A 115,343-nucleotide genomic window follows, 5' to 3' on the forward strand; every position below is an offset into this window, starting at 1 on the left:
CGAGCGAACGGGGATTAGCCGAGCGATATGAGTTAGTGGAACGGTCTGGAAAGTCCGGCGATAGAGGGTGATAGCCCCGTACACGAAAGCGATTATCGACGTATTAAGTAGGACGGCACACGTGATATGTTGTCTGAAGATGGGGGGACCATCCTCCAAGGCTAAATACTCCTGACTGACCGATAGTGAACCAGTACCGTGAGGGAAAGGCGAAAAGAACCCCTGTGAGGGGAGTGAAATAGAACCTGAAACCGTATGCGTACAAGCAGTAGGAGCAGACTAGTTCTGTGACTGCGTACCTTTTGTATAATGGGTCAGCGACTTACTTTCAGTAGCTAGGTTAACCGTCTAGGGGAGCCGTAGAGAAATCGAGTCTTAATAGGGCGTTGAGTTGCTGGGAGTAGACCCGAAACCCGGTGATCTATCCATGGCCAGGATGAAGGTTGGGTAACACTAACTGGAGGTCCGAACCCAAGTATGTTGCAAAATGCTGGGATGAGCTGTGGATCGGAGTGAAAGGCTAATCAAACCGGGAGATAGCTGGTTCTCCTCGAAAGCTATTTAGGTAGCGCCTCACGTCTTACCCTCGGGGGTAGAGCACTGTTTCGGCTAGGGGGTCATCCCGACTTACCAACCCGATGCAAACTCCGAATACCGAGGAGTACAATCGTGGGAGACACACGGCGGGTGCTAACGTCCGTCGTGGAAAGGGAAACAACCCAGACCGTCAGCTAAGGTCCCAAATTACAGTTAAGTGGGAAACGATGTGGGAAGGCTTAGACAGCTAGGAGGTTGGCTTAGAAGCAGCCACCCTTTAAAGAAAGCGTAATAGCTCACTAGTCGAGTCGGCCTGCGCGGAAGATGTATCGGGGCTCAAACTGTAAACCGAAGCTACGGATGCGTGCTTGCACGCATGGTAGAGGAGCGTTCTGTAAGCCGTTGAAGGTGTGTTGTAAGGCATGCTGGAGGTATCAGAAGTGCGAATGCTGACATGAGTAACGTTAAAGGGAGTGAAAAGCTCCCTCGCCGGAAGACCAAGGTTTCCTGTCCAACGTTAATCGAGACAGGGTTAGTCGGCCCCTAAGGCGAGGCAGAAATGCGTAGTCGATGGGAAACGGGCTAATATTCCCGTACTTCTTGTGGATGCGATGGAGGGACGGAGTAGGCTAGGTGATCAGGGCGTTGGTTGTCCCTGTATAAGCGAGTAGGCTGGGAGTTTAGGCAAATCCGGACTCCTAAGGCTGAGACGCGATGTCGAGTCCTCTTTTGGACGAAGTCATTGATGCCATGCTTCCAAGAAAATCTTCTAAGCTTCAGTTCACAAGAAACCGTACCCCAAACCAACACTGGTGGTCAGGTAGAGAATACCAAGGCGCTTGAGAGAACTCGGGTGAAGGAACTAGGCAAAATGGTACCGTAACTTCGGGAGAAGGTACGCCGGTTTTGGTGATGGGACTTGCTCCCTAAGCTGAGGCTGGCCGAAGTGACCAGGTGGCTGCAACTGTTTATCAAAAACACAGCACTGTGCAAACACGTAAGTGGACGTATACGGTGTGACGCCTGCCCGGTGCCGGAAGGTTAATTGATGGGGTTAGCGTAAGCGAAGCTCTTGATCGAAGCCCCGGTAAACGGCGGCCGTAACTATAACGGTCCTAAGGTAGCGAAATTCCTTGTCGGGTAAGTTCCGACCTGCACGAATGGCGTAATGATGGCCACGCTGTCTCCACCCGAGACTCAGTGAAATTGAAATCGCGGTTAAGATGCCGTGTTCCCGCGGCTAGACGGAAAGACCCCGTGAACCTTTACTACAGCTTTGCACTGAACTTTGAGCCTATTTGTGTAGGATAGGTGGGAGACTTTGAAGCGATGTCGCTAGATATCGTGGAGTCGTCCTTGAAATACCACCCTGGTATGTTTGAGGTTCTAACTCAGGTCCGTTATCCGGATCGAGGACAGTGTATGGTGGGTAGTTTGACTGGGGCGGTCTCCTCCCAAAGAGTAACGGAGGAGCACGAAGGTACACTCGGCATGGTCGGAAATCATGCTATGAGCGCAAAGGTAGAAGTGTGCTTGACTGCGAGACAAACTCGTCGAGCAGGTACGAAAGTAGGTCTTAGTGATCCGGTGGTTCTGTATGGAAGGGCCATCGCTCAACGGATAAAAGGTACTCCGGGGATAACAGGCTGATACCGCCCAAGAGTTCACATCGACGGCGGTGTTTGGCACCTCGATGTCGGCTCATCACATCCTGGGGCTGAAGCCGGTCCCAAGGGTATGGCTGTTCGCCATTTAAAGTGGTACGCGAGCTGGGTTCAGAACGTCGTGAGACAGTTCGGTCCCTATCTGCCGTGGGCGTTGGAGAATTGAGAAGAGCTGCTCCTAGTACGAGAGGACCGGAGTGGACGAACCTCTGGTGTTCGGGTTGTGTCGCCAGACGCATTGCCCGGTAGCTATGTTCGGACAGGATAACCGCTGAAAGCATCTAAGCGGGAAGCCCCCTTCAAGATAAGTTCTCCCTGGGATTTTAAATCCCCTAAAGGGCCGTTAAAGACTATGACGTTGATAGGCTGGGTGTGGAAGCGTTGTAAGGCGTTGAGCTAACCAGTACTAATTGCCCGTGAGGCTTGACCATATAACTGAAGTTACTGATCAGTGACGTAGGACAAGTAAGTAAGACACGCTTGAACAGAAGCAGAGCAACAGAAAAAGACTTAAGAATTTACCACCCTATTTGGAACCGGAAACTGCACTCATCACGAGGTAAGACTAAAACCGATCCAAGCCAGTTTGCCTGGCGACCATAGAGCATTGGAACCACCTGATCCCATCCCGAACTCAGAAGTGAAACGATGCATCGCCGATGGTAGTGTGGGGTCTCCCCATGTGAGAGTAGGTCATCGCCAGGCTTTAAATCAAAACGCCCTGATTCGAAAGAGTCAGGGCGTTTTACTTTGTGCCGGGAAAATGTTGGGTGGCTGGCGCTGACCGACGGCAATGGCTCGCGACGTCCTGTCGCTCGGGCCGCGCCCGTCTCGCGGTGCTCGACGCCCAAACCGGCTTCCTGCCGGTTTGTCGCCAGGCTTTAAATACAAAACCCCAGTCGCTATGCGGCTGGGGTTTTTTATTTATGGCTTTTTGACTTAGTGTTACGGAAGTCGGGCTCCATGTGACAAATTTGTCGGGAACAAATTTGGGCGCCGCAGCAACGCGCAGGCGGTCCGCAGGACCGAGGGCCAGGAGGGCCCGAGTCACTGTAGGTCGTGGAAACTTGATGAAGCCCGTTAAGTGGTCAGGGCGTTTTACTTTGTGCCGGGAAAACGTTGGGTGGCTGGCGCTGACCGACGGCAATGGCTCGGGCCCTCCTGGCCCTCGGGCCGCGCCCGTCTCGCGGTGCTCGACGCCCAAACCGGCTTCCTGCCGGTTTGTCGCCAGGCTTTAAATACAAAACCCCAGTCGCTATGCGGCTCGGGTTTTTTATTTATGGCGTTTTACTTTGTGTCACAACCTTATCGCTGTCACTCTTCGCGTCGCGAAGCGTCTCTAGCCTTGTCATCGCGAACAGCGTGAAGCGATTCAGAGTCTCCATTTCCATCCACATTCAGAGGTTTTAGAAAGCCAACAACTACAGTGTTTCTAAGTAGGATTTAAAAACCTGTGTCTCGCTACAGTCAAAAAACATAGAATGCTCAAAAGCCAGGGGGATATATGAATAAAGTTTATAGAAAAATGCTGCTGCTAATCGGTGTTGTATCAGGGTTGGCTGGTTGTGGTGAACAACCAGATAAAAAAACAGTTTTTGATCCGGCACACTGGAAAACTAATGTCGAACAACACTGGGCAACGGATACAGAGCAGCAAAGGCTCACGCTTGCATATGAAAAAATGCAGGGAATCGCTGACCGATGGCATGAGGATGTTCAGGCATTTGAAAGGAAATGGTTAGTACTTAAAAGCTTTAAAGAGGCAGAAAAACTAATATCGCAGGTTAGTAATGACCTTTGGTTGCATGCCAAAGCTTCTATGGAAGCCAAAAAAGATTTTGATGATCGTCCTCTTTATTGGGCGCGACTCGGTTATATCTGGGTGATAAAAAATGCACAACCACAATTTGAGCTGACAGAAAAAGAAATATATCAGCTGGAAGAGATATTTGAGTCTGCAAGTCGTGGGCGTGCAGATCTTGAATACACGTCTGATGCCCCGCTGAAAATATTGATTACAGGCTTTGACCCGTTTTTACTTGATCGAAATATCCTTCAGGGTAACCCATCTGGAATTGCTGCTCTTGCTCTCGATGGCAAGGTGATAGAGTTTAATGGTCAGAAAGCAGAAATAAATGCGGTCACGTTTCCAGTAAGGTACGAAGACTTTGATCTGGGAGAGGTCGAAAGCCTGTTAGGGCCATATTACGAAAATGACTCGGTAGACATGGTAGTAACGATCAGTCAGGGGCGTACTGATTTTGATCTGGAGCGTTTTCCTGGTCGTCGTAGAAGCGCAACTGCCCCTGATAACCTGAATATATACGCCGCTGCAAGTAGTAAAAACCCAATACCAGGTCTTTTGGGTGGGAAAGAAATTGCTGGGCCGGAATTTGTTGAATTCAGCTTGCCAGTTGAACTCATGCAACAAGCAACTGGCTCATATGCTATCAACGATAACCGTAAGGTTACGTATTTGGAGCAAGGCAGTTCTGAGGATGGTGCCAAAGAGCCCGTGACTACAGAGGCTGGCCATTTAACGGAACTCGCTGACAAAATAGCCGTTAGTGGTAGTGGTGGAGGCTATTTATCCAATGAAATATCCTATCGCAGCATTCGACTTCGCAATGAATTGGATTCTTCGATCCCTACAGGCCATATTCATACTCCGAAACCGGAAGCGTTTACACCAGAGATTATTGAACCCATGGTTGAACAAATCGAAGCGATGCTGAAAAACGCATTGCCGGCGCTCTGATGGAAGTCTATTTACTTTATTTGGCTCTAGGGCTACTGGCCGGGTTTGTTGGGGGCCTGTTCGGTTTGGGTGGCGGAGTAATCATCGTTCCGCTGCTCATTATCGCATTTAGTGCCCAGCAGTTTGATCCTGCGGTATTGACCCATCTGGCGATAGGCACTTCGCTGGCGACCATTGTGGTGACATCTATTAACGCCACTTGGGTTCATCATCGACGCCAGGCTGTAGAGTGGGGTGTTTTTAAAAAACTTGCTCCGGGCATTGCTGTAGGGGCGCTTGCAGGTGGTTTGGTGGCTTCCTATTTATCAGGAGTAATATTGCAGCTGGTGTTTGGTGTGCTCATGGTTGCAGTTGCAATGCAGGCAGGCTTTGGTGTTAAGCCACATGCCCATCGAGAAGTGCCTGGTTGGCTTGGTAATTCCTTTGCTGGCACATCTTTTGGCATGTTGTCGGCGATCTTTGGGATTGGTGGTGGGTCTCTTACAACACCATATTTGTTGTGGTGCAATGTGCCGATACATAGAGCGATTGCAACCAGTGCCGCATGCGGTTTGCCTATTGGCTTGTTTGCTGCAATGAGCTTTATGGTGGCGGGCTGGGAAGAAGAGCTGCCAGTCGGATCGTTGGGCTTTATCTATCTCCCAGCTCTGCTTGGCATATCATTGGCCGCTATGATCAGTGTGCGTTGGGGTGCGGCCCTTGCTCACCGTTTACCTGGGGCTACTCTTAAGCGTTGGTTTGCGCTGGTTATTTTTGCTTTAGGTGTACGATTTATCTGGATCAATTTAGTTGAGCTTTGGGGTGGGTAATGTCAGATCTGACGAATAACCTGATTTCGATTTTGGCAGATGGTGAGTTCCACTCCGGTGAGGAGCTGGGAGAGCGGCTGAGTGTAACCAGGACGGCAATCTGGAAGCAGATCCAAAAGTTGTCGGAGTGGTCTTTGGTTATCGAAAGTATCAAGGGGCGTGGCTATCGTATAGCTGGCGGGCTTGAACTTTTGGATAAGGCGAAAATTGAAAACAGCATTTCTGAAAAAAATCACTCTCTTATTTCGAAGCTTGAAATTTTGCAGGCGGTGGATTCAACCAATACGCTTGCCAAACAACACGCAGAACGAGGTAATGCTTCGGGTTTGGTGGTCTTGGCTGAAAGACAGACAGCGGGACGTGGTCGGCGCGGTCGCACGTGGGTGAGTCCCTTTGCACGTAACATTTATTTGTCGGTTGTCTGGGGTTTTGATGGTGGTGCAGCTTCACTGGAAGGTTTAAGTCTTGCGGTTGGTGTGGCGGTAAAGCGAGCTGTAGAAACCTGTGGTTTAAAAGGTGTTTCATTGAAGTGGCCTAATGATGTACTTGTTGGGCAAAGTAAGTTGGGCGGGATTCTGTTGGAAATGACTGGTGATCCTGCGGGCTTTTGCCAGGTTGTTGTGGGTGTGGGTCTTAATGTGGCTATGCCCATGGAGGGTGCCGAAGAAATTACCCAGCGGTGGACAGACCTTCAGAAGGCGGGCGGAAATACGCTTTCGAGAAATGAAGTGGCTTCAGTTTTATTAAACGAACTGCTGGCATTGTTGGATGATTATCAGTCTGTTGGCTTTGAGAAATATCGTGAAGAGTGGCAGGCCAGTGATGCGTTTAAAGACCAGTCCGTGAAATTGGTAACGCCAAATCAGGAAGTTACTGGTATCGCAAGAGGAGTAGCTGAAAATGGTGCTTTGCGGTTGGAGGTGGGTGGTGAAGTTAGAAGCTTCAACGGCGGTGAGATCAGTCTGAGGGGGGCTGGTTGATGGCCATATTGGATATCGATATTGGCAATACTCGAATTAAATGGCGCTGCGCAAAACGTTATGGCGCTTTGGCGCATAAGGACTCATTGCAATTGATTAACCAGCATTTGGCGGGGCCGCCTGAAAGGGTTCGCGTTGCTAACGTTGCTGGAGAAGAGATTGCCGAAAAAATATCAGCCTGGGTTTTTGCGAGCTGGGCAATTGAGGCGGAATTTGCTCGTGTGGAATCCATTGCGGCGGGCGTAAGTTGTGGTTACGAGGATCCAACGCAACTTGGTGTAGATCGCTGGTTGGCAATTTTGGCGGCATATCAAAAGTGGCCCGGCAACTTAGTGGTGGTCAGTGCGGGAAGTGCGCTCACAGCTGATCTGTTGACTGCAAGCGGCCAGCATTTGGGTGGTTACATTGTTCCGGGTTTGGAATTGCAGCGCAGCGCACTGTTTGAGGGGACTGATCAGGTTAAAGTGCCATCCGAATGGGATCAGTCTGACCTCGGGGCTGCCTCAAATACACTTCAGGCTGTTAATCGCGGTTGCATTCATTCTCTGTTGGGTGTGATTGAGGCGGCCTCCAATCAACTTGCTGAGCCTCTCGTGGTTTTGGGGGGTGGAGACGCAGGGGTTCTGGAGCCGCATATAAAAGATAGGTCAGTGATAGTTGCTCCGGGGTTGGTGCTGGAAGGGTTGGATATTTTACTGCCATAAGGTGATTGGATGCGTTGGTTGTTGCTGACACTGTTGATGTGTAACGGCGTGATGGCCTATTGGTTGTCGGGGCAGCAAGAGCAGCGTCAAGAGCGGTTCAAGGCAGCGCCTGTAAGTTCTGAAAAACAGCTGATGCTGGTTTCTGAGCGGCCTGCTCATCCTGAGCCGTTGGATGATATGGTGCGGCACCGTGCAGACGTCGTTGCTCAAAAGTGCCTGCTTATCGGTCCAATCCTGAGTCAGGACTCGGCCAATGATCTCTATGTTGGCATGAGGGCCGCCGGTCTAGCGGTAGAATTTTGGCAGAAAGAGCGTGAGATGGAGGCCGGGTATTGGGTCTACTTGCCTCCATATGAAAGCCGTGAATTGGCACAGCGCAGGCTAAATCGATTATTAAGTGATGGTATAGATAGCTTCATATTTGGTGAGGGTGAGCTGGTTAATGGCATTTCACTGGGTATTTACAGTAGTAGTGATAATGCCAGTTCCAGAAAGCAGGCGCTGGAGCGGCGCGGTATACGCCCGCAAGTCAGGCTGGCAACCAAGACGGTGGTAGAGTACTGGTTGCAATTTCCGGCAATAGACCGGGCTTTACTGGCTTCAAAGTTCTGGTCAGATCTGGCTGAAGTGGCACCAAATGCAGAAATTTCAGAAAAAAGCTGCGAGCCTGTTGCGTCTGGTCCCGACTTCCCCTAGAATCCCGCCTCCGCTGTATTGAGATGTCTTCAACACAGTCCGAGCTGGTGTAGCTCAGTTGGCAGAGCAGCTGACTTGTAATCAGCAGGTCGTAGGTTCGACTCCTATCACCAGCTCCATTTTTTTGCCTCTTGTTGGCCTTTTGAAGTTGACAAGGGTGGGTCTGCAAAGTAAATTGCACGGCCTTTTCGCAGGGGTTCCCGAGTGGCCAAAGGGATCAGACTGTAAATCTGACGCGAAAGCTTCGGTGGTTCGAATCCACCCCCCTGCACCATTATTTAGGCATTGCAGCAATGAGCTTGCTGTAGGGCCAGAGGCGGAGCCTCCAAGCTTGACCTCGTTGCACGCGGAAGCGCGGCGAAAAAGAGAGTTCAAGCGGGTATAGTTCAGTGGTAGAACGTCAGCCTTCCAAGCTGAATATGCGGGTTCGATTCCCGCTACCCGCTCCAGTTTTACCCGGTGTGGGACTGGTAATGGTTTACGCTCTTGTAGCTCAGTTGGTAGAGCACACCCTTGGTAAGGGTGAGGTCGGCAGTTCAAATCTGCTCAAGAGCTCCAGATTATTCCCCGGAGCATAGCGCTCCGAGGGAGTTTTTTGGCAGTTAAAAAATGATCGCGAGGGAGTGTAAGTGCTTACTTTCAGTGATCTCCCTCAGGAAAAGCGTTTGGTAATTTAAGATAGCCGCAGACTATCACCAAATGCAGGCTGGAAAGCCACGATTTCTGCAGGCCAGTAGTTCAATTGGTAGAGCACCGGTCTCCAAAACCGGCTGTTGGGGGTTCGAGTCCCTCCTGGCCTGCCATCTATTAACCCGATATCAGAGTGGCAACTGTATACATGAGTGCTGTAACCGAAGAGAGTCGTTATCGCCTGGATGGATTGAAGTGGCTGTTGGTCGCGCTGCTGGTAGCTGGTGCGGTTTATGGTAACCATCACTTTGGTGCTGAGCCGTTTCTGTATCGTCTGCTGGGTGTGCTGGCTGCTATTGGTGTGGCGCTGGTAATTGCTTTGAGGACTGCCAAGGGTGCGGATTTCTGGGCTCTTGTGAAGGGTGCCCAGGTAGAGGCTCGCAAGGTTGTATGGCCGACTCGCCAAGAGCGTAATCAAATCACTTTGATGGTTGTTGTTGTGGTCATCGTGATGGCTCTGATCCTGTGGGGTCTGGACGCGCTGTTCGGCTGGATTGCTGCACTCATTATCGGATAAGGGTTGACCAATGGCTAAGCGCTGGTACGTAGTACACGCCTATTCAGGCTTTGAAAAGAAAGTCGCCAGTTCGCTGAAAGAGCGTATTGAGCTGCACGGCATGCAGGATCTGTTCGGTGAGGTTCTGGTGCCTTCCGAAGAAGTTATTGAAATGCGTGGTGGTCAGAAGCGTAAGAGTGAGCGTAAATTTTTCCCGGGCTACGTTTTGGTCCAGATGGAGCTCACTGACGAAACCTGGCACCTGGTGAAAGAAACTCCGCGAGTAATGGGCTTTATTGGTGGTAAGGCTGATAAGCCAGCGCCGATTACCGAGCGTGAAGCGGAAATCATTCTGCAGCGTATGCATGACTCGGAAGACAAACCGAAACCTAAGACCATGTTTGAGCCAGGTGAAGTGGTTCGCGTAATTGATGGTCCGTTTAATGATTTCAACGGCGTGGTTGAGGAAGTCAACTACGAGAAAAGCCGACTGCATGTGGCGGTGTCGATCTTTGGTCGCACTACACCGGTTGAGCTGGAATTTACTCAGGTAGAAAAAACCTGATCACATGGCCTTTGGTGTAGTGCCGAAGGCGTTTGTGTACTAGATTTTTAACGGCTCCGTCAAATGGTTGGCGGGGCGGGGAGCCTGTGACGGCTCTATTTTGCGTTGTGGTCTGCAAATTTGCAGCCTTGTGAGATAGGCCCGAGGCGTTAACCACCCATCTGGAGTGTAACGATGGCTAAGAAAATCGAAGCTTATATTAAGCTGCAAGTAGCTGCCGGCAAGGCAAACCCAAGCCCCCCTGTGGGTCCGGCCCTGGGTCAGCACGGCGTAAACATCATGGAGTTCTGTAAAGCGTTCAACGCACAGACTCAAGGTATGGAGCCAGGCCTGCCTGTGCCAGTTGTAATCTCTGTTTACAGTGATCGCAGCTTCACCTTCATTATGAAATCTCCGCCCGCAGCAGTGCTGCTGCGCAAGGCCGCCGGTATCAAAAGTGGCAGCAGCCGCCCGAACACTGACAAAGTGGGTAAGGTGACTCGCGAGCAACTGGAAGAAATCGTTAAGACCAAGGAAGCTGACCTGACTGCAGCTGACATGGATGCTGCTGTTCGCACCATCGCTGGTAGCGCTCGCAGTGCAGGTATCGAAGTGGAGGGTCTGTAATGGCTAAGTTGTCCAAGCGCCAGCGCGCTATCCGTGAAAAAGTACAGGCTGGCAAGCAGTACAGCATCTCCGAAGCGGTTGCTCTGCTGAAAGAACTGTCCACTGTTAAGTTTGCTGAAACCGTAGATGTTGCTGTTAACCTCGGCATCGATCCACGTAAATCGGACCAGGCTGTTCGTGGTGCAACCACTCTGCCTAACGGTACCGGTAAAGATGTTCGCGTTGCTGTGTTCACCCAGGGTGAAGCTGCGGAAGCTGCCAAGGCGGCTGGTGCCGACATCGTTGGTATGGAAGATCTGGCCGAGCAAGTTAAAGCCGGCAACATGGACTTCGACGTAGTGATCGCCGATCCGGCAGCTATGCGTGTTGTTGGTCAGTTGGGTCAAATCCTGGGTCCTCGCGGCCTGATGCCAAACCCGAAAACCGGCACCGTAACTCCAGATGTTGCGACTGCAGTTAAGAACGCTAAAGCTGGTCAGGTTCGTTACCGCGCTGACAAAGCTGGTATCGTTCACGGCGGCATCGGCAGCCTGGGTTTTGAAGAGTCTGCTCTGAAGCAGAACTTGGAAGCCCTGATCTCTGACCTGAAGAAAGCCAAGCCAGCTTCTGCGAAAGGCGTTTATTTGAAGAAAGTGACCCTGTCCACCACCATGGGCCCGGGCCTCGCTATCGATCAGTCGTCTCTGGAAATCTAAGTTTCCGAAGGCGAAAAAGAACTTTGGGGTCCGTGGCATTGCTTAATGCCTTGCCATGGACCGTCAAAGACCGCAGGCCTTTTGGTTGCAATGCCAGAAGTTAATGAAGCAAAAGCTTCGCCCGCGCAGACGGTGAAACCCAATTCAGCATTTTTCTAAATATAGAGTTCAGTAGTGAGCTTTATTAAGAAAACTGGATTAATCACCGAAACGACTGACCGGTCAGTATGTAATAGGCCAGTCAGGTAGATGTAACGATTGACCGCTCCCTCTTCCTGTGAAGGGTGGATGTCAGTTAAATCCAGGAGAAATCTTGTGGCATTAGGACTTAAAGACAAAAAAGCGATTGTCGCTGAAGTCCAGGAAGCTGCTAAGAGCGCTCTGTCCGCTGTTGTCGCCGATGCACGTGGCGTAACAGTTGGCGACATGACAGCGCTGCGCAAGCTGGCCCGTGAAAACGGTGTTTGGATGAAAATCGTCCGTAACACTCTGGCCCGCCGCGCAGTTGAAGGTACCGACTACGAGTGTCTGAATGACAGCTTCGTAGGCCCGACCCTGATTGCTTTCTCTAACGAACATCCTGGCGCCGGTGCGCGCATCTTTAAGGATTTCGCTAAAGGAAACGACAAGTTCGAGCTGAAAGTCGCTGCCTTTGAAGGTTCGATCTTCGACATCAACAAGTTGGCTTCACTGCCGACCAAAGATGAGGCGATCGCCAAGCTGATGAGCGTGATGAAAGAAGCAGCTGCTGGCAAGCTGGTACGCACTATTGCGGCCATTCGCGACCAGAAAGAGCAACAGGCTGCCTAAGTTTCGGTTTGTTCCGAACTGAGCAGTTTATTAAAGTTTTAATGAGCCCGGCCCACACTCATTTAAATGTGGCTGTAAGTGCTCCCCAATGTTAGGAAATGACTCATGTCACTGACTAAAGAAGATATCATCAATGCCGTTGCAGAAATGTCTGTATCTGACGTTGTTGAACTGATCGAAGCTATGGAAGAGAAGTTTGGTGTTACCGCTGCTGCTGCCGCTGTTGCAGTTGCTGGTGGCGACGCTGGTGCCGCTGCTGAAGAGAAGACCGATTTCGATATCGTTCTGTCTTCTGCTGGCGACAAGAAAGTTAACGTTATTAAAGCTGTTCGCGCAATCACCGGTCTGGGCCTGAAAGAAGCCAAGGCTATGGTTGACGGCGCTCCGGCCACCGTTAAAGAAGGTGTTGCCAAGGACGAAGCTGAAGAAGCCAAGAAGCAGCTGGAAGAAGCTGGCGCTGTCGTCGAGCTCAAGTAAGCACGGTGCATATAGCGCATGCTGTCTGAATAACATCAGACGCGGGGCTGGCGGGCAAACTCTCGGGTTTGGCTCGCCGGCCTTTTCCTGCTTGAAGAGACTGTATTTTTCAGTTTCCTCAAACGGGGTTGAAAAAGCGTTGTAACACGGCGTTACAGCGAATGGGTTCCACAGTGGGGCCCGACTTAAGTTAAGTACTGGGGAATGCAGATGCCTTACTCATACACTGAGAAAAAACGTATTCGCAAGGACTTCGGCAAGCTGCCACAGGTGATGGAGCTTCCGTACCTGCTTGCAATACAGCTCGATTCTTTTCGCAATTTTACGCAACTGGGTATTTCCGCCGAACAGCGGCAGGAAACCGGGTTGCACGCTGCATTTAAATCAGTGTTCCCGATTGTCAGCTATTCAGGCAACGCTGCGCTTGAATACGTTGATTACCAGTTAGGTAAGCCCGTTTTCGACGTTGAGGAGTGTAAGTTACGCGGTGTAACTTATGCCGCTCCGCTGCGGGTAAAAGTTCGACTGGTTATTTACGACAAAGAGTCCTCGAACAAAGCGATCAAGGACATCAAAGAGCAAGAAGTTTACATGGGCGAAGTGCCCCTGATGACCGAGAACGGTACTTTTGTTGTAAACGGTACCGAGCGTGTAATCGTGTCTCAGCTGCATCGCTCTCCGGGTGTGTTCTTCGACCACGATAAGGGTAAGACTCACTCTTCCGGTAAGCTCCTGTATTCCGCGCGTATCATTCCTTACCGCGGTTCGTGGCTCGACTTCGAGTTCGACCCGAAAGATCTGGTTTACGTACGTATTGACCGTCGCCGCAAGCTGCCGGCCACCATTCTGCTGCGTGCGCTGGGCTACAGCTCCCAGGAGATGTTGGAGCTGTTCTACGATAATACCAACTTCCATGTTGACCACGACAAGCAAGTGTTCAAGATGGAGCTGGAGCCGTCGCGCCTGCGTGGTGAAATCGCTGGCTTTGATATCAAGGCCGGCAAAAAAGTACTGGTTGAACAGGGCCGTCGCATTACCGCTCGCCACATTCGCGATCTGGAAAAAGCCGGTGTTACCGAGCTGGAAGTTCCAGCCGAGTACCTGATGGGCCGTGCGCTGGCAAAAGACATTATCGACACCGATACCGGTGAAGTGATGTTTGAGTGTAATACCGAGATTACTGCGGACGTAATGGCCGAACTCGGTAAAGCCGGCATTAACACCATCGAGACTCTGTACACCAACGACCTCGATTGTGGTCCGTTCATGTCTGACACTCTGCGTGCCGATCCGACCCGCAGCCAGCTGGAAGCACTGGTAGAGATCTACCGTATGATGCGTCCGGGTGAGCCGCCTACCAAGGAATCTGCAGAAGGTTTGTTCCAGAACCTGTTCTTCAGCGATGAGCGTTACGATCTTTCTGCGGTTGGTCGCATGAAGTTCAACCGTCGTCTGGGCCGTGAAGATGAAACCGGCAGCGGTGTACTGGATCGCGAAGACATTGTAGAAGCGCTGAAAACCCTGATTGATATCCGCAACGGTAAAGGTACCGTAGACGATATCGACCACCTGGGTAACCGTCGTATTCGTTCCGTTGGCGAAATGGCCGAAAACCAGTTCCGTATCGGTCTGGTTCGCGTTGAGCGCGCGGTGAAAGAGCGCCTGTCCATGGCTGAATCCGAAGGCTTGATGCCTCAGGACATGGTGAACGCCAAGCCAGTTGCTGCCGCGATGAAAGAGTTCTTCGGCTCCAGCCAGCTGTCCCAGTTTATGGACCAGAACAACCCGCTGTCCGAGGTAACTCACAAGCGTCGTATCTCCGCGTTAGGCCCTGGTGGTCTGACCCGTGAGCGCGCTGGCTTTGAGGTTCGTGACGTACACCCGACCCACTACGGTCGCGTATGTCCGATTGAGACGCCGGAAGGTCCAAACATTGGTCTGATTAACTCCCTGGCTACTTATGCCTGCACCAACAGCTACGGCTTCCTTGAGAGCCCGTATCGCAAGGTTGTAGACGGCAAGGTAACCAGCGACATCGAATACTTGTCTGCCATCAACGAAGGCGAGACCGTTATCGCCCAGGCTTCAGCCGAGGTTGATAAAAACGGCAAGCTGGTAGAAGAGTTGGTTTCTGTTCGTCACCAGGGTGAATTTACCGTTAAACCGCCGATGGATGTTCAGTATCAGGACGTGTCACCGCAGCAGGTTGTGTCTGTAGCTGCCGCCCTGATTCCATTCCTTGAGCACGATGATGCTAACCGCGCCTTGATGGGCTCGAACATGCAACGTCAGGCTGTACCTACCCTCCGTGCCGAGAAGCCGGTGGTTGGTACTGGTATGGAGCGTTTTGTTGCCCGTGACTCCGGTGTGTGTAAAGTTGCCAAGCGCGGCGGTGTGATTGAGAGCGTTGACGCAGGCCGTATCGTGGTTCGCGTAAACGACAAAGAGGTTGAGGCCGGTGACGCCGGTGTGGATATCTACAATCTCACCAAGTACACCCGCTCCAACCAGAACACCTGTATCAACCAGCGCCCGATTGTGCGCACTGGTGACAAGGTGGAGCGCGGCGACATTCTCGCTGACGGTCCGTCTGTGGACCTGGGTGAGCTGGCGCTGGGCCAGAACATGCGTATCGCGTTCATGCCTTGGAACGGTTACAACTTCGAGGACTCCATTCTGGTATCCGAGCGCGTGGTGAAAGAAGATCGCTTCACCACCATCCACATTCAGGAACTGACCTGTGTGGCTCGTGACACCAAGCTGGGTTCTGAGGAAATCACCGCCGATATCCCCAATGTGGGCGAATCTGCGCTGTCCCGTCTTGACGAGTCCGGTATCGTTTATATCGGTGCTGAAGTTGCTGCTGGCGACATTCTGGTGGGTAAGGTTACTCCGAAAGGTGAAACCCAGCTTACTCCGGAAGAGAAGCTGTTGCGTGCAATTTTCGGTGAAAAAGCCTCTGATGTGAAAGACACGTCACTGCGCGTTCCATCCAGTACCAAAGGTACTGTGATCGACGTACAGGTATTTACCCGTGACGGTATCGAACGCGATGCCCGCTCACTGGCCATTCAGAAAGCTGAGCTGAACCAGTTCCGCAAAGACCTGAATGACGAATACCGCATCATGGAAAACGCCACCTTTGAACGACTGCGTTCAGCCCTGGTTGGCAGCAAAGTGGTTAAGGCGCCGGGCCTCAAAAAAGGCGACGAGTTGACCGATGATGTAGCGGCTGGCTTTGATAAAGACTCCTGGTTCAAAGTACGCATGGAAGATGAGGCTCACAACGAGCAGATCACCCGTGCAGAAGAGGGCCTGAAAGAGCGCCGTGTAATTCTCGACGAGCGCTTTGAGGACAAGAAAGGCAAACTGCAAACCGGTGATGACCTGGCACCAGGCGTGCTGAAGATCGTTAAGGTTTACCTTGCGGTTAAGCGTCGCATTCAGCCGGGTGACAAGATGGCTGGTCGTCACGGTAACAAAGGTGTGATCTCTGTAATCATGCCGGAAGAGGATATGCCGCACGACGCCAACGGCGAGCCGGTAGACATTGTTCTCAACCCGCTGGGTGTACCATCCCGTATGAACGTGGGTCAGGTACTTGAAACTCACATGGGTCTGGCTGCTAAAGGTCTGGGTCGCAAGATCGACGACATGATCCGCGAGCAGAAGAAAGCTGCCGAGCTGCGTGAATTCCTGCAGGAGGTTTACTCCGCTGGTAAGAGCGCTGATCCAGCCGATCTTAAGAAACTGACCAATACCGAAATCCTCGAGCTGGCCGAAAACCTGCGCGGTGGTGTGCCAATGGCTACCCCGGCGTTTGACGGCGCTAAAGAGGAAGAGGTTAAAGAGCTGCTGCGTCTTGCTGATTTGCCGGAATCCGGACAGATGAATCTGTTCGACGGCCGCACCGGTGACAAGTTCGAGCGTCCGGTAACCGTTGGTTACATGTACATGCTCAAGCTGAACCACTTGGTCGACGACAAGATGCACGCCCGTTCCACCGGTTCTTACAGCCTGGTTACCCAGCAACCGCTGGGTGGTAAGGCACAGTTTGGTGGTCAGCGCTTCGGTGAGATGGAGGTGTGGGCACTGGAAGCTTACGGTGCCGCCTACACGCTGCAAGAGATGCTGACGGTGAAATCCGATGACGTGAATGGTCGTACCAAGATGTACAAAAACATCGTGGACGGAGACCACCGCATGGAGCCGGGTATGCCAGAGTCCTTTAACGTACTGGTTAAAGAGATTCGCTCACTTGGTATCAACATCGAACTGGAAAGCGAGTAAGGGTTACCTGATCGCTGAAAGAGCTTTATTAGCTTAAGAGAGTGCGGGGCCTTGCGCAGGCCCCCGCCAATCGACTACCCACTGGAGGAAAGACCTTGAAAGACCTACTGAATCTTTTGAAGTCTCAGGACCAAACTGGCGAATTTGATGCAATCCGCATCGGTCTGGCATCACCGGACATGATCCGCTCTTGGTCATTTGGCGAGGTCAAAAAGCCGGAAACCATCAATTACCGTACCTTCAAGCCCGAGCGTGAAGGTCTGTTCTGTGCCAAGATCTTTGGCCCGGTAAAAGATTACGAATGCTTGTGCGGCAAGTACAAGCGCATGAAGCACCGCGGCATTGTTTGTGAGAAGTGTGGCGTTGAAGTCACCCTGGCCAAAGTACGTCGCGACCGTATGGGTCACATCGAACTGGCTTGTCCGGTAGCGCACATCTGGTTCCTGAAGTCCCTGCCGTCCCGTATCGGCTTGCTGCTGGATATGACGCTGCGCGAAATTGAGCGTGTGCTGTACTTCGAATCCTACGTTGTGGTCGAGCCGGGTATGACTACCCTGGAGCGCGGCCAGCTGTTGAATGATGAGCAGTACTTCGAAGCTCTGGAAGAGTTCGGCGATGAGTTTGAAGCCCTGATGGGTGCCGAAGCGATCCAGCGTTTGATGAAAGACATCAACCTGGAAGAAGATATCAACGAGCTGCGTGAAGCCATTCCGGCCACCAACTCCGAGACCAAGATCAAGAAATACTCCAAGCGCCTGAAGCTGCTGGAAGCTTTCTACAACTCTGGCAACAAGCCGGAGTGGATGGTGCTTGAAGCGCTGCCAGTTCTGCCGCCGGATCTGCGTCCGCTGGTACCGCTGGACGGCGGTCGCTTTGCGACTTCCGACCTGAACGATCTGTATCGTCGTGTTATTAACCGTAACAACCGTCTCAAGCGCCTGTTGGAGCTGAATGCTCCGGACATCATCGTGCGCAACGAGAAGCGTATGCTGCAGGAGTCTGTAGACGCGCTGCTGGATAACGGTCGTCGCGGCCGCGCCATTACCGGCTCCAACAAGCGTCCACTCAAGTCGCTGGCCGACATGATCAAAGGTAAGCAAGGTCGTTTCCGTCAGAACCTGCTCGGTAAGCGTGTAGACTACTCCGGTCGTTCCGTGATCGTGGTAGGTCCGACCCTGCGTCTGCACCAGTGCGGCCTGCCTAAGCGTATGGCGCTGGAACTGTTCAAGCCGTTTATTTTCTCCAAGCTGGAGTCCCGCGGCCTGGCAACCACCATCAAAGCCTCCAAGAAAATGGTGGAGCGTGAAGAGCCGGTGGTATGGGATATTCTCGACGAAGTGATTCGCGAGCACCCGGTGCTGCTGAACCGTGCACCGACCCTGCACCGTCTGGGTATCCAGGCGTTTGAGCCGGTGCTGATTGAAGGTAAAGCGATTCAGCTGCACCCGCTGGTGTGTGCGGCCTATAACGCCGACTTCGACGGTGACCAGATGGCGGTACACGTACCGTTGACCCTGGAAGCCCAGCTGGAAGCGCGCGCGCTGATGATGTCTACCAACAACATCCTGTCGCCCGCTAACGGAGAGCCGATTATCGTACCTTCCCAGGACGTGGTTCTGGGTCTGTACTGGATGACTCGCGAGCGCATCAACGCCAAAGGCGAAGGCACTCTGTTTGCCGACGTGAAAGAAGTGTCCCGAGCGTTCTACAGCAAAAAAGTTGACCTGCAGGCGAAAGTTAAGGTTCGTATCAGCGAAGTGATCTTCGATGAGAATGGCGAGCGCCATGATCGCACTTTCGTTGCAGACACCACAGTGGGCCGCGCCCTGTTGTGGGACGTTGTGCCGCAAGGTCTGCCATTTGAAACCGTTAACCGCCCGATGGTTAAGAAAGCGATCTCCAGCGCTCTGAACGAGTGCTACCGTCGCGTTGGCCTGAAGTCCACCGTGATCTTCGCCGACAAACTGATGTACACCGGTTTCGACTTCTCTACCAAGTCCGGTTCATCTATCGGTGTAAACGACTTCTTGATTCCTGCAGCCAAAGCCGAGATTATCGCCCGTGCCGATCAGGAAGTTCAGGAGATCGAAGCCCAGTTCGCTTCCGGTCTGGTAACTGCCGGCGAGAAGTACAACAAGGTGGTGGACATCTGGTCTCGTGCCAACGACCTCGTTGCCAAGGCGATGATGGAAGGCATCTCGAAAGAGACTGTGGTTAACCGTGATGGCGAAGAGGAAGAGCAAGCATCTTTCAACTCCGTATACATGATGGCCGACTCAGGTGCTCGTGGTTCACCCGCACAGATTCGTCAGTTGGCTGGTATGCGTGGCCTGATGGCTCGTCCGGACGGCTCTATTATTGAAACGCCGATTATCGCCAACTTCCGTGAAGGTCTGAACGTACTTCAGTACTTCATCTCTACGCACGGTGCTCGTAAAGGTCTGGCGGATACCGCCTTGAAGACAGCGAACTCCGGTTACCTGACCCGCCGTCTGGTGGACGTGGCTCAGGACATGGTTGTAGTTGAAGAAGACTGTGGTGCTACCGAAGGTCTGTTGATGACTCCGGTGATCGAGGGTGGTGACATCATCGAATCCCTGGGTGATCGTATCCTCGGCCGTGTAGTAGCCCGGGACGTGAACAAGCCTGGCAGCGACGAAATCGCCCTGCCGGCTGGCACCATGATCGATGAGAAATGGGTTGAGCGCATCGAGGCGATGGGTATCGACGAGGTTCTGGTGCGTTCTCCTATTACCTGTGACACCCGCTACGGTATTTGTTCCGAGTGTTACGGTCGCGACCTGGCTCGCGGTCACAAGGTCAACTCCGGTGAAGCGGTTGGTGTTATCGCTGCCCAGTCCATCGGTGAGCCGGGTACCCAGCTGACGATGCGTACCTTCCACATCGGTGGTGCGGCTTCTCGTGCCTCTGCCGTGGATAACATTCAGGTTAAGCAGGGCGGTAAGGTTCGCTTGGTTAACGCCAAGGCTGTAGAGCGCGAAAACGGTGAGCTGATCTCCGTATCCCGTTCTGCCGAACTGGCCCTGGCCGACGAAAACGGTCGCGAACGCGAGCGTTACAAGCTGCCTTACGGTGCGATCATCAAGGTGAAAGAAGGCGCTACAGTTGCCGCTGGCGACGTGGTTGCGAACTGGGATCCACACACCCACCCGATCGTGTCGGAAGTGTCTGGTACCGTTAAGTTCTCCGGTATGGAGGATGGCCTGTCCATCCGTCGTACCACAGACGACATGACCGGTCTGACCAGCATTGAGGTGCTGAGCCAGAACGAGCGTCCGTCGGCTGGTAAAGACCTCAAGCCGATGATCACTCTGGTGGATGAGAACGGCAAAGAGTTGTGCTTCACGAACTCTACTGTTCCGGCGCACTACGCGCTGCCGGGCAAAGCCATCGTGATGTCAACTGACGGCGCCCAGATTGGTGTTGGTGAAGTTATCGCCCGTATCCCGCAAGAGAGTGGTGGTACCAAGGATATTACCGGTGGTCTGCCACGCGTTGCCGACCTGTTCGAGGCCCGCAAGCCGAAAGATCCGGCTATCCTGGCCGAGATCTCTGGTACCGTCAGCTTCGGTAAAGAGACCAAAGGCAAGAACCGTCTGGTTATCATCCCGACAGATGGTAAGGTTTTGGACGATGGCAGCACTCAGTACGAGTCCCTGATTCCTAAATGGCGTCAGCTGGGCGTGTTCGAAGGTGAGCATGTTGAAAAGGGTGAGGTGATCTCTGACGGCCCGTCCAACCCGCATGACATTCTGCGCCTGCTGGGTGTGGATGCGCTGGCCAAGTACATCGTCAACGAAGTGCAAGACGTTTACCGCCTGCAGGGTGTAGGTATTAACGACAAGCACATCGAAGTGATTGTTCGCCAGATGCTGCGCAAGGTTGAGATTACCGATATGGGTGACTCACCGTTCGTGAAAGGCGAGCAAGTTGAATACAACCGCGTGATGGAAGTAAACGAACAGCTGGAGCTGGAAGGTAAGTTCCCAGCCAAGTTCGAGCGCCTGCTGCTGGGTATTACCAAAGCATCTCTGGCGACTGAGTCCTTCATCTCTGCGGCCTCCTTCCAGGAGACCACACGCGTACTGACCGAAGCGGCCGTTACCGGCAAGCAGGATGGTCTGCGTGGTCTGAAGGAGAACGTTGTTGTGGGTCGACTGATTCCGGCAGGTACCGGTCTGGCCTACCACAAACAGCGTCGTGCCGAGCGTGAAGCCGGTGACGTGGACGCTCTGGCAGTAACCGCAAGTGATGTGGAAGCTGCGCTGAGTGAAGCCCTGAGTTCCAGCGACGACAAGTAATCGCTTTGTCGTCACCCTTCACGCAGCGAAGGATCTCTTTCTCTAACGGGTTGCGAGATTCTTGGCTGCAGAAAGGGTGGCAATATGGCCAGTTGCTTGACGTGGGGGGGTGGTGTCTTTAGAATGCCGCTCCCCGCATTTGGCCTGCGGCTATTTTGCTGTGCGCCAATGAAGTTGGGAATATGAAAATCGTTCCTGTTTTTAGGAACACTATTTTAGGTTTTGGAGTTAATTTAATGGCAACGATCAACCAGTTGGTTCGTAAGCCGAGAAAACGCAAAGTAGCCAAGAGCGACGTACCGGCCCTGCAGGCCTGCCCTCAGCGCCGCGGTGTGTGCACTCGCGTCTACACCACTACCCCGAAAAAACCAAACTCTGCATTGCGTAAAGTATGTCGTGTACGTTTGACCAACGGTTACGAAGTAACTTCGTACATCGGTGGTGAAGGTCACAACCTGCAAGAGCACAGCGTGGTTCTGATTCGCGGTGGTCGTGTAAAAGACTTGCCGGGTGTTCGCTATCACACCGTTCGTGGCGCCCTGGACACCTCCGGTGTTGAAGGTCGTCGTCGCGGTCGTTCCAAGTACGGTGCCAAGCGTCCTAAGTCCTAAGACTTGGATGGCACCTGAACGATAGCTATTGATGCGTGTTCTCGTTTTCAGGTTCAACGAATCTGGAAATTAAGCGCGAACCGAGTAAGGCCGGGCTTGCTATAAATTTTGGTCCCGGACAACCCTGAAGAGAAGGGCCCTGAAAAGGGTAATTGAGTATGCCAAGAAGACGAGTAGTCGCTAAACGTGAAGTGCTGCCGGATCCCAAGTTCGGTAACGTAACGTTGGCCAAGTTCATGAACCACGTAATGGTCAGCGGTAAGAAGTCCCTGGCTGAGCGCATTGTTTACGGTGCGCTGGATACCGTGGAAACCCGTCTCAAGAAAGACCCGATCGAGGTTTTCGAAGAGGCGTTGGAAAATATCGCACCAATGGTTGAGGTTAAGTCTCGCCGTGTTGGTGGTGCGACCTACCAAGTGCCTGTTGAAGTGCGTCCGGCTCGCCGTACTGCACTGGCGATGCGCTGGTTGGTGGATTACGCGCGCAACCGTGGTGAGAAATCCATGGCGCAGCGCCTTGCGGGTGAGATTGTAGACGCCTCGCAAAACAAAGGTGCCGCAGTGAAGAAGCGCGAAGACGTTCACCGTATGGCAGAAGCCAACAAGGCTTTCTCCCACTTCCGGTTCTAAAGCGTCGCTTGTTGACGGTGCCATTGCGATTGTTAATGGCACCAGTCACAGGGATTTCACAGAAAGGTGGCTATATAGCTGCCTTTTTGTGGATGACCAAATCAGACTTTTTGAAAAACAAGGCAAAAAATCGTGGCACGTAAGACACCTATCAGTCGTTATCGCAACATTGGCATCTGCGCACACGTGGATGCGGGTAAGACTACGACTACAGAACGTGTACTGTTCTACACTGGCTTGTCCCACAAGATCGGTGAAGTGCATGATGGTGCGGCCACTATGGACTGGATGGAGCAGGAGCAAGAGCGGGGTATTACCATTACCTCTGCGGCAACTACCTGTTTCTGGTCCGGCATGCAGCAGCAGTTTGATCAGCACCGTATCAACATTATCGATACTCCCGGACACGTTGACTTCACCATTGAGGTGGAGCGCTCCCTTCGAGTGCTGGATGGTGCAGTGGTTGTGCTGTGTGGTTCTTCCGGCGTTCAGCCCCAGACTGAAACTGTCTGGAGGCAAGCTAATAAATACGAAGTTCCGCGCCTGGTGTTCGTCAACAAGATGGACCGCGCCGGTGCTGACTTTATGAAAGTGGTTGGCCAGTTGAAAACCCGTTTGGGTGCAACGCCGGTGCCGCTTCAGATGACCATTGGTGCCGAAGACGAGTTCGAGGGCGTGGTCGATCTGGTCAAAATGAAAGCCATTCACTGGAATCCCAATGACATGGGGATGACTTTCGAATACGGCGAGATTCCGGCGGATTTGCTGGATGAATGCGAGGAGATGCGCGAGCACCTGATTGAGGCTGCAGCAGAGGCGTCCGATGAGTTGATGGACAAGTACCTCGAAGGCGGCGAGCTGAGCGAAGAAGAGATCAAGGTTGGTATTCGCCAGCGCACCCTGGCGAATGAGATCGTACCGGTGCTGGGTGGCTCTGCATTTAAGAACAAGGGCGTTCAGGCCGTTCTGGACGCTGTAGTTGAGTACCTGCCGTCTCCTCGAGAGGTGAAGGCGATCGAAGGGGTGCTCGACGACAAAGATGAGACTGTTGATACCCGTGTGGCGGATGATGATGCTCCGTTTGCGGCGCTGGCGTTCAAAATCGCCACCGATCCGTACGTGGGTACGCTGACCTTCTTCCGGGTTTACTCCGGTAAATTGCAGACCGGTGATACCGTTTTCAACCCGGTAAAAGGCAAGAAAGAGCGGATTGGGCGTATGGTGCAGATGCACTCCAATAACCGCGAAGAGATTAAAGAAGTATTGGCTGGTGATATCGCTGCTGCGATTGGCCTGAAAGATGTCACCACCGGTGAGACTCTGTGTGATCCGAATTCGGTGATTACCCTGGAGCGTATGGAATTCCCGGAGCCGGTTATTTCGGTGGCTGTAGAGCCGAGAACCAAGTCCGACCAGGAAAAGATGGGCGTTGCACTTGGCAAATTGGCGCAGGAGGATCCATCCTTCCGTGTGGCCACTGATGAGGAAACCGGACAGACTATTATCTCCGGTATGGGTGAGTTGCACCTGGATATCATCGTTGACCGCATGCGTCGCGAGTTCAGTGTTGAAGCCAATATTGGTAAGCCACAGGTGGCTTATCGCGAAATGATTAAAAATACTTGCCAGATTGAAGGTAAGTTTATTCGTCAGTCCGGTGGTCGCGGTCAATACGGTCACGTGTGGATCAAGTTTGAACCGCGTCAGGATGGCGAAGAAGGTTTGGAATTCGTCAATGAGATTGTCGGTGGTGTGGTTCCTCGTGAATACATTCCGGCGATCGAGAAGGGTGTCGGTGAACAGATGGCCAATGGTGTTCTGGCCGGTTACCCGTTGTTGGGTCTGAAGGCGACCATCTACGATGGCTCCTTCCATGATGTTGACTCCAACGAAATGGCGTTTAAGATCGCTGCATCAATGGCAACCAAGAAGCTGGCCGAGCATGGCGGAGCTGTGCTTATGGAGCCAATGATGAAAGTGGAAGTCGTTACTCCGGAAGAGAACATGGGCGATGTTGTGGGTGACCTCAACCGTCGTCGTGGTCTGATCCTGGGTATGGACGAGGGTACATTAGGCAAAGTGGTAACTGCTGATGTACCTCTGGCGGAGATGTTCGGTTACGCAACCGATCTGCGCTCTGCAACTCAGGGTCGTGCGACCTTTACCATGGAGTTTGAGAAGTACGCTGAAGCTCCAGCCAATATTGCTGAAGAAGTGATTGCCAGAAATAGAGGCTAAGCTTCCATCGGTTGATGTTTTGTTAACAACTTTTAGCTAAGAGGATAGAAAAGTGGCTAAAGAGAAGTTTGAACGGAATAAGCCCCACGTAAACGTGGGCACAATCGGTCACGTTGACCACGGTAAAACTACCCTGACTGCAGCTCTGACTCGCGTTTGTGCTGAAGTGTGGGGCGGTGAAGTTAAAGACTTCAGCCAGATCGACAATGCGCCGGAAGAGCGTGAGCGCGGTATTACTATCGCTACCTCTCACGTTGAGTACGACTCAGACGTACGTCACTACGCGCACGTTGACTGCCCGGGCCACGCCGACTACGTGAAAAACATGATCACCGGTGCTGCCCAGATGGACGGCGCTATCCTGGTATGTGGCGCGACCGATGGTCCTATGCCGCAAACTCGCGAGCACATCCTGCTGTCTCGTCAGGTAGGTGTACCTTACATCGTTGTGTTCCTGAACAAAGCTGACCTGCTGGCTGAAGACTGTGGCGGTGTTGATTCTGAAGAATACGCTGAGATGCTGGAACTGGTTGAAATGGAACTGCGCGAGCTGCTGGACACTTACGAGTTCCCGGGCGACGACACTCCGATCATCGCTGGTTCTGCTCTGATGGCTCTGGAAGGTCGTGACGACAACGAGCTGGGCACCACTGCTGTTAAGAAACTGGTTGAAGCTCTGGATTCTTACATCCCTGAGCCGGAGCGTGCTATTGACCAGCCGTTCCTGATGCCAGTAGAAGACGTATTCTCTATCTCTGGTCGTGGTACTGTAGTTACCGGTCGTGTTGAGCGCGGTGTAATTAAAGTGGGCGAAGAGATCGAGATCGTTGGTATCAAAGAGACCACTAAGACCACCTGTACTGGTGTTGAAATGTTCCGCAAGCTGCTGGACGAAGGTCGCGCTGGTGAGAACGTTGGTGTTCTGCTGCGTGGTACCAAGCGTGACGAAGTTGAGCGTGGTCAGGTTCTGATCAAGCCGGGCTCAGTAACTCCGCACACCAAGTTCGAAGCTGAGGTTTACGTTCTGTCTAAAGACGAAGGCGGCCGTCACACTCCGTTCTTCAAAGGCTACCGTCCTCAGTTCTACTTCCGTACCACTGACGTAACCGGTAACGTTGAGCTGCCGGCTGGCGTTGAGATGGTTATGCCTGGTGACAACGTTCAGATGACTGTTACTCTGATCGCTCCGATCGCCATGGAAGACGGTCTGCGCTTCGCTATCCGCGAAGGTGGCCGTACCGTTGGTGCCGGTGTTGTTGCCAAGATCATCGAGTGATCGACTTTCCTGAAAACGGAAGGCCTCGTAAGAGGTAGATGATTCGAGCCAAGGGGTCCTCCGGGGCCCCTTTCCCCCTTTCGGGAAAGGCTTTGAATCTAGCTGTCGACTGCAAAATTGCCTCGACGGCGCTAAAGCCAAAATTTCAGGCTTTGGTGGACCAACTGCGGATCTCGCGGGCTTAATTGATTATTTTGTCGCCAAATTGTGATTTGGCTTGACAGTGCCTGTGCGTATCAGTAGTATTCCGCCTCCTTTTCGGAAGCCTTAGGGGCTTCTTGGGCTCTTTAATACATGTTGGAGTTTTGATTCATGCAGAATCAACGCATTCGAATTCGCCTCAAGGCGTTTGATCACAAGCTGATCGATGCCTCGACGCAAGAGATCGTAGAGACCGCCAAGCGTACCGGTGCACAAATCCGTGGCCCGATCCCGCTGCCGACTCGCAAAGAGCGTTTTACCGTTCTGATCTCTCCGCACGTCAACAAAGACGCGCGTGACCAATACGAAATCCGCACGCACAAGCGCATGCTGGATATCGTTGAGCCAACTGATAAAACAGTTGATGCTCTGATGAAATTGGACCTGGCCGCTGGTGTAGAAGTACAAATCAGCCTCGGCTGATAGCTGGAAAGGTCTGATGGGTCGAATCAAGACTCACTGACGCACCCAAGGGTGCAAACGTTTAGTGGTTAAACCGAAACGCCCGATTAGGGCAGTGTAACGCTCTGAAATGGGCGGCCGTAGCGGGTAATAGCCCCGTACACAAGAGGTTATAAAATGACTATTGGTATTGTCGGCCGCAAGTGCGGCATGACTCGTGTGTTCACCGAAGATGGTATCTCCATCCCGGTGACTGTGGTTGAGGTTGAGCCTAACCGCATCACTCAAGTCAAAACAGCAGAAGTAGATGGCTACTCAGCGGTTCAAGTAACTGTTGGTGAGCGTCGTGCTTCTCGCGTCACTAAAGCGGAAGCTGGTCACCTGGCCAAGGCGGGCGTTGAAGCCGGTCGCGGTCTGTGGGAGCTCCGTTTCGACGAAGCAACTGAGCTGAATGTTGGTGAATCCCTTTCTGTTGAAAGCTTTGAAGCTGGCCAGAAAGTAGATGTTACCGGCACTTCCAAAGGTAAAGGTTTCCAGGGTGGTGTTAAGCGCTGGAACTTCAGTATGCAAGACGCTACTCACGGTAACTCACTCTCTCACCGTGCTCCCGGTTCAATCGGTCAGTGTCAGACTCCAGGTCGTGTGTTCAAAGGCAAGAAAATGGCCGGACACATGGGTGCGGAGCGTGTGACTGTTCAGAGCCTGGAAGTAGTACGTGTTGACGCCGAGCGCAACTTGCTGCTCATCAAGGGTGCCGTTCCTGGCGCTCCAGGCGGCGACGTTATTGTTCGTCCTGCAGTGAAGGCTTGAGGGGAACGTCCATGCAATTGAATATCGCATCCGCTGAAGGCAAGGCTGCAGGTACTGTTGAAGTATCTGAAGTTGCTTTCGGTCGAGAGTACAACCAAGACTTGGTGCACCAGGCCGTTACTGCGTACCTGGCCGGCGCCCGTCAAGGCACTCGCGCCCAGAAGAACCGTGCTGCGGTTTCCGGTGGTGGCAAGAAGCCATGGCGTCAAAAAGGCACTGGCCGCGCCCGTGCCGGCACCATCCGCAGCCCGCTGTGGCGCACTGGTGGCGTAACTTTCGCCGCTCAGCCGCAAGATCACAGCCAAAAGCTGAACCGTAAAATGTATCGCGCTGCATTGCGCTCCATCCTGTCCGAGCTGGCTCGCCAAGAGCGCCTGGTTGTTGTTGAGGCTTTCGATGTTGAAGCCCCAAAAACCAAGGCTCTGGTTCAAAAGCTGGGCGGTCTGGGTCTGCAAGAAGCTCTGATCGTATCTGCTGAGGTTAACGAAAACCTCTACCTGGCGTCTCGCAACCTGCACAAGGTTGACGTTCGTGACGTTCAGGGCATCGATCCGGTTAGCCTGATCCGTTTCGACAAAGTTGTCGTGACTGTTGACGCGCTGAAAAAGATTGAGGAGATGTTGGGATGAATCAGGAACGCATCTTCAAAGTTTTGCTTGGTCCGCAAATCTCCGAGAAAGCATCCGTAGTTGCTGAAAACAGCAACCAGGTTGTTTTCAAGGTTGCCAAAGAGGCTACCAAGCGCGAAGTGAAAGCAGCTGTTGAGCAGCTTTTCGAAGTTAAGGTACTGGATGTACGCACTGTTACCACCAAGGGCAAGACCAAGCGCACTCGCTATGGTATCGGTAAGCGCTCTGACTGGAAAAAAGCGTACATTCGTCTCGCCGAAGGTCAAGAAATTGACTTCGCGGTAGCCGAATAAGGGGATTGTTGCGATGCCAGTAATCAAGAGAAAACCGACATCTCCGGGTCGCCGCCACGTCGTTAGCGTGGTAAACCCCGATCTTCACAAAGGCGCGCCTTACGCTCCTCTGTTGGAGAAGAAGTCCAAGTCCGGTGGCCGTAACAACACCGGTCGTATCACCACCCGTCACGTTGGTGGTGGTCACAAGCAGCACTACCGTGTTGTCGACTTTAAGCGTAACAAGGACGGTATCCCGGCTCGCGTTGAGCGTCTGGAATACGATCCAAACCGTACCGCTTACATCGCACTGGTTTGCTACAACGACGGTGAGCGTCGCTACATCATTGCACCAAAAGGCCTGAAGGCTGGTGACACTATCGTGTCTGGTGTAGAAGCGGACATCGCCGTGGGCAACACGCTGCCATTGCGCAATATGCCGGTTGGTAGCACTGTTCACTGTGTTGAACTGAAGCCGGGCAAGGGCGCTCAAATCGCTCGTTCTGCCGGTGCATCAGCTCAGCTGGTTGCTCGTGAAGGTAAACACGCCACCCTGCGTCTGCGCAGTGGCGAAATGCGCAAGGTGTTGATCGACTGCCGTGCGACCCTCGGTGAGGTGTCAAACAGCGAACACAACCTGCGCTCACTGGGTAAAGCGGGTGCATCGCGTTGGCGCGGTGTTCGTCCTACCGTTCGCGGTGTGGCGATGAACCCGGTTGACCACCCGCATGGTGGTGGTGAAGGCCGCACTTCTGGTGGTCGTCATCCAGTGTCCCCGTGGGGTACGCCTGCTAAGGGTTACAAGACCCGTAAGAACAAGCGTACCGATAAGATGATTGTCCGCCGTCGCGCTCGTAAGTGACGCTGACTAACGATTTTACGAAGAGGAAATAACAGTGCCACGTTCTTTGAGAAAAGGCCCGTTTATCGACCTTCACCTGCTGACCAAAGTAGAGAAGGCAGTGGAAAGCAACGATCGTCGTCCGATCAAGACCTGGTCGCGTCGTTCTATGATCCTGCCGGACATGGTTGGTCTGACCATCGCAGTTCACAATGGCCGTCAACACGTGCCGGTTCTGGTGAACGAAGAGATGGTTGGTCACAAGCTGGGTGAATTTGCTCCGACGCGTACCTATCGTGGTCACGTGGCGGATAAGAAAGCCAAGAAGCGCTAAGCGAGGTAACTAACTGTGGAAACAGCAGCAAAACTGCGCGGCGCAAGGCTCTCTGCTCAAAAAGCACGTCTTGTCGCTGACCAGATTCGCGGTAAGTCCGTTGAGGAAGCTCTGGACATTCTGAAGTTCAGCCCGAAAAAAGGTGCTGAAATCATCAAGAAAGTTCTGGAGTCAGCAATTGCTAATGCCGAACACAATGACGGTGCCGATATCGACGAGCTGAAGGTGTCTACCATCTTCGTCGACGAGGGCATGACCATGAAGCGCATTATGCCGCGCGCCAAAGGCCGCGCTGATCGCATCCTGAAGCGCACTTGTCACATCACCGTTAAAGTAGCGGTTTAGGAGACGAATAATGGGTCAGAAAGTACATCCCGTCGGTATTCGTTTGGGCGTTGTGAAAAAGCATAACTCTGTTTGGTATGCCAATTCACACGACTACGCCGACAAACTTTACAGCGATCTGAAAGTTCGCGAATTTATCGAGAAAAAACTCGATAACGCATCTGTCAGTCGCGTTGAAATTGAGCGTCCGGCGCAAACCGCACGCATTACTATCCACACTGCTCGTCCCGGTGTTGTCATCGGTAAGAAAGGTGAGGATGTAGAACAACTGCGCAACGAAGTTTCCAAGATGATGGACGTGCCTGTGCACATCAACATCGAAGAAATTCGCAAGCCAGATCTGGAAGCCAAACTGGTTGCCCAGAGCGTGGCTCAGCAGTTGGAGCGTCGTGTAATGTTCCGTCGCGCTATGAAGCGCGCGGTACAAAACGCAATGCGTCAAGGTGCTCAAGGTATCAAAATCCAGGTGAGCGGCCGTGTAGGCGGTGCTGAAATTGCTCGTACTGAATGGTACCGCGAAGGTCGAGTGCCGCTGCACACCCTGCGTGCGGATATCGACTACGCAACCTACGAAGCGTCCACTACTTACGGCATCATCGGTGTCAAAGTGTGGATTTTCAAAGGCGAAATTCTCGGAGGCGAGGAGCAGGTGGAAGCACCGGCCGCGCCGAAGAAGAAGCGTTCTAAATAAGGAGTACGCACGATGTTGCAACCGAAGCGTACCAAGTTCCGGAAAATGATGAAGGGCCGCAACCGCGGTCTGGCACTGCGCGGCAGCAAAGTGAGCTTTGGCGAATTCGGCCTGAAAGCTACTGGCCGTGGTCGTATCACTGCTCGCCAGATCGAAGCAGCCCGTCGTGCCATGACTCGTCACGTTAAGCGTGGCGGTAAAATCTGGATCCGTGTGTTCCCGGACAAGCCGATTACCAACAAGCCCCTGGAAGTACGTATGGGTAAAGGTAAGGGTAACGTTGAGTACTGGGTAGCCCAGATCCAACCGGGCAAGGTTCTGTATGAAATGGAAGGTGTATCGGAAGAGATCGCACGTGAAGCATTTGCTCTCGCTGCGGCCAAGCTGCCGGTGCAAACCACCTTTGTGAAACGGTCGGTGATGTGATGAAAGCTAACGAACTTCGCGAAAAGTCTGTAGACGAGTTGAAAGCTGAGCTGAATGCCCAGCTGGAAGCCCAGTTTAAGCTGCGTATGCAGCACAGCACTGGTCAGCTGCAGCAAAGCCACCAGATGAAACAGGTGCGTCGTGATATCGCTCGCATCAAGACTCTTCTGACTGAGAAAGCAGGTAACTGACATGGCCCAGACAGACAAAGCACGTACTCTGGCAGGTAAAGTTGTCAGTGACAAAATGGACAAAACCATCACTGTTTTGATCGAGCGTCGCGTTAAGCACGAGATGTACGGCAAGATTGTGAGCAAGTCCAGCAAGATCAAGGCACACGACGAAAACAACGAGTGCAAAATCGGCGATATCGTAGAGATTGCCGAGACTCGTCCGTTGGCCAAGTCCAAGTCTTGGAAACTGGTTGAAATTGTGGAGCGCGCTACTGAGGTGTAAGCCTCACGCCGCTTTCTGTTCGGAGTGAAACCATGATTCAAACTCAAAGTTACCTGGATGTTGCAGACAACTCTGGTGCACGTCGCGTTATGTGTATCAAGGTGTTGGGCGGTTCTCACCGTCGTTACGCCGGTGTAGGCGACATCATTAAGGTGAGCGTTAAGGAAGCGATTCCTCGCGGTAAGGTGAAGAAAGGCCAGGTGCTTGACGCCGTGGTTGTACGCACCAAGAAAGGCGTTCGTCGCCCAGACGGATCTCTGATCAAGTTTGACGACAACGCTGCTGTAATGCTGAACGCATCTCACAGCCCAATCGGTACCCGTATCTTTGGGCCGGTAACCCGTGAGCTGCGCAGCGAGAAATTTATGAAAATTGTCTCTCTGGCTCCAGAAGTACTCTAATTCAGACGAAACCGGAAAGTAGAGAGCAAAGAGGAATAGGCTATGCGTAAGATCAAGCGTGATGACGAAGTAATCGTGATCGCCGGGCGCGACAAAGGCAAGCGCGGCAAAGTGCTGCGTGTGCTGGACGACGAGCGCCTGATCGTTGGCGGAGTGCAGATGGTGAAAAAACACCAGAAGCCAAATCCGCAATCTGGTATTGCCGGTGGTATCGTGGAGAAGGAAGCACCGATTCAGGTGTCCAACGTCGCGATTTTCAATGGCGCAACTAACAAAGCAGACCGCGTTGGCTTCAAGGTGCTGGAAGACGGTAAGAAAATCCGCATCTTCAAGTCTACCGGCGAAGCGGTTGACGCCTAATTGAATAAGGTGCTGACATGGCAAGGTTGAAAGAAGTTTATTTAAAAGAGATCGCCCCCAAGCTGAAAGAAGAGCTGGGTCTGGCGAACGTAATGGAAGTACCCCGCATCAGCAAAATCACCCTGAACATGGGTGTTGGTGAAGCTCTGGGTGATAAGAAAATCCTGGAGAACGCCGTAGCTGATCTGGAGAAGATCTCCGGTCAAAAGGTCGTGGTAACCCGTGCACGCAAATCCATCGCTGGCTTTAAAGTCCGCGAAGGATGGCCGATCGGCTGTAAGGTAACTCTGCGCTCAGAGCGCATGTACGAGTTCCTGGAGCGTCTGATCAGCATTGCGATTCCCCGTATTCGCGATTTCCGTGGCATCAGCCCGAAATCATTCGATGGTCGTGGGAACTTTGCCATGGGTGTTACCGAGCAGATCATTTTCCCGGAAATCGATTACGACAAGGTTGACACGCTGCGTGGTCTGGATATCACCATCACCACCACAGCTCGTAACAACGACGAAGGCCGCGCACTGCTTCGTGCGTTCAACTTCCCGCTGAAGAACTGAGGGTTGGACTGATGGCAAAAGTATCGATGATCCAGCGCGAAAACAAACGCGCTAAAGCAGTTGCCAAATTCGCTGAAAAGCGTGCGCAACTGAAAGCAATTATCAAGAACCCAAGCTCTACCGATGAGCAGGTTTGGGAAGCCCAGCAGCAGCTGCAGAAGTTGCCGCGTGATGCGAGCCCGGTTCGCCAGCAGCGTCGCTGCCGTGTAACTGGTCGTCCCCACGCGGTTTACCGCAAGTTCGGTCTGTGCCGCAACAAGCTGCGTGAAGCAGCTATGCGCGGTGACGTACCGGGCCTGGTTAAAGCTAGCTGGTAAGCAGGAGCGATATCAATGAGTATGCAAGATCCGTTGTCCGACATGCTGAACCGCATCCGCAACGCTCACCAGCGTAGCAAGATTGCTGTCACCATGCCGAGCTCCAAGCTGAAGGTTTCTGTAGCCGAGGTTCTGGAGTCAGAAGGTTACATTTCCGGTTACAAAGTAAGTGAAGGCACCAAGCCTGAGCTGACTGTTGACCTGAAATATTATGAAGGCAAGCCGGTGATCGAAGAGATCGCTCGTGCCAGCCGCCCTGGTCTGCGTTACTACGCCGGTTCTACGGAACTGCCAACAGTACGCGGTGGTTTGGGTATCGCCATTATCTCCACCTCACAAGGTGTGATGACTGACCGTGCAGCTCGCGCTGCCGGTATCGGTGGCGAAGTGCTGTGCACCGTATTCTAAGGAGTTGCCGATATGTCTCGAGTTGCTAAGGCCCCGGTAGAAATCCCGGGCGGCGTTACAGTTACCCTGACCGATGGCGAAATCGCTGTTAAAGGTGGTCAGGGTCAACTGAGCCACAGCATTCACTCCTCCGTGGAAGTGAAGCAGGAAGAAAACGTGCTGACCTTTGCCCCGAAAAATGGCGGCAAAGAAGCTAACGCACTAGCTGGCACCACTCGCGCTCTGGTGAGCAACATGGTGCAAGGCGTGAGTGCCGGTTTCCAGAGAAAAATGCAGTTGGTCGGTGTTGGTTACCGTGCTGCGGTTCAGGGCAATAAACTGAACCTCACTCTGGGCTTTTCACACCCGGTTGAATATGCTCTGCCGGAAGGTGTTAAAGCTGAGTGCACCAGCCAAACCGAAATCGTTCTGACCTCTGCTGACAAGCAAAAACTGGGTCAGGTGGCCGCAGAGATTCGCGCTTACCGTCCGCCGGAGCCCTACAAGGGTAAAGGTGTTCGCTACGCTGACGAACACGTGCGTCGTAAAGAAGCGAAGAAGAAGTAGGTCTGATTATGAGCGACAAAAAAGTATCCCGTTTGCGTCGTGCGCGCCGTTCGCGGATGAAAATCCGCGAGCTGGGCGAAAACCGGTTGTGCATCCACCGCACACCGCGTCACATCTACGCACAAGTAATTGCGCCGGAAGGCGATCGTGTGGTGGCCAGCGCTTCTACGCTGGACAAAGAGCTGCGCAGCGGCACAACTGGCAACGTCGATGCGGCTACCACCGTAGGCAAGCTGGTTGCCGAGCGTGCAAAAGCAGCTGGAGTTACCAAGGTAGCTTTCGATCGCGCTGGTTTTAAATACCACGGTCGTGTGAAGGCGTTGGCTGATGCCGCGCGTGAAGCCGGACTGGAATTCTAAGGGTAATTAACATGGCGAATAGAGAGCAAAAAGCTGGTATCGAAAGCGATGGCCTGCAGGAAAAACTGGTTCAGGTAAACCGTGTTGCCAAAACCGTTAAAGGTGGTCGTATCTTTGCCTTCACCGCACTGACAGTAGTTGGTGACGGCAATGGCAAAGTGGGCTTCGGTCGCGGTAAAGCGCGCGAAGTGCCGCAAGCTATCCAGAAAGCAATGGAAGCGGCCCGTCGTAACATGATTCAGGTTAACCTGAACGGCGACACCATCCAGTACCCGACCAAAGCCAACCATGGCGCCTCCAAGGTGTACATGCAGCCGGCTTCTGAAGGTACCGGTGTGATCGCTGGTGGTGCAATGCGTTCTGTGCTGGAGATTGCCGGCGTTCAGAACGTACTGGCCAAGTGTTACGGCTCTACTAATCCGGTAAACGTTGTACGTGCAACTTTCAAAGCACTGCAAAACATGCGTTCTCCGGAAGAAGTAGCTGCCAAGCGCGGTAAAACTGCCGAAGAGATTATCTAAGGTTCTCCTAATGTCGTCATTCCCGCCTGCGGGAATCCAGGTTTAACCGGGCTCCTGCGAAAGCGGGAGCGACGAGAGGAAAGGTGAGAAAGAATCATGGCTAAAGCTAAGAAAATGATGAAAGTGACCCAGACCAAATCCGTTCACGGACGTCTGGCTGCTCACAAAGCTTGCGTTGCCGGCCTGGGCCTGCGTCGCATTGGCCACACCGTAGAGGTAGAGGACACTCCTTCTACTCGCGGCATGGTCAACAAAGTTAACTACATGGTTAAGGTCGAGGGAGAGTAACAATGCGTCTGAATACTCTGAGCCCGGCCCCAGGCCGAGTTAAAGAAGCCAAGCGCGTCGGTCGTGGTATCGGTAGCGGTTTGGGTAAAACCGGTGGTCGCGGCCACAAAGGTCAGAAGTCTCGCTCTGGCGGCTCTGTTAAGCCGGGTTTTGAAGGCGGTCAAATGCCTTTGCAGAAGCGTCTGCCTAAGTACGGTTTCACTTCACGCATTTCCCGCGTGAGCGAAGAGATCCGTCTGGCTGAGCTGAACAAGGTTGAAGCTGACGTAATCACTGTTGAAGAACTGCGCAAAGCCGGCCTGATCAATGCCAGCATCAAGCGCGCCAAAGTGTTCCTGTCCGGTGAAATCACCAAGGCAGTTACCCTGAAAGGCATCGCAGTGACCAAGGGCGCCAAAGCAGCTATTGAAGCCGCTGGCGGCAAGATTGAAGAGTAATACGCTCTAACAGGTAAAGGTTAAGGATAGTCATGGCCAGACCCGGTAATATGCCGATGGGAAGCCAAAAAGGCATGGGCGAGCTACTTGCTCGCCTTCGCTTTTTGTTCCTGGCAATCGTAGTTTACCGTATCGGTATCCACATTCCGGTACCTGGAATCGACCCCGACCGCTTGGCTGAGTTGTTCAACCAGAATCAGGGCACCATCCTCGACATGTTCAACATGTTCTCCGGTGGCGCTCTGGCGAATATGAGTATTCTGGCTCTGGGCGTTATGCCTTATATTTCGGCCTCTATCATCATGCAGCTGATGAGTGCGGTAACCCCGTCACTTGAGCAGCTCAAGAAAGAGGGCGATGCCGGACGACGCAAGATCAACCAGTACACCCGCTACGGCACAGTGTTGCTGGCGACCGTACAAGGTATTGGTCTGGCGATTGGTCTCGGCTCACAAGGCATGGCTTACACCGCTGACTTCATGTTCTATTTCACCGCAGTTACCTCGCTGGTAACCGGTGCAGTGTTCATGATGTGGCTGGGTGAGCAGATTACCGAGCGCGGTATCGGCAACGGCATTTCCATGCTGATCTTCGCCGGTATTGTTGCCGGACTGCCGAGTGCTATTGGCCAATCTTTCGAGCAGGCACGTCAGGGTAATATTCACTATCTGGCGCTGCTGCTGATTGGTCTGCTTGCTATTGCTGTAGTGTACTTTGTGGTGTTTATGGAGCGCGGTCAGCGCCGTATCACTGTAAACTACGCCCAGCGCCAGCAAGGTCGCAAGATGTTCGCGGCGCAAACCAGCCACCTGCCATTGAAAGTCAATATGGCGGGTGTGATCCCGGCTATTTTCGCCAGCAGCCTGTTGCTGTTCCCGGCGTCAATCAGTCAGTGGTTCGGACAGAGTGTGAACGCCCCTGACTGGGTCGGTCAGATTGGTCTGTTCCTGGGACGCGGTCAGCCGCTGTATTACATCCTGTTTGCCGGGTTGATCATTTTCTTCTGCTTCTTCTATACGGCGTTGATGTACAACCCGAAAGAGATGGCAGACAACCTGAAGCGTGGTGGTGCTTACCTGCCGGGTATTCGTCCGGGTGAGCAAACTGCCAAGTATATTGACGGTGTAATGACCAAGCTCACCGTGATTGGTGGCCTGTACATCGCCGGCGTTTGTATGCTGCCGGATGTGCTGCAAGCCCAATTCTCGGTGCCGTTCTATCTCGGCGGAACGTCGCTGCTGATTGCGGTGGTGGTAACCATGGACTTTATGGCCCAGGTTCAATCCCACCTGATGTCTTCGCAGTACGAATCGCTGATGAAGAAGCAGAATTTGAAAGGCTAATTAGGATCAGGCTGGCACTTGGGTGCCGCTGGATAATTGAGGTGAACCATGAAAGTACGTGCATCAGTCAAAAAGATGTGCCGCAACTGCAAAACCGTAAAGCGCAACGGCGTTATTCGTGTAATTTGCAGCGCGGAACCGCGTCATAAGCAACGCCAGGGTTAATTCCCTTTGCCGGGTGCGCTAATTGCGCACCCGGACTTGCTTTTTAACGCATCGAAAGCTATCCTCTTGCGCCTTTTGCGTACCCTGTGCGCATTTCGGTGCCCCTTTGGGTTAAAGAGGGTGCATATTTTTAAACTGTGGAGAAATATCAATGGCCCGTATTTCCGGTGTCAATATCCCCGATAATAAGCACGCGGTGATTTCACTCACCTACGTGTTCGGGATCGGACGCACAACCGCTAAAGCAATCTGCGCTGAAGTCGGTATCGCGGAAGATGTAAAGATTGCTGATCTCTCCGACGCGCAGATGGACTCCGTTCGTGAAGCTGTTGCTAAGCGTACTGTGGAGGGTGACTTGCGTCGTGAAATCAGTATGAATATCAAACGTTTGATGGACCTCGGTTGTTACCGTGGTTTGCGTCACCGTCGCAGCCTGCCGCTGCGTGGTCAGCGCACCAAAACCAATGCCCGCACCCGTAAGGGTCCGCGCAAGCCAATCAAGCGCTAATTGATAGGAATTGTTGATTATGGCAAAGCCTGGACAAAAGACCGCCCGTAAAAAGGTCAAAAAGACGGTTGTTGACGGAATCGCGCACATCTACGCTTCTTTCAACAACACCATCGTTACCATCACCGACCGCCAGGGCAACGCCCTGAGCTGGGCTACCGCTGGTGGTTCCGGTTTCCGTGGTTCTCGTAAATCCACCCCGTTCGCTGCTCAGGTAGCTGCAGAACGCGCTGGTCTGGCCGCTCAAGAGTTCGGCCTGAAGAACCTCGAAGTAGAAGTTAAGGGCCCTGGCCCCGGCCGTGAATCTGCTGTTCGTGCACTGAACAACGCTGGATTCAAGATTACTAACATTACCGACGTGACGCCGATTCCGCATAACGGATGTCGTCCGCCGAAAAAACGTCGCGTATAAGGCAGGGCTCAGATCATGGCAAGATATATTGGACCAACTTGTAAGCTGTCTCGCCGCGAAGGAACTGACCTGTTCCTGAAAAGTGGCGTGCGTCCACTGGACTCCAAGTGTCGCGCAGAGAGCGCTCCTGGCCAGCACGGCCAGCGTCGCGGTCGTCTGTCTGACTACGGTGTTCAGCTGCGTGAAAAGCAAAAAGTTCGTCGTACCTACGGCGTTCTGGAAAAGCAATTCCGCAACTACTACAAAGAAGCTGCTCGTCTGAAAGGCGCAACCGGTACTAACCTGTTGACCCTGTTGGAGCAGCGTCTGGATAACGTTGTTTATCGCATGGGATTTGGCTCTACTCGCGCCGAAGCTCGTCAGCTGGTTTCTCACAACGCTATTCTGGTTAACGGCAAGAAAGTAAACGTTGCCTCTTACCAGGTAAAAGCCGGTGACGAAGTGAGCGTTCGCGAGAAGTCCAAGAACCAACTGCGTATTCAAGGCGCACTGGCTCTGGCTGCACAGCGTGGTGATGTTGAGTGGGTATCGGTTGATGCCAGCAAAATGGCTGGTACATTTACCCGCACTCCGGATCGTAGCGATCTGCCCGCCGACATCAACGAGAACCTGATTGTAGAGCTGTACTCCAAGTAAGCACTGAGCTGACTTGGAGCACGCTAGACATTTGGGTTAACTGAACACTGACAGGTACGGATATGCAAACATCTGCGACAGAACTTCTGACTCCGCGCACTATCGATGTAACCGAGCTGAGCTCTACCCACGCGAAAGTTGTACTGGAGCCGCTTGAGCGCGGTTTCGGACACACTCTGGGTAATGCCCTGCGCCGCATCCTGCTCTCTTCCATGCCTGGCTGTGCCATTGTGGAAGTGGAAATCGACGGTGTACTGCACGAGTACAGCAGCATCGAAGGTGTGCAGGAAGACGTAATTGAAATTCTGCTCAACCTGAAAGAGGTTGCCGTCGTAATGCACGGTAAAGACGAAGCTGAGCTGACCCTGAGCAAAAAAGGCAAAGGTGCAGTAACCGCCGGAGACATCCAGGTGGACAGCAACGTTGAGATCATGAACCCGGATCTGGTGATCGCCAACATTACTGGCGACACTGAACTGAACATGCGTTTGCGCATTCAGCGCGGCCGTGGCTACCAGCCAGCCGACGCTCGCAACAATGATCAGGAAGAGACCCGTGCGATTGGTCGCCTGCAACTGGACGCTTCTTACAGCCCGGTTCGCCGCGTCGCTTACGTAGTTGAGAGCGCACGTGTAGAACAGCGCACTGACCTGGACAAACTGGTTATCGATCTGGAAACCAACGGTACTCTGGATCCGGAAGAAGCCATTCGCCGTGCAGCAACCATCCTTCAGCAACAGCTGGCGGTGTTTGTGAATCTGGAGAGTGAGTCTCAAGCCGAGCCTGAGGAGAAAGAAGAGGAAATTGATCCGATTCTCCTGCGTCCGGTTGATGATCTCGAGCTGACTGTTCGTTCGGCCAACTGCCTGAAGGCAGAGAGCATCTACTACATTGGTGACCTGATTCAGCGCACCGAAGTAGAGCTGCTGAAAACCCCGAACCTCGGTAAGAAATCTCTCACTGAAATCAAAGACGTTCTCGCTTCTCGCGGCCTGTCACTGGGCATGCGTCTTGAGAACTGGCCGCCGGCCAGCCTCAAGAAAGAGAAAGCTTGAGATAGACTTGTTAGTAGCGCTTGCTGACTCTTTATCTAAAAAGAGTGCAACGAATTAAGGAATTGGAACTATGCGTCATCGTCAAAGTGGCCGCCAATTGAACCGCAACAGCTCGCACCGTCGAGCCATGTTCCGCAACATGACTGCATCATTGGTTGAGCATGAACTGATTAAAACTACTCTGCCAAAAGCCAAAGAGCTGCGTCGCGTTGCCGAGCCGCTGATCACTCTGGCCAAGCAGGACTCTGTAGCCAACCGTCGTCTGGCGTTCGACCGCCTGCGCGATAAAGCGGCTGTAGGTAAGCTTTTCAACGAACTGGGTCCACGTTACCAGGAGCGTCCGGGTGGTTACATCCGCATCCTGAAGTGTGGCTTCCGTGCTGGTGACAACGCGCCTATGGCGTACGTTGAACTGGTGGATCGCCCGCAAGTTGAAGCAGCTGAAGAAGTTGTAGAGAGCGGCGAAGAGTAAGTTCGTAGCCAATCTCATAAAAAAACCGGGCATTGCCCGGTTTTTTTATGCCTGGAAATACGTTTGGCGGGTAGGGTGCGCCGTGCGCACCATGGGTAGAGTGGTGCGCATGGCGCACCCTACAGACCTTGCCCCGAAATAACAGAAATCAACAAACAGCCTAGCCAAAGTAGCTCTTTCCGCAGCCTGACAGGTCGCGACGATTTGTGGGTATTATGAGGAGGGGCCTGTCAGGCTGTGGAAAGAGCGAGCTCGCTTTTCAGATTGTGTAAGACAAAAGAGATAGTCGCCCACGGCACCCAAAACGCTCTCAGCTTTGGTGCTCACGATGACAAATAAGCAGGTAAACAGGACGTTTCACTTAGCCTAACAGCTACAGTCGGTTTCAAAGGTCTCTTCATCACCGAGTCGAATCATCCGCAGTTTCCCACCCCAAACACAGCCGGTATCCAGCGGATAAAGATTATCTCCTACGGATTCACCCTCAAGAGATGCCCAGTGGCCAAAAAGGATTTTGACGTTCGCACTTAAGCGATTGGGCTGACTGAACCATGGTTCAAAACCTGCAGGCCCATTTGCAGGTGCCAGCTTATTGGTCAACTCAAGACGTCCATCGGTGTCGCAAAAACGCATTCGGGTAAGGTAATTGGTAATAACTCGCCAACGTTCAGGACCCTGAAGGTTTTCAGACCATAAATCCGGCTGGTTGCCATACATGGCGTCGAAATAGGCATCGACATTGTCACCTTGCAGCACCTGTTCCACTTCACGGGATAGGTTCAACGCAGTTTCTATATCCCACTGCGGAGGAATGCCGGCGTGGACGAGGCAGTAGCCTTGTTCGTAGATTGCCAGTGGCTGGCTTTGGAGCCAGTCGAGTAACAGGTCCCGGTCTGGGGCGTCGAGAATTTCCTGCAAAGTATCCTTGGGCTTCAGATTGTCACTGTGGTGGGCAACAGCCAACAGGTGAAGATCGTGATTGCCAAGCACCATTCGAAAGCTATTGCCCAGAGAATGCAGATACCTCATTGTGGCCAACGACTCAGGGCCACGATTAACAATATCCCCGGTTGACCAAAGTTGATCCTTGCCAGGATCAAACTGCACCTGATCCAACAATTGTTTGAGCGGTGTCAGGCAGCCCTGTAAATCACCTACAGCATAAATCGCCATCAGTGCAGTGCTCCGGGTACAGCAAGGACAAACGCCGGAATGGGTGCGTCGAAGGTATCACCGTCAGGCCCGACCATCTGGTAGCTGCCCTCCATGGTGCCAACCGGTGTTTCCAATATCACACCGCTGGAGTAACGGTAGCTGTCACCTGATGCAATAAAAGGCTGTTCGCCGACAACACCATCACCCTGCACCTCTTTGCGTTCGTTATTGCCATCAACAATGTGCCAATGGCGTGACAGCAACTGGGCTGGCTGTGAGCCGTTATTGGTGATGGTGATGTGGTAAGCAAATGCAAAACGGCGACTTCCTGGCTCAGATTGATTGGCCAGGTATTCGGGTTGAACAGTTACTTGAATAGGGCAATCAGTCATTTTTTGAATCGCGTGTCATCGCGTGAATTTGATTGCTGAGGCGAACAAAATCGGCAACGCTAAGAACTTCGGGGCGCAGTTGAAGATCAATATCGAGCTGATCCAACTGGTCGGCTCCAACAAAGTTCTTCAGGCTGTTGCGCAGGGTTTTACGGCGCTGCTGAAAGCAGGCGCTGACCAGTCGTTGCAGCAAGGAGACATCTTCCGCGGGGAAGGGTAAATCCTTATAGGGCAACAGCCGAACAATGGCTGAATCCACCTTGGGCGCCGGGTGAAAGGACCCGGGCGGCACCAGAAACAGTGGCTCTACCTGGCAATAATACTGCGCCATTACTGTAAGTCGGCCGTAGGCCTTTTCACCGGGGCTGGCAGCGAGACGATCCACCACCTCTTTTTGCAACATAAAGTGCATATCAATCACTTCACCCACATAGCTGAGCAGGTGAAAAATCAATGGGGTTGAGATGTTGTAGGGCAGATTGCCAACAATTCGCATCGGCTTTTCGCCAAATCGAAACTGCCTGAAATCCGTTTTCAGTGCATCGCCCTGATGCAATTTGAATTCGGGATAGTTGCGAAATTTATCGGTCAACAGTGCGGCCAGATCGCGATCCAGCTCAACCACTTGTAATAGCGGGCAACGATCAAGCAGTGGCCGGGTCATCGCTCCCTGACCGGGGCCGATCTCAATCAGGTTGTCATCTTCCCTGGGGTGAATGGCATCGACAATTTTGTTGATTACGTTGTCATCCACCAGAAAATTCTGGCCAAAGCGCTTGCGAGCGCGGTGATCGGTTAGGTCGGTGTGACGGGGCTTGGACAAAAGTGGCTCCGCAAAAATCTGAAATTGAAAGAGTGACATGGGCTGGCTGAATTAATCAACCAGCGCTTTGTGCCATAGTTGCGGCGTATTCTATCGCAGTCTGCAGGCTGCCGCAGTCGGCTTTGCCGGTTCCTGCCAGGTCGAGTGCCGTGCCGTGGTCAACCGAAGTGCGAATAATCGGCAGGCCAAGGGTGACATTCACTGCTCTGCCAAAACCCTGGTATTTGAGTACCGGCAAACCTTGATCGTGATACATCGCCAACACCGCATCGGCCTCGGAGAGGTACTTGGGGGTAAACAGTGTGTCGGCAGGCAGAGGCCCCTCAAGCTTCAACCCCTTCTTACGTAACTGATCCAGAACGGGCTCGATAATTTCGATCTCTTCGCGGCCCAGATGCCCACCTTCACCGGCATGGGGATTTAACCCTGCCACCAAAATGCGAGGATTCGATATCCCGAATTTCTTTTGCAGGTCGCTGTGCAAAATGGTGATAACACGTTCCAGCAGCGGTGCATTAATGGCATCGGCAACATCTCGAAGTGGCAGATGTGTGGTGGCCAATGCTACGCGCAGTGACTGGGTTGCCAACATCATTACCACTTGCGAAGTGGCGGTTTTGTCTGCGAGAAATTCAGTGTGGCCTGAAAAGGGTATACCTGCTTCATTGATCACCCCCTTGTGAACCGGGCCGGTAATCATTGCCTGGCAGTAACCCGATTGGCAGTGTTCAACAGCCTGCTTCAGGCAATCCAGCACATAACGGGCATTAGCCGTTGCCAGCTTTCCTGGTTCGCTATGGGTTTGCAAAGCGACCGGGTGAATGGCCAGCTCGCCGGGAGAGAGGGGTCTTGGTTCGGTACTTAATGGACGCAGTGTAAGAGCGAGACCCAGCTTTGCAGCCCGCTGCTGAAGCAGCTGTGGGTCCGCAAAGACGACTATTTCGTGGGGGGAGCCTTGCTGGGCCAGCATAACCGCCAGGTCGGGGCCGATCCCGGCGGGCTCACCCGGCGTTAATGCCAGCCTTAAGGTCATGGTTGAGTCTGCTTACAGTTTGATCTCAATGAAGGTGTTGTCGCGCTGCTGTTGCAGCCAGATGGACAACTCTTCTTCAAACTTGCGGTCAACAAGAATCTCGCGGGCCCTGTTGTTGAGCACATTGCCACTGAAATCCTGATCTCGTACTTCACTTACCTGAAGGATGTGCCAGCCGTGCTCAGTGTGGAACGGGAAGCTGATTTCACCCACTTCCACGGATTGCATCATCTGTCCGAATTCGGGAACAAATCGATCCGGAATATTCCAGCCGAGCTCTCCGCCACTGAGTTTTGAACCAGGGTCTTCAGACAGCTCTTTGGCGTAAGCTGCGAAATCCTTCTCGCTTTCCCCGGAGAGAAGGTCTTCTCGCACTTTCATCAGCTGGTTGTAGGCCGCTTCGTCGTCACGAATTTCGTTGGTTTTCACCAGGATATGGCGAACATCATATTCTTTGAGAATCAGTTGCTGCTGACCGCCCTTACGGTCATAAACCTTTAGAAGGTGAACGCCGGCGTCATTGCGAATGGGCTCTGAAATCTCACCGGGTTGAAGGTCTTTAACAGCATTGGCCATATCAAGAGGCAGCTCTACAGTGCTTCGCCAGCCGAGGTCGCCGCCTTGCAGGGCAGTTTGACCTGCGGATTGGGTCAATGCCATCTGCTTGAAGTCGCCACCTTCCATCAACTCAGAACGCATGGTATTTGCGCGGGCCATTACGCGTGCAACCTCATCCTTGGGAGCGCCAGCAGAAAGGTTCAATTGAATATGCCCCAATTGAAGCTGCGGTGACTTCCAGAATTGGCCTTCTTCTGACTCCAGGAAGTTAGTGATTTCCTGCAGCGATACCGGAATATTTTGTTTTACCGCGCCTTCCTGAACGTAATTGATTTTAATTTCGTTGCTGATCTGTCGGCGCAGGTCAGCCAGGTTTTCGCCATTGGCGTGTGCCTGCTCGACAAACTGTTCAAATGTCAGTCCCTGACGGGCTGCAATATCCTGCAAGGTCGCATTGATCTGGGCATCAGAGACCTGCATGTTGTTACGCTCTGCAAGACCCAGTTGCAGTCTCTCGTCAATCAGCCTTTCCAAAACCTGCTTGGCCAGTTCATCTCTTGGCGGCATAGGTTGGTTGGCGGCTTGAGCGCGCATATAAATCGATGCAAGGCGCTGATCCAGTTCGGTTTTCATCACCACGTCTTCACCGACAATGGCGACCACGCGATCCAGTTCGACCTCTTCGGCCATGGAAACTTCGGCGCTAATGGCCAGAAGAGAGGCGCCCAACAGGCAGGCTGTGCGGGAAAGGGTACGAACTACAGTCTGCTTCATATTATTTCTCATCGTTCTGATAACCATAAATTCCTTCGCTGAGGATGCTTTTCAGTTTACCGCTGGTGCCGGCCAGACCTTTTAATTCGATCTGGAAGAAGATGCCCTGATCGTCCTTCAGGTCATCGGAGGGGCTCAGGCGCAAGTCGTCGCGATCAATCCAGCGACGCCATACCGCACTGACTCGCCAGCAACAGCTATCGTATTCGACACCGGCAAAGCTCTCCAGATCCCTTTTGTTGGTAAAGTCGTAATTCCAGCGGCTGATCAGGCTCAGGTTGCCATACAGCGGCAGCACAGTGGAGATGTCTGCCTGTTCAATATCTTCCTGCAGGTTGATGCTGGTGCTGGTGTTGAACAGGTCAGTTACCCTTGAGCTCTGGCGGGTAAAGCGGTAGCCGAGGTTGACGATAGTGTCGTCGTTATTGTTGTATCGCAGGGCAAAACTGCCGCGATCCATGCGCTGGGACGAATCATCCCAGGTCGCGTCGGTGAGTAACTGCCAGTGCTTGCTGAGCTTAACCTTAAGGTCAGCGGCAATAGGCGAGCTGTCGCGGGTCAGGCGATCCAGCTCTGCGAATGTTCGACTGATATTACCGGTAGTCAGGTTGTCATCGGCGGCAGAAATCATGCCGTCATTATTGGTGTCCAGCAGCATCGGGTTCGCGATAACTTCCGGTGTCAGCAGCGGGTTGAGGCTTACGCGACGGTCTTCAAAATAGAAGATCTGGCCAACACCAAAGCGCAGCCATTCAGCGCCGGAAGTGTCGTCCAGAAGGCGAGTGGTAATACCAAAGCTTGCCTGTTGGGTGTCGCCAATACGGTCCGATCCACTGAACCGATCATCACGCCACAGAGAGTTGTAGCTGAAGGTCTGGTCGGTGGTGTCAAAGTTGGGCAGCTCGCGCTGGTCTTCAAAGTCGGCGTACAGCAGTTTGATGCGTGGCTCGAGAGTCTGGGTAAAGCCGCTCAGCAGAGTAGTGTTGCGCTCCAGAACCAATCCGGTATCCAGGTAGCCAACCGGTACGCTCACCTCAGGGGTCTCATCCGTTTGGCCCAATACAGCATCATCCAGCTGGTAGGTCAGGTGGCGAGCGATCAGGCCGGTATCCAAAAAGCCCCACTCCCAGCGCTGGTCCCAGTTTAGTGTCCAGTCCAGTCGTCCCCGACTACCAGTGATGTAAGTGTTGTTCACATCAGTACTGAATCCGTTGGGTGGGAGAATAGTGGGGTTGTCATCATCATCGTGATCAAACACCACTGCGTGCTGTTCCAGGCTGAGGTTCAGGCCGTTATCCCAGCGATAGTCGCCGTTGGCGTCAAAACGTGGCAACTGCTTGTAAGGCTTTTGCACCCGACGCTCCGGGTTTTCAAAGATAGTCTGGTACTGGGTGCTTTGCAGATTCAGTTGCCAGTTGCTGAGGCTGTAGCCCAGTTGTGCCTGTTGCTTCAAGTGAGTCTGGGCATTTACCTCCAGAGTGGTGTTGCCGAGGTCGCGAAAATAAAGATTGTCGCTGATCTTGGTGTAGTCCACCTGGGTGGTAAAGCCGTTGTATTTGCCATGATGTAACAGTTTGCGCAACCAGCGGTCTTTGCCGGTTGTGTCTTCCAGATTTGGATCAATATCCGTGCGATCACCGCCATCATCATCTTTCAGGCTGGTTGCTGTCAGCTCTGTATAGCTCCAGTCAGAGAGGTGGCGAAACTCCGTCGATAGCATATAGCCGCGTTCGGAAATATACCTGGGAGTCAGGGTGGCGTCGTAGTTTGGTGCCAGATTTAAATAGATTGGCAGCGCGAAATCCAGGCCATTGCGTTCGCCCAGTTCGATATTGGGGTAAAGCACCCCGGTTTTACGAACCCCGCCCACTGGAAATTGCAGCCAGGGAATGTAGATGATCGGTATGTCTTTAACGTTTACCCGTACATGTTTTGCGGTGGCTACATTCTCGTCGGCGTCGATATCAATCTCGGACGTTTTCAGGATCCACGCATTGCTGTCCGGCGGGCAGCTGGTATAGGTGGCATCTTCAGCTTTGTAGTGGTTGTCCGGAGAGCGCTCCAGTTCAGCAGCGGTGCCGCGCACATTGGTGTTCTGGAATACAAAGGTGGCGTTTTCAATCTGGGCGGCCTTGCCATCTCCTTGCAGCTGCACCCGATCGCCTTTCATCAGCAGGCCGGGCTCGCGCAATTCAACTCCACCACTCAGGTCGGCAACGTTGTTTTTCTTGTCCAGGGTTGCGGTGCCGGCCGTCAGGCGACGGTAGCCTTGCGAAACCACAACATTGCCGCTGTAAGTGTAAACGTCATCGCTGCCGTCAACATTGTCCGCTTCGCCAAACAGCTGCGCCAATTCGGGCTCAACATTGGCCTCTTCCCCTTCCGCTTCAGGTGGGACATACATGCCACAGCAGCCATCACCCATCTGCTTTTTCTGTTCTTCGGTCAGCGACTCTTCCGATACCCAGTCCAGCATATTAGGATCTAATAAAACCGGCTTGCTGGTATCGCTCTCTGCCAGTGTCGTCGGGCGCTGATGCCTGGGGCGCGCATACTGGCGGCCTTTTACTTCTTTCTCGATATAGATCCACTTGCCATCCGGGCCAATTTTGGTTTCCCAGACTTTGCGGGATGGTTCATCTGCGGCAGCTGGCAGAGCCAATGCACCAGCGGCAAGCAAGGTGAGATGGGTTTTCAGGGCCCGGTAGAGTGGAGTGTGAAATATCCGATTCGACATGTTTTTGTGTTGTCCAGTGTTGCCGGGGGCTGTCCCGTGCGGCTATCGAATGACTGGGTCGAGGTTCTGTGCCCGACATTTAAACGGCCATTGTAGCGCAAGTCGCACCAGTTTCGAGCACTGGGTCGCGTAATCTTCTGAGCTGCTGGCAAGCCGTGTTTTATATAGCAAAATTGTGGGATACGCATATTTGCTCAGATTCAGTTAGAATCATCTGCCTTTTACAGAATAATGATGAGGCCAACATGCCGGATACCGCAGCGCTACAGGACTGGTTGCAGGATTATTTGCCGGTAAGTGTGGCACTGCCCGAGCCGCTTGGCCTGTCTCCGTTGGATGGCGATGCCGGTTTTCGTCGCTACTTTCGCCTCAACACCCAGCCGTCCATGATGGCGGTACTGGCGCCCCCCACCCAGGAAAATAACCCCGCCTTTGTCAGCAAGGCACTGGCCCTGCGTGCTGGTGGTGTGCATACCCCCAGGGTATATGCGGTGGACTACCAGAACGGTTTTATGCTGCTGGAGGACTTTGGTGACGACCTCTACTCCCACCATATCGCTTCCAGCACCGCAGGCAAACTTTACGACGCCGCAGAGCAGAGCCTGCTATCAATTCAGCAGATGACCCCGCCAAAGGATGTCTTTGCCAATTACAACCGCACCCTGTTGCAACAGGAGATGGGGCTGTTTCCTGAGTGGTTTATTAACCAGCTGCTCGGGCTGGAACTGATGCCGGAAGAGCGCAAGCTGCTTGACGACACCTTTGAGCTACTCACTGTTAACGCCACCGAACAGCCGCAACGGGTCGTACATCGTGATTACCATTGTCGCAATTTGATGGTACTGTCAGATGGCGATGTGGGGGTGATCGATTTTCAGGATGGTGTGATCGGACCCATCACCTACGACCTGGTGTCGCTGCTCAAGGACTGTTATGTCCGCTGGCCCCGGGACTGGGTGCGCAAACGGGCGTTGAACTACGCCGACAACCTTGCCACAGCCGGCCTTTTGGCTGAGGTCGATGAAAAGCAGTTTATCCGCTGGTTTGACCTGATGGGATTGCAGCGCCATATCAAGGTGCTGGGAATCTTTGCCCGTCTCTGGTTGCGTGACGGCAAGCCTCGCTATTTGAATGACCTGCCGCTGGTATTGCGTTACACGCTGGAAGTAACCGCCGAATACCCGGAACTTGAGGCGTTTAACCAGTGGCTACACAAAAGAATTCTGCCGGTACTACCGCAACAGGGTTGGTACAGCGACTGGCAAACAGCAGGGGAATGACCTGCTAATAATAAAATGGCCTTTAGTCCCAAATATTCAATTAGGGATTACAGGCCCTTGGAGGGAGTAGAGTAATGAAAGCAATGATTCTGGCCGCCGGTTTCGGCGAGCGCCTCAGACCACTGACTGAAACAACCCCCAAGCCACTTCTCAAAGTCGGCGACAAGCCATTGATCCAATACCATATCGAACGACTGGCCAAAGCTGGTGTGCGCGAACTGGTGATCAATACCTCCTGGCTCGGCGATCAGGTTGAATCTTTCGTTGGAGACGGCTCCCGCTTTGGAGTAAATGTGCAGTTTTCACGTGAAGACGAACCACTGGAAACCGGTGGTGGTATTCGCAACGCACTGCCGCTGCTCGGTGGAGACCCATTTCTGGTGGTAAACGGTGATGTCTGGACCGACTACCCGCTGGAAACCCTGGTCAACCGCAACTGGTCCGACGATATCGAGGTGCACCTTGTGCTGGTGCCTAATCCGGAGCACCACCCCAAAGGCGACTTTCAGCTTAGCGAACAGGGCATTATCAGCTACCCCGATGGTGGCGATGCCCACACCTTTAGTGGTATCAGTGTAATGCGCCCGGAGATCTTTGCTCTGTATCCATCCGCCAGTAAAAAGTTCGCCATTCGCGATGTACTGGTTAAAAGTATTGAAGGTGGCTACGCCAGTGGCGAACTGTTTACCGGCAAATGGTGGGATATCGGTACTGTAGAACGTTTGTGCGCGCTGGACACATTGTTAACTGGGCGCGAGGTAAACCCCGACATGCTGGGAAAGATTAGAGCTGGCGGCGCTATTGCCTGATGCTGACACGTCCCGCACTGTGGCGAATGCTGTTCTGGCTGTCGCTGATCGTTATTACTTATATGGCACTGCGGCCCACGTCGGGCGGCAGTATGCTGTTTCCCTTTCAGGACAAGGTTCTTCACGCCGCCGCCTACATTTATCTGTACCTTTGCGGCTGGGTGGCATTTGCCTTTATGCGCTCTTCATGGTTTTTAAGGCTGGCGATTGGCCTGCTGATTTACGGTATTGCCATTGAAGTGTTACAAGGGATTGGTGGTTATCGCGAAGCGGAGCTGCTGGATCTTGCCGCTAATATCAGTGGTATTGGTTTGGGGGTGCTGGCGGTGAGCTTTTATAAAAGAACCATAAAAATCGGATAGGGTTTCCAAACTCGGTGGATAGTTGAGTCCTGCTTGTAGGGTGTGCAGACCGTCTGCGGCATGGATGCCGCAGAAGAGCTTACACGGATGTATTTACAGCGTGTCTGCACACCCTACAAGCAGGGCGTAGGAGTAAGTTCGCGAGGGGCTGCTGTGATTGTTATTTACCAAGCCGAACATTTTGTTGACGCGCACCTGATCAAAGGATTGATGGAACAGCATGGAATAGAAGTAGAGGTGATAGGTGGCGATCTGACCGGCGGCGCTGGCGAGTTGCCTGCCTTTGGGTTGATTAAACTTGCAGTTGATCCATTGCAAGTGCCAAAAGCACTGCATCTTCTCGAACAATATAAAAATGGCGAGCTGGAACTGCCTGACCACTTAATTCCCGAATAAATAAAAATAAATTTTTTAAATCATGACTGAAAAACTGCGCGGACTGGCACTTTATGTAGGCCCGATACTGGCATTAATTATTGGCTTTACCATGGCCGAATACGGTTGGTCGCGAGAGGCTTACCTCACCGCTGCACTCACAGTACTTTGTGCCATTTGGTGGATCTTCGAGCCCATACCCATTCCTGCCACCTCGTTAATTCCTATCGGTGCTTTTCCGCTGCTGGGCATACTCGACGGCAAACAAGTCGCCGCTGCTTACGGTCACTATTTAATTCTGTTGCTGATGGGCGGCGCCATGCTTTCCAAAGCCATGGAAAAAAGTGGCGCCCACCGCCGTGTAGCACTGGGCATGGTCAATCTATTTGGGGGTGGCAGCCCGCGTATGCTGGTGCTCGGCTTTATGTCTGCCGCTGCGTTGTTAAGTATGTGGATCTCCAATACTGCCACCACGCTTATGTTGTTGCCGGTGGCGCTGGCGGTACTGGATAGCGCACCGGAAAAAGCCACCACCCAGAAACTCGCCGTGCCCTTGCTGCTGGGTATCGCTTATGCCTCAAGCATTGGTGGCTTGGGCACATTGATCGGCACCCCGCCAAATGTGATATTTCTGGAAAATTACCGCATGGCCAGCGGTATCGAACCGACTTTTGTCGGCTGGATGCAGTGGGCGATGCCGGTAGTGGTTATCTTTATTCCGCTGGCCGCAATCTGGCTGACCCGCAAACTCGGTCACGCTGCTGAACTTCATGTGCCGCAACAGGGTGCATGGCGAAAAGAAGAAATTCGTGTGCTGGTGGTATTTGGTATTACCGCACTGGCATGGGCCACCTTAAAAGAGCCCTTCGGCGGATGGACCACCTGGTTCAACCTGCCCACCGCCAACTACGCTTCGGTGGCATTACTTGCTGTGGTAGTACTCTGTGTATTGCCTGATGGCAAAGGTGGCAAGCTGCTTAACTGGGAATACGCCAGCCAGATACAGTGGGGCGTATTGCTGCTGTTTGCCGGAGGGCTGGTTATTGCCAAAGCCTTTGGAGAAACCGGCCTGTCCGAAGCCATCGGCAACCAGCTTGCCGGGCTTGCCACCCTGCCCACAGTGCTATTGGTACTCTGTGTTGCCCTGGGGGTGACCTTCCTCACTGAGATTACCAGCAACACCGCTACCACCACACTGCTGATGCCTATCCTCGCTGCAGCTGCGGTCAGTAACAATATCGAACCGGCACTGATCATGCTGCCCGCCGCCATGTCCGCCAGCTGCGCCTTTATGCTCCCCGTCGCCACCGCACCTAATGCCATTATTTATGGCTCCGGCAAAGTGAGGGTGGAAGATATGGTGCGGGAAGGGTTTGTGTTGAATTTGATTGGTGCGGTGATTATTACTGTGGTTTGTGTGGTGATGATCTGAGCTTCAAAGGATATTGTCTAACGGAATTGGGGACAGAGTGTAAGTATGGATTCAATAGATGAGGCGAGAAAAAAAGAGGCAAGAGAAGGCCTCATGATGCTTCCTGTGGCATTGTTATTTTTGATTGCCCTTGCTGGAGTATATCTTGTACTACTCTCTGAGGAAGTTGAATTTTTTGGGGTGATATATTGGGGTTTTGCAAAAGATTTGTGGTTTTTCAGTTTGATTTTGATTGGCGGTCTTGGAGTCTTTTTTCTTGTTCTGAGTGTGTCTTTTTTAATTTTTGTGGCTCTCGTTGCTAAGGAACTTTCTGCTAAGCAACATCCGTGGAAGCCTTTGATAATATCTTCGCTATTATTGATTATGGGTTTCTGGATATTGAAAGCGGCCGTCTATTTTAATTCGTATCTTTCGGGGAATGTGCGAAATATAAATATGTTTTTTGAAAGCTATTCAGGTGGTATGGAGGCTTTTATTGATATTGCAGGTATTATTCTCCTGCTTGTTTCGTTATTTTTAAGCTCATTTATATATAGCCTTATTCTTTTAGCTGTCAAGTTGCCGGGCTGTGCCAAAGGTTTTGCTAATAAGGCAAGAGCTAATAGGTAGTGCATGTAGGAAAAAGAGCTTGTAGAATTGACTGGCGATTTATTTTGTTCTTCAGTTTTTTGGCGCTGTGCTCTCTAAACTTTAATAGGGACAGAAGTATGGCCATATGCATTTCGTCGCTTTGGCATCATCTTGGCCATAGAAAAAACCTACCAACCCATTAGTCACAGCCGATTGTACAAATCGCCCTCCATGATCAATAGTTTGAAGTGAGCAATTCACAGGCTGTGCTGGCTGCATGGCCTTTCAAATTCAAACAGGAGGTTTTCAATGTCTTCAGGCAAATGCCCGGTTATGCACGGAGCGATCACAGAGAGTAGTCAGTCCGTGATGAAGTGGTGGCCCAAAACCCTCAATCTCGACATTCTCCATCAGCACGATGCCAAAACTAATCCGCTGGGTGCGGACTTCAATTATCGCGAAGAGGTTAAGAAACTCGACTTCGCCGCCCTCAAAAAAGACCTGATCGCCCTGATGACTGACAGTCAGGAATGGTGGCCGGCGGACTGGGGGCACTACGGCGGCTTGATGATTCGTATGACCTGGCACGCGGCGGGTTCCTACCGTACCGCCGATGGTCGCGGTGGTGCCGGTACCGGCAACCAGCGCTTTGCACCGCTCAATTCCTGGCCTGATAACGCCAACCTTGATAAAGCGCGTCGTCTGCTGTGGCCGATCAAGAAGAAATATGGCAACAAGCTCAGCTGGGCAGATCTGATCGCTTATGCAGGCACCATAGCCTATGAATCCATGGGGTTGAAAACCTTTGGCTTCGGTTTTGGTCGCCCGGATATCTGGCATCCCGAAAAAGACACCTACTGGGGATCCGAGAAAGAGTGGTTGACCTCTGCCCGCTACGACAGCGACGACAACCGCGAGAGTCTGGAAAATCCGCTGGCGGCGGTGGTGATGGGGCTGATTTACGTTAACCCTGAGGGTGTAAATGGCAAGCCGGATCCACTGAAAACGGCCCATGATGTACGGGTAACCTTTGCCCGTATGGCAATGAATGACGAGGAAACCGTAGCCCTTACCGCTGGTGGCCACACTGTGGGTAAGGCTCATGGAAATGGTGATGCCACCCTGCTGGGACCTGACCCCGAAGGGGCGGGCATTGAAGAGCAAGGCTTTGGCTGGATGAATCACGGCAAGCGCAGTGTAGGTCGCGATACTGTTACCAGTGGTCTGGAAGGTGCGTGGACGACTCATCCCACTAAATGGGACAACGGTTATTTCCATTTACTGCTTAACCATGAGTGGGAATCCCGTAAGAGCCCTGCCGGGGCATGGCAGTGGGAGCCGGTCGGTATTAAGGAAGAGGATAAAACCGTTGATGTTGAAGACCCATCGGAGCGCCACAACCCGATCATGACCGATGCTGATATGGCTATGAAGATGGACCCTGAGTATCGGAAAATCTCTGAACGCTTTTACAAGGACCCGGAATATTTCTCTGAAGTGTTTGCCCGCGCCTGGTTTAAGTTAACCCACCGCGATATGGGGCCAAAGGTGCGCTATATAGGCCCGGATGTGCCCAATGAAGATCTGATCTGGCAGGATGCGGTTCCAGCTGGCTGCAGTGACTACGATGTGAAAGCGGTGAAAGGCAGAATCGCTGCCAGTGGTTTGAGTATCAGCGAGATGGTCGCGACTGCCTGGGATAGCGCTCGAACATTCCGCGGCTCCGATATGCGCGGCGGTGCCAATGGCGCACGTATTCGCCTTGATCCGCAAAAGGATTGGCCTGGAAATGAGCCTGAACGCCTGAGCAAAGTACTTTCGGTGTTGGAGCCAATTGCTGCTGAGAGCGGTGTCAGTGTCGCAGATGTGATTGTGCTGGCGGGTAATGTCGGAGTTGAGCAAGCCGCCAAAGCTGCGGGTGTGAATATAAACGTACCTTTTGCACCGGGCCGTGGAGACGCCACAGAAGAGATGACCGATGTTGAGTCGTTCGAGGTGATGGAACCATTACACGACGGTTATCGCAACTGGCTGAAAGCCGATTACGCTGTCAGCGCCGAAGAGATGCTGCTCGATCGTACCCAACTGATGGGTCTCACCGCCCCGGAAATGACTGCGCTGGTGGGCGGTATGCGAGTATTGGGCACCAACCACGGTGGAACCAAACACGGGGTATTTACCGACCGCGAAGGGGTGCTGAGTAATGATTTCTTTGTGAACCTCACCGATATGGCATACCAGTGGGTGCCAACTGACAACAACCTATACGAAATCCGCGAGCGCGCCACCGGCAACACCAAGTGGACCGCGACCCGAGTGGATCTGGTGTTCGGTTCCAATTCAATTCTCCGTGCCTACGCAGAAGTTTATGCGCAGGACGATAACAAGGAGAAGTTTGTGCACGACTTTGTTACTGCGTGGACAAAGGTGATGAATGCGGATCGGTTTGATTTGGCTTGATAATCTGGTTGCAGACCTCGTGTCGATCTTAAATCGGCGCGGGGTTTGTATTAAATAAAAGTTACAGGTTATATGAAAAAAGTCTTTGTCATCCTGAGCGCAGCGAAGGATCTAACAAGCACGGGAAAACAGAGATTGAACTTCACTGCGCTCGTGATGACACGAATGAGGGTTGTATTTGTAGCCTGTATGAAGTGATAACGTAATACAGGGTATGGGTTTCCCGCATTGCGCGTTGCTTCATGCGGGCTAAAATCGTCAATTCGAGTGGAACCGAAAAATTGAAAGGATTCAGGGTTAGAAGTTATGAGAGCACCAAATATAAATGAGGGAGACAAGGTCGTTTTGTTCGATGGCGTTTGCAAACTATGTTCCGGTTGGGCGAAGTTTCTGATCAGGTTTGATCGCCATCGTAAAATCAAATTGGCAACGGTTCAGTCTGGCGTAGGTAGGGAAATATTGACATTCTACGGGCTGCCTCAGGATACCTACGAAACAATGGTGTATCTGGAAGGTGGAAAACTCTACGTTCAGTCGGCGGCTTTCCTTAAAGTCATGTCACTATTGCCATTTCCCTGGCCGATGTTTTCGGTGTTTTGGATCATGCCTAAGTCGCTGCGAGACTGGCTCTACGATCGTATTGCTCTAAACCGATATGAGTTGTTTGGTAGAAATAAATATTGTTTGATGCCAGATGTGGACCATGAATCCAGATATTTAAGTAAATCAAAAACTAGAAGATTCATGTGATGCTTTGCTGGTTTTGTCATCACAGTGCTCAAGGCGACTTGCCGGGATTAAGTAATAAAAAAGGCGCTGGGCGATTGCCGCAGCGCCGAAATACCAAAATTATGGTATTCAAGGGTTAAACTTAAACCTTAACTCTTCACAGAAAAATCAGAATCTGCGTTTTGAAGTGCTGCGATTTTCAGATGCACTTTGTTGTTGCTTTGCCTGATCTTCAGTCTCAGCCAGCAATTCCTCAATTTTCTTCTCGAGATCTTCACCATGCAAGTTGAAGTAGCGGGCGTTTCCGCCTTTATCCAGAAGGATGATGTACGGTATGGCTCTCACAGAGTTGAGGGTTTGCGCTTCCTGCATGCCATTATCGTAAATTTGCGGCCATTCCATGCCTTTATCTTCGACGGTGCTGGCGACGTTTTCGATTTCGCCTTCATAGTCGCCGGATACGCCAAGGATTTCTAATCCTTGATCTCGATATTTGTCATACAGGCCAACCAGCTCCGGTACTTTCTTCATGCATGGGGCGCACCAGGTGGCCCAAAAATCTATCAGTAATACTTTGCCGCGAAAGTCTGTTACAGAAATAGTGTTTCCATTTAAATCTGGCCCACTGAACGGGACAAAGGACTTTCCTTGAACCCCAATGGCGGTGTTGTTGCTGTCGTTGGTATGGTTTTTAAGTGTATCTATCAGTCTGGGGGTGAAGTTTCCGTATTTTTCTGCAGCCGCAATTATCTGGCTTTTCAGGTCTTCAACATTCCAGTTTTCGCTTGATTCGGTTTTGGCAATTTCCTTTAAGAAATTGTGGTATAGATCAAATGGGATTTTTGGCTCGTTAAAGAAGTATTCCATATAGGTGTTGAATCTATTAAGTTCTTTCTTTTCGGAAAGATCTTTAAATGCATAGCCGACAAAATTAGTGGTAGTGCGTGTTAATTTTTTATCCGCACCACGTCTGTGAGCTCCCGGGAATTTTCCTTTGTAACTAACAAGATACTTTTCGAAGCTCTCGGTATACATTTTTGCGGGGTTTTCCAGCGTTTTTTTGCATACTGAAATGGCCCACCATTCAAGCCATTGATGCTGCTTAAGGTCAACTTTTCCAGCATAATCGGATACCCACTTTTTAATCTTTGGCTGCATTAATTTCCAGGTATCTTTATAGAGCTGGTCAGCTCCCTTCATTTTTGGGGCTTTAGAGTCGATATAAGCCCGATATTCCTTTATCTGGTTGTATGCTGTTAAGGATGTTGGGTCCATTTCTGCGGTGGCAGAGGTTTCATTGCCAAAAGTAACGGTGGCAAAAAATAAACTAAAAAAAGCTACAAGTATTTTGATCACTGCCTTTTCCTCTTTGTCTGGAAAGGGGGTGAGCCCCTTATCAAATCCAGTTGAATGTTAATGCTGTGTAAAATGGCGCTTTGTGATGGCTGCAGACTTCAATGTGAAGGCTGCAGCAATTGGTGCCATAGTGAATAGCTGCTAATCAAGATTCCCGAATGGGAGGGTTATCTGTCGGTCCTTGTTGAGCGTCTGTCTGTTCGTTCCTGCTTTTGCTCCGACTTTGCGTTATTAGCCTGTTCCTCCGTTTCTGCCAGTAACTCCTCAATCTTGCCAGCCAGCCTTTCACCATGCAGATCAAAGTAGCGTGCTTTACCTGTTTTATCTAGAAGGATGGTGTAGGGTATATAGCTCACGTCGTTAAGAGTCTGCGCTTCTTTGACTCCATTGTCATAGATGTTTGGCCATGACATGCCATTTTCTTCCACGGTGCTGATAACGTTATCGATTTCATCTTCATAGTCACCAGATACACCTAATATTTCAAATCCCTGGTCACGATATTTGTTATGGAGCGCAACAAGTTCTGGGACTTTTTTCATGCAAGGGCCACACCAGGTCGCCCAGAAGTCAACCAGTAACACTTTGCCTTTATAGTCAGAAACAGAAATAGTGTTTCCGTCCAGATCCGGTCCACTGAAAGGTACGAAAGATTTGCCCTGAACGCCTATGACAGGATTGCTTCCATCGGCATTGTAGCTTTTAAGGGTTTCAATCAGCTTGGGCGTGAAGTTTCCATATTTTTCTGCAGCCGCAATTATCTGACCTTTCAGTTCTTCAACATTCCAGTTTTCGCTGGATTCGGTGCTGGCCACTTTTTGTAAAAAGATGTAGTAAAAATCAAATGCGAACCCAGGCTCATTGAGGTAATAGTTTATGTACATGTTGAAACGATCAAGATCTTTGTTCTCGGAAAGGTCTTGAAAGGCATGGCCGAGTACGTAGTGTTTTACCGGGTTTGCTAATTTGCTGTCGTACTTGTTAGGTAGAGTGTTGGGGAACTTCCCTTTGTATGTTCTCAGGAAATTTTCAAAGCTCTTTTTCATTAGTTCGGCAGGATTTTCCAGAGTTTTTTTGCTTACAGTAATGGCCCACCACTCAAGCCATTGATGCTGTTTCAGGTCAACTTTACCTGCATACTCGGAGGTCCATTTGTCCACTTTGGGTTTCATTACTTTCCAGGTGTCTTTATAGGTCTGGTCGGCACCCTTCATTTTTTCTGCTTGGGTAAAGACATACTTCTGATATTCCAGAATCTGGTTGTATGCCGTTAAGGATATTGGGTCCATCTCTTCTGCGTTTGTGTTGTCACTGTTGCAGGCGACAGCGGCTAGTAATAAGCCAGCGCAGACTATTAATTTTTTGAACATGTCCTTTCCCTCTCAAACTATGAAAAACGGGGCTACATAAGTAGCCCCTAAAATTTACCAGTAAATCTTAAAAACGAGTGTTGATTTTTAATGAAAAGGCTCGGCCACGAACATCAAAGCTGTATCTGTTGATCTCCTGGCGTCTAAGCTCCTGATCATAGTCGGTGCGAATGTAGTATGTTTCTACTTCGCGGTCACTCTTCCAAATGCTGTCTACCGTGAAAGCAATTTGTGTGCTGTCCAGCCAGCTGGGTGAGTCGAACAGGCTGCCATTGGCAAAGTCGTAGCTAACTCTCATATTTACAGACTGTGCCGGCTTGGTGGTTTCCGCGTAAAGGTTAAGCGGTTCGCCTTCGTCCCAGTTGTTCAAGTTTCCGGATGCAGGCACGGGTCTTTGGATGATAGTTGTCTCTTCCCGATAGTTTCCTTGCAGGTTAACGTTCAACCCTTTGTAATCCCAGTTCAAACGAAGTGATCCGGAGTTTCTGGGCAGTGGCACTGTGTTTGGAAAATTCAAGCGACTAACAGTGTCGACAGTATCAATTGGCTTATTGAAATTTTCGTCAAAATTCTGGCCAAATGGGCTGTCGTAGTCACATTGGGCACCTTTGTCACAAATGTTGGATTGAACAATCTCATTTGTGTCCAGATACTGGTGGCGCCAGGTAATTAACCAATCACCAAAGTCGGTAGTAAAGTTATAGTTGACTCGCATATCAGCACCACGGTTAAAGGTGTTGCCGATATTAAATACACGCTTGTCAAAGATAAGGTCACCCGGCATTGCTTCATAGTAAACAGGAACGCCATCACGTCCAGGGGCTGTAAATACAAAAGCATCCTCTGGGTTGTTTTCGGGGTCTGCATAACGTATCAGTGGATTGTTTGCTACGTTTTCTGGAAGCAGGGCATCATAAGTCAGCTTGCGGTTGATGTTTGGTGAGCCAATCTGGTCATAAGTAGCAGACTCAGTCAGGTTTACTTGAATATTCAAGCCATCAACAAACGTCGGTCGAAAGATGAAGCCAAGTACAGAGCCGTAGTTTCTTTCCGATTCCAGGTGGTCAGAGCCACCCCGGATGCTCCAGATCTGATCTCTTACGACAGAGTCATAACGAGAGTCATAGATGGAGTTGTAAACCAGGTAACTTGGGCTGCGTTGTATGACTTGCTCACGTGCAGAGCGAACTGCCTCTGGAACCTTCAGGCTATAAGTTTTGTTATAGCGAACCGTCATCCAGTCGTTAATCTGCCAGTTAAGGCCGCTTGCCCAGTTTAAACCCTTGTCTTCAACATTGCCGTACTCTTCATAGCGTGCACTTGCGCTGAACAGAAGGTCTTTCACAAAGGGCACATTCATGTCTTCGCTCACCAGTGGTGCTGACAACTCACCCGCTACAGAATTCGCTTTAGAGCCATACTTTTCACTGTATTCTGTTTCTGTCATGGTGCTGTAGGCATCGCCCTGCAGCAAAGCCGTTTTGAAGAAAATATTGTTGTTTGTAATTTCGTTTTCCTGCATGCGATGCGCAATGCTGAAGTGGCTTCTCACATCACCGGCTGGCAGGCTAAACAGGGTGCCACGCAGGCTTAGATCAATGTCTCTTGATCGGCTGTCATTTGTGGTGGTAAATGCAGGTGTAATGTCTGCCAATAGGGCATCAAGGTTGTCATAACCCAGATTCGGGTCGTTAAAGTCCGTATCTAGATCGACGCGCTCAACAATATATGTCCGTGTTTCAGGGTCGAAAGAAATCAGATCAGCATAACCGTTAAACAGATCGGACAGATTAGGTATGTAAGTAGCTGCTGAAGGAGTAATGCGAGGACGATTCAGTGTAGTTGACGTGTTTTTACCTTCGCCGACACCAAAGCCAAGTACAGCGGTCCAATTGTCATTTATGCTCCAGTCTAACTGGCCACTTAATGACACTGCATTCTGATCAACGTACTGAATTTCTTGAGGGAAGTTATTACGAAATCCGTAACGAAAGTCCACGTTGAAAGGGTTTGATTCAGAATCGGCACGAATAGAACCAAACGTAGAGGGACTACTGGTCAAGCTGGTTTTGTTGGTTTTTGAATAGTCTGCGGAAAGCGATAATTTGAGGTCACTGCCCAATTCCTGATCCAAATCAAAACCAACGTTATAAGTTTTGTCTTCCGGGCTGAGAGAGCGACCCTCAAAGAAGATATGTTCGCTATTGCCGATCACACCTGGCTCCGGGATGTCATAAAGACTAACAGCTTGGCCGGCGTATTCTGGTAATTGCGCTTCTGTAATAGGTGTATAGCCAACAATGTCATTTGGGTCTGGCAATACAGTATTCGCATTTTGTCTAACACGTGGCCCAAAGCTTGCCAGCGGATCTTCCCGATCCACATAAATGGTCTGCTCTTCCCATCGTCTGGTGTAGATGCTGTAAACATCGGCCAATACCGGGTAGCCACCAGACAGACGTTCATTCGGGTCTAAGGTGTCGCCATCATTGTTCAGGTCCTGAACCCACATTATGGGTCCGCCTTCAGAAGCTCTAACGTTACCCGGTGTTGCAGGGGGCAGAGCCAGCTGCTCTTCTTCTGCAAAACCAATTACGCGCTGGTCACCGGTAATGGTTTCCTGGGATTGATGGCCTACATTTGCAGTCATTGATCCACTTTCCCACTGAAAAGTGTGACCAAGGTTAAAGTTCAAGCGCTGACCGCCACCTGCTGCCGTCTCGCTGTAGGTGACGCTGAGATCTGTGCCTTGATACTCTCGGCTGGTGATGATGTTGATAACACCGCCTACCGCATCAGCACCGTAAATAGCCGCGGCACCATCAAACAAAATTTCGATGCGCTCTACACGTTCAATGGGAATATTACTGATATCGGTAATGCCACCAAACTGACCACCTGAAGGGGGGCGACGACCGTTGATAAGAATCAATGTGTACTGTGAGCCAAGGCCGCGAAGATTGGCGCTGCTGCCAGCGAAAACGTTCAGGCCAAGTCCGAAGTCTTCAACGGTGTCTGCATCTGGAAACCCCGAGCCAATATTGGTTGGCGCATTGAGGTTTTGCGGAAGCTGACGAAGAAATTCATCCAGTCGGGTAGCACCGCTACTTTCAATTTCTTCGCGCTTGAAAGTCTCTACCTGACGGGTCATCTTTCCCGGGTCAGTAACCAATCTTGAGCCGGTTACTACCACTTCTTCAATATTTTTATCTTCTTCTTTGGTGCTACCTTCATCAGTTTTTTCACTAATGACAATAGATGTATCGGAAGTGAATTTATATTGCAGGCTGGTTCCATCAAGAATTTTGTTAAGTGCTTCTTTGAGCGTGAAGCTTCCGGATAAAGGCGGAAGAATCAGATTTCTTGATTCGCTCGATGGAAGAAGAATTTGAACGCCTGTGCTTTTCGCCAGTTCCATTAATGAACGATCTGCGCTCATCTGGTCAATTTCAATAGGAAATTTTTTATCGACAGCGTAAGAAGCGACTGAGGTCATCAGTAAGCTTGCTGCCGCAATTCCCAGGAATAGTTTTTTCTGTTTGTACATGAATTCACCTACCCTAATATTGATGATTACATACTCCGAAAAACCGGAGATATTAACTAGACGCGTCAGGGCGGTGCAGCCGTACCTTTTTGAAATTACTTATTTGAAAATTAATCGTCATAATATAAGACCCGAGTTAAACCTTCAGTCACGAAGGTGTATTGGAGGCTTTCCGAAAGTTAATTCAGTGGTCAAGATTAAGTTATTGGCAGATTGAGAATGTTATCGTGCCAGACTTATAGAAGTAACAATCTTGAATCCGGTACAGGGCTTTGGGCTAAGCCCTGCGCCGATAATTGCCAAAGGTATACTAGAGAATTATAGACTCAGTAGCAGAAAGTGGAGTGTGAGCCATGCAGACTGAGGATTATTCTTTGCCGACTATTACTACACGATCGAAATGGCTGGTGACCTCAATTGGCATTACATCCTCGAGGTCTGAAAGTGCTTGGCCAATTTGCTCAACCCGTATGATTGCTGAAACCTCCAGGCCGAGAATATTGGGGTCTTCGATAAGGATTTTCTTACCGCTGTAGCGATTCAATTCCTGAATGACCTTGTACAGGGGGAGCCGCGAAAACTCCAGATACCCATTCATCCAGGTGAGGGAAATATTGCTTCCTGACAGGGTGTAACCTTTTAATTTGTGCTCAGCGGTTGCAATATCCGCGACCCAGCCAGCTTCTATGCGGAATTGATCCACTTCATCAATGGCCTGACTTTCAGCGGTAAGGCTGCTGATTGCAAGGGCATCGGAAAAAACCTCATCCTCTTCTTTGTGGACGCAAACGGCACCATTGACCACGGCAACACGAATGAGATTGGGCTGCTTGTGAACACTGAAAGAAGTACCTAAAACAGTGACCTCACGTTGTCCTGCAAGGACATTGAATGGTCTGGACTGTTCTTTGGTGACATCAAAAAACGCTTCCCCGCGCTCGAGAGTGACTTTTCTCTCGGTATCGGTCATGGTAACCAGGACTTGTGCGCCGCTGTTAAGAGTGATGGTGCTGCCATCATCCAGCGAAACTGTTTTTATCTCTCCGACCCTCGATACGTATCGATTGATATCTTCAGAAGCATCTTCATTGACTTGAGGGAAAAACAGAGTGGCCAAAACGGCTATTGCTGCGATAGAAGCCACTTTCAGTGCTGATAGCCAATGCTGCTTGTTGTTGGAGGTTGTTTGATCCGCCCAATCAAGTACTTCGCCATCATTTCTCAGTGCTTCCATGTCTGCCAGCAGGTGCATGTTGGAGAGATATTCAGCCTTGTATTCTGGATCTGTTTGCTGCCAGCCGTTGATCTCCTTGGCTTCCTGAGGAGACAAAAGCCCAGAGAACAGGCGAGCCGTATTAAGGGCGGCTCTGGATTCGGCTATTCTGCTGAGATTCTTAGTCATGATCTATGTCCCTGTTAGGTACAGCTTTGCGTAACGCCTTGATTGCATTTGCGACGTATTTTTCGATTTGGCGAACAGATACGCCCATCTCCCTCGCAATATCCGTATAGTTCTCGTCTTTGAACCGGGACATAACGAAAGCTTTTCTCCATGTAGGCTTAAGGTTCTTCAAGGCCTCTTTAATGGTGGACAACTCTCTGGCGGCGGCTACGTGTACATCTGGAGATAACTCATAGACTGAGGTATCTCCATCGGGATGATATGTGCGAATGTAGTCTTTGCGGACTATCTTACGCCGCTCCATGTCCACAATCAGGTTGTTGGCTGCTGTGAACAAATACGCTCTGTTTTGTCTCTTGGACAATTGATGCCTGCTCTGGAGCTCTGTACTTCGGGCTAATCGCAGAAAAACTTCCTGAATAATATCGTCCAGTTCTGACTCATTGCGCACCCTTCCAAGCAGGAAACAGCGCATGGCTTCGCCATGATCACGATAGAGCTGTTCAAGCACACGTTGATGCTTCTCAGATCTTCGGCTGCTCAAGTAGATTGCCTGTTTTTTAAGTATTTGCACCATTTAGCCTGGATTGCCATCAAGTGTCCGATACTAACTAGACGCGCGAGGGGCAACAGGCCGTACCTTTTAGATAAGAAATAGTGCAAAAACTTAAAAAGGGCGAATCAGGGGTAAGCTGATTGTGGGCTGAAACGGCTCAACCCCGCGCCCGGTGTAGCTTTTTGTAGCTCTCGATCAACCGCAAATGCCTGTCCAGCCCCTCAAGTTTCATGCTGGTCTTGGTCAGGCCGTAGAATCGAACCTCGCCATTAATAGAGCCGACCACCGCCTTCATAACGTTTTCGCCAAACATTCGATAGAGGTTGTCGTAGTAGTCCTCAAACGCTAGTCCACCGTCCAGAACGATTTCCAGAACAGTATGCATGGCCTGATAGAACAAGCCGCGTTCCACGGTGTTGTCGTTGTATTGGAGGAAGGTTTCCACCAGCTCCATAGCGGCCTCCTGATCGCCCAATGCCAGGTAGATCAGGATTTTCAGCTCCAGTATGGTGAGCTGGCCCCATACCGTGTTTTCGTCAAACTCAATGCCAATCAGGGTTCTGATGTCGGTGTAGTTGTCCAGCTGACTCTCTTCCAGGCGTTCCGCCAGATCGGCAAGCTGGTCATCGTTGAGGGAGTGGATATTGAGAATATCCTCCCGGTAGTGCAGGGCTTTGTTGGTGTTGTCCCAGATCAGGTCTTCCACCGGGTATACCTCGGAGTAACCGGGAACCAGAATGCGGCAAGCGGTTCCGAGATTGGTATACTCGGCCACGTAAACTTCCTTGCCCATCTCTGCAAGGATGCTGAACAGGTAGTCGGATTCATCCTGGTTGGTGCCGGAGCCTTTTGTTGTGGTGAAGTCCCATTCGCAAAATTCGTAATCGTGCTTCGCGCTGAAGAAGCGCCAGCTGATCACACCGGTAGAGTCGATGAAGTGTTCGACAAAGTTTTCCGGTTCGCTCACCGCTTGGCTATTGAAGGTGGGCTTGGGGATATCATTCAGGCCTTCAAAGCTGCGACCCTGCAGCAGTTCGGTAAGACTGCGCTCCAGTGCCACTTCAAAGCTTGGGTGTGCGCCAAAGGAGGCGAACACGCCACCATTACGGGGATTCATCAGGGTGATGCACATCACCGGGAAGCGGCCGCCCAGTGAGGCATCTTTTACCACTACCGGAAAGCCCTGTGCTTCCAGTGCCTGGATACCTTCGACGATATCCGGGTATTTGGCCAGCACCTCTTCGGGGACGTCCGGCAGGGCTATCTCCTGCTCGATAATTTCTCTTTTCACCGCCCGCTCAAAAATTTCCGACAGGCACTGCACCTTGGCTTCATCCAGATTGTTGCCAGCACTCATGCCGTTGCTGAGGAACAGATTTTCGATCAGGTTGGACGGGAAGTACACGGTTGCGCCGTCGGACTGGCGTACATAGGGCAGCGAGCATATGCCGCGTTCTATGTTGCCAGAGTTTGTGTCGATCAGGTGCGAGCCGCACAGTTCGCCATCAGGGTTGTAAATGGCGCGGCAGTAGTCGTCGAGAATTTCATCTGGAAGCTCATCATTGGAGCCTGGCTTGAACCACTTTTCGTTGGGATAGTGCACAAACTCGGCATTGGCGATCTCCTCGCCAAAATACTGATCGTTATAAAAGAAGTTGCAGTTCAGGCGCTCGATAAACTCACCCAGCGCAGAGCACAGGGCGCTCTCCTTGGTGGCGCCCTTGCCATTGGTAAAGCACATCGGTGAAGCGGCATCGCGAATGTGCAGTGACCATACGTGCGGCACGATATTGCGCCATGAGGCGACTTCGATCTTCATGCCAAGCTTTTCCAGAATGCCGGTCATGTTGGCGATGGTCTGCTCCAGTGGCAGATCCTTGCCGAGAATAAAGGTGTTGTCGTGGTCCTCGGGCTGAGCTATCAGCATGGCTTGTGCGTCGGCATCGAGGTTGTCGGTGGCCTCAATCACAAACTCCGGTCCGGTTTGAACCACCTTTTTTACTGTGCAGCGGTCAATAGAGCGCAGTATGCCTTGACGATCTTTATCGGAGAGGTTCTCTGGCAGTTCCACCTGGATTTTGAAAATCTGGTTATAGCGGTTTTCCGGGTCAACGATGTTGTTCTGTGATAACCGAATGCCCTCGGTGGGGATATCCCGGGACTCGCAGTAGACCTTTACAAAGTAGGCCGCGCAGAGCGCCGAGGAGGCCAGGAAATAGTCAAACGGACTCGGCGCCGAACCGTCGCCCTTGTAGCGAATGGGCTGGTCGGTGATAACTGTAAAGTCGTCGAACTTGGCTTCGAGGCGAAGGTTATCGAGAAAGTTGACTTTGATTTCCATGGCGGGCATTCCGGAGTAGATTTCTTTCGCTGCAGACTCAACGCAATGTTGGGTGCGAAGGGTAGAAGTATTATTCGCTGGTAACTGCCAACTTGATAGTCGGTCCAGACAGAGCAGGACTGCCGGCCAGATTCACGGTCAGCTCAGTTAAATTGTCCCAGGCATTATCGCGGCCGAGGCCTTTAATTGCCTGGTCGGTGTTACGAGCCAGGCGCAACATTGCGCGCAGTTGAGGTGGGCTTACTCGGCGCAGGGTCTGTTGGTAGATTGGCTGGCGTTTGTCCCATACCCCGGCGCTTTTCATGGCCTGACTCATTGGCTCGCCGCGGGCACTGGCGTCGACAATCTTCAGCAGAATACGAATTTCCCGCGTGATGGCCCAGAGCACAACTGGTGGTTCGATGCCTTCTTCGCGCAGGCCTCGCAGTGTGCGTGCGGCGCTTTGGGCATCACCGGCGAGGATTTTATCCACCAGGGTAAATACGTTATAGCGCGCGCTGTCGGCTACCACGGTGGACATGGTATTAGCATCCACCTCGCCATTGGGGGTCAGCAGTTTCAGTTTTTCAATTTCCTGAACCGCTGCCAGCAGGTTGCCCTCGACACGATCTACCAGCACATCAATGGCGGCAGAGTTAGCACGAATACCAGCTTGCTGCAGGCGCTGCCCTATCCAGCGGCCAAGTTGATGGGCTTGCACAGGCCAGGTTTGAATCATTACACCGGTGCTCTCCAGCGCCTTTACCCACTTGCTGCGCTGGGCGCTGCCATCCAGTTTGGGGCATACAACCAGCAACAGATTGTCGCTGCTGGCTGCATTGCAATACTCCTCAATGGCTTTGCTGCCCTTGTCACCGGGCTTGCCATTGGGAATACGCAGTTCAAGAATTTTTTTGTCGGCAAACAGCGACAGACTGTTTGCTTCGTTGAGTAGTTGGTTCCAGTCAAAACCGGCTTCGGCGTGGAACAACTCGCGTTCGTTAAAGCCCTGTGAACGAGCGGCGATGCGAATAGCATCGCACGCCTCTTGTACCAAAAGGGGTTCTTCGCCAAATACCAGATAGACAGGGGCCAGTTGCCCCTGCAGATGTTGGTTGAGCTGTTCTGACTTAACCTTCATTGTCTGCCGCAGCGGCTGCCGGGTTGAGGTGTTGCAGGCGGCGGCTCAATTGGCGGACCAGATCATTGCGCAGCTCGGTTTGAATCAGTGCGGCTTCGTCGTTTTTGCCGATTACCTGGTTTTCATCGAAGTCCAGCGAGCGCTCTGCACGCAGGGTGGTGGCAGGCAACAGCTGTTGGCCAGCCGGGTCAAGGACCAGGAATTCAACGGTTTCAACCAGCAGGTATTCGGTGGCGCGTGCACTGGCGCCAACACTGGCTACGCGGCGTTCACTTTTCTGCTTGAGGACCACCACGCTGTAACGAGCTTCCGGTGCGTTGGCTTTCAGTTCCACACCCTGGCGCTTGAGATGGTATTTCAGCTCCTGGGCAAAAGCGGTGCCCGAATCGCCACTGCTGACATGAACACTATCCACGCCGCTGATGCTCTGTTGACCGCGCAGGTGCCATCCGCAGGCAGTGGTTGCCAAAACGGCGCTGAGGATAAGTACGTAACTGAGTATTTTTTTCATTGTCAGTCCAAATTGATATCTGTTCAGGTTGTCATCCTGAGGAGCAAGGCGACGAAGGATCCCGGTTTGGTTTGCAGCATTGAGATCCTTCGCTGCGCTCAGGATGACATCGCGTGGCGATGTTATTTAACCCCGAAAGTGACCAGTTTACCCTTAATCACTTTGCACATCTTGATCTCTTTGCCTTCGATAAATTTCAGCACGTTTTCGTCGGCTTTGGCCATGTCGATAATGGCGTCGTCGCTGGCGTCGGCGGCCACTTGCAACTTGGCGCGTACCTTGCCGTTCACCTGTACCACCATCTCGATGGAGCTGCGCACCAATGCGGCTTCATCGTGAGATGGCCACGGTGCGTCAATAACAGCACCTTCGTGGCCAAAGGCATTCCAGAGTACGTGGCTGATGTGCGGCGCGACCGGAGCCAGCAGCAGGGTGGCGGCTTCCAGGGCTTCGCGCTCAACGGCCAGACCCTGCTCGGAGCTGTCGTCAAATTTGCCTACTTCATTCATCAATTCCATCACCGCTGCGATGGCGGTGTTGAAGGTTTGACGGCGGCCGTAGTCGTCGCTGACTTTCTGAATAGTTTCGTGGGTTTTACGGCGCAGATCTTTTTGTGCTTCTGTCAGTGCGTCCACATTCAGCGCAGCAACCTCGCCCTTGGTCAGGTGCTCCTGGGCATTTTTCCACAGGCGGCGCAGGAAGCGGCTGGCTCCTTCCACGCCGGAGTCATGCCACTCCAGGGTTTGCTCGGGGGGCGCGGCAAACATGGTGAACAGGCGCACGGTGTCGGCACCGTACTGGTCCACAGCGGTTTGCGGGTCGATGCCGTTGTTTTTGGACTTGGACATCTTGATGGTACCGCCCACTTGCAGCTCTTCGCCGGTGGCGGTTTCCACTGCCTTGATAGTGGCGCCCTTATCGTCTTTTTCCAGAGTCACGTCGAGCGGATTGACCCAGGTCTTGCTGCCGTCAGCGTGCTCTTTGTAGAACGATTCAGCCAGCACCATGCCTTGGCAGAGCAGGCGCTTGAACGGTTCGTCACTGCTCACCAGGCCTTCGTCGCGCATCAGCTTGTGGAAGAAGCGTGCGTACAGCAGGTGCAGGATGGCGTGCTCGATACCGCCCACATATTGATCCACCGGCAGCCAGTAGTTGGCGGCTTCCGGGTTCAGCATTGCCTCTTCGTAGTTGGGGCAGGTGTAGCGGGCGTAGTACCAGCTCGACTCCATAAAGGTATCGAAGGTATCGGTTTCGTGTTCCACCGGTTGGCCGTTCAGTTCGGCCTTGCGCCACTCGACGTCTTGTTTGATCGGCGAGTGTACGCCGTCCATCTGCACATCTTCTGGCAGCAGCACCGGCAGTTTTTCCAGCGGTACTGGGATCTCCCCGCCTTCCGGTAAATTAAACATCGGGATTGGTGAGCCCCAATAGCGCTGGCGGGAAACACCCCAGTCACGCAGGCGGAAGTTGGTGGTGACACGGCCTTTGCCGAGGCTCTCCAGTTTGGCGGAGATAGCATCAAAGGCGGCGTCGAATTCGAGGCCGTCCCATTCTTTAAGAGAGTCGCCGGAATTAACCAGAATGCCTTTTTCGACGAAGGCTTCTTTGCCGAGATCTATGGCTTCGTCACCTGCAGGAGCGATTACTTGTTCAATTGGCAGGCCCATCTTGGTGGCGAACTCCCAGTCGCGCTGGTCGTGCGCCGGAACCGCCATCACCGCGCCGGTGCCGTAATCCATCAGCACATAGTTGGCCACCAGCACCGGCACTTCGCGTCCGGTGATCGGGTGAATGGCCTTTATACCCAGATCCATGCCTTTCTTTTCCATGGCGGCCATATCGGCTTCGGCCACGGATTGGGATTTGCACTCCTGAATAAACGCGGCCAGCTCAGCATTGTCCTTGGCCAGCTCCAGGCTGATTGGGTGCTCAGCAGCGATGGATACGTAAGTCACGCCCATCAAGGTGTCTGGACGAGTGGTGTACACGTCGAAACTGTTCAGACCGGCCACTTCGGTAGCCAGGTCAAAGGTCATCTCTACACCGCGGCTCTTGCCGATCCAGTTGCGCTGCATGGTTTTGACCTGCTCAGGCCAGCCTTCCAGCTGGTCGAGATCATTCAGCAGCTGATCGGCGTAGTCAGTGATTTTGATAAACCACTGCGGAATCTCTTTGCGCTCTACCAGCGCACCGGAGCGCCAGCCGCGACCGTCGATTACCTGTTCGTTGGCGAGCACGGTTTGGTCCACCGGGTCCCAGTTCACCGTGGCCATCTTTTTGTACACCAGACCTTTCTCGTACAGGCGGGTAAAGAACCACTGTTCCCACTTGTAGTAATCCGGTGCGCAGGTGGCCAATTCGCGGCTCCAGTCAAAACCAAAGCCCAATGCCTGCAGTTGGCCCTTCATATGGCCGATATTGCTGTAGGTCCACTTGGCCGGCGCGGTTTTGTTGGCGATGGCGGCATTTTCGGCCGGCAGGCCAAAGGCGTCCCACCCCATTGGGTGCAGCACATTCTTGCCCAGCATACGGTGGTAGCGTGAGATCACATCGGTGATGGTGTAGTTGCGCACGTGGCCCATGTGCAGGCGGCCACTGGGGTAGGGGAACATGGCGAGGCAGTAGTACTTTTCGCGATCCGGGTCTTCGGTTACTTCAAAGCACTGGTTCTCGGCCCAGTACTGTTGGACTTCCTGTTCAATGGATTCGGGGGTGTAGTGTTCTTGCATCGCTTGTGTTCAACCGCAGTGGAGGTTCATTAGGGAATTCGTAGGTCAAGCGGGCAATTATACGGCCTATGGCTAGGGATACCTAGTAGGCAGCCTTTACCCTTCTTAACAAAAATGATCTGACAGCGAATAGCGGTGGTGCGCCGATGAAGAGTCATTAATCAGGATAACCACAATCAAACTCAATTGAGGAGCGAGAATGAAGCAACTATTGGTGTCCTTATTACTGGTGTTTGCTACGCCTGGTGCAATAGCGGACGGTATTCATTTTTTCAATGGCAGCGTCGCTGATGCGCTGAAAGAGGCCGAACACCAGGGCAAATTGGTGTTTGTTGATGTCTACACGCCCTGGTGTGCCCCCTGCAAAGTGATGGTGAGGGAAATTTTCCCAAGGGATGAAGTGGGCGATTTCTTCAACAGCCGCTTTATCAATATAAAGCTGGATGCTGAGGATGAAGACTTCAATGGCCCGGAGCTGGCTGAGCGGTATGGTGTGGACAGCTATCCAACTTATCTGTTTTTGACGGCCGACGGTGAGGTTCAACACCGGCGAGGCGGGGCCATGACTGCAGCTGAATTAATTGATCTGGGCAAACAGGCTCTTGGCGAAGACGCTGTGGATTTTGAACGCCTGCAGGTTCGTTACCAGCAAGGTGATCGAGAACCGGACTTTGTTCGTACATTTCTCACTTACAAATCAATAGGAGCGGAGAAAATTGCAAAAGACGATGTTAAAGCACTGCTGGATTACCTTCAGTTTATGGATGGTGCGGCCAGTGAATATTTTGCAACGCAGTCTTCTGATCAATTGCTCACTAAAGCCAACTTTGAATTGATCGTCCAATATCGCGGGAGTCAGCCCAAGATTGATGATCCACTGCTTCAGTTTGTGTTCGACAATTATCCCGCGTATGTGTCGCAAGCGGGCGAAGTTCCGGTGGCAAATTTGATCGTTAAAGTGAATAACACCGCAATTGAGCAGGCTGCAGCTGCTGGAGACCGTGAAAAAGCTAACCAATATCTGGCAGCGATTAAGGGGGAGCTTATGAACCCTTATCAGGTGTATCAGCGTCACCAGCCGGTGGCCGATCAATATTGGCAAATGTCACACCTGCTGCAGGCAAGGCTTGCCCAGTCGGAAGGCGATTGGGCATCCTATATGAAAAAAATGGGTAATTACCTCGAGGGTGAAGGAGAGAGCGCTGGTGCCTGGAAGTGGTTTTCGGTGGGCCGTGATGTTTTGAGTTCGACAGAGGATATAAGAATACTGAAGCGTGCGGAGCGATTTATCAAGATTGGCTATGAGCAGGGTAAAAGTGCCCACACTGTGATGACGTATGCCGAGTTGGCCAAGCGACTCGGGGATAAAGTGAAAGCGAAAATTTTGTATATAGAGGCAATTGTGCTCTGTAAGAAAGAGTATGGAGAGGATGCTCCGATTCTAGGTTCACTGAATGAATCGCTGAGTTCCTTGTAGTAGATAGTCGTTAAAAATAATTTCTATAAATATGAGTGGGCGAAATTTTCCGGGCCATTAATATTTTTTCTCTAACAGTCGTCAGAAAACTTCTTCCCTGATTATTTTCACTATCAATAAAAAAGGGCGCCATTGGCGCCCTGAAAAGGGATGGATAACAATCAGAAATTAAATGTTTTCTTGGCTTCAAAATAGACGATGCGACCGCGAACATCTGTTCGGGAGCTGTCGTATTGGCGACCCATGTTGTTCAGAATCGGAAAGTGCTGGTTAAGCACATTGCGTGCACCGAACAGGAATCGCCAGCCACTCTCATCAAGTGTGTAATGTCCTGTCAGGTCGATGGTGCTGTAGTGCTCCACTTTTTCCTGGAAGGCGCTGATTGATGAGGGGAACAGAGCATTTGTTCGATTGTTCAGGTAACTGCTGCTGTAATTAACCTGTACAGTGGCCCCGTAATTGTTCCTGACAAAACCAAGGCGGGCAGTTCCTACCCAATTATCAATACCATTGATCAGGCCGACCTGATTAATGCTCGGGGAAATGGGCAATGGTTTGCGTTCAGAGGTTTTGGTGTAAGTGCCGTACAGCGCTGCATCCCATGAGGCCCATTCGGTATCAAACAGATATTGAATGTTGAAGTCGACCGACTCACTGGTAAAACCACCAGTATTTACCGGGACATTATTAACCATGGTAATTGCGTGGTCTGCCGGGCCCACTCGCACATAGGTACCATTTGGATTAAAAAGGTTGCCAGGCTCGTCTGACACAAAACGATAGATGGAATATCCCGCCATACTTTCACGGGTATAAACATCACCATTCAGAAGAGTGGCAGCTGCCGGGAAAAAATCACCACCGATAGTGGCAATCTGGTCTTCCAATTCGGATTTGGTGTAGGTTGCCGATAGGGTCAAGCCTTCCAGAAAGGCTGGTGTCCAATCGAATCCCAAAGTAATCAGTTCACCGGTTTCAGGATCCAGGTTGGTGTTGCCGCCAATAATACTGGAGGGCAATACAGATTCCGGGGGATCCGCAGATAATTGCTCCCATGTGGTCAGGTCATACTCCTGGCGAAAGCTATCGACTTCGCTTTGATAGTAACGAGCCATATAGGTATCGACCATCATCAGTTCGCCGGTGTCCGGATTGGTCGCCCACTGGTCAAAGATTTGGGCATTTTGTTGAACGTTGTTGGCTTGCAGAATTTCGGAATAATCCGGGGCACGGAATACTTCCGACCAGGTGCCGCGAATTTTCAAATCTTCAACCGGTCGCCAGGCAAAACCAATTTTGGGAGAGGTGTGGGCGAAAGTTGCTTCGTCCAAAGTACCTTCTGGCCCTGGAGTGAGTCGATTTGCTTTTACCTGATATTCATCCCAGCGCAGAGATGCCTGCAGTTCCAGGGAGTTAATCAGTGGCAGGGCGTTATCTTCACTGATGATGGGAATTGAAAAGTCGGTAAACAGGGATTTTACCGAACGCTCGGGCTCATCAGTGTCGCCGGCCGTATCATTCACAAATGGCGAGCTGATTGTGCGCTTGGAGTTGTCTGTGTAGTCGAGCTGATCCAGTCGGTATTCTGCACCTAGTGCCGCTCGCAGAGAACCGCCGGGAAGTTCCATCAGGACGCCATCCGCAGTAGCTTTGAATGATTGAACGGTGGAGACCGGTGACCCGTTATCGGTCATTCGCACAAATTCGGTTAGCCGCTTGCTTTGCGCTGTACCATTGCCGAAGGGGTTGTATACCTGATCGGCAGACAGAGCCACCTGATCGGCTACCGTTGCGGCGGGAGTGCCATCTGCAGCCATAGGTATGTACTGATCAGTCCACCAACGTCTCGGGTCGTAATCCGGATTTTCCATCATTCGCACACCGCCCATAAATTCGGCGAAGGCGATGCGATCTTCCAGGGAGTTTGACTTGGCTGTCAGGCTCAGCACTTGGCTCTCACTGTAAGATTCGCTCCAGGCGGCAGAAGTCTCGAGTCTCCAATCGTTGGGAAGGGCAAATTCCAGCCCACCGGTAAAAGACTTCTGGATTTGATTGGTGTCATTTATGGCGCGGGAAATCAAGCCGCTGTCGGCTTCGTGGATAAATTGATAGCCGATATTGGTATCGACACCAAGACGATTCAGGGGGTGGCCACCTTTCACCTCTGCATTGGAAGTGATGTATTTGCGGCTGCTGTCGGTATCGTTCTTGGCGTATTGCAGGTCGACAAATGCGCTGATGCTGTCAGTGAGATCCTGATTGACAATCAACGAGAAAGTCTTGTTTTTGCGGCTTGGGCTCAGGTGCTCTGGAACACCTGAATCCGGGTCAATATTGGCGTTGGACATGTCGGCACTGGTCCAATCTTCAGTGCCATCAAAGCTGTCTGGTAGGGATCTGGGGATTGGCCGTGCGATCACGCCTGGTGAACCAAATGAGTTGAGTCTAAAGTCGGTGCCGCCATCGTCACTCTGGTCGACGGTTAACCAACCGGCCTTTTCGGAGGAGACGCGCTTATTCTCTTTGTAGCTCAGGGTGGCGGTCAGGTCGCCGGTTCCCCAGTTGGTGCCAAATACCTGGCTCAGTGAGTAGGCGTTGCCACCGTGGATTGAATCTTCCATGCGGACGGCGGTTTCGCTGCCTGTCCAACCCTTTTTCATAATAAAGTTAATTACACCGCCTACGGCATCGGCACCATAAATGGACGAGGCGCCATCCAGAAGGATTTCCACACGCTCAATAGCGGCAAACGGTACGTTGGAGAGATTGACAAAATTCCCTTCAAAAATTGGTGAGCCCGCAGTGCGGCGACCATTGACCAGTACCAAGGTGTTCTGGATTCCCAGCCCCCTGAGGTTGGCGGCGGCGTTGCCTTGCAAGTCGGTGACACCCCCTTGTTTGCCGGAGGATAAAATAGTATCGGTCATACTGCTCGATACATTCAGACTGGCGTGGTTTTGAGGGAGGGAGCGAACAATATCTTCCGCACTGTGAACACCCATCCGCTCAAAGTCTCTTGCGGTCAGGGTAATCATGGGTGAAACCGGGTTTACATTGCGCAACAGTGTTCCTGTCACCACAATTTCTTCAACTGGCTCTTCTTCTCCTGCTGCTTTTTCTGCTTGGATTTTGGACTCGCTCTCCCTTACTACATAGGAACCGGAAGTGGTCACTTTGAATTCCAAACCGGTGCCTTTCAGGAGTGCGGCAAGTGCAGCTTCGGTGCTGTAGCTGCCATTCAGTGCATTGGCATTGATGCCTTTGGCTTCATCAAAAGAAAACAGCATTTGAATGCCGGCTTGTTCGGCAAATTCATTCAGGGCCTGAGTGACAGACTGCTTATCAATATTGAAATTGGATTTTTCGACTGGCTCGGCAAAGGCCAGTGAAGCGGACATCGCCAATGCGCTGCATAAACTGGTAAAGCGTACAGCCGACTTGAGACTGCGCTTTACTTCTTTTTTCAGGTTATTCATCTAATACCCCTCTTGGATGTCAATTATCTCGGCCTGCGTTTTTCAATGCGACCGGGAGTAATAACCCCCAACGTGAGGAAAACCGCTATAACGCTAAACATTATTTCTGGGTCATTTTCAGATAAACCAGTTTCGGTGAGTGGCGTTTGACTTCTACCTGAAAACCTTCTTCCAGAACATTCAGAAATTCATTGATATCACCGGTTTTAAAAACACCACCAACTCTCAGTTCACGAACAGCGGGTTCGGAAAGAATAATGCGAATATCGGTGTAACGACTGAATTCGGAGATGGCTTCCTCCAGGGTCTCACCTTGAAAACGAAGTTGTCCTGTTCGCCAGGACAGAAAACGTTCCAGCTGATCATTGGAGGCGGTTTGTATAGATTCTATTCCTTTATTGTAGGTAACTATCTGGCCGGCATCCGCATAGGCTAATGGCTTTTCCATTGGGGGTGTCGGAGACGGCTGGGCAGCGAGAGGTGTGACTTTTACCCGACCCTCTGTGACAGCGACTTCCACACTGCTCTGTTCCAACTGGATGGCGAAGGCGGTACCAACTGCTTCTACGTTGCCGCTGCCAGCCTGAACCACAAACGGACGGTTTTTGTTGTGTGCGACATCAAAATAGGCTTCACCGCGCAGTAGTCGCAGTTGGCGAATGTCATTGCTGTATGCCACCTCGACAACGCTGTTGGTATTAAGCTGGATTGTTGAACCGTCGTCCAGTTCGACAGTGCGTTGCTCGCCGATACTGGTGGTGTACACCAGGGGTTCAGCCTGTTGTTGCCAGGACGTTGGATAGAGCAGGCCAATTGCCATGACTACGAGTGCCGCTGCAGCGAATGACAGCCAGGTTCGATTTGCTCTACTTGGTCTGGTCTGGGCGGGGATGGAGGTTGAGTCCAGTTCTGATGTGGTTGTCAGCAATGGCTGGAACAGCGCCAGGATATCCATCTCTCCCCATACATCGCCAAGTTCACTAAACACGGACCGGTGACGGCTGTCGCGAGATAGCCAGTGTTCAAATTCCCGATGAAGTTTGCTATCGGCGTCTTCGCCATCCAGGCGAGCCAGCCAGAGACTGGCTTCCTCGCGAATCCGATTGTACTCGGTCATGTCGTATACATTATCAGTCATGACTACTTTGTCCTGAATTCATGCAAGCTTCCGCGCTTGCCGTTGTTGCCGCCGGAGGTTCCTTTCTCTGCCAGAAAGTCCCTACAGGCCAATGCACCTTTTGCAATGTGTTTTTCGATTGTACTTATCGAGATGCCGAGCTCGGCAGCAATCTCCTTGTGGCTCAGGCCATAGACCTTTCGCAGTACAAACACCCGCTTGCACTGTGGGGGGAGAGCATCCACGGCTTCACAGAGCAAACCAAATTCCTGGCTGGCCATTACCTGCTGTTCGAGAGTCTGTTCATTACCTGTGACCCCCAGTGACTCAATATCCCCTATAGAATCTGTTGCCCGAGTGACCTTGTTGCGAATGTCTTTAAGTGCCAGGTTGTGAGCGGTACGGAACAGGAATGCTCCAGGGCTTTCTATTACCCTTTCTCTGGCAGCCCGAAAGCTGTTAAAGAAGGTGTCCTGAAGGATGTCTTCAACATCATCCTGAGTTTTCAGGAACTTGCCGAGGTATGACTTGAGCGCTGACCGATAACGCTCAAAGGCCTCACTCAACCGCTGTTGAGAAGCTGTAGGCAGAGCCTTGTTGCGATGCTTTTTGGGGGGAAGCAGAGGCATATCTTTCTGGGGTAACGGCAAGTGTTGGTACCTGTCAGTTTAGCTTTTCAGGGCGTATCAGACACTAGGACCCGCCAACCAGAAAAAACCGCTACTGCTATCGGAAATTTTTTGAAGGCGTTAAAAAGCGCGACCCTGTCGCCAGAGCCGCGCCGAGGTTCTGCGTAACAAACGCAGAAGGAGGGAGGGGTTATCACTGGGCGGCCCGTGTTTTTGTTCGTTTTTGGCCGGAAAAAGCCCAGTGATTACTTATATAAACGTTTGAAACGAGTAAATGCCCCACTTTTTGTAGGTTTTTTTTAAAAACCTGGCTTATCCAGCTCCCTCTTCTGCTGCCATGTAGATGGCTTTGACTTGTAGGTTAGTCAGGGCGGATATTTCCTGAAAGTCATCACCAATCAGGTTCAAATGCCCCATCTTTCGTCCCGGCCTCAGAGTTTTCTGGTAGTCATAACAGCTCATCCCAGAGGCTGCCAGTGTTACCTGTTGAGGGGAGACGCCCAGCAAATTGACCATTGCACAGGGTTTGTGCTGGCTGGTCGCTCCCAGTGGCAAGCCGGTGATGGCGCGTAGATGGTTCTCAAACTGACTGGTGGCGCAGCCATCCATAGTCCAGTGACCACTGTTGTGAACCCGTGGAGCCAGTTCGTTGACCAGCAATCCGGTGTCGGTAACGAAACACTCTACGGTCAGTACGCCAACGTAATTGCTCTGGGTCATTATTCGCTCTATCAGCTGATGTGCTTGTTGATGAACTGAGTCGGGACAACTGGCTGGAGCGATAGAGGTGAGTAATACGCCATTGCTGTGTTGGTTTTCGGTTACCGGGTAACTGAGAAATTCCCCGTTGGAATTGCGTACCCCGATTACTGACACCTCTTTGTGAAAGCTCACCTCTCCCTCAACAATCGACTCCTGCTGCAGAATTGCCTCAGTGTGTTGATGGAGATCATCAGCACTTTTTAGTCGCCACTGATTCAGTCCGTCGTATCCCTCTTCACAGCTTTTCACAAACACCGGATAACCCAGTTCTGTTACTGCATTGATCAGTGAGTCGACAGAGTTGCACAGCGCGTGATTAGCGGTGTCTATGCCCATACTATTGAGCCACTGTTTTTCCAGATAACGGTGCTGGGTAAGGCGAATAACTTCTGGGTCCGGATAGACCGGACAGAAGGCCTTGAGCTGTTTCAGCAGGGCGATATCCACGGACTCTTTTTCCACGGTGATCACGGACGGTTTGCCCAGCGCGTGGTAAAGTTGCTTGGGGTCATGATTGTCATTCAGCGTGACGATGTTCCCATAACCCTCAACCGGCCGGCTGTCTTCACCAGCGCAGCGTAGAAAGCTGCAGCTGATGCCAAGTTTTTTGCCGGCCTGAGCCATCATTCTTGCCAGCTGACCGGTTCCAACAATCGCTATGTTCATTCTTCGATCTCGAAGAGAACGGCTTCGGTTTGGGCGGCGCGCCAGGCTTTCAGGCGCTCACGCAGAGCCTCGTCTTTCAGCGCAAGCATCTGGGCAGCCATCAATCCTGCGTTAAAGGCTCCCGATTCACCAATGGACATGGTGGCGGTGGAGACTCCTTTCGGCATTTGTACAATGGAAAGCAGGCTGTCCATGCCGTTGAGGTGACGGCTTGCCACCGGCACGCCGATGACCGGCAGCCAGGTTTCCGCAGACAGCATACCTGGCAGGTGAGCAGCACCGCCGGCACCAGCGATGATTACTTCAACACCATTGCCCTCGGCGCTGTGGGCAAATTCGACCAATCGTGACGGAGTACGGTGTGCGGAGACCACACCAGCTTTCCATGGAACCCCCAGGGCTTCGAGAACTTCAGTGGCTTTTTGCATGGTGGGCCAGTCGGATTTTGAGCCCATAACGACAGTAACGGTTGCGAATTGCATGGTGATAATTCCTTCAGGTCAATTGGTGTGCGATGGCCAGGTAGGCGGGAATACCGACCAGCACGTTAAAGGGGAAAGTGATGGCCAGTGAGCCGGATAGGGGCAGGCTGAGGTTGGCTTCTGGCAGGGCGACGGACATGGCTGCAGGTACCGCGATGTAAGATGCGCTTGCCCCCAGGGTGGCTAGAAGGGTGATGCCGCCAGCCGAGAAGTCCAGCCCCCAGGCGATTAATCCGCCCAGTACTGCACCAGCCAGTGGCATGGCAATGGCAAAGCTGGTCAGGAATAAGCCTTGCTGTCGCAGGGTGCCGATTTGTCCAGCGGCTACACGCCCCATTTGCAACAGGAACAGTGCCAGAACACCGTGAAACATTCCGGAGAAGAACGGCATAATGTTGTCGGTTCGCGAGCCTCCCCACCAGCCGATTAACAGGCCTCCAACCAGCAGCACTACACCTTGGTTCAGGAAGAGCTCATGGCAGAGTTGCTTGCGGTTATCGACCTTGCTATGGCGCTTTGCCAGCCAGATACCTACCGCGATAGCGGGAATCTCCAGTGAAACCACAAATAGTGGGAAGTAGGGCTCGTAGAAGGTGCCCTGCGCTTCCAGTACAGACACAGCCACAGCAAAGGTGGCGACACTGACCGAGCCGTAATGGGCGGCAGTGGAGGCGGCGTCATTGCGTGACCAGCCCCCGACTTTTTTCAGCACAGGGTAGGCGATAAAGGGAATTGCGACACCAAGGCAGATCACCAGCAGGGTTTGAGGAATCAGGTTCAGGCTGGCGTATTTATCCAGAGCCACTCCGCCTTTCAGGCCTATGGCCAGCAGCAGGAACAGGGTCAGTGTCTGGTAGAGCCCTTTGGGAAAGTCGATCTTGCTATTGACCAGCGTCGACAGCATGCCAAGAACAAAAAAGGCAACGACTACATCTATCTGCATCGCCGCTTACCTCTTGTCCGGTTGTGAAAGCGTAGAAGGAATGGCCTTGAGCTGACTGAATGGCAACCGCTGCATCGCCAGGGTCAGGCCGTTGGCTATCAGCAGTGCGGCACCGATGATGGTCAGCGACCAGCTAATAATCTGCTGGCTGGCAAGCAAGGCTGCCAGGCAAGTAATTACAGCGCCTGTGGCGATTCCAAAGATCAGTTGTCGGGCATTCATGTGCGGCTCCCTGGTGCAGTTGATTTCAGGCGCGCATGATGCAGATGTTGATTCATAATTAAAAATAGATAATATCTAGTGTTAAAATAGACGATTATCTATACATTATGACTTCCAGACTTCACGCTCATATTGGAACCTTACGCCAACTGGAGATCCTGCTGGCCGTGGTCAGAGAGGGCAGTGTTACCGGCGCTGCCAAGGCGCTGCACCTGACCCAGCCCACTGTTTCCATGCAGTTGAAAAAATTGAGTGAGGCGATCGGAATGCCACTCTTTGACCAGATTGGTCGAAGAATTCAGTTAACCGATGCTGGACGTGCTGCAGTGGAGAGTGCTCGTGAGGTGCTACTCAGTATTGAGCAGCTGGATATGAAGCTGGCGCAAATGCGAGGGTTGACCACAGGTACTCTGCGGCTGGCTGTGGTCACTACTGCCAAGTACTTTATCCCCCATTTGCTGGGTGATTTCTGCAAGCTCTACCCGGGTATAGATGTCGATTTGAAAGTGGATAACCGCCAGCAGATTGTGAAGCGATTACAGTCGGGTGAAGACGATTTCTGTGTGTTCAGTCATCCACCCCAGAATGATGAGTACAACTTGATCGAATTTTTGCCCAACCGGCTGGTGGCCATCGCCTCGGAAGATCACCCAATGAGTGGTCGCAGCAAAATCAGCCTGGAAGAGTTTTGCAATGAGCCATACATCATGCGGGAGAGTGGCTCGGGAACGCGATTTGCCATTGAGCAGCACATGGCAAAGCATAATTGCGAACTGAATGTGCGGATGACCATTCAGAGCAATGAGGCGATCAAGCACATGGTTATGGCAGGCATGGGGGTGTCGATTCTCTCTGAGCACACACTCACTTTCGGCGGCAGTGCCGGCCTGTCAGTTCTGAAGGTGGATAAACTGCCAATTCATACCAACTGGTATATGGCCAACATGAAAACCCGCCATGAGTCTCCAGTGGCAAGGGCTCTGCTGGATTACGTTATGCAAAACCAAGAGTCACTGTTGCTGGAAGGATTGGATTAGGGTGGGACTGTAATGACCAGCTTTATTGCTGCTTGCGCGAAACTGCAATGACCGCCACCAGGGACATAACAGCAATCAGCAGGATCGGCCAGCTGCCTAATGTTCCAAATGGCGTGGTGCCTGCTCTTGGGGTTACCTTTCCACTTAACATTCCGCTGGTAAATTGCGGCAAGGTGTCGGTGAGGTTTCCACGGTGGTCCACCAGCGCGGTAATACCATCGTTGGTGGCGCGAATCAGCGGTTTGCCATTTTCCAGTGCCCTCATTTGCGCCATGCTCAGGTGTTGCAGGGGGCCGAGTGAATCGCCAAACCAGGTATCGTTACTTACGGTAAGCAGCAGTTCAGCCTCTTTGCCAACCTGGCGAACCAGCTCGGGATAGGCAATTTCGTAGCAGATAGCGGTGCCAACCGGATGGCCCTGGGCGATCAAAAGCGGTTGATCAGGTGACCCCGATGCAAACTCCGACATCGGCAGATTGAAAAAGTCGATCAGGCCACGCAGCAGGGAATCCATGGGCAGATATTCACCAAACGGTACCAGGTGTTGTTTGCGATATTCGCCGCTCGCCTCGCCGAGGGTTGTAACCGTGTTGTAGTAGCGATCAGTAGTAAAGTCGAAACTGGGCAAGCCAATGATCATGCCAGCACCACGATGGCGAGCATTGGCATCCAACTGCGCCAGCAGTGGTTCCAGCCGGTGTTTGAGCTGCGGTATGGCCGCTTCCGGCCAGATGATCAGGTCGTTGCCCCACAGCACCTCATTGTATTCGAGGTTATCGCTGATGATTTTGTTCAGGTGAGCCGTATCCCAGCGCTGCTGCTGGGCAATATTGGGCTGCAGCAGTCCTACACTGATGGAATGTTCACTGGGCTGGGTCCAGTTGACCTGGTTGAGCCCAAACCCTCCCAGCCAGAACATAATTGTGACAGCGATGGCGACGGGGTAAAGACGGCTTCCTTTGGCTGCTTTACGCAGAGCTATCGCAGCCCCGCAAAACGCGATAATCCAGCTGATTCCCCACACGCCAGTTACCGGCGCCCAGCCAGCGAGCCAAGTTTCGAGATGGCCGTAGCCAAGAAATACCCAGGGAAAGCCGGTCAGTATCCAGCTCATGCCCCACTCCGACAGCACCCATACGGCGGGAAAGCCCAGCAGGCGAGCCAGATTGCTTTGTTGGCAGAAGCGTCCGTAAAGCCAGAATGGCAGGGCAAAAATTACTGCCAGTGCAGAGACAAAAATACCGGTGAGCAGCAGCGCCAGTGGCACGGATGCGTTACCGTAAACGTGGATACTGACATAAACCCAGGACGCGCCCACCGCAAACATCGCAAAGCCGAACAAAGCACTGAGCCAATAGGCCTGTTTTCCGTTGCTGCGTTGCAGTAGCAGTGCCAGCAGGGTGCAGCTGGCAATACCGACCGGCCAGTAAAACCAGGGAGCGAGGGAGAGTGGCAATGCCGCTCCGGCAATCAGGGCCAGAGCGGGGCGAAGCAATTTATTCGCCCAAGCGGGAGCGGCGTTCATGGCAGTTCCGTTGGTTATTTTTGTTAGTTGCACACTAGTGCGCTGGGTTCATCTTCAATTCCAGCAGATGAATTTTACGGTTGTCACCTTTCAGTACACGGAAATTAAAGCCGTTTACATCTACTGATTCACCTTCTTGAGGGAGGCGGCCAAAGGCCTGCATAACAATACCGCCAATGGTGTCGAACTCTTCATCGTTCATTTCAACTTCAAAGTGTTCGTTAAATTCTTCAATGGGGGTGAGTGCTTCGACCAGGAAAGAGCCATCCTCCTGGACACGAATCTGGTCGATCTCTTCTTCGTCGGTTTCGTCTTCAATGTCGCCGACAATCTCTTCGAGAATATCTTCGATGGTAATGAGCCCGGATACGCTACCGTACTCATCTACCACCACTGCCATGTGGTAACGCAATTCCCGGAACTCCTTGAGCAGCACATTAATGCGCTTGCTCTCTGGAATAATTGCGGGAGCACGCATCATGTCATCCATGTTGAAGTCGCAGGAATCCTTGAGCAATAGCTTCAACAGTTCCTTGGCAAGCAAAATGCCACGTACATCATCAAAGGAATCGCCAATCACCGGAAAGCGGGAGTGACCGGACTCAATCACGGCGGGCAGGAACTCTTCCGGCTTCTGGTTGTGGCTGACCACCACCATTTGCGAGCGTGGCACCATCAGGTCGCGCGCCTGCAACTCGGATACTTCCAGCGCACCCTCAATGATCTCGAGGGCTTCTTCATCAATGATTTTATTGTTGTGCGCCTCCTGCAAAACCTCAAGCAGGTCTTCACGGGTTTCCGGGTCGGATGAAAAGGCGTTTGTCAGCTTGTCAAACCAGGACTTACTCTGCTGAGGATCCTGGTCGTTATTGCCGTTGTCTTCGCTCATGGCGTTTCTGGTGTTCCTTCGAATGGATAGAAATCGGGTTCGTCATAGGGCGGGGGAAAACCGAGACTGGTCAGGATGGTTGTTTCCAGCTCTTCCATCTCCTCCGCTTCACTGTCATCAATGTGGTCGTAATCCAGCAGGTGCAGAGTACCGTGCACCAGCATATGAGCCCAGTGGGCGTGGAGGCTTTTTCCCTGTTCTGCGGCTTCGCGCTCCACAACCTGTGCGCAGATTACCAAATCCCCGAGCAGTGGCAAACCCAGATCAGGTGGCAGCTCGGACGGGAATGACAGAACATTGGTCGGATTGTTCTTCTGTCGGTAGCGATGATTGAGATTCTGACTTTCAAATTCATCCACCACTCGCACCGAGAGATCAACATCGCAGCGCTGCAAATCCTCGGGCAAGTGCTGCAGTGCTGCGCTTACCCATCGGTGAATGTGATCTTCATCCGGAACAGTGGTGCCGGAGACATTTTCAAAGTCGATGCTCAGTTCCACGGGGGTCACCTGTTACCTTTTATTGACGTCGGTTTCCTGTTGTTCGTGAGCTTCATAGGCTTCAACGATACGCGCCACCATCGGGTGACGAACAACATCCTTGGGTTGGAAATAGGTAAAGTGAATGCCATCCACATCCTTGAGAACTTCACAGACGTGAACCAGCCCTGACTTGGTACCACGCGGCAGGTCGATCTGGCTGGTGTCGCCAGTGATCACTGCGGTGGAGCCAAAGCCGATACGGGTCAGGAACATCTTCATCTGTTCACGGGTGGTGTTCTGGCTTTCGTCGAGAATAATAAATGAGCCGTTGAGGGTGCGACCACGCATGTAGGCCAGCGGTGCGATTTCGATCACATTGCGCTCGATCAGCTTTTCGACGGTTTCAAAGCCGAGCATCTCGTAGAGTGCATCGTAGAGAGGGCGCAAGTAGGGGTCTACTTTTTGGGACAAATCACCAGGCAGGAAGCCAAGTTTTTCCCCGGCTTCTACTGCCGGGCGAACCAGCAAAATGCGTTCGACATCATCACGAAGCAGGGCTTCCACAGCACAGGCTACGGCAAGATATGTTTTACCGGTACCCGCCGGGCCGATGCCAAAGGCAATGTCATGGGTCTGCACCGCTCGTACGTAGCGTTGCTGGTTGCCGCCACGCGGCTTGATGTTGGCCTTCTTGGTGCGGATCAGTGTCAGTGATTCCAGGTTGTCATCAGTGTCGGTTTCGGGAGTAGGTTTTTGGGTGGCGACCTTTTTGTGGTGTTGACTCATGCGTTTCTCAAAATCGGCTTGTTGCAGAAACAGGTGGACAGTTTCCGGGGTGAGTTCGCCGTTGCTGCCGGCCTCTTTGTAGAGGTTGCGCAACAGGCTGCCGGCAGCGCGAGCGGTTTGTTCTTCGCCGTAGAGGGCAAATACATTACCGCGGCTGCGAATTTCAATATTCAGCCGTTGTTCGATTTGGCGGAGGTTTTCGTCGAATTGACCGCAAAGAGAGGCCAGGCGTCTGGCATCATTGGGCTCCAGGGTGATTGTGTGTGCTGCTGGTGCGTTCAAATTAGTTGTCTACCGCTCCTTTGCGGTGGGCTCTTTTAAAACAAGCATATAACCTTTGACCGGGTTGGGAAACACCGATTCCGCATTATTTACCGTTTTGAATATAGCGAATTTATGCCTTTGAAGCGGCGAATATAGCCAGTGGTTATTTCAATTAAATGAGAGATGTGAGACGAGAGATGATGAGTGGTGCAGTGCTTTCCCGTCTCTCATCTCCCATCTTTCGTCTCTATTCTGAATCCACCAAAGTACCGCGCAGTGAGTTGGGCAGTGCTTCTTCAATCAGTACATCGGCAAATTTACCGATCAGGCTGTGGTCGTCGCAGCGGAAGTTCACCACACGGTTGTTTTCGGTGCGGCTCTGCAGCTGACCCGGATCTTTTTTGGATATGCCAGTAACCAGAACTCGCTCGGTATTGCCCACCATGCGTCGGCTGATTGCCTGGGCATTTTGGGTGATGCGGGATTGCAGGATTTGCAGGCGCTGTTTTTTCACCTCTTCCGGGGTGTCGTCCTGCAGGTCGCTGGCCGGGGTGCCGGGGCGGGCGCTGTAGACAAAGCTGAAGCTGGTGTCGAAGCCGATGTCTTCAATCAGCTTCATGGTGTCGGCAAAGTCTTTTTCCGTCTCACCGGGGAAGCCGATGATAAAGTCAGATGAAATGCTGATGTCCGGGCGAATCTGGCGAAGCTTGCGGATTTTGGATTTGTACTCCAGCGCGGTGTGGCCGCGTTTCATCGCCATCAGAATACGGTCAGAACCACTCTGAACCGGCAGGTGCAGGTGGCTGACCAGCTCAGGCACTTCCGCGTAAGCGGCGATCAGGCTGTCAGAAAACTCTACCGGATGGCTGGTGGTGTAGCGAATACGATCGATACCGTCTACTTCGGCCACATAGCTGATCAGCTCCGCCAGATCACAGATGCCGCCCTCGGGAGTGGCTCCGCGATAAGCGTTTACGTTCTGGCCCAACAGGTTGATCTCGCGCACGCCTTGGTCTGCCAGGTGAGCGACCTCGGCCAGCACATCAGCCATTGGACGGCTTACTTCCTCGCCGCGAGTGTAAGGCACCACGCAGAAAGTACAGTATTTGGAGCAGCCTTCCATAATGGATACAAAGGCTGTGGCGCCATCGGCTTCCGGTTGTGGCAATTTGTCGAACTTCTCGATTTCCGGGAAGCTTACATCAACCACCACCACGCCATTGCCCTGCTGGCGCTCCTGCATCATTTCCGGCAGGCGGTGCAGGGTCTGCGGGCCAAATACAAGGTCTACGAAGGGTGCGCGCTTGGCGATGGCATCGCCTTCCTGGCTTGCCACACAGCCGCCAACACCAATGATCAGATCGGGATTGGCTTCTTTAAAGGGCTTCCAGCGACCGAGCTGGTGGAATACTTTCTCCTGCGCCTTTTCACGAATGGAGCAGGTGTTGAGCAGCAGTACGTCCGCCTCGGACGGGTCGTCTGTGGGAACCATCTCATGACTTTCGCCCAGCAGGTCGCGCATACGGGCCGAGTCGTACTCGTTCATCTGGCATCCGTGCGTGACGATGTGCAGTTTCTTTACGGGCTTATCGCTGTGATTGGACATAGTGCTGATCAAATAGTGTACAAATTGCAAGGGCGCGCATTATAGCGCCCAGATGGGTTAAAACCTACCCCATTGCTGGGTTTTATTGATGGAGCTGCCGTTGTTCCGCTCGCGACCCGGATGGAAGGGCCTTGCCCTCATATAACCCACAAATCGGGCAAAACCCTTCCATCCGGGTCGCGAGCTAGTTGGACATCAATAATTGGCACATTCCAGCCAGCAGGTGTTCAGGGCTAGTGGTGACGATTTGTGGGTATTATGAGGAGCCACTAGCCCTGAACACCTGCTGGCGGCTCTACAGGGGCCAACCTGCTTCTGTTTCGGCCCCTTTTGGTGTGTTTTAGGGGCGGATTAAGGCCTTTTTGTGCTATTCTCCGCGCCCTTGTTTAACAGCTACGAATTGATTTCCTGCCATGTCCAAAGCACCTATCTACCGCGTCTCTTTTCTCAATCAGGGAGAGGTGTACGAAGTTTACTGCCGCCACGTTTATCAAAGTGACTTGTGGGGGTTCCTGGAAATTGAGGAGTTTGTGTTTGGCGAGCACACCCAGATGATTGTTGATCCGGCGGAAGAGAAGCTGAAAACCGAATTTGCCACGGTCAAACGCAGCTTTATTCCCATGCATGCCATCGTGCGCATCGATGAAGTGGAGAAAGAGGGGGCTGTGAAGATTACCGAAGCCAAGCCCAACAGTAATATCGCCCAGTTTCCTTATCCGCCAATGAGCAGTCAGCCGGTGGTAGAGTAGCCGCTTATTGCCGAAACCATATGGCGGTTTTGGGTCACACCGAGCTCTTTTTGAATTTTGGTGTAGGCATATACTGGATCGGAATAAAAAATAAGAAATGACAGATGATCGAGTTGGGCATGGCTGAGGACAAACAGCAGGATACCCTCGATGTTCTTGCGGCACTGGGAGGTGGCGAGGAGCAGAGCTTCGCTCGACTCGCTACTATCCTCGACAGCCTCGACGCACTGATTTATGTCGTTGACCTTTCCAGCCACGAAGTTCTGTTCTTCAACCAATATGGTCGCAACCTATGGGGCCACTCTTCAAACAGTCACTGTTGTGACATTCTTCAGGGTGGAAAGCAGGATCAAATTATTCAGCAGCTTGTAGACTCAGATGGAAGCCCCAAAGGGGTGTATGTCTGGGAGCTGCAAGACAAACTCAATCAACGTTGGTATCAATGTCGGGAGCAGGCCGTTTCCTGGGTGGACAAACGACTTGTCCGTATGGGTATAGCTACTGACATCACCGAGTTAAAGCAAGCCGAACAGAAACTGCTTGCTTCACATCAGAAGCAAGAGCGACTGGCTAAAATTGACGAGTTAACCCAGCTGAAAAATCGTCGTGCATTTTTAGAGCAGGGACAGAAAATGCTTGATCAGGCGCAGCGCTTTGGCAGGCCTTTGTCACTGATTATTCTGGATGTGGATTACTTTAAGTCAGTAAATGATAAGCACGGTCACGCCGGTGGTGACCAGGTTTTGAGTCGGGTTGCCCGTCTGCTAAACAATCAAACTCGTGATGTGGATCTGGTTGGAAGGATTGGTGGTGAAGAATTTGCCATCGTGCTTGCGGAGACAGCCGGAAACAATGCCTGTATGTTGGCAGAGCGATTGAGGTGTTTGCTAGAACAGACATCAACCACCTTTGGTGAGTTTGAAATTGCTGTCAGTGCCAGCTTTGGTGTTGCCTGTTTGGTGGGGGAGGACTCTCTTGAGTCTCTTATGCGACGGGCAGATGAAGGCTTATACAAAGCGAAAGGCGAAGGTCGTAATCGCGTACACTTTATTCAAGCACCCTAAAACCAGCCATCAATCTTATCGTCAAGTTCCTCTTTGCACTGCTTTAATTGCCCGTTATAGCGCGCGGCCTGTTGTTGTACTTTCTTGGCTACCTTTATCAGCCAGGGCTTACCATTATACGTTTTGCGCTTAAATCCTCCTCGCCCTTCGTGGTAAGCCAGGTACTGGTTGTAGGTATCCCACTTTGAGACATTCAAAGTGCGTTGTGTTGTGTGGGTATACCAGCCGATAAAGTCTATTGCATCTTCAAAGTCGTCGCGGTCAGCGCCGCCGTTACCGGTGCTCTTTATATATTCATCCCAGGCGGGATCCTGGGCCTGTGCATAACCGTAGGCGGAAGACTTTCTTGGCAGTGGAATAAACAAGAACCAGTCCCGCTCCGGCTGGGCATCATGAATGAACTTAGATTCCTGATCCATGATAGCCATCATCACAAATATAGGGGTGCCCCATTTTTCATTGGCTTCCACTGCATCTTCGTACCAGTCTGTTTCACCGCGAAAAATCTCGCAGAGGTTGTTGGTGTTTGAGGGCTTGTATGTGGCGCATGAGGACAGTATCAGCGGTAATCCCAGGGCGGTAAGAAGCAAGGTGTAAGTCGTTATTTTTTTCATCTGTATTTCACGTATGCTTTTGATATCAGCAGTTAAATAAAAGAGCTGTAGTAAGTCAAATGATTTGCCAGCAATTGACTGGGTCTATCAGCCTATGGATCGGAAAGATTTTGTCATTTTTCAAGCATTTTAAATTGTGGGGTTTTCGATTGAATTTGAGTTTGAGCTACATAATGAGTGCTGCGCTCTAATCTGCTGATAACTTGCGTATTCTGGCCCCTAAACTAAACTGAATTATCTCAAGATAATCGCATTGAAGTTTCTCGACATTATAGGTGTTGAGAGTATGGGTGTTACAGTTTTGAGGGAGCAAAATGAATCAGACGATATTCAATTATCTAAAAAACGCGTGTTTAACTCTATCCGCTTTGCCAATAGTGACTTTCGCTGAAGATGCCCCAAAAAGTGCAGAGGATCTTGCCAAAGATCTTGCCAATCCTGTGGCTGCGCTGATTAGTGTCCCGTTTCAGTTAAATTATGATGATAATTTAGGTGTTCTGGATAACGGAGATCGCTGGACACTTAACATTCAGCCGGTGGTGCCAATTGATTTGAATGAAGAGTGGAATATTATTTCGCGAACCATTTTGCCTGTTATACATCAAGAGGATATTTTTTCTGGTGCAGGTGGTCAGAGTGGCATAGGGGATATCGTCCAGAGCGTGTTCTTCTCCCCAAAAGATCCCACTGAAGGTGGGTGGACATGGGGTGTGGGGCCGGTATTTTTATTGCCAACGGGAACAGACGATCTACTGTCTGCTGAAAAGTGGGGTGCTGGCCCAACAGCTGTGGCCCTGAGGCAGCAAGGTCCCTGGACGTATGGCCTGCTAGGCAATCATATATGGTCATTCGCAGGGGATAATGGTCGCAGAGACTTAAGTGCAACTTTTCTGCAACCATTTGTAACTTACACAACACCGACGGCCTGGTCGTTCACGATGCAAACAGAGAGCACTTATGATTGGAAAGGTGAAGATTGGTCAGTGCCAGTAAATTGTGTTGTTTCAAAAGTTACCAAAATTGGTGATCAGCTTGTGAGCTTGTCTGGCGGATTAGGGTATTGGGCAGAAAGCCCTGATAGTGGTGCCGACGGGGTTCGCGTTCGGATGGCGTTGACTTTGCTATTCTCCAGGTAAAGTGAAAGTGTAAATTTATTGATTTCCTGGATTCTTCGGGGAAATTATATTTTTCCTCATAAATTGAAATACGTCTTTTTCGCGCTATAGAGTCAAAAGTAATAGTGGCTATATCCCAGTATTCAATTTTGATATTTATGTCTTATGCTGTTATGTCTTGATTGGCTCTGGTGCATTCCGGGGGCAGGTGTTCACGAAGTGTGACTTTTCTTGGCTGCAAGCTCAGATTCTGTCATTTATCAAAACGATCTGGTTGCTTTTAATCATACTGGGCATCTGGACTATACTCAGTGAACTTTATGAGGATTATGTGCTGTTTTCTGTTTTTCAAAGAAGACTTAGGGTTTCAATACAGTTGAATTTAAAGTCTAAAAGAATTTTATAAAAGGAGAATATTGATGTTTGCGACTGTCTGGAAGGTGGTGCTTTCAAGCTTTGTGCTTGTGATCTTTTGTGGAGCTATGTCGGCTCATTCGGCCTCGCTTTCTTTTTTGAAGAACTCTGTTTTTAGCGAGTTGAATCAAGAGGAAGTGAAATCGTTAAAATCGTTTATTAGAGAGACTTTGGCGGACGCTCCTGATAAAAAGGTGACTTATTGGAAGTCTAGTGGCGGAGAGTTTAATGGCAAGATGATTGTCAAATTCTCCTATATGAATTCAGGGGCTGCCTGTCGTAGAGCAACAATCAGGCTGGATGGCGAAGGTTTCAATCCGGATCAGTATTATCTTGAGTTGTGTGAGAAGGACGGGGGCTGGGTGGTCATGGAAACTCCTCTGACTGGCTTGAAGAGTGAGGACTGGGATTTGATGAATGAAGCTGGCATTCAGGCGCTGAAATTTTCAGGTGAAGGGCAGCCGTTTTCCTGGTTTAACAAGAAGACGGGTAATTCGGGAGTTTTGGTTCCTGGCGTTCTAAAAGTAATAGATGAAAAAATTTGCAGAGCCTTGTCAGTATCGGTAACCAATAAGCGGGGGGAGATGTCTAACGGGGTTTATTTTTTCTGTAAATCCGCCAGTGGAGAGTGGGTTCGTGATCCTGGTGGAGAGTAGGTTTTTAAGAGAGTATAAATTCCACCAATATGAATGTAATATCTTTAAGCTGTATGCCTATTAGTTTTTGGTGCTATCACTTTCGATATTTAAGTAATATTTTTATTTAGGGAAATTTATAAACATCTCCTGTACCAAAGTATTGATCGCTGGTCCTGGGTTTTCGAGTGACTCTTCTTTTACCCGGCCCTCTGCGATGGCGCACCAAATTAGCTGTTTTCTATTGGCATCTACAACGTCTATATTTGCGGTCCCTTTTTTGTAGTTTACGGTTCTTATTTCTTCTTCATAAATAGGCCACCCACCATAAAGTCCTCCCCGGTAAGAGTAGTATCCGCCATAGTGGACTGTGGCAGGTTTGCTGTAGGATTGTACTTCTGATTTGTCAATTACAGACATTGAAAAGTTAACAAGTAAATCAGGGTTGGATTCTGAGTATTTGTAACCAAGTCTTTCCATTTGAGCTCTGGTTGCATTTTTAAAGTGACGTGTAATGAGCGATGAATAGCCCCTTTTGTCAGTTCCAAGTTCTGCTACAAACCCAAATGTTTTGAATGATGTGAGATCTACAGAATTGTCGTAGTCGGTTCGAATGGTCGGTGAGGAGCTGCAAGATACCAGAAAAATAAACAAAATAAGATTTCCAAGAATCTTTAAAGGTTTTCTGTTCACTGTTAGGCCTCGATGTTATTCCCGTAGGGTATGGGGGAGCTGTATCCGCCTATAGATCTTTTAAGGGTGCTGACTAAAAATGTAGTTACTACTTTGCAAAATGCAAGTATGCCTCTACAGCCTCTAAATCTTTTGTGTGGCTAATTTTTAATAGGATCATTCGGAGAGAGTTGCATAACCCTTTCCTGGATCGGAGTTAATCAGGAGGGTTTTGACGTAAGTTATGTGATGGGGTGGTGCTTGATTTTGGGATAGTTGCTGTTGATGGTTGGCACAAATAAAAAGGGTCTGATACCTTCCGGTATCAGACCCTTATAAATCATGGTAGCTACGACTGGACTTGAACCAGTGACCCCAGCATTATGAATGCTGTGCTCTAACCAGCTGAGCTACGTAGCCACGAGGCCGCGCATTTTCTATGCTTTGCGGCACCTTGTCAAGAGGTCTGGGGGAATTCTTTTGCGGCCTTTTTGCACTCTTTGATCATTCCTCTACCGTGCTTTGGCAGTAACCACTGTTAACGACCCCAAAACAACCATACAAGCGCCGAGATAATTGGCCAGTTCCAGCTGTTCCGGCTGGAACAGGTCCGGCCAGATGGCCAGTGAAACAGGTATAACCATTAGTGTCAGAATCGGCACCAGGGTTAGGGTAGCGCTTACTTTGGTGGCTTGCCAATGATGTAGGGCCGCGGTAAAGCAGGCATAGGCGACCAGGGTATTGGCGCCGCACAATATCAATAACAGCCACTGACCAGTAGAGATGTCCATATCCAGTGGGTCTGCAAAGGGCAGTAAGCACAGAGAGCCAATCAGGAAGATCATCAAGTTGAGCTGTTGAGCCTCCAGATCGCGCAGAATGCGTTTTTGAGCCAATGCGTAGATTGCCCAGGTCACTGCAGCGATCACCATAAACAGGATGCCTAGCGCGTAATCACCGGGGTCTGAGATCAATTGGGCAAGGCGGTGGTGGAAAAACAGCAGTAGCCCCCCGGCAAAGATCAGGCAGCCTAGCCACTGGCGTTTGGTAAAGGGCTCCCTGAATAACAGGATGCTGCCAAACAGCAACATCATCGGGGCGAGCTGGATCAGCACCTGAGAGGCGCTGGGGGTTATGTATTCAACGCCCCAGGCAAAAAACAGGTAGTTACCGGACAGCATGACGCCAGCAAACAGGGTTGCCAGTAACAGGCGTGGGTTTTTCAGTTTGACCAGGGTGTTGGGTTGTTTGCGCGCATTCAGGATGGCAAACAGCACAACACCGGCTACCAGAAAGCGAAAGAACGCTGAGGTAGCCGGGGACATATCTGTCAGCAGCCCTTTCAGCATTATCGGCAGGGTTGCCCACATCAGGGCGGCACCGAGAGTCAGTGGCAGGCCAAGTCGCCAGTTATTGCCATTTGGCATGGTGGGGTTTCCTGTCTGGTGGTGTTTGCGCGGAAAGGCGGCATTCTAGCAGGCATGGCCCATTGAGTGGCATTAGCTGGAAGCGATAGCGATGACCAGCGCATAACGTGCCCCTTTGCCTATTGCTACCAGAAGCACAAATTGCCACAGCGGAACCCGCATTAGCCCGGCGATGAAGGTCAGCGGATCGCCGACAATGGGTAGCCAGGCAAACAGCAGTGAAGCTTTTCCGTATTTATTGAACCAGAGCTGAGCGTGTGTCAGCTTTTCTGCTTTAAATGGAAACCAGCGACGATCCTGAAAGTGCAGCAGCTTAATGGCCAGCAGCCAGTTGATCATTGCGCCGAGAGTGTTGCCGGAGGTGGCAGTGAGCCACAATAAAAGGGGCGAGTAGCCTTCCAGAACCAGTGCGCCGAGCATTAGCTCGGAACCCATGGGCAGCAGGGTGGCGGCGATTAAAGCGGAGAAGAAAAGAGAGAGGTAGGGCATTGTGTCGTCATCCTGAGCATAGCGAAGGATCTCTTTCTTTCGGGGTTTTGAGGTCCTTCACTATGCTCAGGATGACGGAGTGTGGCTTTAGACGTTGAACCGGAAGTGCACTACATCGCCGTCTTTAACGATGTACTCTTTACCTTCCAGGCGCCACTTGCCAGCCTCTTTGGCGCCGGCTTCGCCTTTGCAGGCTACGAAATCTTCATAGGAAATAACTTCGGCGCGAATAAAGCCTTTTTCAAAGTCGGTGTGGATCTTGCCAGCTGCTTTAGGGGCGGTAGCGCCCACTGGGATGGTCCAGGCGCGAACTTCTTTTACACCCGCTGTGAAGTAAGTGTGCAGGCCCAGCAGTTGGTAGCCGGCGCGAATCACCCGGTTCAGGCCTGGCTCTTCCATACCCAGCTCTTCCAGGAATTCCAGCTTTTCATCGTCCTCAAGCTCGGCAATTTCTGCTTCCAGTTTGTTGCAGATCGCTACAACCACAGCGTTTTCTTCTTCGGCAATGGCTTTTACTTTGTCGAGCAGAGGGTTGTTTTCAAACCCTTCCTCGTTAACGTTGGCAATGTACATGGTCGGCTTGAGGGTAAGCAGCGACAGTTCTTTGAGCTTGTCCAGGTCGTCGGTGCTGAGGTTGAACGAGCGCAACGGCTTAGCTTCATCCAGGTGTGGCTGGATCTTTTCCAGCAAGTCTTTCATCACCTTGGCGTGCTTGTCCTGACCTTTGGCGGCACGGCTGTAGCGTTGCAGGGCACGCTCAACGGTGTCCAGGTCTGCCAGTGCCAGCTCGGTATTGATGACTTCGATATCGGATATCGGGTCGATCTGACCGTCGACGTGGACTACGTTTTCATCTTCGAAGCAACGTACTACGTGAGCGATGGCGTCGGTTTCGCGAATGTTGGCGAGGAACTTGTTGCCCAGGCCTTCGCCCTTGGACGCGCCAGCTACCAGCCCGGCGATATCCACAAATTCCATAGTAGTGGGAATGGTTTTCTGGGGCTTAACAATCTCTGCCAGTTTGTCCTGACGTGGGTCAGGTACTGCCACGATGCCGGTGTTGGGCTCGATGGTGCAGAACGGAAAATTTTCCGCATCGATGCCCGCTTTGGTCAGGGCATTGAAGAGGGTGGATTTGCCAACGTTGGGAAGGCCGACGATGCCGCAGTTAAAGCCCATTGTTAAAACCTCTGGTCGCACGTCGGACGTCGCACGTCAGACGCTAAAATCATCTTGTTGAAGGCATACAGAATTTTTCCGGGCCTCCGTGTTTTTACGTTTGCTCAAAGCGTAAATACCTTGAGTTGAGGCCGCATTAGCGTGCGACGTCAGACGTGCGACGTGCGACCCATAAGTAATTTCGCCGATCTCGCGGCGGTCACTTCACTGTGTATGAAGCTTATTCATCGCCTTCTGCCACTCCCCGTTTACTGCCAGTGGCAGGGCGCGGATGGCGTCGTCGATGTTGTCGTTAATCAGTTGCTGATCGCTGCCGCTGGCCTTGCTCAACACATAGTCGGAAACATCCCGCGCGTTACCGGGGTGGCCGATGCCGATACGCAGGCGCGCAAAGTTGCGATTGTTGGCTAATGCCTGAATGGTGTCTCGCAGACCATTGTGTCCGCCATGTCCGCCGCCATGTTTGAAGCGGATCTTTCCGGGGGGGAGGTCAAGCTCATCGTGAGCGACCAGAATGGCTTCCGGGGCGATGTTGTAGAACCGTGCCATGGCACCGATGGCCTGGCCACTGCGATTCATAAAGGTGGAGGGGATCAGCAGGCGCACGTCGTGGTTGTCGATGCGAACCCGCGCAGTGTCGCCAAAAAATTTGCTTTCCGATTTGAGGCTGACGCCGCACTGGCGGGCCAGCTCCAAAACGAAATCGGCCCCGGCATTGTGCCGCGTCCGATCGTATTTGGGGCCTGGGTTACCCAGGCCAACAATTAATTCAATCGGCGTCGTTAACGGCATAGCAATGTCGGGGCCTAAGTCGGCGTTAAATCAGCTTAATAGCTTATTATTCGCCTGCAGCTTCTTCGCCTTCAGCAGCTTCAGTTTCTTCTTCAGAAGCGCCTTTTGGCTTGTTGATGCTGGCAACCGGCAGGTCGTGTTCTGCGCCGTGTGACAGGGCAACAGACTCAACGCCTTTCGGCAGTTTCAGGTCGGAGATGTGAACGATCTGGCCCACTTCCACTTTAGCCAGATCTACCTCGATGAACTCAGGCAGGTCTTTGGCCAGACAGGAAACTTCCAGCTCGGTCATGGCGTGGGCAGCGATACCACCTTGCTGCTTGATGCCAACAGAAGACTCTTCGTTGATGAAGTGCAGAGGCACTTTAACAACCAGCTTCTTGGTTTTGCTAACGCGCAGGAAGTCAGCGTGGATCAGCTGAGCTTTGGCCGGGTGACGCTGAACATCTTTCAGGATAACGTCTTGAGTTTTACCTTCAACGTCCAGAGTAACAACGTGAGAGTAGAACGCTTCGTTTTCCAAAGCTTTTGCCAGGTCTTTGTGCGGAATGCTGATCATCTCGGCTTTTTTGTTGCCACCGTAGATGATGCCCGGGATTTCGCCAGCCAGACGGCGTTGGCGGCGGCTCGCACCTTTCCCAACATCCTGACGGGCTTTAACGCTTAGAGTAAAGTCTTCAGACATGGTCTGATTCTCCTAAAGTAACTCACTGCTCTCTGCGACCGATTGCTGTGAGGATTTTAAAATGCCTGCACACCTCTATTAAGACGGGCAGGCGGTTAAATCAGTGCGCTCTCGATTACTCGAACATCGCACTGATGGATTCTTCATTGTTGATGCGGCGAATAGTCTCAGCCAGCATCGGTGCCAGTGACAACTGGCGAATCTTTTCAACGTCCTGAGCGTCTTTGCTCAGCGGAATACTGTTGGTAACCACCAGCTCATCCATTTGGGAGTTGGTGATATTTTCCAGCGCTTTGCCTGACAGTACCGGGTGGGTACAGTAGGCAACCACTTTGGTGGCACCGTATTTTTTCAGTGCGTTGGCAGCGCCACACAGAGTGCCGGCGGTATCTACCATGTCGTCTACCAGCAGGCAGGTTTTGCCTTCCACTTCACCGATCAGGTGCATCACTTCAGCCACGTTGGCTTTCGGGCGACGCTTGTCGATGATGGCCAGGTCACAGCCGAGCAGCTTGGCAGTTGCACGGGCGCGAACTACACCGCCGATGTCCGGTGAAACCACAATCAGGTCTTCGTAGCGTTGGCGTCGAATGTCGTCCAGCAGTACCGGGGTGCCAAACACGTTGTCCACGGTGCAGTTAAAGAAGCCCTGAATCTGCTCAGCGTGCAGATCTACTGTTACTACGCGCTCAACACCTACGTTGGCGATCATATCGGCTACCACTTTGGCGCTGATTGGCACTCGCACGGAGCGCACGCGGCGATCCTGACGGGCGTAACCAAAGTAAGGTATAACCGCGGTGATGCGGCTGGCGGAAGCGCGACGCAGGGCGTCGGCCATCAATACCAGCTCCATCAGATTCTGGTTGGTCGGATTGCAGGTCGACTGAACGATAAATACTTCTTTTCCGCGAACGTTCTCACAGATCTCAATGTAGATCTCGCCGTCAGAAAATTGGGATACAGTCGCATTGCCGACAGGAACGCCGAGAATGGAGGCGACTTCAGCCGTCAGCTCCGGATTGGCGTTCCCAGAGAAAACCATCAAGTTGGCCACAATAGAATCCTTGATAGGTAAAGTCTCAGGTTAGGAATCATTCAAAATATTGTGCTTTCGTCGAAGCGTAAAGTCACACGTGTTGATTCCAGTGGGAAAAAATATGGCAGGGGTAGGAGGACTCGAACCTCCGAATGACGGGATCAAAACCCGTTGCCTTAGCCACTTGGCGATACCCCTGCAGATGGCAAACACTGCCGGTTGAAACCTTATTTGTACAGTGGTGACCGATTGACACCTCTGGCTACAAATCCTTGCAAGTTTTCAGGTCGTTCAGTAAAAGCCGCTTCAGCAGCCTCTCTGGATTCAAACCTGGCAAACACGCAAGCGCCGGTTCCAGTCATTCGAGCTTGCGAATCGTAGTTTTGCAGCCATTCCCGCGCGGCTTTCACCTCTGGGTGGAGCATTTCAACTACGTTCTGGCAATCATTTCGCCAGTGCGGCTCGAAAGAGGCGCGTATTTTCGTGATTGGGGTGTCCCTTGTCAATGCCTGATGTGAAAAAATTTCACCTGTATTTACATGGCAATCCGGAACTGCCACCAGAAACCACTGTTCAGGCATATCAAGGGGGGTGAGTTGCTCTCCAATGCCCTCGCCCCAAGCGGTGTGGCCGCGTACAAAGACAGGTACATCGGCACCAAGCTGTTGGCCGAGTAGAGCCAGTTGCTCAATGTCCAGGCCAAGAGACCAAATTTGGTTGAGGCCAACCAAAGCTGTAGCAGCATCTGAGCTGCCGCCACCAAGCCCGCCTCCCATGGGCAGTCGCTTGGTTAGCAGGATGTCTGCACCACCACAGCTATTTGTCGCTTCGCGCAACAGCATTGCGGCGCGATAGATCAGGTTGTCTTGAGTTGGAACCCCCTCTATCCGCGGCGAAAGGGTAATTCGATCGTCTTCGCGAGCACTCAAAGCCAGCTCATCACCATGATCAAGTAATTGAAACAGGGTCTGCAGGTTGTGGTAACCATCGGGTCGTCGCCCTGTGATGTGCAGAAACAGGTTTAGCTTGGCGGGGGCGGGCAGTCGCAGGGACACGGCAGGGGATTCCAATGAGTTAGTTGGCGCTAGGCTATTGTGAAAAATCTTCGTTGGCGCTCACAAACGCCGACTGCCAATCGGTAATCGAAAGTGTGAACTTGAGGTCTCCCCGCTGTCCCTTTATCAGGCCAGGCAGCCACCACTGGCCGTGAGTCTGGTAGCGTTGGAAGCTCAGCTCCCAGTCGTTCTGCAATAATGAGCTGAGTGTGCCGTTCTCGTGATGGGCCCTGAAAAGCACCTTCATGTTCGGGTCGGGCAAACCACGCACCCAGTACATCAGGGAATCGAGGGATATCGGCATTCCGAGTAGTTGCTCTGTCAGTTGTTCGCTGTTAGTCGCCTGGTAGTATTCATCCCCTTTCATCAGGCTAACCTGTTGAGAATCACCTTCAATTTTGGCGGCACCAACTCCAAGGAATCCGCTCAGTCGAATCTGGAACTGTTTTTCCTGTTGCTGCCAGTTGATGGCAAGGCCCGGAGGGGAGTTTTTCGGAAGTCGTATGCCCAGCTTGCCTTGCAGTTGCCAATGGTTAAGTCTGCTTTGTTGATCGACAAAGCTTGGCCAGCTTTCAATGTCTGCTGGCTGATTGGTGATTGGCGTGTGGCTACAGGCTGTCAGCGCCAGCAGCAGCGATAAAGAGAGGAGTCGTTTCATGAAGCCATTATTTCACAGTTGTGGTTGGCTGTGGCGCCTGTAATTGCTCAGGAACTTCCAAACGCTCCATGGTGCTGATGATAATGTCGGAATCAGGGTTGTCTTTCAGGCTTTGTTGCCAGACTGAGGCGGCTTCCTCTCTGCGATTAAGTGCCCAAAGTACTTCGCCGAGATGGGCGGCCACTTCCGGGTCGGGAAATTTTTCAAATGCTTTTTGCAGATAGGGCAGTGCTTGATTGTGCTTACCCATCTTGAAAAGTACCCAGCCCAGACTGTCCAGGGTTGCCGGATCGTCAGGCTTTAACTCCAGTGCCCTTGAAATCAGTTGGTGGGCCTCTTCATAGCGGTTGGTGTTTATGGTCAGGGAGTACCCCAGTGCATTCAGGGCGGTTGGGTTGTCCGGTGTGTTTTTCAAGATGGTACGCAGATCCTGCTCGGCCGCTGCCATGTTTCCAGTGCGCTCACTGAGCAGTGAGCGGGCATATAAAAGCGGCTCGGCATTTGGGAATTGCACCAATGCCTGACTCAGTACTGTAAACGCATTTTGCGGTTGGCCGTTATTCTCAAGCATTTCCGCTTCAACCTGGAACAGGTAGCCACTTTCTCGTGGGTTCTCATTTCTCAGTTCGCCAAGGTAAATCCGCGCTTCTTCCATGCGGTTTTCCAGGGCGAGCAGGCGAGACAGACGGCTCGCGGAGGTGATCAGGTATTGGCCAGAGCGCACATTGCGATAATGCAAAATGGCCTGTTCGGTGTCGCCCTGACGTTCATTGAGTTTCGCCAGTTGAAAGTGGGCCGGGGTTGCCAGTTGCGGACTCTCCAACACTCTTCGTAGCAAGATTTCCCCATCCTGTTCCAGGCCCATTTGCAGGCTGATCAGGGCCAGGGAGTAGACAAGTTGATGATCGTCGGGAAACAGGGTGACCAGTTTGGACAATTGCTGGCGTGAGCGATTAATGTCCTTGTCGGTCCACAACTTTGCAGAGTGAAGCAGAAGGAGCTTGCTGTTTGGTAGCAATTCCAGTGACTTCTCGAGTGATGCCAGGGCTGCATCAGTGCCTTGTTGTTTTTCGATAATCTGGCAGCTGAGCAGTCGCGCGGACTCATTGAGTGGTTCGAGCTCAATCAATCTGTTGGTTGTTTGTTGTGCAGGGTCGTATTCACCCTGCTGATTCAGCAAGGTTGCATAGGTGAGCAGTACGTCCGGGTGCTCCCGCCACTCCTCATTAATTGTGCTGTACTGGTCCAGCAGTAGTTGACGTTGCTCGTTGTTGGCGAGTGCGGCGTAGCCAGCGATAGTGCGCAAAGTGTCTGTCTCGCCATGTTCCAACATATATATGGCGTGTGGCAGCGCTGCAGGCAGTTGGTGAAACTCGGTGAGGTAGTGGGCCGCAAGCCGTCGTGCCTCGAGATCTTCTGGATCTAGCTCTACCCAGAGTTGAGATAGCTTAAGAGCGTTAGCATTGGCATTCAGATAAGATGATATGCGCGTAGCGCGAGCAACAACATTCAGGTCGCGTGTATGGAATGCCTGCTTGGTGTATTTTTCCAGTGCTACTGAGAATTCATTGCGGCTGCCAGCCACTTCCGCTACCAACAGGTCAAACAGGGTTTCTGCCTCAAACGGTCGAGTCGGGTACTCGACGGGCTTGTCAGTTGTTTGCTGAATCGACTTAGACGAGTCTTCTTTATCGGTATTTGCAATCGGGGAAGTGGGAACACTGCTACAGCCGCCCAGAGTGATTCCCAGCAGCAGGGCGGAAAAGTGCAGGTGTTTTATACTCATCGTATGGCGGCCTCGATGGGAAATGGCAGTTTTAATGTCATTGTAGCAGTGCAGTTCACCCTCTATGACGCCCATTTGCGGCTTTTGTTTCGGATAAGTAACCCTGCCCCTTGTGTTACTACCCCTCAATCACCGAAAATTGCACGCTTTGTTGTAATTTAACCATCAATATGAATTTCCTGGCTTTGGGTATCAATCATCGCACCGCCTCACTGGATGTCCGTGAGAAGGTGGCGTTCGCCCCGGAAAAAATGATTGATGCCCTGCAGCAGGCACGCGATACAGTGGGTTTGGACGAAGTAGTAATACTGTCCACATGTAATCGCACCGAGGTTTATTGCTCCGGTGATGCTGAAGCGCAGGCTTTGCTGAGCTGGTTCCGCCAGTACCATGCGTTGAGCAATGAGCAATTGGCTGACTGCCACTACCTTTACCGCGAAGCCGATGTTACTCGTCACATGATGCGGGTGGCCTGTGGTCTCGACTCCATGGTGCTGGGCGAGCCGCAAATTCTCGGCCAGGTAAAATCTGCATATGCCGTGGCAAGAGAGGCAGGTACCATTGCCGGGCAATTAGGGCAGGCATTTGAGCAGGCTTTTTCGGTGGCAAAGAAAGTGCGTACCGAAACCGCTATTGGTGAAAATCCGGTATCGGTTGCCTATGCCGCTGTAAGCCTGGGTCAACAGATTTTTTCCGACCTCAGTCAAGAACACGCACTGTTGATTGGTGCCGGTGAAACAGTCGAACTGGTGGCGCGCCACCTGAAAGAAAAAGGCATCGGTGGTATTACCGTTGCCAACCGTACTCTCAGTCGCGCCCAAGAGTTGGCGGAAAAGTTCGGCGCTGAAGCGATATTACTCTCTGATATCCCTGAATGCCTGCATCGCGCTGATATTGTGATCTCCTCTACAGCCAGCCAGTTGCCAATACTCGGTAAAGGGGCTGTGGAAACTGCCCTGAAAGCTCGCAAACACCGCCCGATGTTTATGGTGGATATCGCAGTGCCTCGGGATATTGAGTCGCAAGTAGGGCAGCTGGATGATGTCTATTTATATACTGTCGATGACCTGAAAGAGGTAATCGACGAAAATATGCGTTCGCGAGAAAACGCTGCCCGCAAAGCGGAACAGATTATCGAGCAGGGTGTTGCCCTGTGGCGCAGGCAGATTCGAGCGCTTGGTGCTGTCGATACAATTCGCGCAGTGCGCGACAATGCAGCCGAATTGCGCGATGCTGAATTGGAAAAAGCGCTGCGGGCATTGCAGCGTGGCGATGAGGCCGAACAGGTTTTGCGATCCTTTGCCCGCAATCTCACGAATAAGTTTCTCCACGAACCCACCACTCGCTTGAAGCAAGCCAGTGAAGAGGGGTTGCAGGAGCGCATTGAGTGGGCGAATCATCTTTTTGGTCTGCACCAATCTGCCGAAGATACCGACCCTAAAAAAGAAGAGCCTTAGCGACTCTCTTTTCTGTTTGCAGCCTCTCTTGGAGGGGCGAGCCTATCCTTCACTGTGTAAATATTTTTTAAACAGAATATAAAGCCACTAGAGCCTGCTAACACTAATTGAATGTTTACTGTTGTGGCTAAAAAAGCCCCAGTCAAGGCATGAGGAGAGTAGTTTGGTTGCTCCAAATAAACGACGAATAACGCAGAATGGGGCTTTTTTAGCCACAACCCGAAGGGCTGAGGCCATTTTCCCGTCCAGCTGCGTTATCAGTCGTTCATGTAGAATGACTACACATTACTCCATCTGCCTTGCTGGCCGAAAAAATGGCCCTCAGCAGAAAATATTCAATTAGTGTTAACAGGCCCCAAGAGAAATTCTCATGAAACAAAGTATTTTGGACAAACTGGAACACCTGCTGGATCGCTATGAGGAAGTAGGGGTGTCGCTGGGTGATCCGGATGTGATTGGCGACCAGAAAAAATTCCAGGCCATGTCCCGCGAGTACGCCGAGCTGGAGCCGGTGGTGCAAACCTACCAGCAGTATCAGCAGGTACTTGCCAATATTGATGAAGCTAAAACCATGCTCAAAGACAGCGACCCCGATATGCGAGAAATGGCGCAGGAGGAGCTGAAAGAGGGTGAAGCAGCATTGGAGCCACTGGAAGCCGAATTGCAAAAACTGCTGTTACCGAAAGATCCCAACGACGCTAAAAACGTGTTTTTGGAAATTCGTGCCGGTACGGGCGGTGACGAAGCAGCCATTTTTTCCGGGGATCTGTTCCGCATGTACACCAAATACGCGGAGACTCAAGGGTGGAAAGTAGAAGTAATCAGCGCCCGCGATGGTGAGCATGGTGGCTATAAAGAAATTATCAGCCGGGTAGTGGGTTCAGGTGCCTATTCCAAATTGAAATTTGAATCGGGTGCACACCGCGTGCAGCGAGTGCCGGAGACAGAATCCCAGGGCCGCATTCACACCTCCGCCTGTACAGTGGCTATTTTGGCAGAAGCGGATGAGGTGGGAGCGATTGAGATCAATCCGGCGGATTTGCGTATCGATACCTTCCGTTCCTCCGGTGCTGGCGGCCAGCACGTTAACACCACCGATTCGGCGATTCGCATCACCCACATTCCAACCGGCGTGGTGGTGGAGTGTCAGGACGAACGTTCCCAGCACAAAAACAAGGCTAAAGCGATGGCTCACCTGCAGTCGAAATTACAGCAGGCCCAGGAGGATGCTGTGGCCAAGGAGCAGTCCGATACCCGTCGCTCCCTGGTGGGCAGCGGTGACCGTTCAGAGCGAATTCGCACCTACAATTATCCGCAAGGGCGGGTGACTGATCACCGCATCAACCTCACCTTATACAAGCTTGAAGAGATTATGCAGGGCAAGCTGGAAGAGGTGGTTCAGCCGTTGATTACCGAATACCAGGCGGATCAGCTGGCTGCGCTTTCTGAAGGGTAAAGAAGCTGAAGAGTAATTATGAAAACTGCCGAGACCACAGAGCAGCGCGCTGAACACTGGAATGACATTTTTAGCCACAAGGCCGATCAGGAGCTGGGGTGGTATGAACAAGATGTTGGTCAGACGCTGAAATATCTCGACCTCGCCGAGCTGCCCGCAACGGCGCGGATATTTTTGCCCGGTGTCGGTAGGTCGGGAATTGTTTCTGCGCTGTTGCAGCGCCAGTACCAGTTGATACTTAACGATGTGAGTACCTGTGCGCTTGAGGAACTCAAGCAGCGGTGTACCGCGCCGGATCGGTGCCGGTGGTTGCTGCACGATATCAGTGTGCCACTGCAGGCAGAGGTTTCGGCTGATATCTGGATCGACCGGGCAGTGCTCCACTTTTTACTGGGTGAAAAGGAAATCAGTCAGTATTTTGATAATCTGCGCAGGGTAATCTCTAAAGGTGGCTATGCGTTATTTGCGGAGTTTGCCAGTGATGGCGCAAGCTCCTGTGCTGGCCTTGCTGTACACCGTTACTCACTGGAAGAGTTGTCCCGGCGTATGGGCGAGCGCTTTGAGCTGGTGGCTCACGAACATTACCAATTCACAACGCCTGCTGGCGGCACGCGTCCCTATATCTACGCATTGTATCGTCACCTTTGAGCGGAGCTGCCATGACTGTTGCCGAACATTTGCGCCGAGCTGTTGAGCTGGAAAACATCAGCACTACGCCAAGGCTGGATATAGAAGTTCTGCTCTGCCATGTATTGGAAAAACCACGTAGTTACCTGTTTGCCTGGCCGGATGAAGTGCTTAGCGAGCAACAGGAGGCTCTTTTTTCAGCTCTGCTTGATAGGCGCAAGAAAGGTGAGCCGGTAGCGCACCTGACCGGTGTCCGGGAGTTCTGGTCACTGCCGCTTCAGGTAAATTCATCCACCTTAATTCCACGTCCGGATACCGAGCTGCTGGTAGAGGCCGCTTTGCAATTGCCGTTGCCAGAGCAGGCACATGTTGTCGACCTCGGTACCGGCACTGGTGCCATTGCTCTTGCTCTCGCCTCGGAAAAACCGCACTGGAAAATTGTCGCAGCAGATGTTCAGCCTGACGCTGTAGCGTTAGCAGAAAGTAATCGTGCTGCGCTTGGTTTTAAAAATGTATCGGTAGTGCAGAGCAACTGGTTTGAAGGTCTGGCGGATCAAACTTTTGATTTGATCGTCAGCAACCCTCCTTATATTGACCCACTCGATCCACATCTTTCGCAAGGCGATGTGCGGTTTGAGCCGCGAACCGCGTTAGTAGCAGAAAATAACGGTTTGGCGGATATAGAGATTATTGCATCTGGGGCCATGCAGAAATTAAATGCTGGTGGTTGGCTGGTTGTTGAGCATGGCTATGATCAGGGTGAAGCGGTGCGAAAGGTTTTTTCCGGGAGTGGTTTTACAGAGGTTGCTACTCGGCAGGACTTGTCTGGCAATGATCGAATTAGTTTGGGGCGGGTTGCAGGGTGAAGTCACTGGATTGCTTCGTCGCCTTTGGCTCCTCGCAATGACGGTCCGAGTTACTTCGTCATTGCGAGCGTAGCGTGGCAATCCAGTGGCTCTTGATTTACACGTGAAAGAGCGGCCAGAAAGCCGCTCATTTTAAAGAATAAAATTATTGCTGCGCAGCTGATCGGTCTACTTCACGCTGACGCTCTTTTTCTAAACGTTTGGCGAGCTTGCGCTCTTCAATAATTTTAGCCGCTTCGCCCCCAACGTGAATTTCATTACGCTGTTTGGCGAGTTGAATCTGCTTTTCACGCTCTTTGTATCGGGCTTTGTCTTCTGCGGAAGTTTTGTCAAAGCAGTGCGGACAACTGACACCGTGTTCAAACTTCTCGCTCTGCTGATCTTCTTTGGTGATTGGCATCCGGCAGGCATTGCACTGGTCGTATTCACCGCGCTCAAGGTCGTGGTTAACAGTAACGCGATCATCAAATACGAAGCATTCGCCTTTCCACATTGTTTCTTCAGAAGGGACATCTTCCAAGTACTTTAAGATGCCGCCCTGAAGGTGATATACCTCGTCAAAACCCTGTTCTTTCAAGTACGCCGTGGATTTCTCGCAGCGAATACCACCGGTGCAGAACATCGCCACTTTTTTGTGCTTGGCAGGATCGAGGTTGCTCTTCACATACTCCGGAAATTCACGGAAAGTGGTGGTGTTCGGGTTTACGGCATTCTCAAAAGTACCCACCTGAAACTCATAGTCGTTGCGGGTATCAACCAGTATCACATCCGGATCACTGATCAGTGCGTTCCAGTCCTGTGGTTTCACATAGGTACCAACCACCCGTTTCGGGTCGATACCCTCGACACCCATGGTGACGATCTCTTTCTTCAGCTTCACCTTAGTGCGCAGGAAAGGTTTAACGTTTGTGTAGGACTCTTTGTAATCGATATCGGCCAGCTCCGGCTGTTGGCGTAGCCAATTGAGCAGGGCGTCGATGCCGTCACGGAAACCGGCCACAGTGCCGTTGATACCTTCGCTGGCAAGCAGCAGCGTGCCGCAAATGCCATTGGCTTCCATAGTGGCCAGGAGAGGTTCGCGGAGTTCTTTGTAGTTGTTCAGAGTAACGAACTTGTACATCGCACACACGACGTACTGGCCAGCAGTGGCCTGGGGTGATGCAGACATTCAATATTCCTCGTTGCGGGCCGGAACGTAAATCCGGAGCACTGGGGTTAAAAACGGGTGCGGATTGTATAGAAAATAGACAGATTTGTCATCGTTTGAATAAGGGAATTTGACCGCATCCAAGTAGCTCTGGCTGTGGTCAGAGCGGGTTCAACAGGCCCTAAGCACAGCTTTGCTCTACTCAGAGAAGGTAATGGTCTTGTAACGCCATGCCTCAATGCGATCAGACCAGTGATTGGTACCCAGTCCGGCCTTCAGCTTCAATTGCTGCAAAAAATCTTTCTTGTCGGGCAGGCTGTTCCACACCGCCGGCAGGAAGGTAGCGCGGTGTACCCCTTCCTGAATGATCAAGCCGTCTTCTCCAGGACGCAGTTGTTCCAGCAAATCCTTTTCACTGGTAAAGCAGAGCGGTTGTGGAGTGGTGAGTATGGAAATTTCGATGTGCAGTTCCGGTTCCTCTTCACGCTTAACGCGGGGAAAACGAGGGTCCTCAAAAGCCGCGGCATGCGCATTATGGACTACATCGTGAACCAGTGGCCGGTAAGCGTGGGTGGTGCCAATGCAGCCGCGCAATTTGCCTTTGATGTGAAGACTAACAAAGCAGGCAGCATCCTGCTGCAATGAAGGAGGAAAGTGGCTCGATTCCACCAGTGCTTCACGACCGGTGGCGAGATAACAACGAATACTGTCTCTCGCTAGCTTGAGTAGCAGGCTTTGATTAAGTGGGTCGACTGGCAAAAAATTTTTATTCTCTACCGGCATTGCATTTTGCTCCGGGGTTTTGCTCGGTACTGACGCTATCATTAAAACAGTCGGTAGTGCAATTCACTACCGGACGATTGCCAGTATCTCATGGATAAAGTGCAAAGGTGCCGTAGCCGACAACACTGTCTTTGTTACCAGCAGTATCGCCAGAATTGTTTCTGGCCAGCTCGTGAATGTGCAGCTGCTTTTCTTTGGCGAGCATCAACAACCCATTCAGAGGGCGGCAGCCGCAGGCCTGGTTGCCGTGCAGGTCGGCATCCAGATTGAGAATTTTTTCACTGGTTTCGGTGTCAATACGGTTGGCTTCCCGGTAGCTGTGAAAGTGACTTAAATCAGTGCTGATCACAATCAATGTCTCTTCGCCGCCCCAGACACTTGCCAGAACTTCGGCTACTTCAGCAGGTTTTGCATCGCCAACTACCAGTGGCAACAGCGTGAATTGATTTAACACCGTTTGTAAAAAAGGAAGCTGAACTTCCAGTGAGTGCTCCAGAAGGTGTGCCTCGGCCATTCTGACAACCTGTGGCAGTGAACTGATTTTATTCACCAGCTGTTGATCAATAGGGATATTACCCAAGGGGGTGATGAATTGGTCGCAGTCTGGAAGGGCTAAGCCTCGCAGGGAAACTCGGTGAGACGGGCCCAGCAGTACAACCTTGTGGATTTGGTCAGCTATGGCTGGCAGCAACCGGTACCCGGCTGCTGCTGCCGGACCTGAATAGATGTATCCGGCATGTGGCTCTATCAGAACTTTTGGTGTGATAGTTTTGGGCTTAGCCTGCTCCAGCAGTTGATTGACCGTCTGCTGTAATTCGTGAGGGTTATCTGGATAAAACAAGCCGGCAACGGCTGGGTTACGAATACTCATGGATGGGTCGTAGGCTGCTATCTTTAAGGTAAGTCTAGATTGTTTTCACCCGGAGGTGGGTGTTATGACCCTCGATATGCTTGAAACTCCTCCCGCCAGTTTCCCAGGCCGTTATTGGCACAAAGTTGATGATGGCCGCCTGCAGTGTGATGTATGCCCGCGCCACTGCAAATTGCGAGAAGGACAGCGTGGACTGTGTTACGTGCGTGGTCGCGAAAATAACCAGGTAGTGCTCTACAGTTATGGCCGATCCAGTGGCTTTTGTATCGATCCCATTGAGAAAAAGCCACTTAATCACTTTTTGCCGGGCACTCCGGTGCTGTCTTTTGGCACAGCCGGTTGCAACCTCGCCTGCAAATTTTGCCAGAACTGGGATATGAGTAAATCACGGGAGATGGATACTCTCGCCTCTGAAGCAATGCCCGGGCAGTTGGCGGATACGGCCAAGCGACTCGACTGTCGCAGTATCGCATTTACCTATAATGACCCGGTGATTTTTTTGGAGTACGCCGTGGACGTGGCAGTGGCATGTCGCGAACAGGGTATAAAAAGTGTTGCCGTGAGTGCCGGCTATATGGGCAGCGAAGCGCGCAACGAGTTTTACGATTACATGGACGCTGCCAATATTGATCTGAAAGCGTTCACTGAAAGCTTTTACAAAAAAATCTGCGGTGGGGAACTGCAGCCGGTATTGGAAACCCTGGAGTATATTTATCATCACACCGGCACCTGGCTGGAGATAACCACTCTGCTGATTCCCGGCGAAAATGATTCCGATGCAGAGCTTAACAAACTCAGCCAATGGGTGGCTGACCATCTCAGTGTGGATGTTCCATTGCACTTCACCGCATTTCATCCGGACTGGAAAATGCTCGATCATCCCCATACGCCTGCTACTACACTCACGCGCGCCCGTAATATCGCTATGGCTAATGGTCTGAACTATGTCTACACCGGTAATGTCCACGACCGTTTAGGTAGCAGTACCTGGTGCCCTGGTTGTGGGGCGTTACTGATTGAACGGGACTGGTATGTTCTGGGAGAGTGGGGTATTAATGCCGATGGTCAGTGCTGCAAGTGTGGTTATCAGGTGCCGGGGTTATTTGAGGGCGAGCCGGGAGAGTGGGGAGCGCGAAGAATGCCGGTCAGGATTGCATAGTACTCAGGGTGAACCCGGTTTATGAAAGCTTTGGAGGAGCACTCAATTTCCTGTCCTTACTGTGGAGAGTCCATTGAAATTATAGTGAGTGCCGACGAAGTTTCGAGTGAATATATCGAAGACTGTCAGGTCTGTTGCCGGCCCATTGTTATTGCAGTGGAGTTAAATTCAAAAGGTGGTGTTACAGTATTTGTGCGTACCGAAAATGACACCTACTGATCCTGCACCAGCAAGGTATCTTCCTGTTTTTTCTGATGCTGCCAAACCATAACGTTTAACAACAGCGCCGACACACTCAATGCTACAACCGCACCCAGCCAAAAGCCGGCCACACCCATTGGCTCACCCCAGAAGCTCGTCATCGCCAGGCTATAGGCAAGAGGGAAACCCACCACCCAGAACGCTGCAAATTGTATGTACATTGGTGAGCGGGTAATTTTAAAACCGCGCAATGCGCCCATTGCACCAACCGCAAGAGCATCCATCAGCCGGAAGGCGGCGGCGAAGGCCATCAGCTCGATGGTGATTACCTGCACGGATTTGTTGTCGCTGAACAGCGTCGCCAGTGCTTCAGGAAACAGCAGGTAAACAGTCATTTGTACCAGTGCGATGGCAGCAATCAATATCAGCCCCACTTTACAACTGAGCCGTGCCATGTTGTGACGCTTGCCACCTATGTTGTGGGATACCGCGATGGTAATCGCCTGGGCAATACCCAGTGGCGCAATAAACATAAAGGCATCTATCTGTTGGGCAATGCTGTGGGCTGACACCACTTCGGAGCCCAGTTTGGCGACAATCAACGGGATAACGCCAAAGTAACTGAACTCAAACATGATGGTGGTGGCGATTGGCAAGCCTACCTTGAGGATCGCTTTAATATCTTCCCATTTCGGTCTGTACCATTCGCTGAATAAGTTGAACTTGCGCGGCGTGCGTCCGTACTTCAGCCATAAGAAAAACGACAATGTTTGCAGGGTGACCACAATTAATGTGGCCCAGCCGCAACCAGCGCCACCCAGTCTTGGCAGACCGAAGTGGCCGAATACCAGTGCATAATCGAGCACATAGTTCAGTAAAAGGCCGAGGATATTTACCACCATGACGGCCTGCGGCACATTCACCGCTTCCAGGGTGGTTCGTTTCCAGAACATCAAGTGGTACATAAATACCGTGGCCAGCATGGGGTACAAATATTGGCGTGCGATATCCACTACTTCCGGCTCAGCGCCCAGTTGCCCTACCAGCCAGATGCCAAAAATCATCAGCAGGGTGGCGATGATGCCCAAGGGCAATGCCAGCCACATACATTGATGGAACTGGTTGCGAACAGCCTCGCGATCATTGGCACCAAAGTGGAAGCCCAGCATTGGCCCATTGGCAAACAGGATTCCACCAAGGATCAGAAATACAAAAATGGTCAGGCTATTGCCGAGCGTAACGCCTGCAAGGTCATTGGCACTGGCTTGGCCAGCCATAAATACATCAGTCAAACCAATACCCACGGCCGCGGCCTGGCCGATAACCAGTGGCAGTCCAAAGCGAAACAGACGGTTGGCTTCACGCCAAAAGCTGTGTTGGGCGGTTTGATCGTTCATTATTGTGTAGGTCAGAAATTAGGAACTAATAGCAGTTGCTATCTTTCAAAAGAAGGTCGCTGATGCGACAAGCAACGATAAGCGTTCTGTAGCATAGCCGCAAAAGGTTTCGGTAGAAAGGTGTCGGAGCTTGGTTTAGGCTTGATTATCGATTTTTTTCAAAATATTGCCAAAGTACAGGGAGCTGTGATGTCGGGTGAATCTATGACGCTGACCGCGTTCGTTTTGAATGTGTTTGCGGTATCGGTTTTAGCCATATTCGTATTGGGTGGCATCACTTTAGCGATACTGTACATTATTGATGTTCGCCAAACCCGCCATGCGATTCGACACAACTACCCGGTAATAGGCAGGCTGCGTTATTGGTTTGAGCACTTGGGTGCGTTTTTCCGGCAGTACTTTTTCTCCATGGACAGGGAGGAGATGCCATTCAATCGAGCCCAGCGCAGCTGGGTGTATCGCGCCGCCAAGAACCTCGACAGTACCCAGCCGTTTGGCTCTACAAAGCGTATTGATGTGCCTGGCACTGTATTGTTTGTCAGCACCCCATTTCCAACCCTGAGTGAGGATGCCTGCGAATCCGAGCCGGTAGTAATTGGTCCACAGTGTCCACACCCATTTACCGCCAAGTCATTTTTTAATATTTCCGGTATGAGCTTTGGTGCCATTTCCAAGCCAGCGGTGAAAGCCCTGTCTCGCGGAGCAGCGGAGGCTGGCTGCTGGATGAATACCGGTGAAGGCGGGTTGAGTCAGTATCACCTGGAGGGGGGTTGCGATATTGTTTTTCAAATTGGCACAGCCAATTACGGTGTTCGTGATGCAGCGGGTAATTTAAGCGAGGAGAAACTTCGTGAAGTGGCTGCGATTGAACAGGTAAAAATGTTCGAATTAAAAATCAGTCAGGGAGCAAAGCCCGGTAAGGGCGGTATTTTACCTGGGTTGAAAGTAACGGAAGAGATTGCAGGAATTCGCGGTATACCGGTTGGGAAGGATTCAATCAGCCCCAACCGTCACAAGAATGTTCGCACAGTCAGTGATCTGTTGGACAGCCTGAACCGGATAAGGGAAGTTACCGGCAAGCCGGTGGGGTTCAAAATGGTAATGGGTGGTACCAGCTTTTTTGAAGATCTCTTTACTGCCATTAGTGAGCGCGGCCATGAGTACGCACCGGACTTTATTACCCTGGACAGCGCCGATGGCGGTACTGGCGCAGCACCACAGAGCTTGATGGATCACGCCGGCATGCCGATTAGGGAAAGTCTGCCGCAGGTGGCGGATTTGCTGGAGGAATTTGACCTGCGTGGGCGCATCAAATTAGTTGCTTCCGGCAAACTGATCAATCCGGGTGATGTTGCCTGGGCGCTGTGCGCTGGCGCAGACTTTGTTGTGGCGGCACGGGGCTTTATGTTTGCGCTGGGTTGTATTCAGGCGATGCAGTGCAATAAAAATACCTGCCCTACCGGTGTTACGACACATGATCCAAAACTGCAGGCGGGACTCGACCCCACTGACAAGGCAGTGCGAGTGGCAAATTACGCACGCAACATGGTGTATGAGGTGGGGGTGATTGCTCACTCTTGCGGTGTGCCAGAACCGCGCCAGTTGACCAGACGTCACGCCCGTATTGTGGTGGAGCCGGGACGCTCGGTGTCATTACAAACACTCTATGATCAGCGCGATCAGCCGATTCGAATACTGTAGTAAATGAATGCTGCCGTTTTAATAGGAGAGAAGAATGAAGAGCCTGATGGTGTTGCACAATGGCTTTTTTAATCAGCTCGGCAAAGCGGATTTTCTCGCACCACTGTTACTACGGATTTATCTGGCACCGGTATTGATGCAGGCAGGCTGGAACAAGATTGGCAATGCTGAGCGTTTTGAAAGTACTGCCGCCTGGTTTGGTAATCCCGATTGGGGGTTGGGATTGCCCATGCCAGAGGTGATGGCCGCGCTGGCTGGAGGCACTGAGTTTTTTGGCGGCTTTCTATTGTTGCTGGGGCTGGGCGTTCGAGTTTTGGCAATTCCAATGATGGCCACCATGCTGGTGGCAATTTTTGCGGTGCATTGGGACAACGGCTGGCTGGCCATTTCCGATGCATCGAGCTGGCTGGCCAATGACCGGGTGCTAGCTGCTGCTGAGCGCAAGGAGGCAATTCTGGCCATTTTGCGGGAACAGGGAAATTACCACTGGCTCACCGGCAAGGGCACAGTGACCATTCTGAACAACGGCATAGAATTCGCGGCAACTTACTTTATTATGCTGTTGAGTTTGATGTTTACCGGCGGTGGTCGCTTTGTAAGCGTGGATTACTGGCTATGCCGCCGGTTTTGTAAAACGACCTGACACCGAAGCTCAAATATATTGTTGAGTTATACTCGCCCACGGGATTTGGCGACCAAAGTGAGCCGCATCACGCTCAAATCCCCAGACGCCTGCTCGCACATCTGCAAACAGACTCTGTTATAATCCGCCGCTTCCTGAAACTGGTTAAAAATTGGACAGCGTTTTGTCAAGCAATAGCAACGAACAACACCCCAAGGCCGAGAACGCCAAATCTGCTCATAAATCCGGCCGCCGTCGCCGTCGTCGCCGCTCCGGTGGAGGTGATTCCAACAAGTCGTGGGATCTGTCCCAATTCGAGGTTGAGCCGGTAGAGGGCAAGTTGCGCTTTCACGACCTGGACCTTAATTTGGAGCTGATGCAGGGCATTGCTCAGGTGGGCTTTAAATATGCTTCGCCTATTCAGGCCCAGTCGCTGCCGCACACCCTGCAGGGTCACGATGTGGTCGGCAAGGCCCAGACCGGTACCGGCAAGACAGCCGCGTTCCTGGTTACCATTATCGACGATCTGCTGAAGAACCCGATTCCGGAAGAAGAGCGATATGCCAGTGAGCCGCGCGCGCTGATTATCGCCCCGACCCGTGAGCTGGTGATGCAGATTGCCGACGATGCCAAGGAACTGTGCAAGTACACCGACCTCACCATCCATACTCTGGTGGGCGGTATGGATTACAGCAAGCAACAGCGCAAACTGCATGACAAGGTAGCTGATATTCTGGTGGCAACGCCGGGTCGCCTGCTCGATTTTGCAGGCAGCCGTGATGTCTATCTGGATCAGGTGGAAATTCTGGTTATCGACGAAGCCGACCGCATGCTGGATATGGGCTTTATTCCCCAGGTGCGCCGCATCGTTCGCATGACCCCGAAAGGCGATTATCGACAGACGCTGCTGTTCAGTGCCACCTTCACTCCGGAAGTGATGTCGTTATCCGAGCAATGGACCCACAACCCGGTAATGATTGAAATCGAAGCCGAGCGCGCCGCTGCTGAAACAGTGGATCAAAAGGTCTACCTCACTGCTAACGAAGACAAGTTTTCCCTGCTCTACAACATCATCAACCAGGATGAAGTGGAGAGCGTGATTGTATTTGCCAACCGTCGCGACCAGTGTCGCCGCCTGCAGGAGCGCCTGCAGAAGAAGGGCTTCAACGTTGGCCTGTTGTCCGGTGATGTTCCCCAGAACAAGCGTGTTCGCACTCTGGAAGACTTTAAGTCCGGCAAGCTGAAAGTGCTGGTAGCTACCGATGTTGCAGGTCGTGGTATTCACGTCGACGGCATCAGCCACGTGGTGAATTTCACTCTGCCGGAAGAGCCGGAAGACTACATCCACCGTATTGGTCGTACCGGTCGTGCCGGTAAGTCTGGCACCTCAGTGAGCTTTGCCTGTGAAGACGATGCATTCCTGCTGGAACCGATTCAGCAGCTGCTGGGCGAAGAGCACAAGCTGACTTGTGAGCAACCGCCGGAAGAGTTGCTGGCTTAACAGCCGTTCAGTCGCTAAAAAGGCCACATATAGTGGCCTTTTTTATTGTCTTTATTTTGTTATCACCCTTCGGCTTCCCAGGCAAAGTTTGTCGTGGGAATGATGTGCTCGGCGTGGCACATTGAGAAATCTTTGGGTAGGACGGCTCAAAACAATGGACATAGCAGTGCCACCTGGGGAGTCAGTGGATCTTTAGGGGGCGTACAATTCTCTGCCAAGAAGGTGAAGCTCTTTTAGCCCTTTTTTGACTCGTTTCGCTCGGTCCAGCGGACCGCCTTCGCAGAGCTTCGGCGCCCAAAGCTTTGCTTTGTCTTTTGGTTTCTTTTCTTTTTGGGAAGGCAAAAAGAAAAGAA

At 51.8% G+C, this 115,343-nt stretch carries 110 protein-coding genes, 7 tRNA genes and 2 rRNA genes (1 of these 119 only partly in view); 75 read left to right on the top strand and 44 right to left on the bottom strand.

Going from position 1 to position 115,343, the window contains the following annotated elements; translation table 11 throughout:
- From QP938_00990 to rplQ, 52 genes are all read left to right on the top strand, one after another.
- A 23S ribosomal RNA gene (locus QP938_00990) occupies positions 1-2,632 on the top strand (it extends 248 nt beyond the left edge of the window).
- Between the two features lie 158 nt (positions 2,633-2,790).
- A 5S ribosomal RNA gene (rrf, locus tag QP938_00995) occupies positions 2,791-2,906 on the top strand.
- Between the two features lie 799 nt (positions 2,907-3,705).
- Positions 3,706-4,959 (top strand): hypothetical protein, encoded by a 1,254-nt coding sequence (locus QP938_01000; protein WIO74508.1) that lies wholly within the window; start codon positions 3,706-3,708, stop codon positions 4,957-4,959.
- Complete coding sequence (locus QP938_01005) at positions 4,959-5,768, top strand: sulfite exporter TauE/SafE family protein (protein WIO74509.1); 810 nt, start codon at positions 4,959-4,961, stop codon at positions 5,766-5,768. The genes QP938_01000 and QP938_01005 overlap by 1 nt, the downstream gene beginning before the upstream one ends.
- Positions 5,768-6,748, top strand: coding sequence for a bifunctional biotin--[acetyl-CoA-carboxylase] ligase/biotin operon repressor BirA (birA, locus tag QP938_01010; GenBank protein WIO74510.1), 981 nt, complete (start codon positions 5,768-5,770; stop codon positions 6,746-6,748). The genes QP938_01005 and birA overlap by 1 nt, the downstream gene beginning before the upstream one ends.
- On the top strand, positions 6,748-7,452 hold the full coding sequence (locus QP938_01015) for a type III pantothenate kinase (protein WIO74511.1): 705 nt from the start codon (positions 6,748-6,750) through the stop codon (positions 7,450-7,452). Before birA ends, QP938_01015 begins: the two co-directional genes overlap by 1 nt.
- Before the next feature lie 9 nt (positions 7,453-7,461).
- Positions 7,462-8,148, top strand: coding sequence for an SPOR domain-containing protein (locus tag QP938_01020; protein WIO74512.1), 687 nt, complete (start codon positions 7,462-7,464; stop codon positions 8,146-8,148).
- A 43-nt stretch (positions 8,149-8,191) separates the two neighbouring features.
- Positions 8,192-8,267, top strand: a tRNA-Thr gene (locus QP938_01025).
- A 71-nt stretch (positions 8,268-8,338) separates the two neighbouring features.
- A tRNA-Tyr gene (locus QP938_01030) sits at positions 8,339-8,422 on the top strand.
- A gap of 101 nt (positions 8,423-8,523) precedes the next feature.
- Positions 8,524-8,597: transfer RNA gene (locus tag QP938_01035), tRNA-Gly, on the top strand.
- A 33-nt stretch (positions 8,598-8,630) separates the two neighbouring features.
- Positions 8,631-8,706, top strand: a tRNA-Thr gene (locus QP938_01040).
- Positions 8,707-8,875: 169 nt separating this feature from the next.
- Positions 8,876-8,951, top strand: a tRNA-Trp gene (locus QP938_01045).
- 35 nt (positions 8,952-8,986) lie between these two features.
- Positions 8,987-9,355 carry a preprotein translocase subunit SecE gene (secE, locus tag QP938_01050; protein ID WIO74513.1) on the top strand — a complete coding sequence of 123 codons (369 nt, stop codon included), beginning with the start codon at positions 8,987-8,989 and terminating at the stop codon, positions 9,353-9,355.
- 10 nt (positions 9,356-9,365) lie between these two features.
- A complete protein-coding gene (gene nusG / locus QP938_01055; protein WIO74514.1) occupies positions 9,366-9,899 on the top strand; it encodes a transcription termination/antitermination protein NusG in 534 nt (177 codons plus the stop codon).
- Between the two features lie 174 nt (positions 9,900-10,073).
- Complete coding sequence (rplK, locus tag QP938_01060; protein ID WIO74515.1) at positions 10,074-10,505, top strand: 50S ribosomal protein L11; 432 nt, start codon at positions 10,074-10,076, stop codon at positions 10,503-10,505.
- Entirely contained in the window at positions 10,505-11,200 is a 696-nt protein-coding gene (rplA, locus tag QP938_01065; GenBank protein ID WIO74516.1) for a 50S ribosomal protein L1, read from the top strand. Before rplK ends, rplA begins: the two co-directional genes overlap by 1 nt.
- Before the next feature lie 315 nt (positions 11,201-11,515).
- The gene (gene rplJ, locus QP938_01070) at positions 11,516-12,010 is read left to right on the top strand and encodes a 50S ribosomal protein L10 (protein WIO74517.1); all 495 of its coding nucleotides are present in this window, start codon (positions 11,516-11,518) and stop codon (positions 12,008-12,010) included.
- A 105-nt stretch (positions 12,011-12,115) separates the two neighbouring features.
- A complete protein-coding gene (gene rplL, locus QP938_01075; GenBank protein ID WIO74518.1) occupies positions 12,116-12,487 on the top strand; it encodes a 50S ribosomal protein L7/L12 in 372 nt (123 codons plus the stop codon).
- 210 nt (positions 12,488-12,697) lie between these two features.
- Complete coding sequence (gene rpoB, locus QP938_01080; GenBank protein ID WIO74519.1) at positions 12,698-16,777, top strand: DNA-directed RNA polymerase subunit beta; 4,080 nt, start codon at positions 12,698-12,700, stop codon at positions 16,775-16,777.
- 95 nt (positions 16,778-16,872) lie between these two features.
- Positions 16,873-21,099 carry a DNA-directed RNA polymerase subunit beta' gene (gene rpoC / locus QP938_01085; protein ID WIO74520.1) on the top strand — a complete coding sequence of 1,409 codons (4,227 nt, stop codon included), beginning with the start codon at positions 16,873-16,875 and terminating at the stop codon, positions 21,097-21,099.
- Between the two features lie 236 nt (positions 21,100-21,335).
- Positions 21,336-21,710, top strand: coding sequence for a 30S ribosomal protein S12 (gene rpsL, locus QP938_01090; protein ID WIO74521.1), 375 nt, complete (start codon positions 21,336-21,338; stop codon positions 21,708-21,710).
- A gap of 158 nt (positions 21,711-21,868) precedes the next feature.
- Positions 21,869-22,339, top strand: a complete 471-nt coding sequence (gene rpsG, locus QP938_01095) for a 30S ribosomal protein S7 (protein ID WIO74522.1) — start codon at positions 21,869-21,871, stop codon at positions 22,337-22,339.
- Positions 22,340-22,471: 132 nt separating this feature from the next.
- Positions 22,472-24,577, top strand: a complete 2,106-nt coding sequence (gene fusA, locus QP938_01100; GenBank protein ID WIO74523.1) for an elongation factor G — start codon at positions 22,472-22,474, stop codon at positions 24,575-24,577.
- 52 nt (positions 24,578-24,629) lie between these two features.
- Positions 24,630-25,853: an elongation factor Tu gene (gene tuf / locus QP938_01105; protein WIO74524.1), complete on the top strand. Its 1,224-nt coding sequence runs from the start codon at positions 24,630-24,632 to the stop codon at positions 25,851-25,853.
- A 312-nt stretch (positions 25,854-26,165) separates the two neighbouring features.
- Positions 26,166-26,477: a 30S ribosomal protein S10 gene (gene rpsJ / locus QP938_01110; GenBank protein WIO74525.1), complete on the top strand. Its 312-nt coding sequence runs from the start codon at positions 26,166-26,168 to the stop codon at positions 26,475-26,477.
- Positions 26,478-26,633: 156 nt separating this feature from the next.
- Positions 26,634-27,266 (top strand): 50S ribosomal protein L3, encoded by a 633-nt coding sequence (gene rplC, locus QP938_01115; protein ID WIO74526.1) that lies wholly within the window; start codon positions 26,634-26,636, stop codon positions 27,264-27,266.
- 11 nt (positions 27,267-27,277) lie between these two features.
- Positions 27,278-27,895, top strand: coding sequence for a 50S ribosomal protein L4 (gene rplD, locus QP938_01120; protein ID WIO74527.1), 618 nt, complete (start codon positions 27,278-27,280; stop codon positions 27,893-27,895).
- Complete coding sequence (gene rplW / locus QP938_01125) at positions 27,892-28,188, top strand: 50S ribosomal protein L23 (GenBank protein WIO74528.1); 297 nt, start codon at positions 27,892-27,894, stop codon at positions 28,186-28,188. The genes rplD and rplW overlap by 4 nt, the downstream gene beginning before the upstream one ends.
- Before the next feature lie 13 nt (positions 28,189-28,201).
- Positions 28,202-29,029: a 50S ribosomal protein L2 gene (gene rplB, locus QP938_01130; protein ID WIO74529.1), complete on the top strand. Its 828-nt coding sequence runs from the start codon at positions 28,202-28,204 to the stop codon at positions 29,027-29,029.
- Between the two features lie 34 nt (positions 29,030-29,063).
- Positions 29,064-29,342, top strand: coding sequence for a 30S ribosomal protein S19 (gene rpsS, locus QP938_01135; GenBank protein ID WIO74530.1), 279 nt, complete (start codon positions 29,064-29,066; stop codon positions 29,340-29,342).
- Positions 29,343-29,357: 15 nt separating this feature from the next.
- Positions 29,358-29,687 (top strand): 50S ribosomal protein L22, encoded by a 330-nt coding sequence (rplV, locus tag QP938_01140; GenBank protein WIO74531.1) that lies wholly within the window; start codon positions 29,358-29,360, stop codon positions 29,685-29,687.
- 10 nt (positions 29,688-29,697) lie between these two features.
- Positions 29,698-30,378 carry a 30S ribosomal protein S3 gene (gene rpsC / locus QP938_01145; protein ID WIO74532.1) on the top strand — a complete coding sequence of 227 codons (681 nt, stop codon included), beginning with the start codon at positions 29,698-29,700 and terminating at the stop codon, positions 30,376-30,378.
- Positions 30,379-30,390: 12 nt separating this feature from the next.
- Complete coding sequence (gene rplP, locus QP938_01150; GenBank protein ID WIO74533.1) at positions 30,391-30,804, top strand: 50S ribosomal protein L16; 414 nt, start codon at positions 30,391-30,393, stop codon at positions 30,802-30,804.
- Positions 30,804-30,995 (top strand): 50S ribosomal protein L29, encoded by a 192-nt coding sequence (gene rpmC / locus QP938_01155; protein WIO74534.1) that lies wholly within the window; start codon positions 30,804-30,806, stop codon positions 30,993-30,995. Before rplP ends, rpmC begins: the two co-directional genes overlap by 1 nt.
- Position 30,996: 1 nt before the next feature.
- Positions 30,997-31,260: a 30S ribosomal protein S17 gene (gene rpsQ / locus QP938_01160; GenBank protein WIO74535.1), complete on the top strand. Its 264-nt coding sequence runs from the start codon at positions 30,997-30,999 to the stop codon at positions 31,258-31,260.
- A gap of 32 nt (positions 31,261-31,292) precedes the next feature.
- Positions 31,293-31,661: a 50S ribosomal protein L14 gene (rplN, locus tag QP938_01165; protein ID WIO74536.1), complete on the top strand. Its 369-nt coding sequence runs from the start codon at positions 31,293-31,295 to the stop codon at positions 31,659-31,661.
- A 42-nt stretch (positions 31,662-31,703) separates the two neighbouring features.
- On the top strand, positions 31,704-32,021 hold the full coding sequence (gene rplX, locus QP938_01170) for a 50S ribosomal protein L24 (protein ID WIO74537.1): 318 nt from the start codon (positions 31,704-31,706) through the stop codon (positions 32,019-32,021).
- A 17-nt stretch (positions 32,022-32,038) separates the two neighbouring features.
- Positions 32,039-32,578, top strand: a complete 540-nt coding sequence (rplE, locus tag QP938_01175) for a 50S ribosomal protein L5 (GenBank protein ID WIO74538.1) — start codon at positions 32,039-32,041, stop codon at positions 32,576-32,578.
- An 11-nt stretch (positions 32,579-32,589) separates the two neighbouring features.
- Positions 32,590-32,895 carry a 30S ribosomal protein S14 gene (rpsN, locus tag QP938_01180; GenBank protein ID WIO74539.1) on the top strand — a complete coding sequence of 102 codons (306 nt, stop codon included), beginning with the start codon at positions 32,590-32,592 and terminating at the stop codon, positions 32,893-32,895.
- Positions 32,896-32,910: 15 nt separating this feature from the next.
- Positions 32,911-33,303 (top strand): 30S ribosomal protein S8, encoded by a 393-nt coding sequence (gene rpsH, locus QP938_01185; protein WIO74540.1) that lies wholly within the window; start codon positions 32,911-32,913, stop codon positions 33,301-33,303.
- A gap of 12 nt (positions 33,304-33,315) precedes the next feature.
- Positions 33,316-33,849: a 50S ribosomal protein L6 gene (rplF, locus tag QP938_01190; protein WIO74541.1), complete on the top strand. Its 534-nt coding sequence runs from the start codon at positions 33,316-33,318 to the stop codon at positions 33,847-33,849.
- An 8-nt stretch (positions 33,850-33,857) separates the two neighbouring features.
- The gene (gene rplR, locus QP938_01195) at positions 33,858-34,208 is read left to right on the top strand and encodes a 50S ribosomal protein L18 (GenBank protein WIO74542.1); all 351 of its coding nucleotides are present in this window, start codon (positions 33,858-33,860) and stop codon (positions 34,206-34,208) included.
- An 11-nt stretch (positions 34,209-34,219) separates the two neighbouring features.
- The gene (gene rpsE / locus QP938_01200; GenBank protein ID WIO74543.1) at positions 34,220-34,729 is read left to right on the top strand and encodes a 30S ribosomal protein S5; all 510 of its coding nucleotides are present in this window, start codon (positions 34,220-34,222) and stop codon (positions 34,727-34,729) included.
- Positions 34,730-34,825: 96 nt separating this feature from the next.
- Positions 34,826-35,017, top strand: coding sequence for a 50S ribosomal protein L30 (gene rpmD, locus QP938_01205; GenBank protein WIO74544.1), 192 nt, complete (start codon positions 34,826-34,828; stop codon positions 35,015-35,017).
- 2 nt (positions 35,018-35,019) lie between these two features.
- Positions 35,020-35,454: a 50S ribosomal protein L15 gene (rplO, locus tag QP938_01210; protein ID WIO74545.1), complete on the top strand. Its 435-nt coding sequence runs from the start codon at positions 35,020-35,022 to the stop codon at positions 35,452-35,454.
- A gap of 32 nt (positions 35,455-35,486) precedes the next feature.
- Positions 35,487-36,797, top strand: a complete 1,311-nt coding sequence (gene secY / locus QP938_01215) for a preprotein translocase subunit SecY (protein ID WIO74546.1) — start codon at positions 35,487-35,489, stop codon at positions 36,795-36,797.
- 48 nt (positions 36,798-36,845) lie between these two features.
- The gene (gene rpmJ, locus QP938_01220; protein WIO74547.1) at positions 36,846-36,962 is read left to right on the top strand and encodes a 50S ribosomal protein L36; all 117 of its coding nucleotides are present in this window, start codon (positions 36,846-36,848) and stop codon (positions 36,960-36,962) included.
- A 151-nt stretch (positions 36,963-37,113) separates the two neighbouring features.
- Positions 37,114-37,470 carry a 30S ribosomal protein S13 gene (rpsM, locus tag QP938_01225; protein WIO74548.1) on the top strand — a complete coding sequence of 119 codons (357 nt, stop codon included), beginning with the start codon at positions 37,114-37,116 and terminating at the stop codon, positions 37,468-37,470.
- A 19-nt stretch (positions 37,471-37,489) separates the two neighbouring features.
- Positions 37,490-37,882, top strand: coding sequence for a 30S ribosomal protein S11 (gene rpsK / locus QP938_01230; protein ID WIO74549.1), 393 nt, complete (start codon positions 37,490-37,492; stop codon positions 37,880-37,882).
- Positions 37,883-37,897: 15 nt separating this feature from the next.
- Positions 37,898-38,518: a 30S ribosomal protein S4 gene (gene rpsD / locus QP938_01235; protein ID WIO74550.1), complete on the top strand. Its 621-nt coding sequence runs from the start codon at positions 37,898-37,900 to the stop codon at positions 38,516-38,518.
- Between the two features lie 62 nt (positions 38,519-38,580).
- A complete protein-coding gene (gene rpoA / locus QP938_01240; GenBank protein WIO74551.1) occupies positions 38,581-39,573 on the top strand; it encodes a DNA-directed RNA polymerase subunit alpha in 993 nt (330 codons plus the stop codon).
- Positions 39,574-39,643: 70 nt separating this feature from the next.
- Positions 39,644-40,045: a 50S ribosomal protein L17 gene (rplQ, locus tag QP938_01245; protein ID WIO74552.1), complete on the top strand. Its 402-nt coding sequence runs from the start codon at positions 39,644-39,646 to the stop codon at positions 40,043-40,045.
- Between the two features lie 366 nt (positions 40,046-40,411).
- Here rplQ and QP938_01250 read toward each other — a convergent pair whose 3' ends face one another.
- From QP938_01250 to QP938_01275, 6 genes are read right to left on the bottom strand one after another with little or no spacing between them, the layout of a single operon-like run.
- The gene (locus QP938_01250; protein ID WIO74553.1) at positions 40,412-41,218 is read right to left on the bottom strand and encodes a symmetrical bis(5'-nucleosyl)-tetraphosphatase; all 807 of its coding nucleotides are present in this window, start codon (positions 41,216-41,218) and stop codon (positions 40,412-40,414) included.
- Entirely contained in the window at positions 41,218-41,592 is a 375-nt protein-coding gene (gene apaG, locus QP938_01255) for a Co2+/Mg2+ efflux protein ApaG (protein WIO74554.1), read from the bottom strand. The genes QP938_01250 and apaG overlap by 1 nt, the downstream gene beginning before the upstream one ends.
- Positions 41,585-42,415, bottom strand: coding sequence for a 16S rRNA (adenine(1518)-N(6)/adenine(1519)-N(6))-dimethyltransferase RsmA (gene rsmA / locus QP938_01260; protein WIO74555.1), 831 nt, complete (start codon positions 42,413-42,415; stop codon positions 41,585-41,587). Before rsmA ends, apaG begins: the two co-directional genes overlap by 8 nt.
- A 55-nt stretch (positions 42,416-42,470) precedes the next feature.
- Positions 42,471-43,448: a 4-hydroxythreonine-4-phosphate dehydrogenase PdxA gene (gene pdxA, locus QP938_01265; protein WIO74556.1), complete on the bottom strand. Its 978-nt coding sequence runs from the start codon at positions 43,446-43,448 to the stop codon at positions 42,471-42,473.
- A gap of 12 nt (positions 43,449-43,460) precedes the next feature.
- On the bottom strand, positions 43,461-44,780 hold the full coding sequence (locus QP938_01270; protein ID WIO74557.1) for a peptidylprolyl isomerase: 1,320 nt from the start codon (positions 44,778-44,780) through the stop codon (positions 43,461-43,463).
- 1 nt (position 44,781) lies between these two features.
- Complete coding sequence (locus QP938_01275; GenBank protein ID WIO74558.1) at positions 44,782-47,517, bottom strand: LPS-assembly protein LptD; 2,736 nt, start codon at positions 47,515-47,517, stop codon at positions 44,782-44,784.
- Positions 47,518-47,762: 245 nt separating this feature from the next.
- Between QP938_01275 and QP938_01280 the strand changes: the two genes are divergently transcribed.
- The 8 genes from QP938_01280 (at position 47,763) to QP938_01315 (ending at position 55,555) form a co-directional block, all read left to right on the top strand.
- A complete protein-coding gene (locus QP938_01280; protein ID WIO74559.1) occupies positions 47,763-48,797 on the top strand; it encodes a phosphotransferase in 1,035 nt (344 codons plus the stop codon).
- 74 nt (positions 48,798-48,871) lie between these two features.
- Entirely contained in the window at positions 48,872-49,606 is a 735-nt protein-coding gene (locus tag QP938_01285; GenBank protein ID WIO74560.1) for a nucleotidyltransferase family protein, read from the top strand.
- Positions 49,606-49,968 carry a VanZ family protein gene (locus QP938_01290; GenBank protein ID WIO74561.1) on the top strand — a complete coding sequence of 121 codons (363 nt, stop codon included), beginning with the start codon at positions 49,606-49,608 and terminating at the stop codon, positions 49,966-49,968. The genes QP938_01285 and QP938_01290 overlap by 1 nt, the downstream gene beginning before the upstream one ends.
- A 60-nt stretch (positions 49,969-50,028) precedes the next feature.
- Positions 50,029-50,364: a DUF2007 domain-containing protein gene (locus QP938_01295; protein WIO74562.1), complete on the top strand. Its 336-nt coding sequence runs from the start codon at positions 50,029-50,031 to the stop codon at positions 50,362-50,364.
- Positions 50,365-50,386: 22 nt separating this feature from the next.
- Positions 50,387-51,775, top strand: a complete 1,389-nt coding sequence (locus tag QP938_01300; GenBank protein WIO74563.1) for an SLC13 family permease — start codon at positions 50,387-50,389, stop codon at positions 51,773-51,775.
- A gap of 45 nt (positions 51,776-51,820) precedes the next feature.
- Complete coding sequence (locus QP938_01305) at positions 51,821-52,384, top strand: hypothetical protein (GenBank protein ID WIO74564.1); 564 nt, start codon at positions 51,821-51,823, stop codon at positions 52,382-52,384.
- Positions 52,385-52,654: 270 nt separating this feature from the next.
- A complete protein-coding gene (gene katG / locus QP938_01310; protein ID WIO74565.1) occupies positions 52,655-54,805 on the top strand; it encodes a catalase/peroxidase HPI in 2,151 nt (716 codons plus the stop codon).
- A 306-nt stretch (positions 54,806-55,111) separates the two neighbouring features.
- Positions 55,112-55,555: a DCC1-like thiol-disulfide oxidoreductase family protein gene (locus QP938_01315; protein WIO74566.1), complete on the top strand. Its 444-nt coding sequence runs from the start codon at positions 55,112-55,114 to the stop codon at positions 55,553-55,555.
- 147 nt (positions 55,556-55,702) lie between these two features.
- Here QP938_01315 and QP938_01320 read toward each other — a convergent pair whose 3' ends face one another.
- The 9 genes from QP938_01320 to leuS form a co-directional block, all read right to left on the bottom strand.
- Positions 55,703-56,890: a TlpA disulfide reductase family protein gene (locus tag QP938_01320; protein ID WIO74567.1), complete on the bottom strand. Its 1,188-nt coding sequence runs from the start codon at positions 56,888-56,890 to the stop codon at positions 55,703-55,705.
- Between the two features lie 167 nt (positions 56,891-57,057).
- Positions 57,058-58,260, bottom strand: coding sequence for a TlpA disulfide reductase family protein (locus tag QP938_01325; GenBank protein ID WIO74568.1), 1,203 nt, complete (start codon positions 58,258-58,260; stop codon positions 57,058-57,060).
- 67 nt (positions 58,261-58,327) lie between these two features.
- Entirely contained in the window at positions 58,328-61,807 is a 3,480-nt protein-coding gene (locus QP938_01330) for a TonB-dependent receptor plug domain-containing protein (GenBank protein WIO74569.1), read from the bottom strand.
- A 367-nt stretch (positions 61,808-62,174) separates the two neighbouring features.
- Complete coding sequence (locus tag QP938_01335; GenBank protein ID WIO74570.1) at positions 62,175-63,209, bottom strand: FecR domain-containing protein; 1,035 nt, start codon at positions 63,207-63,209, stop codon at positions 62,175-62,177.
- Complete coding sequence (locus tag QP938_01340; GenBank protein ID WIO74571.1) at positions 63,202-63,753, bottom strand: RNA polymerase sigma factor; 552 nt, start codon at positions 63,751-63,753, stop codon at positions 63,202-63,204. The genes QP938_01335 and QP938_01340 overlap by 8 nt, the downstream gene beginning before the upstream one ends.
- Positions 63,754-63,922: 169 nt before the next feature.
- The gene (locus QP938_01345; GenBank protein WIO74572.1) at positions 63,923-66,106 is read right to left on the bottom strand and encodes an OsmC domain/YcaO domain-containing protein; all 2,184 of its coding nucleotides are present in this window, start codon (positions 66,104-66,106) and stop codon (positions 63,923-63,925) included.
- Positions 66,107-66,176: 70 nt separating this feature from the next.
- Entirely contained in the window at positions 66,177-67,226 is a 1,050-nt protein-coding gene (gene holA, locus QP938_01350) for a DNA polymerase III subunit delta (GenBank protein WIO74573.1), read from the bottom strand.
- Entirely contained in the window at positions 67,216-67,737 is a 522-nt protein-coding gene (lptE, locus tag QP938_01355) for an LPS assembly lipoprotein LptE (protein WIO74574.1), read from the bottom strand. The genes holA and lptE overlap by 11 nt, the downstream gene beginning before the upstream one ends.
- A 122-nt stretch (positions 67,738-67,859) precedes the next feature.
- Positions 67,860-70,466: a leucine--tRNA ligase gene (gene leuS, locus QP938_01360; GenBank protein ID WIO74575.1), complete on the bottom strand. Its 2,607-nt coding sequence runs from the start codon at positions 70,464-70,466 to the stop codon at positions 67,860-67,862.
- Between the two features lie 199 nt (positions 70,467-70,665).
- Between leuS and QP938_01365 the strand changes: the two genes are divergently transcribed.
- Positions 70,666-71,943, top strand: coding sequence for a thioredoxin fold domain-containing protein (locus QP938_01365; protein ID WIO74576.1), 1,278 nt, complete (start codon positions 70,666-70,668; stop codon positions 71,941-71,943).
- A gap of 161 nt (positions 71,944-72,104) precedes the next feature.
- On the opposite strand, the gene QP938_01370 is transcribed toward QP938_01365, so the two are convergent.
- From QP938_01370 to QP938_01400, 7 genes are all read right to left on the bottom strand, one after another.
- Positions 72,105-75,419 (bottom strand): TonB-dependent receptor, encoded by a 3,315-nt coding sequence (locus QP938_01370; GenBank protein WIO74577.1) that lies wholly within the window; start codon positions 75,417-75,419, stop codon positions 72,105-72,107.
- A gap of 100 nt (positions 75,420-75,519) precedes the next feature.
- On the bottom strand, positions 75,520-76,557 hold the full coding sequence (locus tag QP938_01375; protein WIO74578.1) for a FecR family protein: 1,038 nt from the start codon (positions 76,555-76,557) through the stop codon (positions 75,520-75,522).
- A 2-nt stretch (positions 76,558-76,559) separates the two neighbouring features.
- Entirely contained in the window at positions 76,560-77,186 is a 627-nt protein-coding gene (locus QP938_01380; GenBank protein WIO74579.1) for an RNA polymerase sigma factor, read from the bottom strand.
- Between the two features lie 291 nt (positions 77,187-77,477).
- Entirely contained in the window at positions 77,478-78,593 is a 1,116-nt protein-coding gene (locus QP938_01385) for a 5-(carboxyamino)imidazole ribonucleotide synthase (protein ID WIO74580.1), read from the bottom strand.
- Positions 78,590-79,075 carry a 5-(carboxyamino)imidazole ribonucleotide mutase gene (gene purE / locus QP938_01390; protein WIO74581.1) on the bottom strand — a complete coding sequence of 162 codons (486 nt, stop codon included), beginning with the start codon at positions 79,073-79,075 and terminating at the stop codon, positions 78,590-78,592. Before purE ends, QP938_01385 begins: the two co-directional genes overlap by 4 nt.
- A gap of 13 nt (positions 79,076-79,088) precedes the next feature.
- Positions 79,089-80,018 carry a sodium-dependent bicarbonate transport family permease gene (locus QP938_01395; protein ID WIO74582.1) on the bottom strand — a complete coding sequence of 310 codons (930 nt, stop codon included), beginning with the start codon at positions 80,016-80,018 and terminating at the stop codon, positions 79,089-79,091.
- Between the two features lie 6 nt (positions 80,019-80,024).
- Positions 80,025-80,240 (bottom strand): hypothetical protein, encoded by a 216-nt coding sequence (locus QP938_01400; protein WIO74583.1) that lies wholly within the window; start codon positions 80,238-80,240, stop codon positions 80,025-80,027.
- Positions 80,241-80,347: 107 nt separating this feature from the next.
- Here QP938_01400 and QP938_01405 point away from each other — a divergent pair, with 107 nt between their 5' ends.
- Complete coding sequence (locus QP938_01405) at positions 80,348-81,277, top strand: LysR family transcriptional regulator (protein WIO74584.1); 930 nt, start codon at positions 80,348-80,350, stop codon at positions 81,275-81,277.
- A 22-nt stretch (positions 81,278-81,299) separates the two neighbouring features.
- Here the strand turns inward: QP938_01405 and lnt are convergent, their stop codons facing one another.
- The 5 genes from lnt to miaB all read right to left on the bottom strand — a co-directional run bounded on the left by lnt (position 81,300) and on the right by miaB (position 86,829).
- The gene (gene lnt, locus QP938_01410; GenBank protein WIO74585.1) at positions 81,300-82,802 is read right to left on the bottom strand and encodes an apolipoprotein N-acyltransferase; all 1,503 of its coding nucleotides are present in this window, start codon (positions 82,800-82,802) and stop codon (positions 81,300-81,302) included.
- Between the two features lie 34 nt (positions 82,803-82,836).
- Entirely contained in the window at positions 82,837-83,691 is an 855-nt protein-coding gene (locus QP938_01415; GenBank protein WIO74586.1) for a transporter associated domain-containing protein, read from the bottom strand.
- Positions 83,688-84,191 (bottom strand): rRNA maturation RNase YbeY, encoded by a 504-nt coding sequence (gene ybeY, locus QP938_01420; GenBank protein WIO74587.1) that lies wholly within the window; start codon positions 84,189-84,191, stop codon positions 83,688-83,690. The genes QP938_01415 and ybeY overlap by 4 nt, the downstream gene beginning before the upstream one ends.
- Positions 84,192-84,203: 12 nt before the next feature.
- Positions 84,204-85,241: a PhoH family protein gene (locus QP938_01425; protein WIO74588.1), complete on the bottom strand. Its 1,038-nt coding sequence runs from the start codon at positions 85,239-85,241 to the stop codon at positions 84,204-84,206.
- Between the two features lie 229 nt (positions 85,242-85,470).
- Positions 85,471-86,829, bottom strand: a complete 1,359-nt coding sequence (miaB, locus tag QP938_01430) for a tRNA (N6-isopentenyl adenosine(37)-C2)-methylthiotransferase MiaB (protein WIO74589.1) — start codon at positions 86,827-86,829, stop codon at positions 85,471-85,473.
- Positions 86,830-87,242: 413 nt separating this feature from the next.
- Between miaB and QP938_01435 the strand changes: the two genes are divergently transcribed.
- Together QP938_01435 and QP938_01440 are read left to right on the top strand one after the other, a co-directional pair.
- The gene (locus QP938_01435) at positions 87,243-87,578 is read left to right on the top strand and encodes a DUF1820 family protein (protein ID WIO74590.1); all 336 of its coding nucleotides are present in this window, start codon (positions 87,243-87,245) and stop codon (positions 87,576-87,578) included.
- A 104-nt stretch (positions 87,579-87,682) separates the two neighbouring features.
- Positions 87,683-88,642, top strand: coding sequence for a sensor domain-containing diguanylate cyclase (locus tag QP938_01440; GenBank protein WIO74591.1), 960 nt, complete (start codon positions 87,683-87,685; stop codon positions 88,640-88,642).
- Here QP938_01440 and QP938_01445 read toward each other — a convergent pair.
- Entirely contained in the window at positions 88,639-89,256 is a 618-nt protein-coding gene (locus QP938_01445) for a hypothetical protein (protein ID WIO74592.1), read from the bottom strand. The two genes, QP938_01440 and QP938_01445, sit on opposite strands and share 4 nt — an antisense overlap.
- A gap of 314 nt (positions 89,257-89,570) precedes the next feature.
- Between QP938_01445 and QP938_01450 the strand changes: the two genes are divergently transcribed.
- Both QP938_01450 and QP938_01455 read left to right on the top strand, forming a co-directional pair.
- The gene (locus tag QP938_01450) at positions 89,571-90,392 is read left to right on the top strand and encodes a transporter (protein ID WIO74593.1); all 822 of its coding nucleotides are present in this window, start codon (positions 89,571-89,573) and stop codon (positions 90,390-90,392) included.
- A 398-nt stretch (positions 90,393-90,790) separates the two neighbouring features.
- Positions 90,791-91,441 carry a hypothetical protein gene (locus tag QP938_01455; GenBank protein ID WIO74594.1) on the top strand — a complete coding sequence of 217 codons (651 nt, stop codon included), beginning with the start codon at positions 90,791-90,793 and terminating at the stop codon, positions 91,439-91,441.
- Between the two features lie 102 nt (positions 91,442-91,543).
- Here the strand turns inward: QP938_01455 and QP938_01460 are convergent, their stop codons facing one another.
- The 12 genes from QP938_01460 to QP938_01515 form a co-directional block, all read right to left on the bottom strand.
- Positions 91,544-92,113, bottom strand: a complete 570-nt coding sequence (locus tag QP938_01460) for a DUF4136 domain-containing protein (GenBank protein ID WIO74595.1) — start codon at positions 92,111-92,113, stop codon at positions 91,544-91,546.
- 322 nt (positions 92,114-92,435) lie between these two features.
- A tRNA-Met gene (locus QP938_01465) sits at positions 92,436-92,512 on the bottom strand.
- A 92-nt stretch (positions 92,513-92,604) separates the two neighbouring features.
- A complete protein-coding gene (locus QP938_01470) occupies positions 92,605-93,519 on the bottom strand; it encodes a DMT family transporter (GenBank protein ID WIO74596.1) in 915 nt (304 codons plus the stop codon).
- 72 nt (positions 93,520-93,591) lie between these two features.
- Positions 93,592-94,008, bottom strand: coding sequence for a YqaA family protein (locus QP938_01475; protein WIO74597.1), 417 nt, complete (start codon positions 94,006-94,008; stop codon positions 93,592-93,594).
- 87 nt (positions 94,009-94,095) lie between these two features.
- On the bottom strand, positions 94,096-95,187 hold the full coding sequence (ychF, locus tag QP938_01480) for a redox-regulated ATPase YchF (protein ID WIO74598.1): 1,092 nt from the start codon (positions 95,185-95,187) through the stop codon (positions 94,096-94,098).
- A gap of 204 nt (positions 95,188-95,391) precedes the next feature.
- Entirely contained in the window at positions 95,392-95,979 is a 588-nt protein-coding gene (pth, locus tag QP938_01485) for an aminoacyl-tRNA hydrolase (protein WIO74599.1), read from the bottom strand.
- Between the two features lie 46 nt (positions 95,980-96,025).
- Positions 96,026-96,664, bottom strand: coding sequence for a 50S ribosomal protein L25/general stress protein Ctc (locus tag QP938_01490; GenBank protein ID WIO74600.1), 639 nt, complete (start codon positions 96,662-96,664; stop codon positions 96,026-96,028).
- Positions 96,665-96,779: 115 nt separating this feature from the next.
- The gene (locus tag QP938_01495; protein ID WIO75599.1) at positions 96,780-97,712 is read right to left on the bottom strand and encodes a ribose-phosphate pyrophosphokinase; all 933 of its coding nucleotides are present in this window, start codon (positions 97,710-97,712) and stop codon (positions 96,780-96,782) included.
- 113 nt (positions 97,713-97,825) lie between these two features.
- A tRNA-Gln gene (locus tag QP938_01500) sits at positions 97,826-97,901 on the bottom strand.
- Between the two features lie 29 nt (positions 97,902-97,930).
- Entirely contained in the window at positions 97,931-98,758 is an 828-nt protein-coding gene (gene ispE, locus QP938_01505; protein WIO74601.1) for a 4-(cytidine 5'-diphospho)-2-C-methyl-D-erythritol kinase, read from the bottom strand.
- Positions 98,759-98,792: 34 nt separating this feature from the next.
- Positions 98,793-99,416: a lipoprotein insertase outer membrane protein LolB gene (lolB, locus tag QP938_01510; protein WIO74602.1), complete on the bottom strand. Its 624-nt coding sequence runs from the start codon at positions 99,414-99,416 to the stop codon at positions 98,793-98,795.
- 7 nt (positions 99,417-99,423) lie between these two features.
- Entirely contained in the window at positions 99,424-101,202 is a 1,779-nt protein-coding gene (locus QP938_01515) for a tetratricopeptide repeat protein (GenBank protein WIO74603.1), read from the bottom strand.
- 170 nt (positions 101,203-101,372) lie between these two features.
- Between QP938_01515 and hemA the strand changes: the two genes are divergently transcribed.
- The 4 genes from hemA to prmC all read left to right on the top strand — a co-directional run bounded on the left by hemA (position 101,373) and on the right by prmC (position 105,608).
- On the top strand, positions 101,373-102,659 hold the full coding sequence (hemA, locus tag QP938_01520; GenBank protein ID WIO74604.1) for a glutamyl-tRNA reductase: 1,287 nt from the start codon (positions 101,373-101,375) through the stop codon (positions 102,657-102,659).
- A gap of 370 nt (positions 102,660-103,029) precedes the next feature.
- Positions 103,030-104,115: a peptide chain release factor 1 gene (gene prfA / locus QP938_01525; GenBank protein WIO74605.1), complete on the top strand. Its 1,086-nt coding sequence runs from the start codon at positions 103,030-103,032 to the stop codon at positions 104,113-104,115.
- Between the two features lie 18 nt (positions 104,116-104,133).
- Positions 104,134-104,763 (top strand): class I SAM-dependent methyltransferase, encoded by a 630-nt coding sequence (locus QP938_01530; protein ID WIO74606.1) that lies wholly within the window; start codon positions 104,134-104,136, stop codon positions 104,761-104,763.
- An 11-nt stretch (positions 104,764-104,774) separates the two neighbouring features.
- Positions 104,775-105,608, top strand: coding sequence for a peptide chain release factor N(5)-glutamine methyltransferase (prmC, locus tag QP938_01535; GenBank protein ID WIO74607.1), 834 nt, complete (start codon positions 104,775-104,777; stop codon positions 105,606-105,608).
- Positions 105,609-105,753: 145 nt separating this feature from the next.
- On the opposite strand, the gene QP938_01540 is transcribed toward prmC, so the two are convergent.
- The 3 genes from QP938_01540 to amrB all read right to left on the bottom strand — a co-directional run bounded on the left by QP938_01540 (position 105,754) and on the right by amrB (position 108,409).
- A complete protein-coding gene (locus QP938_01540) occupies positions 105,754-106,776 on the bottom strand; it encodes a rhodanese-related sulfurtransferase (GenBank protein WIO74608.1) in 1,023 nt (340 codons plus the stop codon).
- A gap of 177 nt (positions 106,777-106,953) precedes the next feature.
- Positions 106,954-107,580 carry an AmmeMemoRadiSam system protein A gene (gene amrA / locus QP938_01545; GenBank protein ID WIO74609.1) on the bottom strand — a complete coding sequence of 209 codons (627 nt, stop codon included), beginning with the start codon at positions 107,578-107,580 and terminating at the stop codon, positions 106,954-106,956.
- A gap of 46 nt (positions 107,581-107,626) precedes the next feature.
- Complete coding sequence (gene amrB / locus QP938_01550) at positions 107,627-108,409, bottom strand: AmmeMemoRadiSam system protein B (GenBank protein ID WIO74610.1); 783 nt, start codon at positions 108,407-108,409, stop codon at positions 107,627-107,629.
- A 64-nt stretch (positions 108,410-108,473) separates the two neighbouring features.
- On the opposite strand from amrB, the gene amrS reads away from it, so the two are divergent.
- A complete protein-coding gene (gene amrS, locus QP938_01555; protein ID WIO74611.1) occupies positions 108,474-109,568 on the top strand; it encodes an AmmeMemoRadiSam system radical SAM enzyme in 1,095 nt (364 codons plus the stop codon).
- Between the two features lie 21 nt (positions 109,569-109,589).
- Complete coding sequence (locus tag QP938_01560; GenBank protein ID WIO74612.1) at positions 109,590-109,787, top strand: CPXCG motif-containing cysteine-rich protein; 198 nt, start codon at positions 109,590-109,592, stop codon at positions 109,785-109,787.
- Here the strand turns inward: QP938_01560 and QP938_01565 are convergent.
- Complete coding sequence (locus QP938_01565) at positions 109,781-111,166, bottom strand: MATE family efflux transporter (GenBank protein WIO74613.1); 1,386 nt, start codon at positions 111,164-111,166, stop codon at positions 109,781-109,783. The two genes, QP938_01560 and QP938_01565, sit on opposite strands and share 7 nt — an antisense overlap.
- 189 nt (positions 111,167-111,355) lie before the next feature.
- Between QP938_01565 and QP938_01570 the strand changes: the two genes are divergently transcribed.
- The 3 genes from QP938_01570 to rhlB all read left to right on the top strand — a co-directional run bounded on the left by QP938_01570 (position 111,356) and on the right by rhlB (position 114,990).
- Positions 111,356-112,867 (top strand): FMN-binding glutamate synthase family protein, encoded by a 1,512-nt coding sequence (locus tag QP938_01570; GenBank protein WIO74614.1) that lies wholly within the window; start codon positions 111,356-111,358, stop codon positions 112,865-112,867.
- Between the two features lie 34 nt (positions 112,868-112,901).
- Positions 112,902-113,510: a DoxX family protein gene (locus tag QP938_01575; protein ID WIO74615.1), complete on the top strand. Its 609-nt coding sequence runs from the start codon at positions 112,902-112,904 to the stop codon at positions 113,508-113,510.
- A gap of 163 nt (positions 113,511-113,673) precedes the next feature.
- Positions 113,674-114,990, top strand: coding sequence for an ATP-dependent RNA helicase RhlB (gene rhlB / locus QP938_01580; protein WIO74616.1), 1,317 nt, complete (start codon positions 113,674-113,676; stop codon positions 114,988-114,990).
- The last annotated feature ends 353 nt before the right edge of the window (positions 114,991-115,343 follow it).

The sequence above is a fragment of the Porticoccaceae bacterium LTM1 genome, assembly GCA_030252795.1.
Lineage (GTDB): Bacteria > Pseudomonadota > Gammaproteobacteria > Pseudomonadales > Porticoccaceae > SCSIO-12696.

Coding starts and splice junctions, on each gene's coding strand:
- QP938_01000 (WIO74508.1), top strand. CDS start 3,706: ATGAATAAAGTTTATAGAAAAATGCTGCTGCTAATCGGTGTTGTATCA.
- QP938_01005 (WIO74509.1), top strand. CDS start 4,959: ATGGAAGTCTATTTACTTTATTTGGCTCTAGGGCTACTGGCCGGGTTT.
- birA (WIO74510.1), top strand. CDS start 5,768: ATGTCAGATCTGACGAATAACCTGATTTCGATTTTGGCAGATGGTGAG.
- QP938_01015 (WIO74511.1), top strand. CDS start 6,748: ATGGCCATATTGGATATCGATATTGGCAATACTCGAATTAAATGGCGC.
- QP938_01020 (WIO74512.1), top strand. CDS start 7,462: ATGCGTTGGTTGTTGCTGACACTGTTGATGTGTAACGGCGTGATGGCC.
- secE (WIO74513.1), top strand. CDS start 8,987: ATGAGTGCTGTAACCGAAGAGAGTCGTTATCGCCTGGATGGATTGAAG.
- nusG (WIO74514.1), top strand. CDS start 9,366: ATGGCTAAGCGCTGGTACGTAGTACACGCCTATTCAGGCTTTGAAAAG.
- rplK (WIO74515.1), top strand. CDS start 10,074: ATGGCTAAGAAAATCGAAGCTTATATTAAGCTGCAAGTAGCTGCCGGC.
- rplA (WIO74516.1), top strand. CDS start 10,505: ATGGCTAAGTTGTCCAAGCGCCAGCGCGCTATCCGTGAAAAAGTACAG.
- rplL (WIO74518.1), top strand. CDS start 12,116: ATGTCACTGACTAAAGAAGATATCATCAATGCCGTTGCAGAAATGTCT.
- rpoB (WIO74519.1), top strand. CDS start 12,698: ATGCCTTACTCATACACTGAGAAAAAACGTATTCGCAAGGACTTCGGC.
- rpsL (WIO74521.1), top strand. CDS start 21,336: ATGGCAACGATCAACCAGTTGGTTCGTAAGCCGAGAAAACGCAAAGTA.
- rpsG (WIO74522.1), top strand. CDS start 21,869: ATGCCAAGAAGACGAGTAGTCGCTAAACGTGAAGTGCTGCCGGATCCC.
- rpsJ (WIO74525.1), top strand. CDS start 26,166: ATGCAGAATCAACGCATTCGAATTCGCCTCAAGGCGTTTGATCACAAG.
- rplC (WIO74526.1), top strand. CDS start 26,634: ATGACTATTGGTATTGTCGGCCGCAAGTGCGGCATGACTCGTGTGTTC.
- rplD (WIO74527.1), top strand. CDS start 27,278: ATGCAATTGAATATCGCATCCGCTGAAGGCAAGGCTGCAGGTACTGTT.
- rplW (WIO74528.1), top strand. CDS start 27,892: ATGAATCAGGAACGCATCTTCAAAGTTTTGCTTGGTCCGCAAATCTCC.
- rplB (WIO74529.1), top strand. CDS start 28,202: ATGCCAGTAATCAAGAGAAAACCGACATCTCCGGGTCGCCGCCACGTC.
- rpsC (WIO74532.1), top strand. CDS start 29,698: ATGGGTCAGAAAGTACATCCCGTCGGTATTCGTTTGGGCGTTGTGAAA.
- rplP (WIO74533.1), top strand. CDS start 30,391: ATGTTGCAACCGAAGCGTACCAAGTTCCGGAAAATGATGAAGGGCCGC.
- rpmC (WIO74534.1), top strand. CDS start 30,804: ATGAAAGCTAACGAACTTCGCGAAAAGTCTGTAGACGAGTTGAAAGCT.
- rpsQ (WIO74535.1), top strand. CDS start 30,997: ATGGCCCAGACAGACAAAGCACGTACTCTGGCAGGTAAAGTTGTCAGT.
- rplN (WIO74536.1), top strand. CDS start 31,293: ATGATTCAAACTCAAAGTTACCTGGATGTTGCAGACAACTCTGGTGCA.
- rplX (WIO74537.1), top strand. CDS start 31,704: ATGCGTAAGATCAAGCGTGATGACGAAGTAATCGTGATCGCCGGGCGC.
- rplE (WIO74538.1), top strand. CDS start 32,039: ATGGCAAGGTTGAAAGAAGTTTATTTAAAAGAGATCGCCCCCAAGCTG.
- rpsN (WIO74539.1), top strand. CDS start 32,590: ATGGCAAAAGTATCGATGATCCAGCGCGAAAACAAACGCGCTAAAGCA.
- rpsH (WIO74540.1), top strand. CDS start 32,911: ATGAGTATGCAAGATCCGTTGTCCGACATGCTGAACCGCATCCGCAAC.
- rplF (WIO74541.1), top strand. CDS start 33,316: ATGTCTCGAGTTGCTAAGGCCCCGGTAGAAATCCCGGGCGGCGTTACA.
- rplR (WIO74542.1), top strand. CDS start 33,858: ATGAGCGACAAAAAAGTATCCCGTTTGCGTCGTGCGCGCCGTTCGCGG.
- rpsE (WIO74543.1), top strand. CDS start 34,220: ATGGCGAATAGAGAGCAAAAAGCTGGTATCGAAAGCGATGGCCTGCAG.
- rpmD (WIO74544.1), top strand. CDS start 34,826: ATGGCTAAAGCTAAGAAAATGATGAAAGTGACCCAGACCAAATCCGTT.
- rplO (WIO74545.1), top strand. CDS start 35,020: ATGCGTCTGAATACTCTGAGCCCGGCCCCAGGCCGAGTTAAAGAAGCC.
- secY (WIO74546.1), top strand. CDS start 35,487: ATGGCCAGACCCGGTAATATGCCGATGGGAAGCCAAAAAGGCATGGGC.
- rpmJ (WIO74547.1), top strand. CDS start 36,846: ATGAAAGTACGTGCATCAGTCAAAAAGATGTGCCGCAACTGCAAAACC.
- rpsM (WIO74548.1), top strand. CDS start 37,114: ATGGCCCGTATTTCCGGTGTCAATATCCCCGATAATAAGCACGCGGTG.
- rpsK (WIO74549.1), top strand. CDS start 37,490: ATGGCAAAGCCTGGACAAAAGACCGCCCGTAAAAAGGTCAAAAAGACG.
- rpsD (WIO74550.1), top strand. CDS start 37,898: ATGGCAAGATATATTGGACCAACTTGTAAGCTGTCTCGCCGCGAAGGA.
- rpoA (WIO74551.1), top strand. CDS start 38,581: ATGCAAACATCTGCGACAGAACTTCTGACTCCGCGCACTATCGATGTA.
- rplQ (WIO74552.1), top strand. CDS start 39,644: ATGCGTCATCGTCAAAGTGGCCGCCAATTGAACCGCAACAGCTCGCAC.
- QP938_01250 (WIO74553.1), bottom strand. CDS start 41,218: ATGGCGATTTATGCTGTAGGTGATTTACAGGGCTGCCTGACACCGCTC.
- apaG (WIO74554.1), bottom strand. CDS start 41,592: ATGACTGATTGCCCTATTCAAGTAACTGTTCAACCCGAATACCTGGCC.
- pdxA (WIO74556.1), bottom strand. CDS start 43,448: ATGACCTTAAGGCTGGCATTAACGCCGGGTGAGCCCGCCGGGATCGGC.
- QP938_01270 (WIO74557.1), bottom strand. CDS start 44,780: ATGAAGCAGACTGTAGTTCGTACCCTTTCCCGCACAGCCTGCCTGTTG.
- QP938_01275 (WIO74558.1), bottom strand. CDS start 47,517: ATGTCGAATCGGATATTTCACACTCCACTCTACCGGGCCCTGAAAACC.
- QP938_01280 (WIO74559.1), top strand. CDS start 47,763: ATGCCGGATACCGCAGCGCTACAGGACTGGTTGCAGGATTATTTGCCG.
- QP938_01285 (WIO74560.1), top strand. CDS start 48,872: ATGAAAGCAATGATTCTGGCCGCCGGTTTCGGCGAGCGCCTCAGACCA.
- QP938_01290 (WIO74561.1), top strand. CDS start 49,606: ATGCTGACACGTCCCGCACTGTGGCGAATGCTGTTCTGGCTGTCGCTG.
- QP938_01295 (WIO74562.1), top strand. CDS start 50,029: ATGGATGCCGCAGAAGAGCTTACACGGATGTATTTACAGCGTGTCTGC.
- QP938_01300 (WIO74563.1), top strand. CDS start 50,387: ATGACTGAAAAACTGCGCGGACTGGCACTTTATGTAGGCCCGATACTG.
- QP938_01305 (WIO74564.1), top strand. CDS start 51,821: ATGGATTCAATAGATGAGGCGAGAAAAAAAGAGGCAAGAGAAGGCCTC.
- katG (WIO74565.1), top strand. CDS start 52,655: ATGTCTTCAGGCAAATGCCCGGTTATGCACGGAGCGATCACAGAGAGT.
- QP938_01315 (WIO74566.1), top strand. CDS start 55,112: ATGAGAGCACCAAATATAAATGAGGGAGACAAGGTCGTTTTGTTCGAT.
- QP938_01325 (WIO74568.1), bottom strand. CDS start 58,260: ATGTTCAAAAAATTAATAGTCTGCGCTGGCTTATTACTAGCCGCTGTC.
- QP938_01330 (WIO74569.1), bottom strand. CDS start 61,807: ATGTACAAACAGAAAAAACTATTCCTGGGAATTGCGGCAGCAAGCTTA.
- QP938_01335 (WIO74570.1), bottom strand. CDS start 63,209: ATGACTAAGAATCTCAGCAGAATAGCCGAATCCAGAGCCGCCCTTAAT.
- QP938_01345 (WIO74572.1), bottom strand. CDS start 66,106: ATGGAAATCAAAGTCAACTTTCTCGATAACCTTCGCCTCGAAGCCAAG.
- holA (WIO74573.1), bottom strand. CDS start 67,226: ATGAAGGTTAAGTCAGAACAGCTCAACCAACATCTGCAGGGGCAACTG.
- lptE (WIO74574.1), bottom strand. CDS start 67,737: ATGAAAAAAATACTCAGTTACGTACTTATCCTCAGCGCCGTTTTGGCA.
- leuS (WIO74575.1), bottom strand. CDS start 70,466: ATGCAAGAACACTACACCCCCGAATCCATTGAACAGGAAGTCCAACAG.
- QP938_01365 (WIO74576.1), top strand. CDS start 70,666: ATGAAGCAACTATTGGTGTCCTTATTACTGGTGTTTGCTACGCCTGGT.
- QP938_01370 (WIO74577.1), bottom strand. CDS start 75,419: ATGAATAACCTGAAAAAAGAAGTAAAGCGCAGTCTCAAGTCGGCTGTA.
- QP938_01375 (WIO74578.1), bottom strand. CDS start 76,557: ATGACTGATAATGTATACGACATGACCGAGTACAATCGGATTCGCGAG.
- QP938_01385 (WIO74580.1), bottom strand. CDS start 78,593: ATGAACATAGCGATTGTTGGAACCGGTCAGCTGGCAAGAATGATGGCT.
- purE (WIO74581.1), bottom strand. CDS start 79,075: ATGCAATTCGCAACCGTTACTGTCGTTATGGGCTCAAAATCCGACTGG.
- QP938_01395 (WIO74582.1), bottom strand. CDS start 80,018: ATGCAGATAGATGTAGTCGTTGCCTTTTTTGTTCTTGGCATGCTGTCG.
- QP938_01400 (WIO74583.1), bottom strand. CDS start 80,240: ATGAATGCCCGACAACTGATCTTTGGAATCGCCACAGGCGCTGTAATT.
- QP938_01405 (WIO74584.1), top strand. CDS start 80,348: ATGACTTCCAGACTTCACGCTCATATTGGAACCTTACGCCAACTGGAG.
- lnt (WIO74585.1), bottom strand. CDS start 82,802: ATGAACGCCGCTCCCGCTTGGGCGAATAAATTGCTTCGCCCCGCTCTG.
- QP938_01415 (WIO74586.1), bottom strand. CDS start 83,691: ATGAGCGAAGACAACGGCAATAACGACCAGGATCCTCAGCAGAGTAAG.
- miaB (WIO74589.1), bottom strand. CDS start 86,829: ATGTCCAATCACAGCGATAAGCCCGTAAAGAAACTGCACATCGTCACG.
- QP938_01435 (WIO74590.1), top strand. CDS start 87,243: ATGTCCAAAGCACCTATCTACCGCGTCTCTTTTCTCAATCAGGGAGAG.
- QP938_01440 (WIO74591.1), top strand. CDS start 87,683: ATGATCGAGTTGGGCATGGCTGAGGACAAACAGCAGGATACCCTCGAT.
- QP938_01445 (WIO74592.1), bottom strand. CDS start 89,256: ATGAAAAAAATAACGACTTACACCTTGCTTCTTACCGCCCTGGGATTA.
- QP938_01450 (WIO74593.1), top strand. CDS start 89,571: ATGAATCAGACGATATTCAATTATCTAAAAAACGCGTGTTTAACTCTA.
- QP938_01455 (WIO74594.1), top strand. CDS start 90,791: ATGTTTGCGACTGTCTGGAAGGTGGTGCTTTCAAGCTTTGTGCTTGTG.
- QP938_01470 (WIO74596.1), bottom strand. CDS start 93,519: ATGCCAAATGGCAATAACTGGCGACTTGGCCTGCCACTGACTCTCGGT.
- QP938_01475 (WIO74597.1), bottom strand. CDS start 94,008: ATGCCCTACCTCTCTCTTTTCTTCTCCGCTTTAATCGCCGCCACCCTG.
- ychF (WIO74598.1), bottom strand. CDS start 95,187: ATGGGCTTTAACTGCGGCATCGTCGGCCTTCCCAACGTTGGCAAATCC.
- pth (WIO74599.1), bottom strand. CDS start 95,979: ATGCCGTTAACGACGCCGATTGAATTAATTGTTGGCCTGGGTAACCCA.
- QP938_01490 (WIO74600.1), bottom strand. CDS start 96,664: ATGTCTGAAGACTTTACTCTAAGCGTTAAAGCCCGTCAGGATGTTGGG.
- lolB (WIO74602.1), bottom strand. CDS start 99,416: ATGAAACGACTCCTCTCTTTATCGCTGCTGCTGGCGCTGACAGCCTGT.
- QP938_01515 (WIO74603.1), bottom strand. CDS start 101,202: ATGAGTATAAAACACCTGCACTTTTCCGCCCTGCTGCTGGGAATCACT.
- hemA (WIO74604.1), top strand. CDS start 101,373: ATGAATTTCCTGGCTTTGGGTATCAATCATCGCACCGCCTCACTGGAT.
- prfA (WIO74605.1), top strand. CDS start 103,030: ATGAAACAAAGTATTTTGGACAAACTGGAACACCTGCTGGATCGCTAT.
- QP938_01530 (WIO74606.1), top strand. CDS start 104,134: ATGAAAACTGCCGAGACCACAGAGCAGCGCGCTGAACACTGGAATGAC.
- prmC (WIO74607.1), top strand. CDS start 104,775: ATGACTGTTGCCGAACATTTGCGCCGAGCTGTTGAGCTGGAAAACATC.
- QP938_01540 (WIO74608.1), bottom strand. CDS start 106,776: ATGTCTGCATCACCCCAGGCCACTGCTGGCCAGTACGTCGTGTGTGCG.
- amrA (WIO74609.1), bottom strand. CDS start 107,580: ATGATAGCGTCAGTACCGAGCAAAACCCCGGAGCAAAATGCAATGCCG.
- amrB (WIO74610.1), bottom strand. CDS start 108,409: ATGAGTATTCGTAACCCAGCCGTTGCCGGCTTGTTTTATCCAGATAAC.
- amrS (WIO74611.1), top strand. CDS start 108,474: ATGACCCTCGATATGCTTGAAACTCCTCCCGCCAGTTTCCCAGGCCGT.
- QP938_01560 (WIO74612.1), top strand. CDS start 109,590: ATGAAAGCTTTGGAGGAGCACTCAATTTCCTGTCCTTACTGTGGAGAG.
- QP938_01565 (WIO74613.1), bottom strand. CDS start 111,166: ATGAACGATCAAACCGCCCAACACAGCTTTTGGCGTGAAGCCAACCGT.
- QP938_01570 (WIO74614.1), top strand. CDS start 111,356: ATGTCGGGTGAATCTATGACGCTGACCGCGTTCGTTTTGAATGTGTTT.
- QP938_01575 (WIO74615.1), top strand. CDS start 112,902: ATGAAGAGCCTGATGGTGTTGCACAATGGCTTTTTTAATCAGCTCGGC.